Genomic DNA, 113,015 nt, shown 5'->3' on the forward strand with positions numbered 1-113,015 from the left:
CTCCCTCCCCCTTGTGGGGAGGGATAAAGGGTGGGGGTCAATTCACAAAAACCGCAGCCAACCCGACCGACGCAAACACTTCAATGAATCGCGGGCTTCATCACCCGGCGCGCATCGCCGCCAGAAGCACCCCGACATAGCCGTCCCTGAGCCGCAACTGCTCGTCCACCGGCGGCATGCGCAGTTTCATGCCGTCGATCGCGTCGAGCAGCATGTCGGCATAAAGCCTTGGCGGCAGCGGCGTCGGCCCGCTTTCCGTAATCGCCGTCTCGACGAGCTCGATCATCCGCCCGCGCCCGGTCGCCACCACTTCGGCGGCAAGGCTCGTCTTCATGTCGAGGATTTCCGCCCCGTGCGGCGATGCTTCGACCTCGCCGACGAGATCCATCACGCAGGTCAAGGCGCTGCCGAGCTTGTCCGGCAGATCGCCCGGCCCGGCGAACACCGCCTCGGCATTCGAGACGCAATACTGCATGAAGGCCGTCGCCAGCGCCCGGTAGATGTCGGTCTTGTTGCGGAACTGGAGGTAGAGCGCCGGACGCGAGATCTCCGCCGCCTTGGCGATGTCGTCCATCGTGGTGCGCTGGTAGCCATAGGCGAGGAAGCAGCCCATCGCCCCGTCGAGGATACGCGCGCGGCGCTCATCCTCGCAATTGGCGAACAGCATGTCGGAAAGAGCCTGTGTCATTCCGTCCTGTTTGACAAAATAACAGAATTTGTCAATATGTCCTTGGCGCAAGATGGCGCCGAGGGGTGAGAAGGCTGACGCGATGCGGCTGACCGTCAACGGAAAAGCGATCCAGATCGACGCCGAGCCGGAGATGCCGCTCCTGTGGGCGCTGCGCGATCTCGCCGGCATTCTCGGCCCGAAATTCGGCTGCGGCATCGCCGCCTGCGGCGCCTGCACGGTGCTGGTCGACGGCGCGCCGGTCCGCTCCTGCGTCATGCCCGTCAGCCAGGCGACCGGCGACATCATAACCATCGAAGGCATCGGCACGCCCGAGGCGCTCCACCCGGTCCAGCAGGCGTGGATCGACGAGCAGGTCTCGCAATGCGGCTACTGCCAGGCCGGCCAGATCATGACCGCCGTTGCATTGCTGGAGGCCAATCCGGCCCCCACGGACGAGGATATCGACAACGCCTTCGGCGGCAATCTGTGCCGCTGCGGCACCTATCCGCGCATCCGCGCGGCGGTGAAGCGCGCTGCCGGCGCGCCGGCGGGAGCCTGACGCCATGTCGCGGCTCGGAACCATCACACGGCGCACCTTCCTCGTCGGCGCGGTCGCGGTCGCGGGCGGCGTCGCCTTCGGCACCTGGTATGTCCGCCGCCCCTATGCCAATCCGCTGCTCGACGGGCTCGGTGAGGACGAGGTCGCCTTCAATCCCTTCGTCAAGATCGGCACCGACGAGACGATCACGATCATCGCGCCCCGCGCCGAGATGGGCCAGGGCATCGCCACCACGCTCGCCGCCTTCGTCGCCGAGGAACTGGACGTGCGGCTCGACCAGGTGACGGTCGAGCACGGCCCCGCCTCGCCGGCCTATTACAATGCGGCGATGATGGAGGAAGCCGGCCCCTTCCCCTTCTTCGACGAGAGCCTGATGGCCGAGGTCACGCGCCGCAGCTTCGGCACCGTCGCCAAGGTGCTCGGCCTGCAGGCGACGGGCGGGTCGTCCTCCACCCGCGACGGCTTTATCCGCATGCGCCAGGCCGGCGCCGCCGCCCGCATCATGCTGACAGAGGCCGCCGCCCGCCGGCTCGACGTTCCGGCCGCCGAACTCACCACCGCCGATGGCGAAGTGATCCACGAAGCCTCCGGCCAGCGCCTGACCTATGGCGCGCTGGCGCTCGATGCCGCCGCGATCGAGCCGCCCTCAGACATCCCGCTGCGCGACCGCGCCGAGTGGAAGCTTCTCGGCCAGTCGCAGCCGCGCGTCGACATGCTCGCCAAGGCGACCGGCGCCCCGGTCTTCGGCGTCGACGTCACCGCGCCGGACATGCTCTTCGGCACGGTGAAGATGAGCCCGGTCTTCTGGCAGGAGCCGACTGCCGTCAACCTCTCGAAAGCGGAAACCGTTCCGGGCGTCATCCGCATCGTGCCCATATTCTCGACCTACGGCCACGGCTTCGGCATCCTCGCCACAAACACCTGGGCCGCCTTCCGCGCCGCCGGCCTGATCGAGGCCGACTGGGGCACGCCGGACTACCCGGCCGACAATGCCGCAATCGACGCGCGTCTGACGCAAGCGCTGGCCGACCCGGCCTCCGGCTCGTCCATGCGCGACGAAGGCGACGTCGAAACCCTCTTCGCCGACGCCCCGCGCGAGCGCCTCATCGAGGCCGACTATGCCGTCCCGCTTCTTGCCCATGCCTGCATGGAGCCGATGAACGCGACCGCGAAGCTCGCCGACGGCAAGCTCACGGTCTGGGCACCTAACCAGGTGCCGACGCTCACCGCGCAGCTTTGCGCCTCCGCGCTCGGCATGGAGACGGCGGACGTCACCGTCCATACAACGCAGATGGGCGGCGGCTTCGGCCGGCGCGAGGTCGATTTCTCGATCTATGCGGCATTACTGGCCGATGCGGCCGGCGGGCGACCGGTCAAGGTGACGTGGACACGCGAGGAGGACATCGCCCGCGACGTCTTCCGCCCCGCCGCCAAGGGCCGTTTCCGCGCGCGGCTCGATGAGACCGGTCTGCCGGTCGCGCTCGACATGACCATCGCCGCGCCCTCCATCCTCGGCAGCGTCATGCGCCGCACCTTCCCGTCGATCTCGCCGGTTGGCCCCGATGCGACGATCACGCAAGGCGCGCACGACCAGCCCTATTCGATCGAAAACTATCGCGTGCGCGGCATCAAGGCCGATCTCGGCGTGCCGGTCGGTTTCTGGCGCTCGGTCGGCATGTCGTTCAATACCTATTTCCACGAAGGCTTTCTCGACGAGATCGCGGTCGCGGGCGGCATGGACCCTGTCGAACTGCGCCGCCGGCTGGTCGCCGATTATCCCGCCGCGCTCGGCGTCGTCGACCGCGTCGCGGAAATGGCGAACTGGAGCGAACCACCGGCTGAAGGCCGCGCGCGCGGCTTCGCCTTCGCGCTCGCCTTCGGCTCGTGGATCGCCCAGATCGTCGAGATCGCGGACACGCCGGCCGGCATCCGCATCGAAAAGACCTGGATGGCCACCGATGTCGGCATCGCGCTCGACCCGTCGATCATCGAGGCGCAGCTCGTCTCCGGCGCGGTTTTCGGCTTCTCCTCGGCCATGAACCAGGAAATCACCCTTCGCGAAGGCCGCGTCGAGCAGTCGAATTTTCACGACTATGACGCCATGCGCATGCACCAGTGTCCGCAATTCGAGATCGCGATCCTCGAAAGCGCCGAGAAGATGGGCGGCGTCGGCGAATTGTCGACGCCGACCTCGGTCGCCGCCCTTGCCAATGCCGTCTTCGCGCTGACGGGCAAGCGCGTTCGCCAGTTGCCCCTGTCGCGCGAGGTCGCCTTCGCATGAGATTTGTCGTCGCGCTCGCTCTGCTGGCCCTGCCGGCGCCCGTCCTCGCGCAGGAAGCGGCCTCTCCGCAGGCCGGCCTTGCCGAATGGCAGAAGATTTTCGAGGTCTTCTCCCATCCGCGCTGCGCCAACTGCCACACCGAGGACGACCATCCGCGCTGGTCCGGCGCGCATTACGGGCCGACGCGCATCCACCCCTTCAACGTCCGGCGCGGGCCGGACGGCTTCGGCAATACCGGCCTCACCTGCCAGACTTGCCATCAGGAAACGAATGCGCAGATCCTGCACGGCCCGCCCGGCGCGCCCAACTGGCACCTGGCGCCGGCCGAGATGGTCTGGCTCGAAAAGAGCTCGGCCGAGATTTGCGCCCAGATCAAGGACCCCGCCCGCACCGGCGGCATGGACCTGGAGGAAGTCGCGATCCACGTCCGCGACGATGCGCTGGTCGCCTGGGGATGGGACCCCGGACCCGGTCGCGAGCCCGCGCCGGGCTCCGCCGAGGAGACCTTTGCGGCGCTCGAACGCTGGACGGCGCTCGGTGCGCCCTGTCCGGCAGAAGGCGACGAATGATTGCGCCAGCAATTGGCAGGAGTGATGGGTTGATGAAGAAATGTGACTGTTTGCGCATAGCGCGATGATGTAGAAGCCCGCGTGGTTTCAAACCGTTTGAAGACGGGATCGCCCGATACCATCTGAAGCGCGATGCGCTGGCGGGTCCCGAAACCGGATTAACCGACAATGTCGAAGTTCAAGTTTCACAAGTTCGCGGCCGTGGCCGTGTTTGTCGCCACGGCTGCCTGGGTCGCGACGGGCGAGTTCTCGTCCGTCGGTTCGGCACAGGAAGAGGCCGACGCACAACGGACCGATGCTCCGAAGGTCGAGGAAAAGCGCCACACGGTCGCCGTCGTGCGCCCGCCGCGCGTCGAGCACTCGCGCGCCATCCGCATGTCGGGCCTCACCGAGGCCGACAAACGCTCGGTGCTCGCCGCCCGCTCGGCCGGCATCATCGCCGAACTGCCGATCTCCAAGGGCCAGACCGTCAAGGCCGGCGACCTCATCCTGCGGCTCGACGCCGAGGGCAAGGAAGCGGCCGTCGAGACCGCGCGCCAGTTGCTGTCGCAGCGCGAGGCCGAAGCGCAGGCCGCCGAACGGCTCGTCCAGTCCGGCTCCCTGCCGCGGCTCCAGGCCGACAATGCGCGTTCCGCCCTTTCCGCTGCCCGCTCCGAGCTCGAGGCCGCGCAGGCCGAGCTCACCCGCAACGAGGTCCGCGCGCCCTTTTCCGGCCTCATCGACCGCGTCAATGTCGAGATCGGCGGCTCGGTCATGCAGGGCACCGAGATCGCGACGATCCTCGCGCTCGATCCGATCATCGCCACCGGCGAGGTCGGCGAACGCGACCTTGGCTACGTCACGCGCGGCGACCGCGCCGACGTCCGCCTCGTCAATGGCGACGTCGTGGAAGGTGAAATCCGCTACATCTCGCGCGATGCGTCGAGCCAGACCCGCACCTTCCAGGTCGAAGTCGCGATCGACAACGAGAACAACGACATCCCCGCCGGCATGACGACGGAAATGACGCTGCGCGCCCAGGCGGTCGAATCGGTCCGCCTGCCGCGCTCGGTCGTCACGCTGAGCGTCGCCGGCGATCTCGGCATCCGCGCCGTCGATCCCGCGAACAAGGTCATCTTCGTGCCCATCGACCTCGTCGACGACACGCCCGAAGGCCTGATGCTTGCGGGCATTCCGGCCGACGCACGCGTCATCGTCTCCGGCCAGGACCTCGTCGCCGAGGGCGACACGGTCAATGCCGTCGAGGCCGACGAGGAAACGATCCGCAGCCTGACGGGCGAAGTCGCCCGGGTCGGCACCGACTAGGATTCACGGACATGAACATCGTCCGCATCGCCATCGACAATGCCCGCCTGACGATCTCGATCCTGCTCTTCCTGGTCGTGGCGGGGGCCTTGTCCTACCAGTCGATCCCGAAGGAGGCCGAGCCCGACATCGCGATCCCGATCATCTATGTGAGCCTCGCCTATCAGGGCATCTCGCCGGAGGATTCGGAGCGGCTTTTGCTGCGCCCCGTCGAGATGCAGATGAAGGGCCTGTCCGGCGTCAAGGAAATGCGCTCCTCGGCCTATGAGGGCGGCGGCTTCGTGCTGGTCGAGTTCCAGCCCGGCTACGATTTCTCCAACGCGCTCGAGGACGTCCGCGCCAAGGTGTCCGACGCGCGGCGCGAACTGCCGCAGGGCGTCGACGAGCCGACCGTCAACGAGGTCAACGTCTCCGAATTCCCGGTCCTCGTCGTCACGCTGTCCGGCGACCTGCCCGAACGCGTGCTCGCCCAGACCGCGCGCGAACTGCGCGACCGCATCGAGGAAGTCCCCGGCGTTCTCGAAGGCGCATTGCAGGGCACCCGCGACGAGCAGGTCGACGTCGTCATCGACCCGGTCAAGCTCTCCTCCTACGGCCTCCAGCTCGACCAGATGATCCAGGGCGTCAATGCCGGCAACAGCCTCGTCGCCGCCGGCGCGCTTCAGGGCGCCGAGGGCCGATACCCGGTCAAGGTCCCCTCGCTGATCGAGACCGTCGAGGACGTCGCCAACCTGCCGATCGTCGCCGGCCCCAATGCCGTCGTGCGCGCGCAGGACCTCGCCACCATCCGCTCCACCTTCAAGGAAGCCGAGACGATCACCCGTCTCGACGGCCGCCCCGCCATTGCGATCGAAGTCAAGAAGCGCTCCGGCGCGAACCTCATCGACACGGTCGACCAGGTGAAAGTCGTCGCCAGCACGTTCCAGCAGGCGCTCCACATTGCCGTCGACATCTCCTACAGCCAGGACAAGTCGGACATGGTCCGTCAGCTCCTGAGCGACCTGCAGAACCACGTCCTGATCGCGGTCATCCTGGTCTTCATCGTCATCCTCTACGCGCTGTCAGGCCGCGCCTCGCTGCTGATCGGCCTCGCCATCCCCGCCTCGTTCCTGATGGGCATTCTGGCGCTGTCGCTGATGGGCTACACGGTCAACATGATCGTGCTGTTCAGCCTGATCCTTGCCGTCGGCATGCTCGTCGACGACGCGATCATCGTCACCGAATTCGCCGAACGGCGCATGTCGGAAGGCATGGACAAGCGCGCCGCATTTGAGCTTGCGGCCAACCGCATGGCCGGCCCGGTCATCGCCGCGACCATGACCCGCATCGCGGCCTTCTCGCCGCTCCTGTTCTGGCCGGGCATCGTCGGCGAGTTCATGAAATACCTGCCGCTGACGCTGATAGTCACCCTGTCGGCCTCGATGCTCTTCGCGCTCGTTTTCACGCCGACGCTCGGCGCCATGTTCGCCAAGGCCGAACCCCATCCCGAAGGCAAGCCCGACGGGCTCTACATGGCCATCGTCAAGAAGGCCGTCGCCTTCCCGAAGACGGTGCTCGTCCTCACCGTCGGGCTCTTGGTCGGCGTCCAGTACAGCTACACGCAGTACGGCGCGGGCGTCGAATTCTTCCCCAATGTCGAGCCCGAATACGGCCTGATGTACGTCCACGCGCGCGGCAATCTCTCGCTCGCCGAGATGGACGCCGCCACCCGCCAGGCCGAGGAACGGCTTCTCGGCTGGCCCGGCGTCTCCTCCGTCTACACCCGCGTCGGCCAGATGCGCGGCGGCGGGCAGGACATCGACGAAGACGTCGTCGGCGTCATCCAGTACGAATTCCACGACTGGCGCGAGCGCAAGGCCGCGAGCGAGATCCTCAACGATCTGCGCGCCGAGATGTCGGGCATTCCCGGCGTCGAGGTGCAGGTGCGCGTGCCCGAGGCCGGCCCGCCGACCGGCCAGCCGATCCAGGTCCGCCTCTCGGCCGCCGATCCCTCGGGCCTCAACGAACAGGCCGCCGCCGTCGCCGCCCGCATCGGGCAGATTCCCGGCGTCATCGAGATTTCGGACGGCCTGCCGCCGCCCGGCGTCGACTGGGCGCTCAAGGTCGACCGCGCCAAGGCCGCGCGCTACGGCGTCTCGCCGAGCCAGGTCGGAACCGTCGTCCAGCTCGTCACCACCGGGCTGAAGCTCACCGACTACCGCCCCGCCGGCGTCGACGATGCGGTCGACATCCGCCTGCGCCTGCCCGACGACCGCCGAACCCTGTCGAGCCTCGACCAGCTCCGCGTCCAGACGCCTGAGGGCGCGGTGCCGATTTCCAACTTCGTCACCCGCGAGCCGCAGCCCCGCACCGGTATCCTGAACCGCATCGATGCGGAGCGGACCATCGTCGTCCAGGCCAACATCGCCACCGGCTATCAGGTCGCCGAGGTCCAGGCCGAGGTGGCGCAGGCGCTTTCCGAGATGGACATGGGCCAGAACCGCTGGCGTCTCGCCGGTTCGAGCGAGGAAAGCGCCGAGGCCGGCGCCTTCCTGACCAAGGCGTTCGGCGCGGCGATCTTCCTGATCTTCGTCGTTCTTCTCGCCCAGTTCAACAAGTTCACCAGCGTCTTCCTGGTGCTGATGACCGTGGTGATGTCCACCATCGGCGTCTTCCTCGGCCTGCTGCTGACGGGCCAAACCTTCGGCGTCGTCATGTCGGGCATCGGCATCATCGCGCTCGCCGGCGTGGTGGTGAACAATAATATCGTCCTCATCGATACCTACGATCTTCTGCGTCACGAGGGCATGTCGAAGGTCGACGCGATCCTGCAGACCTGCCGCGAGCGTGCCCGTCCGGTCGTGCTCACCGCCCTGTCGGCGATCTTCGGCGTCGCGCCGATCGCCTTCGGCCTCGGGCTCGAACTCTTCCACCACGAGACGACGATCAACGCGCCGTCGACGCAGTGGTGGATCTCGCTCTCCTCGGCGATCGTCTACGGCCTGTCCTTCGCCACCGTGCTGACCCTCGTCGTCACGCCGGCCGCCCTGATGGTGTTCACGCGCGAGCACCTGAAGCCCGGCGAAACGCGGCGGACTTTCTGGCAGTGGCTCCTGCGCCGCAAGCCGAAGGATACGGCGCAAGAGGCCCCCGACGCGCTCCCCGCGCCGGCCGAATAGGCAGATTAGCAACTGGTGAAGCGGCCTTGCGGAACTCGCAGGCCGCTTCGCGCATTTATCGGCAAGGAACAGGATCGTCCTGTTCAAGGAGAGTTGGGGAACTAGCCATGTCTGTCGGAACAATCCTCGTCATCATTCTGATCCTGATCCTGCTCGGCGCCATTCCGGCCTGGCCGCATTCGCGCGGCTGGGGCTATGGCCCGTCGGGCATTCTCGGGGTCGTCCTGGTAGTAGTGCTGATCCTCGTGTTGATGGGCCGAATCTAGCGCTTTCCGCGCAAAGACTTCGCCCTCCGCGAGACGGAGCACGCCTTCGCCCGGCAGCGTACCCACGCTGCCGGGCGTTACTTTTTTCAAGCTGCCTTCTTGCGCGTCAGGTCGCGAACGACACGCTCGATCGCACCGTCCAGCGACGTTGCTTCCAAGTCCGGGACGAGCGCGGCAAGTTTGGCCCCGTCGAGCGAATGCGGCACACGCCACAGATAGGACATCGCCGCCAATTCCCGCATCATCGGCATGAACAGGCCGGCGGCGCGCAAAAGCGTCCACGGCACCCCACGGCGTGACAGCGGCCGACCGACAGCGTGCTCGGTCGCACCCTTCATCTCCTGCCCCGTCACCGTATGCCCTGCGAAATGCAGCACCTCGAACGGCGCCAGCTCCGCGCGCCGCTCCGCGACCGCCACGAAAGCCTGCGCCAAATCCGGCAGGTAGGCGAAGGAATGCGCCAGGTCCATCGGACCCGGCCAGGTGAAGATGCCCTTGTCGAGCTTGGCGAGCACCAGTTCGTCGAGCCACGTCCCCGGCTTCTCGCCGCCGTAGAAATCGCCGGCCCGAATGACGATCGTCCGCACGCCGTCCAGCCGTGCGGCTTCCGCCAGCATCGTCTCCATCTCGATGCGGATGCGCGCCTTCGCAGTCGAGCCGATCTGCGGATCGCTTTCCCGCATGTCCATCCCGATCTCGAGACCGAAATTGTAGACGTTACCGGGCAGCATGATCGTCGCGCCATTCACGCGCGCCGCCTCCAGCACATTCTGCGCCAGCGGCATCACCTTTTCCTCCCACTCGGTATAGAGCGGGTTCAGCGCATGGACGATGATGTCCGCCCCGGCGCAAGCCGCCACCAGCGCTGCCCGATCGGTAGCGTCCACGGCCAACGGCTCCACGCCGGCGGCAAGGCCCTGCGCCTTCGCGCCGCGCGCAACGCCCCTGACCCGCCAGCCGGCGGCGACGAATGCCTTGGCGATCTCGTTTCCGACCCGTCCGCCGGCACCCAGAATGACGACCGTTTTCATGTTCCGTCTCCATCGTCGAGGTTTCGATGGACGGATCATCCTCTTTCCGTATAGGAATGGACATTCGCCAATTTCGGTGTATTGTTATTCAGAATTGAATATCGAACATGCCCGACTGGTCGCTCATCCGCTCGTTCCACGCCGTCGCTGAAACGGGGAGCCTCTCCGCCGCTGCGCGCCTCCTCGGCATGTCGCAGCCTTCCCTTGGTCGCCACATCCAGGCGCTCGAAGCGGAGCTCGGGATCACCCTGTTCCAGCGCGGCCGGCGCGGCTATGCGCTGAGTGAGGAGGGCGCGCGCCTCTTCGCGCGCGCATCCGAAATGAACGCAGCCGCCGATGGCTTTGCGCGCCTTGCGACCGGCAGCGGGGAGGCGCTCGCCGGCACGGTGCGCGTCAGCGCCAGCGAAATCGTCGCCGCCTATGTGCTGCCCGACATCCTTGAGCCGCTTCGCCGCGCCGAACCCGCCATCGAGATCGAGATCGTCGCTTCCAACACGGTCGAGAATCTCCTGCGCCGCGACGCCGACATCGCGATCCGCATGGTCGAGCCGTCGCAGCTCGACCTCGTCGCGCGCAAGATCGCGGACCTGCCGCTCTGCGCCTGCGCCTCCACGGAGTACCTTGACCGGCGTGGTCGGCCCGCAACCCCGGACGACCTCATCGACCACGACCTCGTCGGCTATGATCGCGGCCTCGACCTCATCGCCGGCTTTCGCGGCTTCGGCGTCGAGATCGACCGCCACGCCTTCGGCGTGCGAACCGACAACCAGATCGTTTTCTGGGAACTGGCAAAGGCCGGCCTCGGCATCGGCTTTGCCCAGCGCGGACTCGTACGCCGGACCGAAGACGTCGAGATCATCCTCGACGGCATGACGCTGCCGGTCCTGCCGATGTGGCTCGCCATGCACCGCGACGTGCGGACCTCGCCGCGCATCCGCCGCGTGGCCGACCATCTGCACGAAAGCCTCAAGACCTACGCGATGACCTTCTGACGGTCGGCCGTCGCCACGACGCGCGAAAGCGCGGCGAGCGCGAACAGCACCAGCGCCAGCGCGACGAAGATCGGCGCGAAACCGGTCCGCTCGCCGATGAAGCCGATCGCCGACGGCGCGACGAGAATGCCCGAATAGCCCATCGTCGTCGCAACGCTCATGCCGACGCCGGGCGCCAGCCCCGGCTGGTTGCCCGCTGCCGAAAAGGCGATCGGTACGACATTTGCGATGCCAAGCCCGGCCAATGCGAAGAATGCGATGGCCAGCGACGCGTCGGGCGAGAGACCCGCGCCGATCAGGCCGAACCCCGCCACGAGGCACGAGACACGCATCGTCGCGACCGCACCGAACCGATTGCGGATCGCATCGCCCGAAAAGCGCATTAGAGCCATCGCGCCGGAAAAGCCGGCAAAGGCCAGGCTCGCCGCGGCGACGCTGGAGCCGAGTTCGCGTTGCAGGTACAGCGCCGCCCAGTCGAGCACCGCGCCCTCGGGGATCATCCCGAACAGGGCGGCGAGGCCGAGCAGATAGGGAAGTGGTGTCAGCGGCCAGCGCGTCGACGGCCTCTCGGCGCTCCGTGCCGGCAGATCGCGCAGCGACCAGACCAGCATCGCCGCGATGACCGCCGCCGCCACGGCCGCGACGGTGATCGCCTGCACGAATGCGCCGTATGACTGCAACAACGCGCCGCCCGCCGCCGCGCCCGCAAAGCCGCCGAGGCTCCAGAAGCCGTGCGAGGAGGACATGATCGCCCGGTCGAGCCTGCGTTCGACGGCCACCGCATTCGCGTTCATCGCGACGTCCATGCCGCCGATGACGGCACCGAAACAGAACATGGCGAGCCCCGCGCTGGCAAAGCCCGGCGCAAGCACGACGGCCGGCAGCGCCAGCGGCACCAGAACGGCGAAACCGGCCAGCGGGCGGCGCGAACCATGACGTGCGATCAGCCCCCCGCACCATGGCATCGCCACAAGCGCGCCGAGGCCGAAAATCAGGATCAGCAGGCCGAGCCGACTTTCCGTGAGGTCGAGCCGCTCCATCAGCGCCGGAATCTGCGGCGCCCAGGCGCCGATGATCACGCCATTGGCGAAAAAGGCGAGTGCGACTGCCCATCGGATCGCAGGAAAAGCCGGATTCACGTTTCGTTACTCCCTGCAATACGCTATTCGAGCTAAATGATGAATTTAAATCGATTGAAGTTAGCTTGTACAAATAGTTCTGTGGCGTGACAAGTCGGCCACAGCACCGAGATGCTTAACTCGTGCTTAACCCGGGCTCATCACCGCCACAATCGATGCTATGGTCACGCGAAGAGGGATTCATGAACTTTGCTTCGCGCCCGCGCCGCCGCCCGGTCCATCCGGGAGCTGCCGCGCAGTGCAAGCCCGGATAGCCAAGGTGACCGCATGTCTAATGACAATCCGCGTCGACGCATCGACTGGAATGGCGAGGGACAACAGGAAAACGCTACGCAGCTTCTGAAATCGCGCGGCTTTCTGCGCAAGGCGTCCGTGCCGGCCGCGATCGGTCTGACCGGCCTTGCCCTCGTCGCAGCGCTCGCTGCCGGGCCGATCATGCGCGGCATCACCGAATCACAGCCCGGCCCAACAGTCGCCGTTGCCGACGCGGTCGAAACCGACGCCGTCGAGACTGCGGCAGTCGTTCAGCCGGCCTCTGCGGCGAATCGTCCGCCCGAAGCGGTCGAAACCGAGGCCGTATCCGGCGTATCCGCTGCCACTTCGTCCGAGACGCCGGTCACAAACACCGCCGCGCGCGCGCCCGCCGAGGCTGAAGCGCCGGGCCTCGATGCCAACGACCCGCGCTGGAACCCCACCGCGCTCGCCATCGACGAGGACAAGCTGACCGCGCTCAAGCAGGCGGTCGATGAAACCGTCGCTGCCGCTGAAATCGCAACTGCGATGGGCAATACCGGCGGGCTCGTCACGTCCGGCATTCCGACCACCGCCGCCGGCTTCGCCCCCGAGCGCCCGATTTCGTCCGCATCCGAACGCAGCGCCTTTGATGCGGCGCTCGTCAGCGAGGACGAACGGACCGAGGCCGAGCCCGCCGTCGCTTCGTCCGACCTCAGCCCCGCCAAGGCCAACCAGTACGTCAACATGCGCGCCGCGCCCGAAGACGGCGCCGCCGTGCTGGCCGTCGTGCCGGCCAATGCCACGATCGAGGCCGAGACCGACTGCCGCTGGTGCGAAGTCAGCTACAACGGCCAGAAGGGCTACATCTTCCAGTCCTTCATCACCCGCTGATCCGCATCGCCCGCAAATGATCAAAGGCCCGGCTTCGACCGGGCCTTTTGCATGTCAGCCGGCATAGACGACGAGCAGATCCTTGGCGTCGATCTGATCGCCCGCGCGCACCAGCACTTCCGAAATCTCCCCGTCGCGCTCGGCATGAAGCGCCGTCTCCATCTTCATCGCCTCGATGGAGAGCAGCACGTCGCCGGCCGAAACAGTCTGTCCGGCCGCAACGGCAAGCGTCGAGACGACACCCGGCATCGGCGCGCCGACATGAGCCGCATTGCCCGCTTCCGCCTTGGCCCGCGCCTTCGCCCCGCCCGCCCCATGCGTGCGGTCCGGAACCTTGACGCGGCGCGGCTGGCCGTTGAGCTCGAAGAACACCGTCACCATGCCCTTCTCGTCGCTCTCGCCGATGGCAAGACACCGGATCACCAGCGCCTTCCCACGCTCGATCTCGACGAAGATCTCGTCCTCCTGTTCCATGCCGTAGAAATAGATCGGCGTCGGCAGCGTGGAGACGGGACCGTACTCGCCCTGCGCAGCGGCGAAGTCCGAAAACACCTTCGGATACATCAGCCAGGACGCGAATTCGAAGTCGGAAAGCTCCCGCTCCAGCTTCTCCTCGATTCCGGCCCGATCCGCGTCGAGATCGGCCGGCGCCAGCAGCGAACCGGGGCGCACGGTGATCGGCTTTTCACCCTTCAGCGCCTTCTTCTGCAGCCCCTGCGGCCACCCTTCCGGCGGTTGCCCGAGATCGCCCCTCAGCATCGAGACGACTGAATCCGGAAACGAAATGTCCTTCTTCGGGTTCTCGACATCGGCCACCGTCAGATCCTGGCTGACCATCATCAGCGCCATGTCGCCGACCACCTTCGACGACGGCGTCACCTTGACGATGTCGCCGAACATCAGATTGGCGTCGTGATAGGCCTGCGCCACCTCGTGCCAGCGGCTTTCCAGCCCCAGCGAGCGCGCCTGCTCCTTGAGGTTTGTGAACTGTCCGCCCGGCATCTCATGCAGATACACCTCCGAGGCCGGCCCCTTCAGATCACTCTCGAATGCGGCATACTGGCTGCGCACCGCCTCCCAGTAGAACGAAATCTTCCTGATCCATTCGGCGTCGAGCCCCGGATCGCGCGCATCGCCCTTCAAGGCCTCGACGATCGAGCCGAGACAGGGCTGCGAGGTGTTGCCTGAAAACGCGTCCATCGCCGCGTCGACCGCATCCACCCCGCCTTCCACCGCCGCCAGCACGGTCGCCGCCGCGATGCCGGATGTGTCGTGCGTGTGGAAATGAAGCGGCAGGTCGGTCTCCTCACGCAGCGTCTTGAACAGAACCTTCGCCGCCGCCGGCTTCAAAAGCCCCGCCATGTCCTTGATGGCGATGATGTGCGCGCCGGCCGCCTCCAGTTCGCGCGCGAGGCCGACATAGTATTTCAGATCGTATTTCGCCCGGGCCGGATCGTTGATGTCGCCGGTGTAGCAGATCGCCGCCTCGCAGAGCCGCCCTTCCTCGCGCACCGCGTCCATCGAGACGCGCATGTTCTCCACCCAGTTGAGGCAGTCGAAGACGCGGAAGAGGTCGATGCCGCCGGCCGCGGCTTGCTTGACGAAATAGCGAACCACATTGTCGGGATAGTTGGTGTAGCCGACCCCGTTCGCCCCGCGCAAAAGCATCTGCAACAGGATGTTCGGCGCCGCCTCGCGCACCTTGGCGAGCCGCTCCCACGGGTCCTCGGTCAGGAACCGCATCGCCACGTCGAACGTCGCCCCGCCCCAGCATTCGAGCGAGAGCAGTTCGGGGAGCGCCCGTGCATAGGTGCCGGCGATCGCCGCGATGTCGTGCGTGCGCATGCGCGTGGCGAGCAGCGACTGATGCCCGTCGCGCATCGTCGTGTCGGTCACCAGCACCCGGCTTTCCGCCCGCATCCACTTCGCGAAAGCCTCCGGCCCGTCCGCGTCGAGCCGCTGCTTGGTCCCCTCCGGCACGTCGCCGCCGACGAACGGCACCTTCGGCTTCAGCGGATCCGCCTTCGGCTGCGGCCGCCCGCGCGCCTCGGGGTGACCGTTGACAGAAACGTCGGCGAGATAGTTCAGGAGCTTCGTCGCTCTATCCTGCCGCTTCACGGCGGTGAAGAGCTCCGGCGTCGTGTCGATGAACTTGGTCGTATAGGAATTGTCGCGGAAACTCGGGTGGCCGATGATCGCCTCGAGGAAGGTCAAATTCGTCGCCACGCCGCGAATGCGAAACTCGCGCAGCGCCCGGTCCATCCTCAGGATCGTCTCGTCAGCCGAAGGCGACCACGCCGTCACCTTCTCCAGGAGCGGATCGTAGAACCGCGTGATCACCGCGCCCGAATAGGCCGTGCCGCCATCGAGCCGGATGCCGAAGCCCGTCGCGCCGCGATAGGCGGTGATCCGGCCATAATCGGGAATGAAGTTCTGTTCCGGGTCCTCGGTGGTGATCCGGCATTGCAGCGCATGCCCGTTCAGCTTGATGTCCGCCTGCGCCGGCACGCCCGATTCCGCCGAGCCGATCGCCGCACCTTCGAGGATGCGGATCTGCGCCTTGACGATGTCGATCCCGGTCACCTCCTCGGTCACCGTATGCTCGACCTGGATGCGCGGATTGACCTCGATGAAGTAGAATTTCCCGGTGTCGGCATCCATCAGGAATTCGACCGTGCCCGCCCCGACATAGTCCGTCGCCTCGGCGATCTTCAGCGCATGGCCGCAAAGCTCGGCCCGCCGCGCATCGTCGAGATAGGGCGCAGGCGCGCGCTCCACGACTTTCTGGTTGCGCCGCTGAATCGAGCAGTCGCGCTCGAAAAGGTGGACAGCATGGCCATGGGTGTCACCCAGAACCTGCACTTCCACATGCCGTGCCCGTTCGACCAGCTTTTCCAGATAGACCTCGTCCTTGCCGAAAGCGGCCTTCGCCTCGCGCTTGGCCTCGGTCACCTCGCGGGCAAGGTCTTCCTCGGCGCGGATCGCGCGCATGCCGCGCCCGCCCCCGCCCCACGAGGCCTTCAGCATCACCGGGTAGCCGATGCCGGCAGCCATCGTCTTCACCGCTTCCATGTCGTCCGGCAGCGGCTCCGTCGCCGGCACCACCGGCACGCCCACCTCGATGGCGAGGTTGCGCGCGGCGACCTTGTTGCCGAGCCGTCGCATCGTCTCCGGCGTCGGTCCGATGAAAGTGATCCCCGCTTCCGCACAGGCCTCAGCGAATTCCGGGCTTTCCGAGAGCAAACCGTAGCCCGGATGGATCGCATCCGCCCCCGACAGCTTCGCCACCCGGATCACCTCGTCGATCGACAGATAGCTTTCGATCGGGCCCAGATCTTTGGTAAGATGCGCCCCGCGCCCGACCTGGTAGCTCTCGTCCGCCTTGAAGCGATGCAGCGAATACTTGTCCTCTTCCGCCCAGATGGCGACGGTCTTGATGCCGAGCTCGTTGGCGGCGCGAAAGACGCGGATCGCGATTTCGGATCGGTTGGCGACGAGTATTTTCTTGATCTTCAAGGCAGGCACTCCGGCAGGCATGGGGCCGCATGTTGCAGCGCAAACGCCGACCGACGCAAGGTCAAAACATGGAAAACCGCCGTCCGGCGGAGCGCTCGGCATTGATCTTGCCGAACTGAACATGCGAACTATCGCCAACCGGCCGCGGGACCGTCAGGCCGAATTGGGAGAGACAGAAACATGCGCAATTTCGACCTGCCCGGCCGTTCTGCCGTTTATGCCGACAACGGCATGGCCGCGACCTCGCACCCGCTCGCCACCATGACCGCGCTCTCCGTGCTGCGCTCAGGTGGCAACGCCGCCGACGCGGCGATCGCCGCCTGCGCGACGCTCTGCGTGGTCGAGCCGCACATGACCGGCATCGGCGGCGATTGCTTCGTCATCCTGGCCGAGCCAGACGGCAAGATCCACGGCCTCAACGGCTCCGGCCGCGCGCCGATGGCGGCCGATCCCGAATGGTTCCGCGCCAAGGGCCTGAACGCCATGCCCGAGCACGGCGCGCTGCCGATCACCGTGCCCGGCGCCATCGACGCGTGGGAGAAACTGTCGAACCGCTTCGGCACCAAGGGCTTCGACGAACTCTTCGCCGACGCCATCCGCTATGGCGAGGAAGGATATGCCGTCCACGGCCGTGTCGCGCTCGACTGGCCGAAGGCCGTCGACCTTCTGGCAAAGGATGCCGGCGGCGCGAAGCATTATCTCGTCGACGGCAAGGCCCCGCCGGTCGGCTCGCGCCACTCCGCCCCCGCCCTCGCCGCCTCCTTCCGCGCGATTGCGAAGAGCGGATCGAAGGCCTTCTATCAGGGTGAGATCGGCGCGGAAATCGCCGCGACCGTCAAGTCACTCGGTGGCCTCCTGACCGAAGAAGACCTCGCTGCCGTCTCGGCCGACTGGGTCGACACGATCGCCACGCGATACGGCGATTACGACGTCCACGAAATCCCGCCCAACGGCCAGGGCATCACCGCTTTGATCCTCCTGCGCCTGATGGCAAAGCTTGACACCGGCCGCCTCGCGCCGGATTCGGCCGACCGCGTCCACATGGAAATCGAAGCCGCTCGCCTCGCCTATTCGGTCCGCGACCACCTCGTCGCCGACCCGAAAACGATGACCGTGACGCCCGAGCAGCTTCTGTCCGACGCGTACATCGACGCCCTCGCCGCCCGCATCGACATCGCGCGACGCAACGACAACGTTGCCCCGCCTGAAATGCCGTCCTCCGACACCGTCTACCTGACGGTCGTCGACCGCGACCGCCGCGCAGTCTCCTTCATCAACTCGACCTATCACGGCTTCGGCTCCAAGGTCGTCACGCCGAAATCTGGCATCACGCTGCAGAACCGCGGCGCCGGCTTCACGCTCGCCGCCGGCCATCCGAACGAGATCGGCCCCGGCAAGCGGCCGATGCACACCATCATCCCGGCGATGGCGACCCGGGGCGGCAAGGCCGCGATCTCCTTCGGCGTCATGGGCGGCGACTACCAGCCCATGGGCCACGCCCATGTCCTCTCCAACATCGCCGACCACGGCATGGACCCGCAGGAAGCGATAGACCACCCCCGCATCTTCTGGGACGACACCGGCACGATCCTCAACGCCGAAACCGGCATCGGCCCCGACATCCGCGCCGACCTCGAACGCCGCGGCCACAATATCCAGAACGCCCCGGCCCCGCATGGCGGCGGCCAGGCGATTATCATCGACGAAAAATCCGGCTTCCTCATCGCCGGCTCCGACCCCCGCAAGGACGGCTGCGCGATGGGCTGGTAGGTTTCGGCGCGGGATAGTCGACGCCGGTTTTATGTGAAGGCGACCCCCACCCTCGATCCCTCCCCACAAGGGGGAGGGAGGCATCCTCGTCGCGGTTCACCTTCCGCTTGGCACTTGCATTGACGGGAAAAGAACAACGCTGGCGAACTCCCTCCCCCTTGTGGGGAGGGATAAAGGGTGGGGGTCAATTCAGGAAAATCAGCTTCCTCCGCGCCGGCTCCAATGCCCGCAAGCACGGCTATGCGATGCGGCAGCCCCCGAACCTACCGCCCCATCTGATCCAGCTTGCGCTGCATCGCCGCAATCTGTTCCTTCAGTTCGGAAAGATCATCGCCCTTCGGCGCGTCGGGCTCGGCTTCGCCCTTCGCTGCCTCGCCGCCCGCGCCCGCCATCGGAAACGGCGTGAACATCCGCATCGCATTCTGGAACATCTCGGCATTGCGCCGCGCCTGCTCTTCCATCGCCTTCAACGGGGCGGCTGCCATCGGCATCATGCCGATCGGCGATTTGCCCACCGCATCCTTCATCTGCTGGCGAAAGCGCTCCTGTTCCTTGGCAAAAGCCACCATCGACTGCTCGAGGAAACTCGGCACCACCATCTGCATCTGGTCGCCGTAGAACGCGATCAACTGGCGCAAAAACGGGATCGGCAGCATGTTCTGCCCGTCGCGGTTTTCCAGTTCGAAGATGATCTGCGTCAGCACCGAATGCGTGATGTCGTCGCCGGACTTGGCGTCCTGAACGGTGAACTCCTCGCCGCGCTTGACCATTTCGGCAAGATCTTCGAGCGTCACGTAAGTGCTCGTGCCCGTATTGTAGAGACGGCGGTTGGCGTATTTCTTGATGGCCACCGGATCGTTCTTTGCGGGCATGTAGCTGGCTCCCAGTGATTTAACCGACTGTTTCCGCTCGGCAAGCTTTGAGGATATGCGCAAAAGGCGGGCAATTGAAAGCGCTTTGTGCAGCGCACGTAAACCCATCCCCGGTTTGACTTGGGCGCGCCGAAACGGCAAGAAATGCGTCAAAGCGCATTTTGGCGCTCCCTCATCGTTCCGGAGTAACCCGACATGTCTGAGATGAATTCGATCGTCGTCGCCAGCGCCGCGCGCACGCCCGTCGGCTCTTTCAACGGCGCCTTCGCCACCGTTCCCGCCCATGAGCTCGGCGCAATCGCCATCAAGGGCGCGCTCGAGCGTGCGGGCGTCGACCCGAAGGATGTCGACGAGGTGATCATGGGCCAGATCCTGCAGGCTGCCCAGGGCCAGAACCCCGCACGCCAGGCCGCGATGGCCGCCGGCATCCCGCAGGAAGCGACCGCCTGGAGCATGAACCAGTTGTGCGGCTCGGGCCTGCGCGCCGTCGCGCTCGGCATGCAGCAGATCGCGACCGGCGACGCGAAGATCATCGTCGCCGGCGGCCAGGAATCCATGTCGATGGCGCCCCATGCAGCCTATCTGCGCTCCGGCCAGAAGATGGGCGACTTCAAGATGATCGATACCATGATCAAGGACGGTCTGTGGGACGCCTTCCACGGCTACCACATGGGCAACACGGCCGAGAACGTCGCCCGCCAGTGGCAGCTCTCGCGCGACGAGCAGGACCAGTTCGCTGTCGCCTCGCAGAACAAGGCCGAGGCGGCGCAGAAGGAGGGCCGCTTCAAGGACGAGATCGTCCCGGTCACCATCAAGGGCCGCAAGGGCGACACCGTCGTCGATCAGGACGAATACATCCGCCACGGCGCGACGCTCGACGCCATGGCGAAGCTGAAGCCCGCCTTCGACAAGGAAGGCACGGTCACCGCCGCCAACGCATCCGGCATCAATGACGGCGCCGCCGCCGTCGTCCTGATGAGCGAGGCGGAGGCGAAGCGCCGCGGCATCACCCCGCTCGCCCGCATCGTCTCCTGGGCGACCGCCGGCGTCGATCCGCAGATAATGGGCACCGGCCCGATCCCCGCCTCGCGCAAGGCGCTCGAGAAGGCCGGCTGGTCGGTCTCCGACCTCGATCTCGTCGAAGCCAACGAAGCCTTCGCCGCGCAGGCCTGCGCGGTCAACAAGGACATGGGCTGGAACCCGGAGATCGTGAACGTCAATGGCGGCGCCATCGCCATCGGCCACCCAATCGGCGCGTCCGGCGCCCGCGTCTTCAACACGCTGCTCTTCGAGATGAAGCGCCGCGGCGCGCAAAAAGGCCTCGCCACGCTCTGCATCGGCGGAGGAATGGGCGTCGCCATGTGCGTGGAAGCCATCAACTGAGGAAAATGACGGGAGTAGGGGAGTAGGGCATTAGGGGAGTAGGGGGCAGCCTGGATGTCCCTAATCCCCTACTCCCCTACTCCCCTACTCCCCCAACAAAATGGGAGGAGAACCTATATGACCCGAACAGCACTCGTCACCGGCGGCTCGCGCGGCATCGGCGCGGCCATTTCCGTCGCGCTCCAGAATGCCGGCTACAAGGTCGCCGCGACCTATGCCGGCAATGACGAAAAGGCCGAGGCCTTCAAGAAGGAGACCGGCATCCCCGTCTTCAAATGGGACGTGTCGAGCTACGATGCCTGCAAGGCCGGCATCGAAAAGGTCGAGGCCGCGATCGGCCCGATCGACGTGCTGGTCAACAATGCCGGCATCACGCGCGATGCCATGTTCCACAAGATGACGCCCGACATGTGGAACGAGGTGATCAACACCAATTTGACCGGCCTCTTCAACATGACGCATCCCGTCTGGACCGGCATGCGCGAGCGCAAGTTCGGCCGTGTCATCAACATCTCCTCGATCAACGGCCAGAAGGGCCAGATGGGCCAGGCGAACTATTCCGCCGCCAAGGCCGGCGATCTCGGCTTCACCAAGGCGCTCGCCCAGGAAGGCGCCAAGGCCGGCATCACCGTCAACGCCATCTGCCCCGGCTATATCGGCACCGACATGGTGATGGCCGTGCCGGAAAAGGTCCGCGAGAGCATCATTTCGCAGATCCCCGTCGGCCGCCTCGGCGAGCCCGCCGAAATCGCCCGCTGCGTCGTCTTCCTCGCCTCCGACGAAGCCGGCTTCATCACCGGCTCCACCATCTCGGCCAATGGCGGCCAGTTCTTCGTCTGATCTCGACGGATGGCGGGTTTTCTCGAAGGGGACCCCCACCTTGTATCCCTCCCCACAAGGGGGAGGGAGGCCGTCAGCGCCGCGATTTTATGGCAAGCCAGTCATCCGGTTTGAAGGTGGGGTTCAACGCCGGCGAACTCCCTCCCCCTTGTGGGGAGGGATAAAGGGTGGGGGTCCCCTTCGCCAAAAATGTTCACATCCGGTGCACTCCCTGTGCAAACACGGTGGACAAACTTCCCAAACGTGACCCCGAATCCCACCCAACTAGAACAGACCATGAATCCCCCGAGTCAGCGATTCGGTCCCGGTTCGTTCGGGACTCGTTCCGGTTGCACGCACACCGGCACTCTGGCGAATGACACCACGACACACTATGTGGGGCCGGCATCCCGCCCGGCCATTCACTTGCGCCCACCGCGATGCTAACCGTTCTCGACGACAGTCGGCCGGAAAGGCCCTATTGATTAGATGAACATCCAGCCCCGCCCGTCGCAGCCCCTGATCCTGTCTGGCCGCGACGTGACCGCGATCCTCGGTCCGACCAATACCGGCAAGACCCATCTGGCGATCGAGCGCATGGTGGCGCACGAGACGGGCGTCATCGGCCTGCCGCTGCGCCTGCTCGCGCGCGAGGTCTATGCCCGCGTGTGCGAGAAGGTCGGCGAGAAGAAGGTCGCGCTTATCACCGGCGAGGAGAAGATCGTCCCGCCCGGCGCGCGCTATTCCGTCTGCACGGTCGAGGCGATGCCGCGCGAGACGGACGCCGCCTTCGTCGCCATCGACGAGGTGCAGCTCGCCGCCGACCTCGAGCGCGGCCACATCTTCACCGACCGAATCCTCCATCTTCGTGGCCGTCAGGAAACGCTTTTGCTCGGCGCCGCCACCATGCGCGGCATCCTGGAAAAGCTCCTGCGCGGCGTCTCGGTCGTCACCCGGCCGCGCATGTCGCATCTGGCCTATGCCGGCTCGAAGAAGCTGACCCGCCTGCCGCGCCGCACGGCGATCGTCGCCTTCTCGGCCGACGAGGTCTACGCCATCGCCGAGCTGATCCGGCGCCAACGCGGCGGTGCCGCCGTCGTCCTCGGTGCGCTCTCGCCGCGCACCCGCAATGCGCAGGTCCAGCTCTACCAGTCCGGCGACGTCGACTATCTCATCGCCACCGACGCGATCGGCATGGGCTTGAACCTCGATGTCGACCATGTCGCCTTCGCCCAGAACCGCAAGTTCGACGGCTTCCAGTATCGCGAGCTGACCCCGGCCGAGATGGGCCAGATCGCCGGCCGCGCCGGCCGGCATTTGCGCGACGGCACGTTCGGCGTCACCGGCCAGGTCGATCCCCTGGCCGACGAGCTGGTGGAGCGCGTCGAGGCGCATAATTTCGACAGCGTGAAGGTGCTGCAATGGCGCAGCGCCGAATTCGACTTCTCCTCGCTCGATGCGCTGAAGCGCTCCATCGACACCGTTCCCCCCGTCGAGGGCCTGACGCGCGCGCTGCCGGCGGTCGACGCCAAGGCGCTCGACATCCTCTCGCGCGACGAGCGCGTGCGCGACCTGGCGAACACGCCCAGGCGCGTCGCCATGTTGTGGGATGCCTGCGCCCTGCCGGATTATCGCCGCATCGCGCCGGCACAGCACGCCGAGCTCATCGGCTCGATGTTCATCGACCTCGCCACCAAGGGTCATGTCGACGCCGACTACATGGCCGAGCAGGTGCGCCGGGCGGATTCGACCGTCGGCGACATCGACGCGCTGTCGCACCGGATCGCCCAGATCCGCACCTGGACTTTCGTTTCGAACCGGCCGGGATGGCTTGCAGACCCGGTCCACTGGCAGGAAAAAACACGCGATATCGAGGACAGATTGTCCGATGCGCTTCACGAGCGATTGACGAAACGCTTCGTAGACCGCAGGACATCCGTGCTGATGCGGCGCTTAAGAGAAAACAGTATGCTTGAAGCTGAAATCAATCCGACCGGCGAGGTCCTCGTCGAGGGCCACCATGTGGGCGAGCTCCAGGGCTTCCGCTTCACCGCCGACCAGAAGGCGGAAGGCGAGGACGCCAAGGCCGTTCGCACCGCCGCGCAAAAAGCGCTGGCGACCGAGTTCGAATCGCGCGCCGAGCGCTTTTCCGCATCCGCGAACGGCGATTTCGCGCTGACGGCGGATGGCCTCGTGCGCTGGATCGGCGCGCCCGTCGCCACGCTGACGGCCGGTGACGATCCGCTGCGCCCGCGCGCGATCCTGCTCGCCGACGAACAGTTGACCGGCCCCGCGCGCGACAAGGTCGCCGCCCGCATCGAGCGCTTCGTCAACTACCAGATCGAGACGGCTCTCAAGCCGCTCTTCGATCTCCAGGCCGCCGAGCAACTTTCCGGCATGGCGCGCGGCATCGCGTTCCAGCTCGTCGAGAATTTCGGCCTCCTGAACCGCCGCGACGTGGCCGAAGACGTCCGCGGTCTCGATCAGGAAGCCCGCGCGGCCTTGCGCCGTCTCGGCGTGCGCTTCGGTGCCTTCCACGTTTTCGTGCCGGCCCTCTTGAAGCCCGGTCCGGCCGGCATCGTCACGCTCCTCTGGGCGCTGAAGAATGACGGCAAGGACAAGCCCGGCTTCGGCGATGTCGTCAACGCGCTCGCCTCGGGCCGCACCTCGGTCGTCGTCGACCAGGCGATCGACCGTGAATTCTACCGCCTCGCCGGCTACCGCAATCTCGGCCGCCGCGCCGTCCGCGTCGACATTCTCGAGCGCCTCGCCGACCTGATCCGCCCCGCACTCGGCTGGAAGGCCGGCAGCGGCGCCCGGCCGGAAGGCGCGTTCGACGGCAACGCCTTCCTCGTCACCCCGGCGATGATGTCGATCCTCGGCGCGACGTCCGAGGACATGGACGAGATTCTCAAGGGCCTCGGCTATCGCGGTGAGACCAAGCCCGAGGCGGAGGTAAAGGCAAAGCTCGACGCGTTCGACGCCGAGGCGCGCGCCAAGGCCGAGAAGGCTCCCGAGAATCCGGAAGCGGCTCCGGCCGAAAGCGCCGATAGCGCTGATGCCGTGCCGGAAGACGCGCAGCCGACCGAGGAACCCGCCGCCGAGCCGGCCGCGGAAGTCGCAGCGGAACCGGTGGCCGAAGCGCCTGCCGAGCCCGCAGCCGAAACCCCGGCAGACCCTGTCGCCGAGCCTGCGACCGAAACGGCAGTGCAGGAGCCTGCCGCCGGCGAAGAGCCCGAGGCGCCGAAGACCATCACCATCTGGCGGCAGGGCCGCTTCGAGGGCCGTCCGCGCCGCGAGCAGGGCAATCGCAACGAGCGCGGCAACGCCCGCAATCGCGGCGCCGCGCCGGCCGAGGGCGAAGCGCCCGGCGAAAAGCGCGCCTTCCGCGGCAAGCCGCGCGGCGACGCACCCGGCCGTTCGGAGCGCGGTCCCGGCAACGGCCCGCAGCGCGGCCGCGACGAGAGGCAGCGCGGCGGAAAGCCCGGCGGCCAAAGGGACGGCAAGCGCGATGGCCAAAGGGACGGCAAGCCGTCCGGCGAACGCCGCTGGGAAGCGCAGCCGCCGCGCGACGCCAAGCCGGCGAAGCTCGATCCGGATTCGCCCTTCGCCAAGCTCGCCGCGCTCAAGGAGCAGTTGAAGAAATAGATGGAAGGAACCGCCCGCCAGCGGATCGACAAATGGCTGTTCTTCGCCCGCGTGGTGAAGTCCCGTTCGCTGGCGGCGAAGCTCGTCCAGTCCGGCAAGGTCCGGCTGAACCGCGAGAAGATCGCCCAGGCGGCGCAGGCCGTGAAGCCCGGCGACGTCCTCACCATCTCGCTCGACCGGCGCATCCTCGTCCTAAAGATCCTTTTTCCCGGCACGCGCCGCGGCCCGTTCGAGGAGGCCCGCACCCTCTACGAGGACCTCTCGCCATCGCCCGAGGCCAAGGCGGCCGCACCGGCGCCCGTCGCCGAGCGCGATCCCGGGTCGGGCCGGCCGACCAAGCGCGAGCGCCGCGAGATCGACCGTTTCGAAGGCCGGGATTGAACCGGAGAAATTCATTCCTCGGCGGCCGGTGCTGGCGCAACGCCCGACCCTTGTCACGGCGTCCCGAACTCGCTACGTGACCAGCCGACAGACTTTGCAGCGCCTTTGGAAGGCCGGAGCCGGCACGTATGACCTACCTCGTCACCGACAATTGCATCAAGTGCAAGTACATGGACTGCATCGAGGTGTGCCCGGTCGACTGCTTCTACGAAGGCGACAACATGCTCGTCATCCATCCCGACGAGTGCATCGATTGCGGCGTCTGCGAGCCGGAATGCCCGGCCGAAGCCATCAAGCCCGACACCGAGCCGGGGCTCGAGAAATGGCTTGAAATCAACACCGAATACGCCCAGAAGTGGCCGAACATCACGGCCAAGAAGGAGCCGCCGGCGGACGCCAAGGAGTTCGACGGCGAAGAGGGCAAGTTCGAGAAATATTTCTCGGCCGAGCCCGGTACGGGCGATTAGATCTGAGAGCCCGCCCGGCATCGACGACTGAGTCGCCGCTTCTGCCCGATCTGCGGCATCGCGCCGCAGCCGACGCGAATCACGACGCGCCTTAGCGGCGCTGGCGTTGCGCGCCTAGTGCAAATGGTTGATTCTGTCCACATTTTGTGTTACACAATCACGACATGCCGGTGACAAACGTCGATTCATTGCGCAAGCGCACTAATCACTGAAGGGTGGGACAAAATTCGGACCAGGGCGATCTGGGCCGCGCTTCACCCTTTCAGGTGAGTATGGCTCTATCCTTGGCACCCGTGTCCCACTTTCTTGTCCCGACACCATGCTGGCCGGTTTCACCGGCCGTTTCCGGATGACCGGCCCTGTCAGAGGCCGGTATCGCAACAGGGAGTATCGGGCGTATGGCAACCCAGCAGAAGAAATCCGCGGCGCGTAACGGTTTCAAGACCGGTGAGTTCATCGTCTATCCTGCCCACGGCGTGGGCCAGATCGCGACGATCGAGGAACAGGAAGTCGCGGGCCACAAGCTGGAACTCTTCGTCATCGATTTCCAGAAGGACAAGATGCGCCTGAAGGTGCCGGTCGCCAAGGCCGTCTCCATCGGCATGCGCAAGCTGTCCGAGACCGATTACGTCGACCGTGCGCTCAAGGTCGTCCAGGGCCGTGCCCGCGTCAAGCGCACCATGTGGTCGCGCCGCGCGCAGGAGTATGACGCGAAGATCAATTCGGGCGACCTGATTTCGATCTCCGAAGTCGTGCGCGACCTCTACCGCGCCGAGAACCAGCCCGAGCAGTCCTACTCCGAGCGTCAGCTCTACGAAGCGGCCCTCGACCGCATGGCCCGCGAGATCGCCGCCGTCAACCGCGTCTCCGACACGGAAGCCGTACGCCTGATCGAGGTCAATCTGAACAAGGGTCCCAAGCGCGGCGCCAAGGCCGACAACGAAGAGACCGAGACCGAGCAGGAAGAAGCCGCATAAGGCTTTCCCGTCCCGTCGCATTGAACGAAAGACCCGGCCTCGCGCCGGGTCTTTTCGTTTCGGTGCTCTCAGCGGGGGCGTCATCCCGGCCGAAGTCCGAGCGCAGCGAGGCGAGAGCCGGCAACTGTATTGTTTCATGCCGCGTATGGTGTTTTCGACCGCAACATTGCATTGAGCGTGACGAGGATTTTGCGGGCGAGCGCGATGAGGGCGACCTTGGCGGGTTTGCCGGCATTGCGCAGCCTGTCGTAGAAGGCTTTCAATGGGGAGCGGGTGCGCAGAGTGACGACGGCTGCCATGTAAAGTGCCTGCCGGACGCGCCGCCTGCCGCCGCGGATCGAACGCTGTCCGCGCCTCGTGCCGCTGTCCTGGTTGACCGGGGCGAGGCCGGCCAGCATGGCGATCTGTCTGGCCGGGCGGCATCCCAGTTCCGGCAGAAGCCCGATCAGGACGGCCGCCCCGACCTCGCCGATGCCGGGCGTCGAGCGCAGCAACGTCTCGGCCTCGGTGAGTTCGCTCGAGGCTCTGACGAGATCGCGAATGGCGGCCTCGATCTCGCCGACCGCCCGATCGAGCCAGTCGAGATGTGCGTCGAGGCCGGCGCAGACGACCGGGTCGGCCGCCGCCATCCGGCGTAGTCTCTTTTGCTGGCGCATCGCCACCAGCTGATCGCGTCGCTTGTTGAGAAGATTGAGCTTTTCGCGCGTGTCGTCTGGCACCGGATCCGGCGCAAGGCACAGGGCCCGGCCCATTTCGGCCAGCATTGCGGCATCGATGGCGTCGGTCTTGGCGAGCCGGCCCGTCGCCCGGGCAAAGTCGCGGGCACGCTGCGGGTTGACCCGCACACAGGCGACGCCCGCCGCCGCCAATGCATGGCGCAGGCATGTGTCATAGACGCCGGTCGCCTCGAACACGACGATGACGTCGCGTCCTGCCAGCGTCGCTGCGAACGCGGCGATCGCCGGCTCGCCATTGGCCACCCGCGCAGCCCGTTCCAGCGCCGGGTCGGCGATGTCGAGCCATGCCTTGGAGATGTCGATTCCAATCCAGGACGGTGTTATGCTCATGGTGCCTGCCCCTGTGATGCGAGGTCCGCGCCAACGGCCTCGTGCAACTGTTCAGGTGTATCAAAGCGGGCGGGGACCAGAGCCGGATATCGGTCTCAAGACCAGGGACCCAACGGTCTCCCGCCCGCAGCCACTATGACATGGACACGATACACAGGGACCCATTCCGTGACCCTGAAAATCAAGGGAATGGGTCCCGGATAGCCGATCTCCGCTCCGCTCCGATCATCTTCCGGGATGACCCCGGCCCGGCACTATCTCGAAAAGTTGACGCGCAAGGATCGCCGCGCTTCACGCCCGCATGGAACCGCAGCACCGGCGCCGCGTTTGAAACATGCGCGCAAAAATTCGTGCGCTGCGTCAATATCGGACGGCAGGCAGGGACGGATTATGCTGCTCGATGATCCGAAATTTGGTGCGGCCCGTAGAGAAGACAAGACCACGCTGCAACATCGGGAGCGGTCCGGCCATGGAAAGTAGCTCAAGAAGTTCGATGATCCGGGCGGCCATGAAGGCGCCCTATCTCGCTCGCGAGGAGGAGCTCGAACTGGCGATCCAGTGGAAAGAGAACCGCGACCAGAACGCGCTCCACAAGATCACCACCGCCCACATGCGCCTTGTCATCTCGATGGCCTCCAAATTCCGCCATTTTGGCCTGTCGATGAGCGACCTGATCCAGGAAGGTCACGTCGGCCTGCTGGAGGCCGCCGCCCGCTTCGAGCCCGACCGCGAAGTCCGCTTCTCGACCTATGCGACCTGGTGGATAAGGGCGTCGATGCAGGACTACATCCTGCGCAATTGGTCGATCGTTCGCGGCGGCACCTCGTCGGCGCAAAAGGCGCTGTTCTTCAATTTGCGCCGCCTGCGCGCCAAGCTGCAGAGCGGCCCCGAGAACCTTTCCAACGCCGATCTCTACCGCCAGGTCTCCGCCGCGCTGGGCGTCAACGAGGCCGACGTCGCGGTCATGGATGCACGCCTCTCCGGCCCCGACACCTCACTCAACGCGCCGGTGATGGACGATTCGCCCGGCGGCACGGACCGCATGTCCTTCCTCGTCTCCGACGCGCCGCTTCCCGACGAGGTGGTGGCCGAGACGATCGACACGGAGCGCCGCAGCCAGTGGCTGTCGGGCGCACTGTCCGCGCTCAATCCACGCGAGTTGAAGATCATCCGCGAGCGCCGCCTGCGCGAAGACGGTGCGACGCTCGAATCGCTCGGCGAACGACTCGGCATATCCAAGGAGCGCGTGCGCCAGATCGAAAGCCGCGCGATCGAGAAGCTGCGCACCGCCCTCGTCAACGGCAACCCGCACATGGCCGCCAGCGCCTGATCTATCGATCCGAGACGATCTTCACCCGGTCGCCGACCGAAAGGCTGGCGCCCGGCCCGAGCCCGTTGAGCAACTGGAACAGCTCCATCGGCCGGTCCGTCCCGACCATCCGTCCCGCCATCGAGGCGACATTGTCGCCCGCGCCGACCGGCACGACGCGAATGCGCAGCGGGCGGATCTGCGCCTTTTCCGCATCCGAAATCGTCCGGAAGCTCGCCGCCACCGAACCGGCGACCGCCTGCAGATTGTTGCTGGCGAGCGGCGCGGCGGTGAGCAGACGATAGACCTGCCGGCCCGAGCGGATCAGCGTCACGTCGAACTGCCAGCCCTCGGCGCGCGCCTGCGCGTTCACCGCCTCGTTGCCGTTGATCGTCGTCTGCCGCACCGAGGCCGGATCGAGCCCCGCCACCCAGCCGGACTGGACATAGTCGGAAAGCGACTGGCGCGGCTCCACGGTCACCCCGTCGAAGCGCACGGCCATGTCGCCCGGCCCAGCTGCGGTCACGGCCGCGGCCGAATTGTCGATCACGAAGCCCTGCGGCACGTCGAAGGAGATGCCGAGGATCGGATGGACGAAGGACGTGCCGCGCACGAAGCCTTCTTCGGGCGTGTCGCCGAACAGCATCCCGTCGATCCCGTCGAGGAAGGAATTGCGCTCGCGATTGCCGACGCCCGGCATGCCGAACTGGCGCGCATGGCGGGTGGCGAGGTCGATGCGCTGCGGCGGGTTGGGGTGGCTGGCGAGGAAATCGAGGCTGCGATTGGCCGAGGATTCCACTGTGCGCGATTCCGCATAGGCCGCCATCGACTGCAGGAACCGCGACGCGGCATAGGGGTCGTATCCGGCGCGCCCGATCGACTTGATGCCGATCGCGTCGGCCTCCAGTTCCTGGTTGCGCGAGAACTGCGCGAGCCGTAGCTTGCCGCGGATCAGCGCCACCTGCCCGCCCGTGTCGCCGCCGCCCAGGACGTCGGAGACGACGCGCGCGGCGAGCACCTCCTCGGCTTCCTTCTGCTGGCGCTGGATGCCGTGATTGGCCGTCACATGCGCCATCTCGTGCGCGACGACGGCCGCGACTTCCGCCGAATCGTTGGCGAGCGCGAGCAGCCCGCGCGTCAGGTAAAGGAACCCGCCCGGCAGCGCGAAGGCGTTGATGTTGGGCGAGTTGAGGATGGTGATCTGGTAGGTCTGGTTGGGGTTTTCCGGGTCGAGCGTCAGCGAACCGACGATGCGCGCGATCGAGCGCTCCAGCTTCGGATCGGAATATTCGCCGCCATAGGTGGCGAGGATGCGCGGATGCTGCTCGCGCGCGATGGCGGCCATGCGGTCGTCGCGCGTCACGCTGTCGACGGTCACCGGATTGGCGGAAGGCCGGAACGCGTCCTCGCTCAGCGAGGCGGCGTCGAACGCCTGGCAAGAGGTCAGCGCCGTCGCCAGCATCAGGGCGATCGCAAGCCGGCCGAGGCTTTTCGGCCCGGCCTTCATGCCCAGATCAGGTTCGATCGCTCGTGCGGCCAGATCGGCCTCCCCACTCTTCGACGGGACTCGCGTGGACGGTCGCGGGATGCTCGCGCAGACACCAGAATCCGTGCGGAAAGACAAGTCCCCTTCAGCCTCACCGCTCTGTGCCTCGCGAATGTGGTGACATGCGGGCGTCTTGCCGTCAAACCGCGGGCAGGCGGCCCGCATAGTCGCGGAAAACGACCGGCGCGTCGGGACCGAAGAAGGTTTCGGCCGGCCCGTCCGCCGCCACCGCGCCATCGGCGAGGAAGATGATTCGGCCCGCAAGTGCGCGCGCATCCTCCGGCTGGTGCGTGACGAAGACGATCGTCATGCCGGTCTTGGCGGCAAGGGCGCGCACCAGATCCACCATCTCCGCCCGCAGCGCCGGCCCGAGCGAGGCGAAGGGCTCGTCGAGAAGCAGAAGGGGCCGCTGCCGCACCAGCGCGCGGGCAATGGCGACGCGCTGCCGCTCGCCGCCCGAAAGCTCCGAGGGCAGCCGTTCTTCCTTGCCGGCAAGCCCGACATCGCCCAGCGCCTCGGCTATGTCTGCCCGGTCCTGCGCCGAGAGTTTCAGCGCTGGCGAGCGACCGAGCCCGACATTCTGCGCGACGGTCAGATGATGAAAGAGATTGTTCTCCTGGAACACCATCGAGACCGGCCGCTTCGCCGGGTCGAGCCCCGTCACGTCCGCGCCGTCGATCAGGATGCGCCCCTCCTGCGGCTCCTCGAAGCCGGCGACAAGATGCAGCAGCGTCGACTTCCCCGATCCGCTCGCCCCCAGAAGCGCGACGACACTCCCCGCCGCGATGTCGAGATCGAAGCGCATCTCCGCCCCGCCCGGATAGGCGAAGCGCACCTTGTCGAGTTGCAACCGCGCGCCCGTCATGTCCGCCTTCGCCCGAACCATTCGGCCGCCAGCATGAGGATCAGCGTCAAAAGCGCAAGCATCAGCGCGATGCCCGCCGCATCGGCCGTCCGATAGCTGCCCATCCGTGCCAGCAGGAGGTATGGCAGCGTCTGCACCGCATCAGATCCGAACAGCGCGATGACGCCGAGATCGCCGAGCGACAGCGCCATGGCGAAGGCGAAGGCGGTGCCGAGCGGTCGGCGCATCAGCGGCCAGTCGACGAGCCGCAATCGCGAGAAACCGCTCAAGCCCAGCGAGGCCGACAGCCGATCATAGCGCGCCGCCGCCGCATCATGCGCCGGACGAATGACCCGCAGCGCAAATGGCAGCGCCATGACGGCGTTGACCGCCACCACCATCGGCGCCGCCAGCGCCAGCACGTTGCCCGATTGCCGCAGAAGGATGAACCAGCCCGCCCCGACGACGATCGGCGGCACGACAAGCACGAAACCCGCGCCCGTATCCATCGCCCGTTCCAGAAGCCCTGCCGGCCCGCCGCGCCGCGCCGCTTCCATGCGCTGGCGCGCCCGCACGAGCGAGACGGCAAGAAGCAGCGTCCCGCAGGCAGCGAGCGCGGAAAGCTGAAGACTGGTCATCGTTGCCGCGTGAACGGCCGGGTCTGCGGCAAGCCGCGCCAGATCCGCCCGCAGCCCGGAAATCATGATCGCCGCCATCGGCGCCGCGACGAACAACAGCGCGAGCAGGATCGGAACCCCGTCTGCAACCCGCCCGGCCCAGCCCCGCTGCGCCGGCCGCCGCGCGGCAATTCCGACCGTCGCGTCAGCCACCAGATCGCCGCCTGCCTTGCGCAGTGCCAAGACGGCGACGAACGTCAGCGCGACCTGCACCGCCACCAGCGCCACGGCGCGCGCCGGGTCGAAATCGAACCGCAGCGCCTGGTAGATCGCGACCTCCAGCGTCGTCGCGCGCGGCCCACCACCGAGGATCAGGACGATGGTGAAAGACGTCACGCACAGCATGAAGACCAGCCCCGCCACGCCGGCAAGGCTCGCACGCAGCACCGGCCATTCGACGAAGCGAAAAATCGCCCAAGTCCCGAATCCGAGCTGACTCGCCAGCCGCCAGCGATCGTTCGGCACCGTGTCGAGCGCCTGCAGGAAAAGCCGCGTCGCCAGCGGCAGGTTGAAGAAGGCATGCGCGACGAGGATGCCCGACAGCCCGTAAATCCCCTGCCAGCGTGCGCCCGTCAGCACGGAGAGCGGCTCCGCCATCAACCCCGCCCGGCCCAACAGCGCCAGCACCCCCAGCGCCGCGACGATGGCCGGAAGCGCGAGCGGCACGGCGAACAGTGCCAGCAGCAATCGCCTCCCGAAAAAATCCGGCCGCCGCGCCAAGGCGCGCGCGACGAAGATGGCAGGGATGACGGAAACGAGCGTCGAGAGCGCGGCCTGCCAGAGCGTGAACCGCGCGACGCGCAACAGATATGGATCGAACGCACTGACCGCGCCTGAAAAATCTCGTCCAGCTTCGACGATGAGACCGACGAACGCGCCACCGACGAGAATGGCGATGGCGACGAGGGCGAGGGTGCCGGGCGTTACCGCCCCCGACCGATGCTTCATACCCAAGCCGTGCAGCGCACGCGCGAGACACCCCCCTCTGTCCTGCCGGACATCTCCCCCTCAAGGGGGGAGATCAAGCACGTCGCTTGTCCCGCCAAGATCGTCGATCCTTTCGCAGAACGACGACGAGACTGATCTCCCCCCTTGAGGGGGAGATGCCCGGCAGGGCAGAGGGGGGTGCCCAGGCGCAAGCGCTTCAACCCATCACCTGCTCATCACCCCCAACCACTCATCCACCCACGCGCTGCGCTTTTCCGCGATCTCCTCCGCCGGCAATTGCAGCGCGTCCTCCGGCGCCACCGCATCCTCGAACACCGGGTTCAGCGGCTCCGAAGTCGGCCCGGCGGGAAACATCCAGTTGTGCTCCGGAATCGCATCCTGGAACCCCGGCCCGGTCATGAACGCCAAGAACTCCTTCGTCAGCGGGTTCTCCGCCCCCTTCACCGTCGCCGCCGCAACCTCCACCTGCAGGTAATGCCCTTCCTCGAAGATCGCCGCCTGATAGCGATCGGTGCGCTCGGCGATCTGGTGGTACGCAGGCGACGTCGTGTAGGAGAGCACCATCGGCGCTTCGCCCGAAGTGAAGAGCCCGTAGGCCTCGCTCCAGCCGGGCGTCACGGTCAGCACCCGCGCCGACAATTTCTCCCACGCGGCCTCGGCCTCATCGCCATAGACCGCCTTCATCCAGAGAAGCAGGCCAAGGCCCGGCGTCGATGTGCGCGGGTCCTGGATGACGATCTTCTGCTGCGGATCGCCATCGACGAGTTCGGCAAGGCTGGCGGGCGGCGTTTCGATCGCCTCGGTGTCGTAGACGAAGGCGAAATAGCCATAGTCGAACGGCACGAACATGTCGTCCGTCCAGCCGCCCGGCACGGAGACGTTCTCCAGCGAAATGCCGTGCGGCGCGAACAGCCCGCTTTCCCGCGCCTCGTGCGTCAAATTCGTGTCGAGCCCGAGCACGATGTCGGCCTCTGTTCCCTCGCCCTCGAGCTTCAGCCGGTTCAACAGCGCGACGCCGTCTGCGGCGGAGACGAAATTCAAAGTGCAGCCGCACTCGGCCTCGAATGCGGTCTTGACCAGCGGTCCCGGCCCCCATTCGGCGGTGAAGCTCTCATAGGTATAGACCGTCAGCGTCTCCTGCGCAGTTGCGGGCAGCGAGATCGCCATGGCGATGGCCAGAACGGGAATGGATTTCATCATGCACCTTCCTTTCAAACATGGGTTGAAGGACAGGCGCTAAAATGGTTCGCGTCTAATCCCTCCGCCGGTACAAACCGGATCAGGTTCTGCGGGTTGGCATTCGCCTCTCAGCCGCATCGCGCGGCACCCCGTTAGAGTGCTTCAACACATAGAATGAGCGACCATCGGGCGCAAGATGCCCGCCTTTGCCGGTAACCATTTCGCGCTTCGATGGCATTTCCCGATCATTCAATCGATTGGAGCACTTGGCGCGGCATTCCGTTTGTCCAACCCATCTGCTATGCGCCTTTCCGATCATTTCATCAGGAGAATTTGCAAGATGACGGAACGTCTCGAAGACATCGCGCTCGCCATGGTCGCCGACGGCAAGGGAATTCTGGCCGCTGACGAAAGCTCCGGCACGATCAAGAAGCGTTTCGACGCCATCAAGGTTGAATCGACCGAAGAGAGCCGCCGCGACTATCGCGAGCTGATGTTCCGGGCCGACGACGCCATGAAGAACCACATCTCCGGCGTCATCCTGTATGACGAGACGATCCGCCAGAAGGCCGCCGACGGCACCCCGCTCGTCGACATCATCAAGGCTGCCGGCGCCATTCCCGGCATCAAGGTCGATGCCGGCGCCAAGCCGCTTGCCGGCTTCCCGGGCGACACGATCACCGAAGGCCTCGATGGTCTGCGCGAGCGTCTGGCCGAGTATTACAAGCTCGGTGCCCGCTTCGCCAAATGGCGCGCCGTCATCGACATCAACGAGGAAGAGAACGTTCCCTCCGCCACCGCCATCGACGCCAACTGCCACGCGCTCGCCCGCTACGCCGCGCTGTGCCAGGAAGCCGGCATCGTGCCGATCGTCGAGCCGGAAGTGCTGATGGACGGCGCGCACGACATCGACACCTGCTACGAGGTCACCAAGGTCACGCTCTTGCAGCTCTTCTCCGAGCTCTACGCCGCCGACGTCAATCTCGCCGGCACGATCCTCAAGCCGAACATGGTCATCCCCGGCAAGAAGTCCGGCACCAAGGCTTCGCCCGAACAGGTCGCCGAGATGACGCTGAAGGTCTTCCGCGAGACCGTTCCGGCTGCCATTCCCGGCATCGCCTTCCTCTCCGGCGGCCAGTCCGACGAGGAAGCGACCGCCAACCTCAATGCGATGAACGCGGCCGGCCCGCTGCCCTGGAAGCTCACCTTCTCCTACGGCCGCGCCCTCCAGGCCGCCCCGCAAAAGGCCTGGGCCGGCAAAAAAGACAACGTCACTGCGGCCCAGAAAGCCTTCGCCCACCGCGCCCGCATGAACGGCCTCGCCGCCCAGGGCAAGTGGTCGCCCGACCTCGAAAAGCAGGGCTGACTTCAGACGGCATCGCACAACGCCGACGCCCTCCTCCCCCTTGTGGGGGGGGATAAAGGGTGGGGGTCCCCTTCGCAGAAACCCATCCCCCACCCCCGGTCACAATGACGCAGAAGCTCGGATGCCCGCCATCCGGGCTTTTTCTTTCCGCCCCCGCGCTTTTATATACGCGCCATGCCCAGCCTTCTCCCCCTCCTCACCTGGCTCACCTTCCCCGTCTATGTCTGGCAGGGACTTACCGTGCGCCGTCGCATCGTCCGCATGCTGCCGGCTGAAGGCCCGGTCATCCACCGCATCGAGGGCACCGGCGACCCGATCAACCTCCTCGTCCTCGGCGATTCCTCCGCTGCATCCGTCGGCGTCGAATCGTCCGAACGCGGCCTAGCCGCCCGCATCGCCCACCGCGCGCATGAGGCGACCGGCCGGCCGGTCGTCTGGCGCGCCGCTGGCTTCAACTCCGCCACTGCCGGGCGCCTGCGCGACCATGTCGTGCCCAACATGGACCCCGGCCACTGGACGCATCTGGTGCTGACCGTCGGCTCCAACGACGCCAAGAATTTCCACACCGGCGCCCGCTTCAACCGCGAATTCGGCACGCTCCTTTATGCGCTGCGGGCGAAATGGCCCGAGGCGCGCGTCGTCTGGTCGCCGGTCGTCGAAATGTCGCTGATGCCGGCCCTGCCGCCCGCGCTCGGCCGCATCCTCGAAATCCGCGCCGGGCTCATCAACTACTGGGGCCATCGCCTGTGCCTGGAGCGCGGCGCCGTGCCCGCCACCCGCCTGCCAATCGACGACCCTGTCGCCGGTTTCTCGCTCGACGGCTTCCACGCGTCCGAAGCCGGGTACGATCGCTGGGCCGAGCACCTGCTCCCGTTGCTCCTGGACACGAGAATCACTGAGGCCTGATCAGCACCGTCAGCATCATCACCGCAATCGCCGCCACCGCGATCTTCCAGAAGTCGCCGCGCTTCTTCAGCCCCGGCAGGCCGAGCGGCTTGATCACCTGAACCACCATGGCGGCGATGAACAGGAACGCCACCACTTTCGTTTGCATCTCGGCTCCTCGCGATTCGACGCCCCCCTCATAGCAGCCCGTCCGACTTTTGCCGAACTGGACACGCCGCGCTTCTCCCGGCTACCAATTCGGGGCCAAGGGAGGAACCGCATGTCGCGCTATCATCAGGTCTACGAATTCTGGAAGTCCGACCCTGAAGCCTTCTGGCGCGACGCCGCCAAACTCGTCGACTGGACCCGCGAGCCAAACCAAATCTTCGACCCGTCCGCCGGCATCTACGGCCGCTGGTTCCCCGACGCCGAGTGCAACACCTGCTACAACGCCGTCGACCGACACGTCGAGCGCGGCCGCGCCGACCAGCTTGCCCTGATCCACGACAGCGCCATCACCGGCACGGTACGCAAATTCACATACGCCGAGCTCAAGGCCGAGATAGTCGCCCTCGCCGCCGTCTTGGCTGACAACGGCATCGGCAAGGGCGATGTCGTCATCATCTACATGCCGATGGTCGCCGAGGCCGCCATCGCCATGCTCGCCTGCGCCCGCCTCGGCGCGATCCATTCTGTCGTCTTCGGCGGCTTCGCCGCGCGCGAGCTCGCCACCCGCATCGACGACGCCAAGCCGAAAGCCATCATCACCGCCTCCTGCGGCCTCGAGCCCGGCCGCACGATCGCCTACCAGCCCCTCTATGACGGCGCGATCGACATCGCGAAGCACAAGGTCGAGACCGTCATCGTCCTCCAGCGCGAGCAACAACCCGCCGCCCTCACCCCCGGCCGCGACATCGACTACGCGTCTGCCACCGCAAAGGCCAAGGCGGACGCCCGCGACATCCCCTGCGTCACCGTCAAGGCGACCGACCCGCTCTACGTCCTCTACACCTCCGGCACGACCGGCCAGCCCAAGGGCGTCGTGCGCGACAATGGCGGCCATCTGGTCGTGCTCGCCTGGTCGATGGAAAACGAGTTCGGCGTCCAGCCAGGCGAGGCGTTCTGGGCGGCATCGGATGTCGGCTGGGTCGTCGGCCATTCCTACATCGTCTACGCCCCGCTCATCCATGGCTGCACGACGATCCTGTTCGAGGGCAAGCCCGTCGGCACGCCCGATGCGGGCACCTATTGGCGCGTGATTTCCGACCATGGCGTCGTCGCGCTCTTCACCGCCCCCACCGCCTTCCGCGCCATCAAGGGGCAGGACCCGAAGGGCGAGTTCGTCAAAAAATTCGACCTCACAAAATTCCGAACCCTGTTCCTGGCCGGCGAGCGCGCCGATCCCGAAACGATAAAATGGGCAGAAAACCAGCTCCAGAAACCCGTCATCGACCATTGGTGGCAGACGGAAACCGGCGCACCGATCACGCAGAACCCGGTCGGCCTGGGCAGCCTGCCGGTCAAATACGGCTCGCCCGGCGTGCCCATGCCCGGCTGGCAGATGGAAATCCTCGACGATTCCGGCCACCCCGTTCCGCGCGGCACACTCGGCAATGTGGTGGCGAAACTTCCCCTGCCCCCCGGCAGCCTGCCGACCCTCTGGCACGCAGACGAACGCTTCAAAAGCGCCTATCTCGCCGAGTTCCCCGGCTACTACAAGACCGCCGACGCCGGCATCATCGACGAGGACGGCTACCTCTTCATCATGGCCCGCACCGACGACATCATCAACGTCGCCGGCCACCGCCTGTCGACCGGCGCGATGGAAGAAGTCCTCTCCGAACACCCCGACGTCGCCGAATGCGCCGTCATCGGCATGGCCGACCCGATGAAGGGTCAGGTGCCCTGCGGCTTCGTCGTCCTCAACGCCGGCGTCGACCGCCCGGCGGCCGACATCGAACGCGAAATCATCGCCCTCGTCCGCAACCGCATCGGCGCCATAGCCGCCCTCAAGACCGTCGTCCCGGTCAAGCGCCTGCCGAAGACCCGCTCCGGCAAAATCTTGCGCGCGACGATGCAGAAAATCGCGGACCGGGAGGAGTGGACGATGCCGGCGACGATCGATGACCCGGCGATTTTGGAGGAGGTGGAGGTGGCGTTGAGGGGGAGGGGAATTGGGCGGTAATTTTTGTTCGCTTTTTGTTCCCTAGTAGCTCATGGCGATTATATATGTGACAAACCCGTTGCCGAACGCACTCATGGACTGAGCCATGCGAACTTTGCAGGAACCTATGCACCTTTTACAGGTTGATAACCTCAGTGAATTTATGGTTTTCTCTGAGCCAGATTCGCACGCTCCTGGGAGAAAAACGATGACCGCAGCTCTGGAAGCATTGGTTGCAAAAGCTCAAAAGATTCAAATGACTGAGGTCCAGTTGCGAGAGCAGCGCTTAAGTTTTGTCTACGGCAACACACACATTGAAAATGAACGAATCACGCGCGAGATGGTTGCCGCCGCAGACGAAAAGATTGAGCGAGAAGAATCGGCGGCTCGCTAAATGAGTGGTGACCGTCATAGTAGAGCGGATCCGGTCGAGCTGATTACCGATCCTGAGGAGAAAGCACGTCGCGAAGCAGAGAATGGTGTTAGGCAGTTTAAAGAGGCCCTCGGAATAATCCGAGCCAACATCAAAACTGGCGACGGCTCTCAGTTCAAACTCACTCAAGCGCTTCTGTTGCGACTGCAACAGAAAGCGCTCGACGGGATTCACCCTCTAGCCGGCACGTATCGAAACACCCCAGTCTATATCGACAAAAGCAATCATATCCCGCCACCACATACGGACGTTCCTGATCTGGTGTCCGATATGTGCGGATACGTGAACAACAACTGGCACATGTCAGCCATTCACTTGGCGGCGTATATTCTTTGGCGCATGAACTGGATACATCCATTCGCGGATGGGAATGGCAGGACCGCGCGCGTCGTTTCATATGTCGTGCTTAGCGTGAAATTGGACAGCCTCCTTCCCGGTACGCCAACCATTCCCGACCTAATCGCGGCTGATAAAGCGCCATATTATTCTGCGCTGGAAGGTGCTGATGACTCGTGGAAGAGGGAAATTGTTGCGGTAGCTGACATGGAGGCAATGCTGGAAGGTATGCTGGCTCAACAGCTATTGAGCGCCACCCAAGAGGCCTCACTTTAGGACTTATCTTTAGTCCTTGGTTTCAACCTCCCGTCTGCATCCGGCTTCGGCGGAGCGACAGCGATCCGCCTCAGCGCCCGGTCGAAGTTCTCTTCGGACTCGTCGGATTCGAGTTCTCGCGCGGCTTCGCGAAACTTTTCGATTTGCGGTTGTCTGGAGTCTTTCGCCTTCAAGAGAACGCGTCCTTTGGTCTCTCCCCCAGCTCATCCTCATAAACCAGATCAAAGCTATTTTCCAGAATTTGAAGCCAGAGTTTCCGTTTGGATTTTTCCCATTCGCTACCCGGCTTGGGAAGGCGGTCAATTAGACCTTTGATGATAGGGTCGATGGTCGGGGGTGGTTCACCACCACCGCTACCGCCTCCGCCATTACCCCCGGCTTTCACTTCTGGCTCACTGCCACCTTTGAATGAGGCCGAGGCCGGGATCACGAGACGGTTTCGGCCGCTTTCATAGAAGCCTGCCTCTTCGGCTGAGCGCTCCATCGCCTGTCGCGCTCGGGATGTTTGCTTCGCAGCAACGCCCCAAGAACGGATATCCCGCTCAAATGCTGCTGCCGGTGGCACTACGCCGCCTTTGTAGTTTTCATACGCTAGCTTATAGAGCGGGACCGTAAGGAAAGCCTCTACCTTGGCCTTGCCTTCTTGTGCAGGGTCCATTGCGGCGCGGCCCAACGGTGTTAGACGTAACCCGTCGCTGTTAGAATCGATCATACCGAACATCTTTGCTGTGCCGGTTCGAACCCGAAAACCACTGCTTTTCGGACTTAGATTCATCCATGCGGCTAACTGATCCTCAGTCGCCTCCCCCTGCCCTACGTTCTGATGAATGGCTCGAACCATCATCATCACGTCTTTAAGGTCCATGTAGGGGAACTGAATGGTGGAGCGTTCCCGCTCTGCGCTGGCCGCTTCTGCGGCTTCCGTTGCTACGTCGTCGGCCTGCTCAACGTCTGCGTCCATGTCGAAGGCTCCTCTAGTCCTGTTACGAGGCTGGAACGCCGCGCGAACATTGGATAACAAGCATACCGCGTTATGTGTTCTGGCGCAAGTCTACCGAAATTATGCGGAATGTGGACAGAAACCACTTTGAGCGGTTTGTCGGTATTGACCGCCGCAACCGCGCATGCGATTTTCCATCTGCGGAATCGGCCGCCAACATGCTGATGAGAGTAAAATGAAGAGACCTGCTTAGCCCCTCGCGCTCTGGCCATCGGCGTCAGTGGGGCGGAAAAGCAAAAGGCCGCAAACCCGGTAGGACGGGAATGCGGCCCAGATGACCAGCAGTCGGAAAGAGGTGGTAGACCCTCGCGACCACTAGAGCGTCACATCCTAGAATCGCATCTCTGCCACCTCTTTTCAAGGCCCCTCGCTTGAAAGAGGTAACCCCATGATTTGGGTCAGCCCCTACACGCGCATTCGTTTCGGACGCACCGAAAACGTCTGCGGACACTACCGTAGCCGGTAAATGAGGACGGCGGCGTAGCCGCTTCATCATTCCCACCAACACAATTGCCGAGGCTCATCGCCTCGGCTTTTTCTTTCGTTCCTCATATCGCCAGAGCGGTAGTCTCAGTTGGACAGCTTCCGGTAATGCTCGTCCTTAGACCGCAGCAGGTCTGCGATATGTGAGGCGCCTTTCACGCTCTTCAAGGCACGGCTGGTGCGTTACTGATCGTCGAAACCGAGGGCGGAACGGTTGAAATAGCGGAACTCGAACTCGGCAAGATAGCAGTGCAGGTGGTTTCGGCACAATGGGTGAGAGGGGACCGCCGGAGGCGGTGGAGGGGGTGCATCCCGAAATAGCCTCCTACAAAACTTACCCCCCTCCCCCAAACCTCCCCTACAATCCGTCCCATCGCTCTGACGGGAACCGGTCCGGACCGGGATTTGGCAGGGCGGCGGTGGCCTCCCCCTGTGGCGTGGTAAACCACAGGCACGTGAGGGCGCGGGACAGGTCGGCGTGGGCGGCGGGCAATGCCATCGGGGCAGAAGCGCAAAACCCATGCGGGAAAAGCCGTGGGCGCACCTTTTTCAAAGGCGCGTCTGTGACCGGCCGAAAGCGCGACAGACACCGGGCGACGGTCTGCGGATCGCGTTACATTTAGAAATCAGGAAGCGAAACGCAGACCGCCGCCTTCCCGACTTTCTCTCTCCCCATGATCCGGCCAATGCGGCGCGGTGCCGGCGGAGCTTGCCTTCTCCCCTTGTGGGAGAAGGTGGGTGAGCGAAGCGAACTCGGATGAGGGGTAAAGCGCAAACGTCACAGAATGAACGCGATCGCCCGCGCATCACCCCTCACCCGGATCACCAGCCGATCTGCGAAGTGCAGATCGGGGCGATCCGACCTCTCCCACAAGGGGAGAGGCAAGGCCGCGCCTTGTCCCCCCTCGTCCCCACCCGTTATAGACTGTCGTCCAAACAGGAAGGAAATCACCATGGTTCTGGACGGAAAGACGGCGATCGTGACGGGGGCGGCGGGCGGCATTGGTTATGCGATCGCGGAGCGCTTCCTGCGCGAGGGCGCCCGCGTGATGTTCGCCGATATCGACGTCGAGAAGGGCGAGCGCGCCGAGGCCGATCTGCAAAAGCTCGGCGATGCGCGCTTCGTGAAGGCCGACGTGTCGAAGCGGCTCGACGTCCACAACATGGTCGCCGCCACCATCGACGCCTTCGGCGACATTGACGTCCTCGTCAACAATGCCGGCATCGTCCACGGCGCGGAGTTCCTGGAAATCTCCGAGGAGGATTTCGACCGCGTCCTCGCCGTCAATCTGAAGGGCTCGTTTCTGGCAGGCCAGGCCGTCGCCCGCTTCATGGTCGACAAGGTCAATGACGGCAAGCCGGCCGGCAGCATCGTCAACATGTCGTCGATCAACGCCGTCTTCGCACTGCCCAACCAGGTGCCCTATTCGATCTCCAAGGGCGGCGTGATGCAGTTGACCAAGGTCATGGCGCTGGCGCTCGCGCCATACGGCATCCGCGTCAACGCCATCGGGCCGGGCTCGATCATGACCGACATGCTGTCGGCCGTGAACGCCGACCCGGCGGCCAAGAACCGCATCCTGTCGCGCACGCCCATGGGCCGCATCGGCGAGCCCTCCGAGATCGCCTCCGTCGCCGCCTTCCTCGCCTCCGACGACGCCTCCTACATCACCGGCCAGACCATCTACGCCGATGGCGGGCGCCTGCCGCTGAACTATACCGTTCCCGTGAAGTAGCTGACAGCTCCTGACACAATGCTGTCAGGAGCCCGGGCGCATGATAGTCCCTCAACGCTCTGCGAGAGGGACCGCCATGAGCCATCATCTGCCGAAGAACGCCGCCGTCTGGTTTGAAATCCCGGTCACCGACATGGCGAGGGCTAAGGCCTTCTACGCCACCGTCACCGGTCACGAACTGGAAGATCAGGAAGGCGCGCCGAACCCGATGGCGAATTTTCCCATCGCCGATATGCGCGAGGGCGTCGCGGGCCACATCTATCCCGGCAGGCCCGCCGCGCCCGGCACAGGCCCCACCATCCATCTCGCGGTCTCCGACCTCGAAGCGGCAATGGAGCGCGTGTCTTCGAATGGCGGACAGGTCGTCTCGCCCGTGATATCCATACCGGCCGGCCGCTTTTGCTATTGCCTCGATCCCGACGGCAACAGCTTCGGCCTGTTCAGTTGAGGATAAGCCCAGATGCGGCGCGCCGACCGGCTGTTCCAGATCGTGCAATATCTCCGCGGCGGCCGCCTCGTCACCGCGCACATGCTGGCCGAGCGGCTGGAAGTGTCCGACCGCACCATCTACCGCGACATCGCCGACCTGCAGTCGACCGGCGTGCCGATCGATGGCGAGGCGGGCGTCGGCTACATCTTGAGGGAAGGCTTCGACCTTCCGCCGCTGATGTTCACGCGTGACGAAATCGTCGCCCTCGTCGCCGGCGCGCGCATGGTGCGCGCCTTCGGCGGGGCGGCGATGGCGCGCGCGGCGGAGGAGGCGCTGGTCAAGATTTCGGCCGTCCTGCCCGACGCCGAGCGCACCCGCATCGACCGCACCGAAATCCACATGCCGCTTTGGGTCGTCTCGGAGGCCGAGCGTCAGATGATCGACACGCTGGAGCGCGCGGTCGAGGCGCGGCACGTCCTGACGATCGACTATCGCGACGAAGCCGGCGCCTCGTCCAGCCGCGACATCCGCCCGCTCGGCCTGTGGTTCTGGGGCAAGGTGTGGACCGTCGTCGGCTGGTGCGAACTGCGCGGCGACTTCCGCGCCTTCCGCATCGACCGCATCGCCTCCATCACCTGCGACGGCCGCATCTTCCGCCACGAGCGCGGCAAGCAGCTCGCCGATTTCTACCGCCAGATGGAACGCGACGAGGCCGCGCGCGACTGGGCGCATCGCCGCTCGCAAAACGCGCCTTGAATACCTATCTCTCGCCCGAACTGATCCGAACCGGAGCGAGACCATGAAATCGGGACCCGTTGCATTTCTTCTGTGGCTGTTGGGCCTCGTCGGCTTCTGCGGCCTCCACCGCTTCTACACCGGCCGCATCTGGACCGGCATCCTGTGGCTCCTGACGCTCGGCCTGCTCGGCATCGGCCAGATCATCGACCTTTTCCTGCTGCCCTCGATGGTGCGCGAAGCCAATCTCGAACACCGCGTCGAGACGATGGAGGCGGGGCGGGTTCGGTAGGACTTTTCCTGCAACGATCCCGTGCCTTTGTCGTTGGGTTTTCAAGAACGATCCAACGAAGAAAGGACAGTGATGGCCCTCAATCGGAAACAGGAAGAGCGCGCGCTCGACAAGGACGAGCGCGAACTGGTGGCGAAGTCGCATCATCCCGCCTTGCAGGACCTCGGCGACAAGGAACTGACCTCGCTGGTCAAGCTCCTGCGCGAGCGACGCGACAAGGCCAGCGGCGAAGTCCAGCGGCGCCGGCGCGAGATGCGCGGCAAGGCAGCGCCCAAGGGAGCCGAGCCGGCCGCCTCCGCATCCGGCAACAAGGCGAAGCTCGAAGTCCTCGCGACCGCGATGCGCCGCCTGAACTCGGAAGCCGCCCGACGCGAGCGCATGGCATCGCAGGTCTCGCAGGCCGAATTGTCGCAAAAGGCGCTGAAGCTGAAGAAGAAGGCCGATGGCGACGACGCGCCCGCCAACACGCGCCACGCCCACAAGGGCATGCGCAAGGCGGCGTCGGACCGGCGCCAGAACCTCGTCCGGCCGATGGAACTCGGCCGTCAGCGAAAGGCCGGAGCGGTCGCGCAGGCCAAGCGCGATTCGAAATAGTCTCCCCAAACGAAAAAGGGCGCCGCGCGGCGCCCTTTTTTGCATGTCTTGACGATGCCGCTCAGTAGCGGTTGTCGTCCTCGTCTTCGTCCGGCTGGGTCGACTTCAGCGACGACAGCTTGGCGAACACCGCATCGGCGTCGAGTTCCTGATCGTCGCGATCCTCGCCCACCTCCAGCGATTCCGTGTCGCGCGCCGGAAGCAGGGTGCCGCCGACAGGCTCGGGCGCCGGCATGCCGCGCGAGGCCTTCTGCACTTCGAGGTCGAGGTCGATCTGCGAGCAAAGGCCGAGCGTCACCGGGTCCATCGGCACAAGATTGGCCGCGTTCCAGTGCTTGCGCTCGCGGATCTGCTCGATGGTCGACTTGGTCGTGCCGACGAGGCGCGAAATCTGCGCGTCTTTCAGTTCGGGATGGTTGCGCACCAGCCAGAGGATCGCGTTGGGACGATCCTGGCGCTTGGACACCGGCGTGTAGCGCGGCGTGCGGCGCTTGGACTCGGGAACGCGCACCTTCGGCTCGGCAAGCTTCAACCGATAGTTGGAATCGGCCTCACCCTTGGATATTTCGTCGCGCGAGAGCTGGCCGGTAATGACCGGGTCGAGCCCCTTGATCCCCTGAGCGGCCTCGCCATCGGCGATCGCCTTCACTTCGAGCGGGTGCAGCGTACAAAATTGCGCGATCTGGTCGAAGGACAAGGCGGTGTTGTCGACCAGCCAGACGGCGGTGGCCTTGGGCATGAGAAGCGTGTTGGCCATGAGATAAATCCTTCCTGTTCGCCCGCGGTCCCTGCCGCGGGCGGTGGGCAGAGCCACCAATATGGGAAAATCAGGGTTGCATATAAACGCATTTGCCGCCGATCGCAACGCATCGCCGTCGAGGGCCCGGATATTGTAAAGACCGGCCCAGACCTTCTACCAATAGGCAGGACACTGGCGAACCGGAGCTGAAATGAGCGGACTTCTCGCGCTTCTGGACGACGTCGCCGCCTTGGCGAAACTTGCCGCAGCCCATGTCGACGACGTCGCCGCACAGGCGGGCCGCGTGGGCGTCAAGGTCGCTGGGTCGGTGATCGACGACACCGCCAAGGCCGGGGCGAAATCGCTCGGCGTCGTCATCGACGATACGGCCGTGACGCCGAAATACGTCCAGCATCTGCCGGCAGCGCGCGAACTGCCGATCGTCTGGAAGATCGCGCGGGGATCGATCGTCAATAAGCTGGTCATCCTGTTGCCTCTCGCACTGCTGCTCGACAATTTCGCGCCATGGCTGATGACGCCGCTCCTGATGCTTGGCGGCGCCTATCTGTGTTTCGAGGGCGCCGAGAAGGTCGCGCATCTCTTCATGGGCCACGAGGACGGCGCTCATGACGAGCCGCACGCGCTCGACGCAGCTCGGCTGGAAGAAGAGAGAGTTGCGGGGGCGATCAAGACCGATTTCATCTTGTCGGCCGAGATCATGACTATCGCGCTCGCGGCGATCGAGGCGCAGGGCGTGCTGACGCGGGGCATCGTGCTCGCGCTGGTCGCCATCGGCATCACGGCGCTGGTCTATGGGGCGGTCGCATTACTGGTGAAGATGGACGATGCCGGGCTGAAGCTTGCCCAGATCGGACGCCTCTCAGCAACGCGCGCCTTCGGCCGATGGCTGGTGAAGGCGATGCCGGGGATCATGACCGCGATATCGACCATCGGAACCGCAGCGATGCTGTGGGTGGGCGGCCAGATCGTCACCCACGGGCTCGAGGTGCTGGGTTTCGGCGCGATCGCCCATTTCATCGAGACGGCAGCGACCGGCGCGGCCCATTTGGTCGGCCTGGCCGAGGCGGCGGTGGAATGGATCGTCGTCGCAGCGCTCGACGGCGTGTTCGGACTGGCACTCGGTCTCGTCCTTTTGCCGATCGTCGGCCGGGTCTTCGTACCGGCATTTGCAGCCTTGCGCGGGAGGGGTTGAGCCCCTCCCGCGATTTCGCGGTCGGTTCAGTCCGCAGAAGCGACCAGATCTTCGCCGATCGCATGATTGACGACGAGCGCACTTCCATCGCGCACATTGTCGTGAAGATGGATGATATCCTGATTGATCAGGCGAATGCAGCCCGACGAGATCGCCTTGCCGATCGACCAGGGCTGATGCGTTCCGTGGACGCGATAGATCGTGTCGCGCCCGCCTTGATGGATATAGAGCGCGCGTGCGCCCATCGGGTTTGTCGCACTCGGCTCCATGCCGCCATTGGCGATCGAATAGGGCTTGAGCTCGGGCTGTCGCTCGACCATCGAATCCGGCGGCGTCCACCGCGGCCAGACGCGCTTGTAGGCGATCACTGCGCGCCCCTCCCAGGAAAAGCCCTGCCGGCCGACGCCGATCCCATAGCGCATGGCGCGGCCATTGGGGCGGACGTGGTAGAGATATTTCTCGCCGGTCTCGACGACGAGCGTTCCCGGCGTCTCGTCGCTCTCATAGTCGACTTCCTGACGCCACCAGCGCGGCTCCATCTGCGCCACGTCGACGGCCGGAACCTCGAACTGTTCGTCGGGAAGAGCATCGTACATCAGCGGGCGCACCGGCGGCACGGGTTCGGCTGCGGGGGCCGGGGCCGCGACCTGCGGACCGGGCGAGGACACGCAGCCCGAAAGCAGGAGAGAGCCGGCGCCCAGCATGAAGGAGCGACGGCCGACGCCTCCGGTCAAGCCGGAAGCGCGAGTATGGATGGTCATGATTGCCTCGAAGGAAGGAAGTAAAGTTCAGCGTGTCAGGCGACCGATGAAATCGGATGCACGCGACGGGTGCGCGCGCTCCTTCGGCCGTCGGCACGATGCTTGAAGGGGTTCAGGCGAAATGGGCCGCCAGCTTCGGGGGCCGGTCGATCCCGGCCGGCCGCAGCGGCAGATCGAGCCTGGTTGCGCCGGCGGCAAATTCGGCGCTGCCGCTGCCGGCAGGCAGCGTGATGCCGGTCTCGAGGATCGCGACGAGGCCGTGGCATGGCGGAGCGATGATGCCGTCATGCGGGAGCGCGTCGGGCGCGCTCGCCTGCATGGAGACGGCGATCGGGTGAAGACAGGCACGACCCTGACCGTCCAGCCAGCCGCTCGCCTGTGCCGGCGCGACAAGCGCAAGGCAGAAGGCGAGGATCACGAGAAGGGGCCGCAGGCAGATCATGCCGGTGCCGATAGGGACCGAAAGTGGCGAGAATGGTTCGCCGCCGCTTTCGCGCTTCGATGCCGGGCCGGCGATGACACGCAAGTTGATGCCGCTTTGCGGATGCCGGCTGGATGTTGGCGCGGATATTCTCTAAAGGGAGGCCTCACTCTCACAAGAAAGCCAGCTTTGTCGATCTCCAAGCACCAGAATTTCCAGGACCGCCGCGCTGCGGCCGATGCCGCCAAGAAGGAACTGCTCGAAAAGTTCAAGGCGCGTCCGGCGTCCGATTCGCCCGAAATGCTCGCCAAGCAGGCCGAGCGCGCGCGCATCGCCGCCGAGCGTGAAAAGCGCGCCGCCGAACGCGAACAGGCACGACGCGAGAAGGCCGAGCGCCTGCAGCGCGAGGAAGAAGCGCGCAAGGCCGCCGCCGAAGAAGCGGCGAATGCCGACCGTCTCGCCAAGGAAGAGGCCGACAAGGCCCGCATCGAGCAGGTGATGCAGTACGAGGCGGAGCGCAAGGCAGCGCGCGACGCCCGTTACGCTGCGCGCAAGGCGCGCAAGTAAGCTGACCCGGCTCGCCGCGAGCGGCCCGCGCCCGCCGACATTGCAGCTTTCATATCCGCACCCCGCTCCGGCTTCGCCGGGCGGGCCGCAAGGCCGCGCGCTGATGGATGCGGATTGCCAGAACTGCGGCGCGTGCTGCGCCTATTCGTCCGCCTGGCCGCGATTTTCGACCGAGGACGAAGCCGATCTGGCGCTGCTGCCGCCATCGCTGGTCTCGGCCGATCTCGCCGGCATGGCCTGCAATGGCTCACGCTGTGCGGCGCTTATCGGCGATGTCGGCCGGGCGACGAGTTGCGCCGTCTATGCGATCCGGCCGGTGGTCTGCCGCGAATGCGAACCCGGCGGCGACGATTGCCTGATGGCCCGACGCGCCTACGGGCTTTGACGGCGGTACGCTTTTTCGCGAATGCCCTTCACGCACCGGCCAGGCTCGCTTAACTTCATGTGAAGACGCGCCAGCTATGAAGCGTGCATGACATTTCGGAGTGCCGGATGAGAGCGGCAACAGCATTTTTCGGAGCCTTGCTGCTGGCGGTAGCCCTGGGCATCGGCTGGTGGTCGCCGGTCGAGCGCACGGAGCCGATTGCGGTCAGCTCCATCCCCAGCACACCGCCGGCCGAGCCGGCAGCACCCGGACCGCAGCTTCCCGCTTCGCCCGGAATCGAACCGGTGCGCGAGGAGCCGGTGGAAGTCGCCGCGCCGGAAACCGACGCCGACATCTTCACCACGACCGCCAATGTGCGGCTGCGCAGCGGCCCTTCATCCAATTTCGGTATCGTCTGGACGGCGCCGGCGGGCACGCGCGTCCGCTCGCTCCAGGTCGACGGCAATTGGCATTTCGTAACCACGGCCGAATATGAAGGCTGGATCTACAACCGCTACCTCCAGCCGGCGGGCGGCTGACGCGGCTCCTGCCTATTCGCACTGCTGGCGCGGTCCGCCGCCGTAAGGCTGATAGCTGTTGTCTTCCGGGCGGTAGGAGCGGTAGCGGTCGAAGCACGACTGCACGTGGCGCGAGGCCGTCTCGACATGGCGCCCGCTCTGGGAGGTCGGCTCCTCCATTGCCGCCTGCGCGACCATCATCGTTTCGCCCGCCTGACCGGACTCGGCGTAGGGAGACGCGCAGGTTTTGCTGCCGCCGCCATAGGGCGTGTAGCTGTTCGTTTCGGGGCGATAGGAGCGGTAGCGCTCGGCGCACCACTGGAGATGCGCGACGGGCAACCCGGCATCCTGCATTCCGTCGGCCGGCGCCTCGCCGATTGCAAAGGTGGTCGTTTCGTCGATTGCCGCCTCCTGACCGGGCCAGGCTGAAGGGTCCGCGCTGGCGAGCGTGATCTCCTCACCCGCGCCGGCCTCGGCCGTCATCTCCGGCTCCGGCGGCAGCGGCGCCGCGGCCACCCGCTCCAGATCCTGAGCGCCCGGATCGATGGCTCTCGCTTCGGCCGTCCACAAATCCGCGACGTCCTGCGTCGGGCCTGTCTTCACGGCCACCGGCTTGGCGGACAACGTATAGGTCGCCAGCACCGCGCCCCCTGCAAACATGCCCAGCGACAGCGTGAATCCTGTGGCGGCGGCGAGAAGGGGTTTCATCGGGCTCTCCATTCGTTGACCGAAGGAGAATGCGAATCGGCGCGCCCAGGTTCCGACATTTTGCTCGGACCCTCGGCACGCCGTCGATGTCAGCGCGGCGTCGACCGGGCGGAATCAGGCCACGTCGAGCACGATCTTGCCGACATGATCGCCCTCTTCCATCCGCTCATGCGCACGCCATGCGTCCTTCAGCGGGAAGATCATGTCCATCACCGGGGCGATCTCGCGCGAGGCGAGCAAAGGCCAGATGCGCGCCTCCAGTTCCGAAGCGATCTTCGCCTTGAAGTCGGTCGTGCGCGGACGCAGCGTCGAGCCGGTATGGGTCAGCCGCTTGACCATCAGCTTGGAATAGTTCGCCTCGCCGGTGGCGCCGCTCATCGTGGCGATCTGGACGATGCGCCCGTCGATGGCGGCGGCGTCGTAATTGCGCCCGACATAGGACCCGCCGACCATGTCGAGGATGACCTCGACGCCCTTGCCGCCGGTGATCTCCTTGACCACTGCGACGAAATCCTCCTCGCGATAGTTGATCGCCCGCACCGCGCCGAGCGCCTCGCAGGCGTCGCACTTCTCCTTCGATCCGGCCGTGACGATGACCTTCGCGCCGAGCTTCGTCGCGATCTGGATCGCCGTCGTGCCGATCCCCGACGAGCCGCCATGGACGAGAAGCGTCTCGCCCGGCTGCAGGCCGCCGCGCTGGAAGACGTTGTGCCAGACGGTGAAGAAGGTTTCCGGGATCGCCGCCGCCTCGGTGAAGGTGAAGCCGTGCGGAATCGGCAGTGCGTTGGTCTCGTGGACGCGGCAATATTCGGCATAGGCGCCGCCCGGCGTCAGCGCCGTGACCGTATCGCCGACGCGCCAGCGCGTGACGCCCGGCCCGACCGCGGCGACTTCGCCCGCCGCCTCGAGGCCCGGCAGGTCGGACGCGTCCGGCGGCGGCGGATAGGCGCCCTTGCGCTGCTGGATATCCGGCCGGTTGACGCCCGCCGCCCTGACGCGGATCAGGATCTCGCCCGCGCGCAATTCGGGAAGCCCGCGCCGTTCGGGCTTCAGGACGAGCGGTCCCCCCGGCTCGGTGATCGCGACCGCGGTCATCTTTTCCGGCAGGGTGTGGCTCATCTCGTACTCCTTCGCGGGGTTTGATCGGCAAGGTCTCCTTATGTAGGCTTAGCGGGTTGCGATCAAACCGGAGAAATGCGCCATGGCCATTTTCGACGACGAATCGATCCGAAAGACGCAAGTCCACGAAATCGGTCAGGACCTGTCGCTGTTGTCCGTCGGCGAACTGGGCGACCGGATCGAGGCATTGCGGGCCGAGATCGCCCGGCTCGAAGCCGATATCGCAGGCAAGAGCTCCACGCGCTTGGCAGCCGAGGCGCTCTTCAGGCGCACGTGACGATGAAGGGCGCGGGCTGATCGCCCTTCGGCGACGGTTTTGCCGATGCGGCTGTCGCACCCGCGCCGTCAAAACGACGTAAAGGGTCTATTGTCCCGGCGCCTCGATGCCGCTTCGAACGCTATGAGATTCGCCTGATGTTCATGTCCTTCCGCCCCGTACTGTCTCTGCTCTGGGGCACAGCCTTCCTGCTTGCCGGATCGGGCCTGCATGGCCTCATCCTGCCCTTGCGCGGCCAGGCGGAAGGGTTTTCGACGACGGCGCTCGGCCTTTTGGGCACGGCCTGGGCGGTCGGCTTCGTCGCCGGCTGCTACATGGCGCCGCGCCTGGTGCGCAAGGTCGGTCATGTCCGCGCCTACGGCGCCTTCGCCGCCACCGCCTCCATCGTCGCGCTGATGACCGGCATCTGGATCAACGAATATGCCTGGATCATCCTGCGCATGTTCACCGGCTTCGCGATGGCCGGCGCGTTCATGGTCATCGAAAGCTGGCTCAACGAGCGCTCGTCCAACGAGAACCGCGGCACCGTCTTCGGCCTTTACATGATGGTCACCTATGCCTCGATCATGGCCGGCCAGATGGTCGTCGCCTCGGCCGACATCGGCAATGGCTCCCTCTTCATGATGGCCGGCATCCTTTTCTGCGCCTCGCTGATCCCGACGGCGATCTCCTCGGCGATGGCACCGAAACCGCTGCAGAGCGTCTCGCTCGACCTGAAGGGCCTCTACCGCAACTCGCCGGTCGCCTCCGCCGCCTGCCTTCTCGTCGGCATCGCCAATGGCGCCTGGGGCACGCTCGGCGCGGTCTATGGCGCGCGGATCGGCATCTCGACCTTCGAGATCGCGCTGATGATGAGCCTCGTGGTGCTGGCCGGCGCGCTGGCGCAGATGCCGGTCGGGCGCCTGTCGGACCGCATGGACCGGCGCTACGTTCTCGCCGGCGCGGCCGCAGGCTGCGGCGTCATCGCGCTTTTGATCTTCGTCGCCATGCCCCGCTCGGGCGCCGCCGTCCTCGTCATGACGGCGGCCTATGGCATGCTCGCCTACACGCTCTACTCCATCGCCGTCGCGCACGCCAACGACCATGCGAGCCCGGAGGATTTCGTCAAGGTATCGGGCGGGCTGCTGCTGCTTTATGGCTTCGGCACCATGATCGGACCGGTGATCGGTGCGCCGCTGATGGATTACATGCGCCCCGAAAGCCTGTTCCTGGCGACCGCGCTGCCGCATTTCGTACTGGCCGGCTATACGCTGCTTCGCATCTCGCGCCGCGCACCGGTGGCGAGCGAGGACAAGGAGGCGTTCAAGACGCTGCCCTCCGAACGCGCCGTCACGCCGCAGGCGGTGCTGCTCGATCCGCGCAGCGACATGGACACGGTCGAACACCCCGAAGAGCGGCAGGACGCCGCATGATGAAGGCCGACGCCTTCGCGGCCATCGCCGACGCCAACCGGCGCCATCTGCTGGAGGAATTGCGGCGTGGCCCGAAGACGGTCACCGAACTCGCCGAAGGCCTGCCCGTCTCGCGCCCGGCGGTCTCGCAGCACCTGAAGGCGCTGCGCGATGCTGGTCTCGTCTCGGCCAGGAACGAAGGCACGCGCCGCGTCTACCGCGTCGAGGAGGCGGGGTTCCTGAAACTCAATCTGTGGCTGGACCAGTTCTGGCAGGCGTGAGGCGGGGCCCAAAAACAAAGCCGGCGGCGCTGGCGCCACCGGCAGGTTGCCTCGTCTGATCTGAGCATCGGATCGACCGATGCGCCGAGCGTTTCCGCTCAGTGTCGTGTCGGTTGTGACCGGAGTTTTTCCATTTCGTCCTTCAGGGCCAGCTTTCGCCGCTTCAGGGACGCTATCTCGAGCGGGTCGGTAGAGGGATGCATCATCACCTCATCGATCCGGCGTTCGATATCGCCGTGTTTGCGCTGGAGTTCCTGTAGATGGGACGCAAGAGACATTCCGGGCTCTCCCTTCCTGGTTCCTCGTTTGCGTGCGTTCCGTCCGGCTCCCGGTTGGAACCGGATATGACAGCACGATGACAGTCTGCCACCGCTTTCAAATGCTGTCGAACATCTCGTAGTAGCATTTGCTGACGATCCGACATGTGTTATGAATCGCGCACGAGGACTGTGCGTCGCGCGGCCTACTCCCGCGAGCGCGCTCGCTTTCTTTAGACGGTGAAAATGTCGGAACAGGATCAGGCGGAGATTCGTCTCGAATTTGCCCGGACCAAGCAGGAACATGCGGATTTCGACGCGGCCATAAATGCTATGATGAAGGTCGGCTGCGACCCGCTCCAGATCCAGCGCATGAAGAAGAAGAAGCTCGCCCTCAAGGACAGGCTGTCCCAGCTCGAGGACGGCATCATCCCCGACATCATCGCCTGACAGGCCTGACGGAGCATCGCCATGGCCGACCAACGCGCCGCAATCGCCATCATCATGGGCAGCCAGTCCGACTGGGCGACGATGCGCCACGCGGCCGAGACGCTCGATGCGCTCGGTCTTGCCCATGATTCGCGGATCGTCTCCGCCCATCGCACGCCCGACCGGCTCTACGATTTCGCCAAGAGCGCGAAGGCGGACGGGTTCAAGGTCATCATCGCCGGCGCCGGCGGCGCGGCACATCTGCCGGGCATGACGGCGGCGATGACGCCGCTGCCGGTCTTCGGCGTGCCGGTCGAATCGAAGGCGCTGTCGGGCCAGGATTCGCTTCTCTCCATCGTCCAGATGCCGGCCGGCATCCCCGTCGGCACGCTTGCCATCGGCAAGGCGGGCGCCGTCAACGCCGCGCTGATGGCCGCAGCCGTGCTCGCCCTTTACGACGATGCCCTCGCCGGGCGGCTCGACGCCTGGCGCGACAAGCAGACGAAGGCCGTCGCCGAACGGCCGAAGGATGAGGCATGAGCGCGCTCGCGCCGGGCTCGACGATCGGCATCATCGGCGGCGGCCAGCTCGGCCGAATGCTGGCGATGGCGGCGGCCCGCCTCGGCTACCGAACGATCGTGCTCGACCCCGAGGGCGACTGCCCGGCCGCGCAGGTGGCGAACGAGCAGATCGTCGCCGCCTATGACGACGCGCACGGTCTGGCGCGGCTCGGCACGGCGTGCGACGTCGTCACCTACGAATTCGAGAACGTGCCGGTGAACGCCGCGCGCAGCCTCGCCGCCAGCCACGCCGTCTACCCGCCGCCGCGCGCGCTCGAAGTCGCGCAGGACCGGCTGACGGAAAAGGAATTCCTCAACAAGGCCGGCATCCCCACCGCGCCGTTCCGAGCGGTCGACAGCGGCGCGGAACTGACCGAGGCGCTCGATATCATGGGCGGCTCAGGCGTCTTGAAGACCCGGCGCCTCGGCTATGACGGCAAGGGCCAGAAGATCTTTCGCGACGCCGGCGGCGACCAGACGCATGGCGTCTACGAGGGCATGGGCGGCGTACCGCTGATTCTCGAAGGCTTCGTGCCCTTCGCGACCGAAATCTCGGTGGTCGCCGCGCGCTGCCAGGACGGGACGAGCCGCGCCTTCGACCCGGCCGAAAACCTCCACCGCGGCGGCATCCTGAAAAGCTCGACCGTGCCCGCGAAAGTCGCGCCACAGACCATCGAGGCCGCCCGCGCGGCCACGCTGCGCATCCTCGACGCGCTCGACTATGTCGGCGTCATCGGCGTCGAGTTCTTCGTGCTGGGCGACGGCTCGGTCATCGCCAACGAGATCGCCCCGCGCGTCCACAATTCCGGCCACTGGACGGAAGCCGCCTGCGCCGTCTCCCAATTCGAACAACACATCCGCGCCATCACCGGCCTGCCGCTGGGCGACCCGAAGCGGCATTCGGATTGTGTGATGGAGAATTTGATCGGGGATGAGGTGGGAATGGTGGGGGAGTTGCTTGCCGAGCCGGATCTGGTGCTGCATCTTTATGGGAAGAGCGAAGCCCGGCCGGGGCGGAAAATGGGACATTTTACGCGGCTGATGCGGAGGGGATAGGAGGAAGCGGCTGGTTTCGACCCCATTGCGGACATCTCAGGCACTGTCGGAGGTTCCTGGAAAGTGCCAGACTTCGTTAGTGGCAAGTTGCCCGTAAAGGTCACATGACAAGCGACACAAACGAAATTGGTGCAGGTGATTTGTTCGTGGGCCTCAGCGGCCCAGATATGCAGGGAACGCGCGTTGAGTTTCCCCGAGGAGTGGTGCTCGAGCGAACTTTCGCGCATTTGATGGCTCCGATGGTCATGGCATTCGCGCCGCCCGGTCCAGGTGGTTACCATCCAGCGCCTTGGAAAACGGCACGTGGAGGATTTGGTCAGGATATCAATGCACAGCTGACCGTTCCGAAAGCCGCGGCAGATACGCTCGACGAACGGATCGAAATCGCGTCCACCATCACCTTCCTACTGCGGCTCTGGAGCGATCCGTCGATCACAATGATCGCGGGCGCAAACATGTCATTTGCGACCATCAGAGAGGCGCCGGACGCGGCGGCACACATCGTGCCATTTCAGTTTCGACGCAGAGTTTTTGCGCTTTCACCCGCCGACACTTCTGGCGTACTCAAAAGCCTTGACTGGGTGGCGGCACATCTCGAGACTACTCTGAGACTTATGCGGGGGAGCCCGGAGTTTCGCCTCGCAGCTTACGCGATGGAAACGGGGCAGTTCATTGATAACACCGCACTGACCCTTATTTCGCTTTGGGGGGCCCTTGAAGCCCTCTTCTCCCCTTCCACAGCGGAGCTTCGTTTCCGCGTGTCAGCTCTCATTGCGAGCTACACCTCGCCCCCAGGCGGGGAGCGACAAGATGCCCAAAAACGTATCGCTGCGCTGTATGACAAGCGCTCTGCGGCTGCTCACGGCGCTCCCAAGCATGACGGGGACGATCTGCTTGCAACGTTTGAGCTGCTCAGAAAGGTTCTTATCAAATTCATCCGTGACGGGCGGGTCCCTACAAAGCAAGAACTAGAAGGCCGGCTCTTCGGAGTGACATAGTCCTGACAGACGTCAACAATCGTCCGCTTGCACAGCCAAGCGGCCCAATGCCGCCAGTCCGCCTTCCACCCCTAAACCACCACCCTTCTCAGGACACCCCTCTCGACTCCGGTTGACAGCCCGCCTGCTCCTCCGGTATGAGCCAGCGCAACGATTTCAGGCGCGTCCTCGTGGCGCGTCGTGTCATTTGACGCCCGATCAAGGGCAATAAGAAAAACGGGCAGACCGATGAAGATCAAGAACTCGCTCAAGGCGCTCAAGGGCCGTCACCGCGAAAATCGCCTCGTGCGTCGCAAGGGCCGCGTCTACATCATCAACAAGTCCAACCCGCGCTTCAAGGCGCGCCAGGGCTGATCGCAGGCGGTCCCGTTCGGGGCTGCGATCGATGACGTCCGAGGCGGCGCTCGCCGCCTCACGGACAATTCAGTTTGACGTTCCGCATGTCGGGCATACCATGCCTTGCATGCGGAACGTTTTGCCATGCGCGATCGCGATTCTCCTTCTCACCGGCTCCGCCCAGGCGGCCGAACCGGCGGAAGAGGCCGCAGCCCCCGCCGTCGAGCGCTCCGAAAAGCCCTCCATCGACGAGCTGTTCCACGATCTGAAGCGCAGCGGCAACGAAGCGGCGGCAGCGCGCATAGCCAGCCGCATCCAGCGCGAATGGACCCGCTCGGGCAGCCGCTCGATCGACCTCCTGATGCAATGGGCCGCAGCGGCCATGCAGGCGCGCAAGTTCGACGCCGCGCTCGACCTTCTCGACCAGGTGGTGACGCTTTCGCCCGATTATGCCGAGGGCTGGAACCGGCGCGCCACCGTCCATTTCATGATGGACAACTACGCGCTCTCCATGTCGGACATCGACCGCACGCTTCGGCTCGAGCCGCGCCATTTCGGCGCGCTGGCCGGCATGGCGCGGATTCTGCAGCGCTCGGGCCGCAAGGAACCGGCCTTGAAGGCCTATGAGCGCGTGCTAGATGTCTATCCAATGATGCGCAACGCGCAGGAGCAGGTCGGCACGCTCGCCGACGAGCTGACCGGCGAAGGCATCTGAGCCATCGAGCTTTTCCGCAGCCGCGCGTCTCACCGAGGTCCCCGTCCCGCATGAACCTCCTGACCGCCGCCGCGGCTTTCCTGATCGCCCTGCTCCTGGTCTTCGTCGGCGTCACCCGCGTCGGCGCATGGCTGATCGAGCGGCGCAACCCGCCGATCGGCACCTTCACCACGGTCAACGAAACGCGGATGCACCATCTGCACCTTCGGCCCGAGGGCGAGGCCGACCTGCCGCCGGTGCTCTTCATCCACGGCGCGAGCGGAAACCTGCTCGACCAGATGATCCCGGTGCGCGGTGCGCTGGAAGGCCGCGCCGAACTCCTGTTCCTCGACCGGCCGGGACATGGCTGGTCGGCGCGCGGGCCGGGCAACAACGAGACGCCGTTCGGCCAGGCGGCGACCATCGCCGCGCTGATGGACGAACTCGACATCGAAGACGCCATCGTCGTCGCGCACTCGTTCGGCGCGGCGGTGGCGACGTCGCTGGCGCTCGACCATCCGCAGAAGGTGCGCGGGCTCGTGCTGCTGGCGCCGGCAAGCCACCCCTGGCCGGGCGGCGAGACGTCCTGGTATTACGACCTGGCGGCACGGCCGCTCCTCGGTCGGCTGTTCGTCGAGACGCTGGCGCTGCCCGGCGCCTGGAGCCGCATGCGCGGCGCCTCGCAATGCGTCTTCTCGCCCAACGCCTTGTCGGAAACCTATGTCGACGAGGCCGCCATCCAGCTTCTGCTGCGCCCCGCCACCTTCCGCGCCAACGCCATCGACGTCGCGGGGCTCTATGCCCATGCGGAGATCGCCGCGCCGCGCTATGGCGAAATCGATGCTCCGACCATCGTCGTTTCGGGTGACCGCGACACCGTCGTCTTCGAGGAGATCCACGCCGCCGGACTGATCCGCGACATCCCGCGCGCCGAGGGCGTCTGGGTGCGAAATCTCGGCCACAAGCCCGACTGGGTGGCGCCCGAATTGACCATCGCGGCGATCGAGAAACTGGGCGGACGAGACGTCGACCTCCAGGCGCTGTCGCTGACCGTACAGGACCGAATCGCGGGCGACGCGTTCAATGTCGAGACCTGCGCGGACCCCGGCACGCCGCAGGCGGCGCCCGCCACTTAACGGATTCTTCTCGCTTTGTGGTCCAGCGTCATTTGACGGGGCAAATTCGGTCGAGACGGGGCATGGCAGGCGAAGAGGACAAGGATGGCGCGCGCGGCGACCTTTGGGCGCATGCGATCGACCGTGCGGGGCTCGGCGTCTGGGACGCCGATCTGGCCACCGGCGGCTGCTACTATTCGCCGAGCTGGTCGCGCATGCTGGGCTACGAGCCCGGCGAGCTGCCCGATGACCCGGATCTGTGGCTGACGCTGCTCCATCCCGACGACTACGACCAGGCCGTCGCCAGCGGTGAACGCCACGTCGCCGGGCTGACCGAACGCATCGACACGGAAATGCGCCTGCGCCACAAGGACGGGCACTGGGTCTGGGTGCTCGACCGCGGCGGAACCGTCGCCTGGGACGCGTCGGGCAAGCCGCGCCGCGTCGTCGGCGTGCAGACCGACATCACGCGGCGCAAGCAGGCCGAGGACGGCCTCGCCCAGATCAACGCCCGGTTCCGGCTCGCGCTCGCGGCCAGCGGCACCGGCATCTGGCACCATGATTTCGAGACCCGCACCAGTTTCTGGGACGCGCGCACCCACGGCATCTTCGGGCTGCCGGCGATCGACGGAGAGGTTTCGCTCGATCAATGGAGCTCGCAGCTCCATCCGCAGGATCGCAAGCGGGCCGAGCGCGAGCACATGATGCCGCGCGAGACCGGCGAGACCGTGCAGTTGCGCTACCGCATGATCCGCGCCGACGGCGAAATCCGCCATCTGGAGACGCTGGTCTGTTTCGTCGCGGAATTTGGCGGGGCCGGCCAGTTCGTCGGCACCGTGCGCGACGTGACCGAAGCATGCCTGCGCGAAGAGGCGCTCGCCCGCGCCGCCCGGCACGACCAGCTCACCGGCCTGTTGAACCGCAGCGCCTTCGACGTCGAGCTTGCCCGCGCGCTGGAATCCGCGGCCGAACGGCATTTCGCGATCCACTATCTCGACCTCGATTATTTCAAGGCGCTCAACGACTTCGCCGGCCATGCGGCCGGCGACCGCGCCTTGCAGATCATCGGCGGCATCATCGCCGATGCCCTGCCCGACGGCGCGATAGCGGCGCGGCTGGGCGGCGACGAATTCGCCATCATCTGCCCGGTCACTTCCGGCGAGGACCCGGCAACCCTCGCACGCGAAATTCTCGACCGCATCGCTGGCACCAGTTTCGGCGAGGATGCCGGCTCGCCCAAGCTCGGCGCCAGTATCGGCTACGCCCTGATCTGCGACGCCTCGATCTCGCAGGCCGATGCGCTCGCCCGCGCCGACGACGCCTGCTACGCCGCCAAGGCCTCCGGCCGCAATCGCTGCGTCGCGTTCGGCGAGGGCGCCGGCGCATCGACGTCGGGCCTGACGGCGGCCCGCATCCTGTCGGAGACGATCGATGCGATGGAGAACAGCCGGCTTCTGCTCTATGGCCAGCAGATCCACATTCTCGGCGAACCGTGGAGCACCTCGCACCGCTGCGAGGTGCTGGCCCGCCTGCAGGACCGCAATGGCAGGCTGATCCCGCCCGCCGCCTTCATCCCCGCCGCCGAACGCTTCGGCATGGCGGCGCGGCTCGACCGATGGATCGTCCGCACCGCGCTGGAGCGCCACGGCCACGCCATGCGCGGCCCGGGACAACTCGTCCTGGGGTTCAACCTGTCGGCACAGACGCTGAGCGATCCCGGCCTGTGGGAATTCGTCGACCGCGAGGTCGAGGCGGCGCAGGTGAGCCATTCCAACCTCGTCTTCGAAATCACGGAAACGGCCGCGGTCACCAATTTCCAGGCCGCCGAGCGCTTCGTCCACGCCGCGCGCGAGCGCCATTGCCGGGTCAGCCTCGACGATTTCGGCTCGGGCTTGAGCTCGTTCGACTATCTGCGCCGCTTCCCCGTCGACAGCATCAAGATCAATGGCGATTTCGTCGAAAACCTTGCCGGCTCCGCCTTCGACCAGGCGATCGTGCGCGCCATCAACGATGTCGCCAAGGCGATCGGGCTGACGGTGGTGGCCGAGAAGATCGAGGACGACGAAACGCTGGCGCTACTGTGCGGCCTTGGAATCAGATACGGGCAGGGTTTCTTCCTGCACCGTCCCGAGCCGCTGGAAGGCATCGTGGCGAATCTGCGCCACGGCCGCGCCGCGATGTGAAAAAGGCCGCGGTCATCCGCGGCCTTCCATCATACGGTGGTGCAAAAGCCCGGTCAGGCCATTCCCAAGCGTCTAGCTACGGAGCTCGTTGCATCCATATTGGCTATTCTGCAGGCGTTCAGCAGATATTCTCCGCCTGGGTGTTGCAGAGCCTTCGCACAGTTTGTGTTGCATTTCTCGAGTGCAGCTGCCCGATGCACCCCATTGAAGCGCATCAGGTGTCTTTGTATATCACGTACTGACCTAAAGCCCTGCATTGGCTACACATCTCGGCTGAAAGGCTAACCCGGCGAACTCCAAGTTCCACGTCGTCTCTCGCGTAGCCGAATCTCGTGTCCTCCCGCTGATCTTTTCCCTGTAATGGCGAAAGCCCTGCTGCCTTGCCGTAGGGCCGCGGCGCTTAGTCCGATCACGACTCACCAAGTCCAGCGGGTCTAATTATCTCATAGACAATTAGACCAACAGGCTCACCATCTAATAGTATACTAGAAGTATATGTCGTCGGTATAGAGATTTTTACATTGACATCGGTGGAATCGTAATATTCCATAAAGTGGATCGCGCATCTTATTGGCGTCCAGAGAATATATCTAAAAGCATCGGTGCCCGGATATTATCATGCTGACTCAGCTCCGAGACAAAGCGGTTCCACAGTCTCTGACGGGGCATATGCTTGTCGATGCCTACAGACTGCCCCGGGTGTTTGCCACGGGCCATATGATGACTTGGGGAGCAATCTCGTCGTCCACAAAGACTGCACGGCTACGAGCGATAGACAGTGTCTACCGGGCTTTCGAGAAGCGAACAAAAGAAGATTGCCTTGACGACCTCATCAGCCGACAAGAAATAAACCGAATATCTGACACCTTGGAGGCATGGTACTTCGAGTTGAGCACTTCTGCGCAAGACCGACATGTCGACAACAAAAGAAGATGGAAGTACGCGATAGAATTTATAGTTTCGAGTGTTGAAGCCTCTTCACCAGCCCATCTCCTCGAGAACGAGGTCTATCAGCGCCGTCTCTCGCGCATTCGAGCGTTTGGAAAGATGAAGCTGGGAAACGGCACGCGGGCGTTTCGACCGCGCTCCATACCGGATTCGGTCATTGATGAAGTCTTTTCGATCATCGACCCCACGTCCGAGATGAACCCGTTTCGAACTGAAGCAACCGCATTCAGAAACTTCACAATCGTGCTCATGGCGTATGAGCTTGGTTTGCGCCGGGGCGAAATGGCCATGTTACCGGTCGATGCGATCAAAGAGCAATTCGACGCACAATCAGGGCAACGCCGTCGCTGGATAACCATTGATAGCAATCATTATGAACGAGACGAGCGCTCAACGCGGCCGTCCCTGAAAACCAAAACGTCCCGACGTGTCTTACCAATAAGCCGCGCGCTTCTCCAGACGGTCAACGCCTACCGGAGTGACTTCCGCGGCAAGCCGGAACACTCTTTTCTATTGAACTCGAGTCAAGAAAAGCCGCTTGCCTTGCCAAGTCTAAATCTGGTTTTTGCCGTCCTTTCGAATTGCCTGTGCGCCAGGTCTCGATCAATAATTCACGAGACATGCGGTAAGCGACATTATCTCCTCATGATTTTCGACACACGTCAGCCGTGCTTCGGATGAAGAGACTTATATCGGAAGGCAAGAGCATGCAGGAAGCAATCGAAGACCTTCGTGTATTCTATGGCTGGTCAAAGAACTCTGATATGCCACAGCATTATGCTCGAGCCTATTTTGAAGGCGAACTCACCGAACTATCTAGCGAACGGATGGAACGTGCCATCGAATCTGCCCGCAATAGCTACGAAGGCAACAGAATATGAATCTCGTCCCGCACCACGTCTTCGAAGGAATTCTGTCACTGCACGCGCACACGGGAGAATACTCCTATCATGACAGGTACGACAATCAGACAAAGTACATCACGGATCCAGCAGCTAAGACATGGAATGTCGATATTAATGGCGTGCGAACGACCGTGGATTTCGGCAGCTTAGAATCTGATCTTGCTAGACTTTTCCAGTTATTTGCGATGTGGGGCTTGCAGCGTTTTGCACCTGCGACCGTATACGGCAATTTAAGCGATCTTATTAAGATGAGTCGCATCTGCAAGATTGCTTGTTTTGCTCCAGTGATAATGTCACGAAACGAGTTCACCAGAGCATGGACGCACGAAATACGGCCTATATTTGATCGTCATCGCACCAGCGTGAGGTCGCTCAAGATGTGGTATCGGTTCCTCTCCCAGTCGGGTCAGGTATCGGTAGATTACGATTTCGACCGATTATTGAGAGATCTTCCACATGCTGAGAGTGTTGGCTACCAGTCGGTACTATCTGGCCGGTTTAGAATGTCAGGAGAAGATGAGCGGAATATTATTCACCATCTCGATGAATCAGCGCGTCATCCAGAACACTACGATGTCATCGAAAGCTGTATTCTTATAGCAACTTATACGCATGGCATGCGTCCTATCCAACAGGCTAAGTTGACTGTCCCCGACTTAACCGTGGTCGAAATATCTTCTAAAACTGATGTGCACGTTAAACTTCGCTACCACTCTGAGAAGCAACGAACCCCAGGATTAAGCAAAGGACTGGTGCGAAGTGTAAGGCGGGAGTGGTGCAATATCTTTATTGCTTTGCGTGAGCTTCGAGCGAGTGCAGCGTTCAGAATCCATGACGGCGCTGTGCCAAATTCGCTTCTAGGACTGAACCCTCAGGAGATCAGCGAACTTATCAAGGCTGCGACCCAACGCATTACCGGACGCTCCATAAGTGCAACAAATTTGCGTCATGCTGCGGCACAGAGGCTGGTCGATAGCGGAGCAAGCCACGCAGAGGTCACAGAGTTTTTAGGCCACAGTTCACTTAGAACCGCAAATATCTACTTCAGCCACAGTCCCATGCAAGCCGAACGATTGAATGCCGCGCTGGGCTCGTCTCCGATATACACCAAGGTTAAGAGGCGATGGGTAACTATTACGGTCGATGAGTTGCGCAAGGCAAGCGCAGATTCTCAGGTCGGGGGAACGGTTCACGGTACACCAATATCAGGTATCGGGGGATGCCGCATTGGCCAGTCCCGCTGCACGCTTAATCCCGTGTTTTCCTGCTATGGTTGCTTCCAGTTCATTCCAGCGAACGACCTGCGAGTTCATCTCGAAGTTCGCGAAACATTAGTGCCTATCATAAGAGATTTTTTTGAGACCTCCGAACGAGGTGTTGGGAGTTCGTTTGGACAACTCAGGCACACCATGGAGGCACTTGGTGAGGTAATAGACTACCTACGAAATAGAGAGGCCGGCTCGTGAACGCCGCCGCGGATCGGTTTTCTTGGTTCATCAAGGCGATGCAAGTCCACGCGGGTGCACTTGGGCTACGCTGGCAGTTCGAGCTTGATGAAAAGGGCCACGCGGATGCGTTGGACATTTGGGATATTGAAACGGCTTGCGATGTTCCGCGAACATACAAGGGGCGGATTCGACAATGGGGTGCGGACGTCAAAGTCGTCGACATCCTCAAACACAAACTAGGTGCCTATGACTGCAACCTGCATCCAGCTTGGACGGAACTATTCAAGGCAACGGTCATCGATTGGATTGCAGTCCGGCGCAATTTACCTTCAACGGTGCAGGACCGACGTCTACTCCCTCTTCGACGGCTCGCAACGTGCTGCCCGCAAGTCGCGCCTTACGATCTTTCTGCAGAACATGTGCGACAAGCTCTTGCTGTTTTCCAATCCCTGGGAACAAACTTCAGGGCAAACTTTGAGACGACGATCGCGGATATATTCGACGGCAAGGGCATCAGCCGTTTCTCGCCCATACTCAACATTGCCTTAGACGGAAAGCCACGCACCTCGATTGTCGGCTCGCCCCCCACGATTGGCGGCAAAGTACAGATCAAAGACGCCGCGCTCGATGATCGGTGGGACGTGGGAAAACTTCCCGAGAGTAAGGCATTTTGGGAACTGATTCGAATACTAGGCGAGGAGAAACCGCGAAGCTTCACAGATTCGCTCCGCTTCTGCCAAACCAAGATTCTGGTTATGACCGGCCTGCGTATAACTGAGGTTTGCCTCCTCCCGCACGACTGCTGGGTTGAGCACCAACATGTGTGGCGCGACGGACTGTCAATGCAGGACCAAGGCGGCGTGGGGACATCATACGGCCTACGATACTTCGTCGAAAAGCATCAGCGCAAAAACCAGGACAGCTCAGTTCTGCAGGAGAGGGTATATCCCCTGCCGGAGCACTTCCGAGATGAGCTCAATGAAACTATTGAGCACGCGATGCGGCTTACCGCTCCACTACGCGCGACGCTTCGCAGACAATACGAGACAAAACGTCTTCTTCCGATGTACGGCGTTAACCAGATCGTTCACGTCGCGGAAATATTTCCCATACTGAGTGGTGACTTAAGGGTATCGGCAGAATTGCCAAGCGATGTAGTAGGTCAGTACCGTGAAGGGTGGGATGTAGCTTTTTTGGGAAAACTGCGCCAATCACAACGCACCGTCGAAGTAAAGCTTAGCAATAACGTCCGCCAATATTTCTATCAGTTTGGCCTTCACGCAGAGGGAAAGCACGGCCAACTTTTTCCTGCGCGGCGGGCCGATGGGAGCAACTGGGAAGGGCCTGTGAAGTGGAATGAAGCTTACGTGATTGTGGGCGAGCTCGAAGAGGCGATGAAGATCGCTATGCCCACAAAAATTCCCGACCAAACGCCATTTTCATTGGGTGGCGGCCAGCTTTTGCCACAACATGATCTTCTGTTCCTTCAGCCAAGCGACGCATTGCTCGAGCAACGAAACAATAGGGTTATAGATGTCGAGCGATGCTTTTCCGTTGGCCCCACCTCGGCTCAGGAGATACGGCGCTTTCTGGGCGGGCACAGGAACAACGTCTTTACCCGTTACGGCCGCGGCGAGGGCATGGAGGAGTTATCTTTATCCAAAACGCATTCATTTCGGCATCTGCTTAACACTGAATACTTTCGCGATGGCGTATCTGACGCCATAATAACGAAGCAGTTTGGAAGAGAGTCTGTACAGCAGAGCTACGCCTACGATCACCGCAGCCTCCGCGAACAACTGCAGAAACTATCCCTTCCGGAAGATGTTGCAAGCATGCTCCCCGCGCCAGCTCAAGAAAGCCTAAAACTTATATTAACGGGGCGCATTTCCGGTCGCTTGGTTCGCGAGTTTTATCACATCCATGCGAAGCACGGCGAACTAGCGGCACTTGAATACCTTGCGGCTGAAGCATCCGGCTTCCATGCTACGCCATATGGGTATTGCGGCGCATCCTTTCTGGTTGATCCATGCCCGAGACATTTGGAGTGTTTCAATGCATGCCGCAATCTTGAGAAATCCTCCGATCCTAAGCATCAAGAGAACTTTCTCAACATCGAACGCCAGCTACAGGTAGCTGAGAAAGCAATTCTGGCCAAGCCGTCTGAATCTGTGGGATGGGCAAACCAACTGAAGACTACCCAGCAGAAGCTGAAGAACGTGCGGATCGCAATTGACGCCGCGCCGGGCGCACAGATATTTCCCGAGGGCCCAGACCGGTCTTCTATAGCGGTTTCAGCCGCCGCAGCAGGTATCCTAAGTGATCTCGAAAAGTGAAACTGACCAGGTTCGGGTCATATTGTCGAGCTTGCTCGACAGAAACGAGCTCATCTCCGCAAGGTCGTTGGCGAAAGCGCTCGGAATCCAGCCTTCATCTGTGACCAGGTCTACCTGGAGAATGCAATTGCTGAGCGAGTATCAGTCACGCCAGACAGAGCTACGCGCTCGCGTCAGTGCGTTTGAAAGTGATAGCCGCTCGGGGAAAAAGGTGTTGGCCGCGCAGATCGTAAAGCGAGATTGCCGCATCAGGGAACTTGAGCGAACTGTTGAAATACTGTCTGCGGCTCATCGTAAACTTATCGCCGTTGTAGTCGAAATGGGCGGTCGGCGCGCATTAGTGGAATTCTACAAGCGATCCAGCGAGATGCGGAGAGAGATTGAAGCTCACGATGCGCTTGTAGACATCGATTGAACGCAGTTGATTATCTTGTGGCGAGTTTTTGGAATCGATTGGGGGCCGGCGTGGACTTTGCATTATTCAAAGATTCGAAAGTTGTGCATGATGTTCTGAAACGAGCGATAGACTTAGATGTTTCGCAATGTGTTGATTGGGTCGATTACCGTCAGTCCCTGCTTGCGGGGAGGCGAGACGATTTCGTTGACCGCGTGAGAGCCTTATCTGGTAAATTTTCGGCAAGTGAGCTTGCGATACTATGTTCAGCTCTCGCCGCAGCTGATTATGTGTGGTTGGCGAACGAGATGAGCGGAGGGGCGGTCTGGTCTCTTTTAGAAAGCTGCGATCCGTCAACCCGACGTGCCGTAGCGGCTGCCATGTTGGCAATTTGAGCTAGGGGGATGAACAGCTACAGCTTCAGGCATTCTTAGGCGAGAGCTCCAAGGAGTGTTTCGTTCAGACCACCGAGTCTGTTCTCCAACCCCACTCGGCTGTTCGAGCGAATGGATCATCGGACCGCGGCCTCCGACCCCAATCGCAGGGCGTCTCGATCATCGGCGTATCGCGGCGGCCGGTCATTCGTTCGGTGGCTATAGCGTCAGCTTGCTTTTGGGCGCGCATTTTGCAGGAGAGAACTTTATCGAGCCGCGGATATCCGCAGGTGTCCTGCTGTAGACGACGAGAACGGACATACAACGGTCGCATAGGCAATGTCAGAGCGCGGGCCACGGTCGCTGCGATCATTCCTTGTGATACGCACCACGTTTCTCAAACTGGTTTGTCACTGCACTCGCTCGCCGACGTCCGCGAGCTCTAAAAAGCGGTCTGCGATATCGATCAAATCGCTCGATGCTGCAATGGCAGCACTCGCTTCTCTAGTAGAAAGCAATACGACCTTCACGCCAGATGCTCGCAGCGCCTTTAACAGGCGCGAGCTTTATGTCTGACGCCATGATCGCGACCGTGTCTCCAACGCGTGCGAGTGCCATCGCATCGACAGCTAGCGCGACGAGATTGGTCCCATAGCGCTCCCTCGGCCCGCGGGCGGATGTGTCAAATCGACGACCTTTCACGTCGAAGCCATTGTGACCAAGCCAACCAAAGAGGGGCCGTTGCCGATCTTCTTCGGATGAATCGCGAAGGTCACGATATTAGATCGCCCGAGCCGGCGGTTCGCCCTCGAATGACCGCCCGCGTACTTGCCGTCAATCTCGACAATCCCGTCCAGCACCATTCCTTCGCGACGAGCGGCAACGGCCTCGCGAAGTTTCATTAGGAGCACCCAGGCGGTCTTGTATTGGACACCAATCTCGCGCGACAGGTGCAGGGCGGCCTTGCCCTTGGCAGCGTTGACCGAGAGCCAGATCGACGGCGTTACGGCGGCACCCCGAAGACGGTCGTCAGTTAAGGTGGCGCGTCGGACATCAAACCTCTGGCTAAAAGCGGCTTACGAAGGCATTATTTGGTCGGGGGCTATGTGACGAAAAGTAAAAACGACCAGACAGCCAGCCAAATTAAGGAGTTAAAATCGCCCACGCCGTGGCCGGGTGCGAACGCACGCCTACTCGGTCTAGGCGTTGGATTGCCAATATCGGCACTCGGCCGTCTCGCAAATTTCAGCGCTGCGGAGTTCGAACGCTTCACCCTGGAATGGGCGTCCGATTATCTGGCCGTCAAAAGGAAAGAAATCGTCGAGGTGCAACAGCGCGGGGGTGCAGGCGACAAGGGCCGCGATGTCATCGCTTGGCATGATCCAAACACCGTCCCGGTCCGCAGATGGACGCTCTATCAGTGTAAACACTACGGCTCAGCGTTGGGGGCTGGTACAGCGGCGGCAGAAATCGGCAAAGTGCTGTTTTACAGCCACCGAGGCGACTACACCTTTCCGGATGAGTATCACTTCGTAACTCACAAGGGAGTCACCTCGCCGTTCCAGGATCTGCTGGATAAGCCGGAGCATCTCCGAACGTTCATCATTGATAACTGGAACGAGCATTGTCGGAGCAAAATTCGCAAACAGCCCGTCGAGTTGACGGCTGAACTAAAGGCTTACATCGAAAGCGTCCCTTTCACAGCTTTCCGTGCGAAGCAGCCGCTGACCCTTCTGAACGAACACGCCCAAACGAAATATCATCTGACTGTTTTCGGAGCGCCGCTGATCGAGCGCCCGAAGCCGCCCGAGCCGCCATCCGACGTGGCACCAGGCGAGAACGAATATGTCACGCAACTCATGGAAGTGATTTCAGCCGACGTCGGCCACACCGTGAAAAATCTGACCGATTTCCTGCATTCGGAAAAGCATCGCCGATTGTTCGATCGATCGCGCCTGACCTTCTATCACGCCGAGGGCCTCAAAGAGCTGGCCCGGGATCAGATGGCTGACATTACGTTCTTTGATACCCTCCTGAAGGAGCTTCACGATGGCCTGTACCACTGGCATACGAGCGAGCCTGACGGCTATCCGCGACTGATCCAGACCGTTAAAGCATCTCAGAATATACAACTCAGCAAACACGCGCTTGAGCCTCACGTTCTCCCGAACGACCGAGAAGGTATGTGCCATCAGATGGCGAACGAAGGGCAAGTCCGCTGGTGCGACAAATGAGCGTGCCGGATCAACATGCACGACCCTTCAACACCCCGATAGAGTCGGGGTTACGGCTTCTTTTCGCGCTCGATGAAGCCAAGGGCGAAGCCTTCGATCTCCGGCGTCTGGTTTCCTACGACTATCTTCTCGTCCATTCCGGCGACGTGGAGGGCGGCCCGGTGAGCCTTCACCCCGCCGTGCCGTTTAGAGGGGGTGAGCTATTGGTGAAGCGCCAACTCGTACTTGCGGGTCTCGACGCAATGTTCGCCAAGGAGCTTTTGGAGAAGAAGTTTGAACACACCGGCATTTGCTATGGTGCCACTGCGCTCACAGGCCCGTTCCTAAAATTGCTCGTATCCGCCTATGCATCTTCGCTGCGGGCGCGGGCGGCCTGGGTGGTTTCACACTTTGCGACTTACACGGACGAGATGCTTGAAAGTTACATGAACGAGAACGTCGGCCGCTGGGGCGCGGAATTTGACCGCCTGACGGCGATTAAGGATTTGGAACTGTAATGCTCCAGATCAGGGAAATACGCCTCAGCGGACCAAATGTCGAAGATGCCTCGGTCAAATTCGGCGCCGGCCCAAATGTCATTGCGGGTGAATCGGACACCGGCAAAAGCTATCTGCTTCATTGCCTCGATTACATTTTCGGGGCCGAGGAGCTGAAAAAACGAATCCCGCAAGCTGAACCATATGACGAACTGAAAGTCGAATTTCAGAACACTGCAGGCGACTATCTCACCTTGATACGCAGCCTTTCCGGCGGCGATCTTAAGGCGCATCGTTCCCAGATCGACGCCATCGACGGAGATGGTGAGACGATTGCCTACCGGCGACACGGTACAAGTAAAGCCAATGATGTAACATCGGCTCTGTTTCCATTCGCGGGCATCAAGGAAGCAGTGCTCCGCAAGGATAACGATGGGAAGGTGCAGCGGCTCACCATCCGCACATTCTTGCCGACGATAATTGTCGACGAAGTCTCCGTAATCGAAGAGCAGTCACCCGTTCTTGGACGGGCAGGGTTCGATGAGACGGCGAGGAAGCGCATGTTCGCCTACATGCTCTCTGGCAAGGACGACTCCAGTGTCGTCGCCAGTGAAAAGAAGGCGATCGTCACGGCTCGACTGAATGCCCAAGTCGCGCTGATCGATGATTTATTGATGCCGTTAGAGCAACAGCTTCAAGCTACGCCGACCGATCAGACAGAGGATTCCATCGAGAAAATCGATGATAAAATCGCCAAGGTCTTCGACGAGCTTGCCGCCATAGAGACGGAACGCGCGACGTTGCTAAATGAGCGCGACACCGCAAGGGACGTAAGAGCCAAAGCCGAAACTCAAGTGTTGGCGATTGATCAGTTGCTGACGCGCTACCATCTCCTCAGCGAGCATTATGCGTCCGACCTGAGCCGTTTGGACTTCGTCGCAGAAGGCGCGCACTATTTCGATGGCTTGCAGACCGTCACCTGTCCGCTCTGCGGGCAGAATATGGACGACGAGCATGCCCATAAGGCTGCGCAGGCCAGTGCGGGCATCTATGCGGCCGCCAGAGCGGAAGCCGCGAAAATACTTGCCCAGCGCGATGACCTTGAAGACGCGATTGGCAGCTTGGAACGGCGGCGCGAAGCGCGCGACGCGGAAAGGGCGAATGCGCTAGCTGCCTATGGAGCTGCCGAACGCGGACTGGCCAACATTTTGCAACCCGCTGTCACGAACAGCACTGCGCAGCTTCGCCGCCTCAATGTGCGGCGGCTCGAGTTGGAATCTGCCCGCAACACGAGCGACCAAGTCGAGACCTTACGCGCGCTCAAAGCAGAAATCGAGCAGAGCAACACTGGTAAGGGCAAGACCAAAATACAATGGGAAAGCCTGCCCGGAACATCCTTGCTGGCATTCTGCAAGGAAGTCGAAGCGGTTCTGAAAGAATGGAAATGGGAAGGCGAAGGCCGCGTCGAGTTTGACGAGAAGAATTTCGACATCAAGGTCGATGGGCAAACTCGACAGTCGCACGGGAAGGGCTTCCGAGCTGTCTTGTATTCAGCCTTCGTAATCGCGTTGGTTCGCTACTGTCACAAGAAGTGTCTCCCCCATCCAGGGTTCGTGGTCATCGACTCGCCATTGACCAGCTATAAGCGGCGGGGTGCGAGGGATGTGGAGGGTTCTGACAGCACAGTGAGCACGGGCGTCGAGGCAGCATTCTGGGTGTCACTCACCAAAACTGCGCAGGACGTGCAGGTCATCATCGTAGAGAACAAGGAGCCGCCTGCCAGTGTGGCCGCCGCTATCCACTACGAGTGGTTTGCCGGAAATGAAGCCGAACCCGGTGATCGGGTCGGCTTCATTCCCGAGGCAACCACCAAGTAGACCTCTACTGGGGCGTGTTGCTGCCCAGATTCGGGGGCGAATGAACGACCGTTTTACCAGATTGATCGTCCAGAAGCGGGCAAGCAAAAAACCACCCCGGTCTAGCCGTTCGCAGCTCACGAAGGGGACGCATAGCTGTTTGGCTGGAAGCGACCCCCTTCGCGACATAGCCGACAACGTTACCGTCAACCGACAGCAGACCTCTCGCTTCACGGCCCGCCACGCGGGTGTTGCGTGTTTCCTTGGTCATAGGCTAAAGAGCGCCATCCATCAGGACCCGGTGCAAATCCGGGTGGCTCTTCCGGCCGCCGATCCGCCGGACAACTGAATCAAATACCGTTCTCCCGGTGCGACCCTCCTATGTCAGGGCCGCTGGTTTGGTTTTTCTCATCTGGAACTTCATGACCTCCTTGTCCGCTTACCGCGCGCAATGGTTCGGGAATGTGCGCGGTGACCTGCTCTCCGGGCTGGTCGTTGCACTTGCGCTCATTCCCGAAGCCATCGCATTTTCGATCATCGCCGGCGTTGATCCCAAGGTCGGCCTTTATGCCTCCTTCTCGATCGCCGTCCTCATCGCCTTCGTGGGCGGTCGCCCCGGCATGATCTCGGCAGCAACAGCCGCAACCGCCGTTCTCATGATCACGCTGGTCCGCGATCACGGCCTGGAATATCTGCTCGCCGCAACGGTGCTAGCGGGGCTTCTGCAGATCGCCGCAGGCTTCCTGAGACTGGGCTCGGTAATGCGCTTCGTTTCGCGCTCGGTGTTGACAGGCTTCGTCAACGCCTTGGCGATCCTGATCTTCATGGCGCAGATTCCCGAACTCGTCGGCGTGCCGAACCTGACCTATGTGATGGTCGCAGCCGGCCTCGTGATCATCTATCTCTTTCCCTATGTGACAAAGGCGGTCCCGTCGCCACTCGTCTGCATCATCGTCCTAACCTCGGTCGCCATCCTGTTCGGCTTCGACGTCCGCACGGTCGGTGACATGGGCGAGTTGCCGTCCACTCTTCCCATCTTCCTGATCCCGGACATTCCACTGACCGTCGATACCTTGCTGATCATCTTGCCCTATTCGGCAGCGGTCGCCGTCGTGGGCCTACTCGAATCCTTGATGACGGCACAGATCGTTGATGACCTCACCGACACGCCATCGGACCGGCATCAGGAATGCATCGGCCAGGGCATCGCCAACACGGCGACTGGCTTCATCGGCGGCATGGCCGGCTGCGCGATGATCGGTCAGTCGATCATCAACGTGAAGTCGGGCGGACGCGGACGACTGTCGACCTTTGCCGCTGGCGTCTTCCTCCTGTTCATGATCCTGGTTCTGGGCGATCTCGTAAGTCGGATTCCGATGGCTGCGCTCGTGGCGATTATGATCATGGTTTCGATCGGCACATTTTCATGGTCTTCGATCCTCAACCTGAGGGATCATCCCCGGTCCTCCTCCATCGTCATGCTGGCGACGGTCGTCACCGTCGTCGTCACCCACAATCTGGCCTATGGCGTGCTGAACGGCGTTCTTCTGTCAGGCATCTTCTTTGCCTGGAAGATCGCGCAGCTCTTTCGCGTCTCATCCAGCCTCAGCGCCGACGCGCGTCATCGGATCTACGTCGTCGAAGGCCAGCTCTTTTTCGCATCGGCGGAAGATTTTATGGCCGCTTTCGATTTCAAGGAGGTGCTCGAAAAGGTCACCATCGACGTGTCGGGCGCGCATATCTGGGACATTTCCAGCGTGGCCGCGCTCGACATGGCGGTACTGAAGTTCCGCCGGGATGGAGCCGAGGTGGAAATCGTCGGCATGAATGCGGCGAGCGAGACCATCGTCGACCAGCTCGCCATTCACGACAAGCCCGGCGCGCTCGACAAACTGATGGCGCATTGAGGAAAGGGACATACGAATGACCGAAAAACTCATCGCCCTGATCGACGGCTCGATCTATTCCAAGAGCGTTTGCGACAACGCCGCTTGGATTTCGCGGCGCACTGGTGCGCCCATCGAACTCCTACACGTTCTCGGCCGGAGGGAAACGGCGAGTTCGGACCTGTCCGGCTCGATCGCACTTGGCGCTCGCACGGCCCTGCTGGAAGAACTGTCGAGCCTCGACGAGCAGCGTTCCAAGCTGGCTCGGAAGCGTGGCCGTGCCATCCTCGAAGACGCCGAAGAAATTCTCCGCTCCGCTGGCGTCGAGAACGTAACTTCACGGCTTCGCCATGGCGATCTCCTGGAAGAGGTCGCGGCAGCCGAGTCGGATTCGCGCGGCATCGTCATAGGCAAGCGCGGGGAGGCTGCAGATTTCGCCAAATTGCACCTGGGCTCCAATCTTGAGCGCATCGCGCGATCTGCGACGAAACCGGTCTTTGTCGCCGCACGAGCATTCCGCCCGATCGAAAAGGTTCTCATTGCTTATGATGGTGGGCCGAGTGCGATGAAGGCGGTCGATCATATTGCGCGAGCGCCGCTGTTCTCGGGACTCGATATCCGACTGCTGACCGTGGGAAGCGAGAGCACCGACCTGGGTCGGCGGCTGGAGGACGCGAAGGCCATCCTCAAGGCAGGCGGGCATAACGCATCGGCCGAAATAGTTCCTGGCCAAGTTGAAAAAGCGATCTCGGGCTTTGTGGATCGCGACAGCATCGACCTTCTCGTCATGGGAGCTTACGGTCACTCACGCATCCGCGCGATGATTATCGGTTCCACGACAGCGGAGATGATCCGCTTATGCAAAGTGCCGGTTGCGCTGTTTCGGTGAGTGAGGCGTCCGCCTTCTGCAATATGACCCTTGAAGCTGCTGGTCCGCTTCCCACCCCGCCGAGCCATTCCGGCGTGCGCAGCGCACACTGCCCGTGGACCGACAGGAGTCGACCCCATTGTGGTCATTTAGCTCGCATCGGCGGCGTCCCGAAAGCTGCCCTTAAACACCTAAGTCTGCGCTGAGGGCACGAGTCCCCAAATCTGCAACTGTTTATCCCGTATGGGCGGACGTAGCGTTGGCAACCGAGGAAATGCAAACCGTAGCGTCTGCAGCTACCTTCAGCATAAATCCAGCGTTTGCTATGCCACCCCCAGCTCAGTTTTCCGCCCGGAATCAACGTCCAATCGCCGAGCCGCCCACCAGCTTAGGCCCGCCATGGTGCCTGCCGTTGCCAGGCATAAAGTCAGTCCGCCCATCTGATAGCTGATGCCAGACAAAAGCGTCCCAAGAAGGCGTCCGGCGGCGTTAGCCATGTAGTAGAATCCGACATCGCGGGTGATCCGACTGGCGTCGCCGTAGGCGAGGATCAGGAACGAGTGAACGGCCGAGTTGATAGCGAACACGAAGCCGAACACGAACAGTCCGCCGATAAGGAAGGCCGTCAACCAAGGAGACGGATTGCCCGAAGCAAACGCGGTCGCAGCCAAAATGAATGGGATAGGAACCAGCACACCGGCCCACCAGATGGCTTTCCTGGCAACTGCATTTTCATCGAGACTCGCGGCCTTCAGAATGCGGGGAGCCGAAGCCTGGACCGCTCCGTATATAATGATCCACGCAGCGAGGAAGCCACCGATCACGAAAAAGGCCCAACGTCGCCCTTCCTCGGTGCCGTCCGACAGGACGGCTTGGAAATAGATCGGCACGCCAACCACGAACCAGACGTCGCGGGCCGCGAACAGGAACATGCGGGCGAGGGAAAGTCGGTTGACGCGCTGATCCGGCGAACGCCAGGCAGAGAACTTCGCTCCTTTGTCCTTGGCGGGCAGCCCTGCCGGCAGGAAGAGGGCGACCGCAATCAAAATGGCGAGCAAAATCGCGGCCATTCCCCATATGGCCGTTTCGAACCCCGCCAGAGCCAGCAAAGCAGCACCTAGAAAAAATCCTAGACCCTTTACCGCATTCTTCGAGCCGGTCAGCAGTGCAACCCAGCGGAATAACGTGCCATCCCCTTGGGGCGCGAGCAGCTTGACCGCGGATTTCGAGGACATTTTGGCAAGGTCCTTCGCGACGCCGGAAATACCTTGGACTGCCATGACAAACACAACGGATGCGACGACACTCCATGTCGGATCGAGTTGCGCAAGCGCCGCCAATGCCGCGATTTGCAACGCAAGCCCGCCGTAGAGCGTAGCGGCTAATCCGAACCGCGCGGCCAGCCAGCCCGCGTATAGATTGGTCACGATCCCGGCTACTTCGTATAAGAGGAACAGCCAGGCGAGCTGGATCGGCGTGAAGCCGAGGCCATTGAAATGAAGCAACACCAGCATGCGCAATGCGCCGTCCGACAGCATGAATGCCCAGTAGGAGGCCGTGACGGCAACATAGGCGCGCATAGGGCGGGTGGCACTCACAGCGCACCCGCTATCATGCGGACGATATCGGCAAGACGGCAGGCATAGCCCCATTCATTGTCGTACCATGCATAGATTTTAAGCTGCGTGCCGTTGATCACCATGGTCGATGGGCCGTCGATCACAGCCGAGCGGGGATCGTTGGTGAAGTCGCTGCTTACAAGGGGACGCTCTTCGAAGCCCAAGATGTTCTTCAGCGGCCCTCTAGCCGCAGCCTTGAACAATTCATTGACCTCTTCTGCCGTCGTGGCTCGCTCAAGCTCGAAGACGCAATCAGTCAGTGAAGCGTTCAGCAAGGGTACGCGAACAGCGTGGCCGTTGAGACGGCCCTTCAGCTCGGGGTAGATAAGCGTGATTGCCGTTGCGCTGCCGGTCGTCGTCGGAATGAGATTCGTCAAGGCGGAGCGGGCGCGCCGCATGTCCTTGGCCGGACGGTCAACTATCGTCTGGGTGTTTGTGACGTCGTGGATCGTCGTGATCGATCCGTGACGGATCCCGAGATTTTCGTGAACGACCTTCACCACTGGGGCAAGGCAGTTGGTCGTACAACTCGCCGCCGTCACCAGCCAGTGGCGGTCAGGTTCGTAGAGCTCATGATTGATTCCGTAAACGAGATTGAGTGCGCCGCCGTCTTTGACCGGGGCTGATACAATCACCTTCTTCGCACCGCCGGTTCTATATGGTTGCACCTTCGCGGCGGTCTTGAATACGCCAGTGCAGTCGATCACCACGTCGACGCCGAGTTCAGCCAGTGGAAGCGCCTCGATCGTTCGTTCGCGAGCGAGGCGAATGCGTTTGCCGCCGAAGGTCAAGCTGTCGGCATCATGGCCGATTTCACGTTGCCATCTTCCGTGGATGCTGTCGAATTCCATGAGCAGCGCATGTTGCTCCGCATCTCCAGTTGCATCGTTCAGAAGAACGATGTCGCCTCCGGAGCCGTTGTCGATCAAATCCCTCAGAACGAGCTTCCCGATCCGGCCAAGACCGTTCAATGCGATGCGTGTCATGAGGATAGGGTTCCGATCCGGTCAAGTTGTCGTTGGAGGTCACGCGCTTCGAGCGCGTCAAAGGGGAGGTCTGAAAAAACTTCTATTCGTCGCCGTAGTGTCGCGTAGGTTTCCCGGAAAGCCTCGTTCTCATCGGGGCGGCCGACCGGGTCCGGTACGCCCCAATAGGAAGCAACAGGTCGACCTTTGTGGGGGATGCTGTCCGCGACTGCCGCGCGGTCGCAAACGGTCAGCACGATGTCCATAGGCGGGCCGTCGACCAGCGTCCTCACACTCTTGGAGGCCAATCCCGACGTTTCGTGTCCGTTGCGGCCAAGGATAGCGAGCGTTCCGGAATGGATACGGCCCGTAGGCGAGGTGCCGGCCGAGAATGACCGAAACCGCTTTCCGCCAATGTCGCGCAGAAGCACTTCCGCGCAGATCGAGCGGGCGGAGTTCCCCGAGCACAGAAACAGCACATTCAACCTGTCATCCGATCGCCGCCGCTTCCCTTTCGTAATCGGTCCGCACAAATCCGGCCGTCCTCGACAACAATCGTCGACGAGAAATTGGACCAGGTTCTCGGTTGCCGCGAGATCTACGGAGTAGAATAGCGACCGGCCGCTTCTTTCAACCGACACCAGGCCTTGTTCGAAGAGTTCGGAAAGGTAGTGCGACAACGTGTTGGGCTTGAGACCCAGTTCAGCCCCGATCTCCGTAGGCCGCATTCCGTGTGGGACGAACCGCATGAGGAGGCGGAATACCCCCATACGGCCGGGATGGCCCAACGCGGCAAAACGCGAGACTGCTCGACTCGTTTCCATATTTCCCGAATATGGGAAATGTTATGCCGGGTCAACCATCTGACGTATGGCCTCGCGGAAGTTGCTGGGGTTGACGGCACGGCGATGCATGAATATCTATAATTCTAGTTATATCGAATAATAGGAATCAGTGTTGCCCCGCAACCATATCGAAATTGACGATCTGCCCAACATCTCCGCCGCTGAGTTCAAGGGCATCGACCGGGATGCCCTGTTCGGCGGGGGAGCATCAAGTCATGCCCCTCGTATCCTGATGCTCTATGGGTCCTTGCGTGAGAGATCCTTCTCGCGGCTTGCGACTGAAGAGGCTGCCCGCATCTTGAGACGCCTCGGCGCTGAGGTTCGGATCTTCAATCCATCCGGACTACCGCTCCCGGATTCGACCTCGCCCGATCATCCCAAGGTAAAGGAACTGCGTGACCTGTCACTTTGGTCGGAGGGCCAGGTCTGGTGCTCGCCCGAACGTCACGGCTCCATGACGGGAATAATGAAAGCCCAGATCGACTGGCTTCCGCTCTCGTTGGGTGGCGTCCGGCCAACTCAGGGCCGAACGCTGGCGGTCATGCAGGTATGCGGCGGCTCGCAGAGCTTCAACGCGGTCAACCAACTGCGCGTTCTCGGCCGGTGGATGCGGATGTTTACCATCCCCAATCAGTCCTCGGTCGCAAAAGCTTTCAATGAGTTCGACGATAGCGGCCGCATGAAACCATCTGCCTATTACAACCGCATCGTCGACGTCATGGAGGAACTGGTGAAGTTCACGCTCCTCTTGCGGGATCGTACCGACTATCTGACGGATCGTTATTCCGAGCGCGTTGAAACCGCCGCCGAGGTTTCTAGGCGGGTTAATCAAGGATCGCATTGACGAATGCTAATTCGATGATAATCGAAATTCATTTGACGGTGCCATTTTGCCCGCATAGGCTTTGGCCATGAACCTCGATCAAGCAGCACGGCAACTGGAGGCGCTCGGCAATCCGACGCGTCTCAACATCTACCGGATCCTCGTCAGGGCGGGGGCCGAAGGACTGCCCGTAGGCAGCATCCAGGATAAGATCAAGATCCCGGCATCGACGCTTTCGCATCACTGCAAGAGGCTTGTCGATACCGGTCTGGTCACGCAAGAACGGCAGGCAACGACACTCATCTGTCGCGCGCAATATCCGGCAATGCAGGCTTTGATAGGGTATCTGGCGGATGAATGCTGCGCAGATGGATCATGTCCTCCGGTATTGGCGTCGCGACGATTGAAATCCGAGGCTTAATTTTTTTACCGTGCTATTTCGAAATTTCGAGAATAACCAAATGAGGACGGCCGCTATGTTGGATTTTCCAGTCGCGATCATCGGTGCCGGACCGGTCGGGCTTGCGGCCGCTGCCCATCTCGTCGAGCGCGGATTGAAACCGGTCATCTTCGAGCGCGGCGAGGATGTCGGGGCGTCGATGCTTGAGTGGGGCCATGTGAGGGTGTTTTCGCCTTGGCGGTACAATATCGACCAAGCTGCGAAGCGTTTGCTGGAAAATGAAGGCTGGGTCCATCCTGATCCCGATGCCTATCCCACCGGTCGGGAGATCGTCGACTGCTATCTGCGCCCGATCGCACTGACGGCACCAATCGCCGCGGGCCTTCACCGGGGTTCCGAAGTCACCGGAATAACGCGGCGCGGCCACGATCTGATGTCCAGCAGTGGACGCGAAGCCGCCCCGTTCGTCGTCCGCTACACTTCGCAGGGTGGGGCGCGTTCGTTCCTCGCACAGGCCGTTATCGATGCGTCGGGTACGTGGAGCCGTCCCAATCCGATCGGCGTCGATGGGCTCCCGGTCGATGGGGAACTCGAGAACGCAAACCGCATCGCCTACGGAATTCCAGATGTGCTTGGGCGGAATCGCCAAGCGTATGCCGGACGCCGGGTCCTGATTGTCGGAAACGGCCATTCGGCCATCAGCACCGCGATGTCCCTTGTCGAACTCCAGAATCACGCTCCGAATACGGAAATCTTCTGGGCCCTTCGCCGCAATCGCGTCGAAAAGTTGATTGGCGGCGGATTGAACGATCAGCTGCCTGAACGAGGCGCTCTTGGTCTGGCCGCAAAACGGGCAATCGATGCTGGGCGGGTTACCTTGTTGGCTCCGTTCTCGGCCGAGCGTATCGCACGCATCGGCAATGGGCTGCAGTTAGAAGCGATACTTGGGGGCAAGCCCTATACCCTCGTCGTCGATCAGATCGTCGTCGCGACCGGGTTCCGTCCCGACTTCTCGTTGCTGCGTGAACTGCGCATCGGGCTCGACCCTGTCGTGGAGGCCCCGCCCGCACTGGCTCCATTGATCGATCCCAACGTTCATTCCTGCGGAACCGTCCGTCCCCATGGGGTCGCGGAACTGCGCCATCCCGAACTCGGCCTTACGATCGTCGGGTCGAAGTCCTATGGTCGGGCACCAACATTTCTAATGACTACGGGATATGAGCAGGTTCGGTCCGTGGTTGCAGACCTGGTGGGAGATCACGAGGCGGCACGCGATGTCAGGCTTATCTTGCCCGAAACCGGGGTTTGCGGCGTGCCTGCCGACAACCCGGCGTCCACGCAGTGCTGTGGTGAACCCGCCGTAGCCGTGGATACTTGTTGTGCGGACGACGCCGCCGCGAAAGCGGCAGGTCAGTCGGGCTGCGGCTGCAGTATCGCAATACCGTCCCGCACCAAAAATGCGGTCGGTTGCTGCCCATGAAGGGCGCGCCAGTGCCGGAACCGACCGGCTGGTTCATCAGCGCGCTCGGTATTGCGCAAATCTGCTCATGGGGCACGCTCTTCTACGGTTTCCCCCTGATCGCGGAAGCCATGCGCGCCGATCTGGGATGGTCCAAGCCGACGCTCTACGGTGCCGCGACGGTGGGAATGCTGCTCGCCGGGTTGGCCGCATATCCCGTCGGTGCCGCAATTGACCGCGGCCACGGACGTAGCCTGATGGCCGGTGCTTCGGTGGCGGCAGGGATTCTCATGGTGGCTTGGTCGCAGGTGCAGGGCCTGACGATGTTCTATCTGGTCCTGGCGGCACTGGGATGCATGCAGGCCGCGACGCTCTACGAGCCCGCCTTCGCAGTGATCGCGCGCCGCGTCGGACCGCTCAACGCCCGCAAGGGAATCACGGCACTCACCTTGTGGGGCGGCTTCGCGAGCACTGTATTCATTCCCGCAATCCAGATGACCATCGAGTGGTATGGATGGCGGGGCGCGCTGCTGGCGATGGCGGCGGTCAACGTCGTTGTCTGTGGCGGGCTCTACTTCCTCGCTATCGATCCGTCCCGCGATGCCATAATCCGTGCCGTCGATCCGGAAGGCCAATCGCCGCCGACCGGCAGGTCGGCCGTTGCAGCGGCGATGAGGAAGCCTGCATACTGGGGATTGTTGATCGCATGGGTATCCTATGCGGCCGCTTTCGCCTCGCTCACCTACCACTTGTTCCCGCTGCTGCTTGAGAGAGGGCTGGATTCCGCTGGCACAGTGATCGTTCTGGCGGTCATCGGTCCCGCGCAGGTTGTCGGGCGCATTCTCGTCCGCGCATTCGCAGCCGAGGCACCAGTTCGCAGACTGGGCTCGATCATCGTCGTCGTCTTCCCGCTCGCTGTGATCGGCTTCGCGTTCGCACCTCCGGAGGTTACGACTATTGCTGCCGTGGCGGCCTTTTACGGCGCTGCGAACGGGATGATTACAATCGTGCGCGGAATGGCCGTGCCGGAGATGATTTCGCGGGAGGGATATGGCGCAGTCAACGGCTCCCTGGTCGGGCCGATGAACATCATGACGGCGCTGGCACCCTTGACTGCTGCGCTCATCTGGCAGGCGAGCGGCGGATACGGGACCGTTCTGGTCGCAATCTTCGCAGGTTCAGTGACCCTGTGCGCGGGATTCTGGTTCGCGGCTTGGCAAACCCGAGGATGAGCCTTGGCGCGCGACGTTCCTAAGCGGTAATCTGCAAGCTGGAGGTCCGAATGAAGCGTCGCGAGTTCCTGCAAATGACGAGCGCTGCGGCGCTATTTCCTCGCACGGCCCACGCGGGTTCGACGCCGTTCCGCTTCGGCCTGACGCCCGTCTTCTTGTCGAACGATCTCGAGGTCACGGAACGCCTCCGCAGCTACTTTGCGGCGAGGCTCGGGACTGACGTGGAGCTCGTCACCCGCCGCACCTATCAGGAGATCACGGCACTCGTCGTTTCCGGGCAGATCGATGCAGCCTGGATTTGCGGCTATCCTTACGTCCAGTATCGCGAAGAACTCGAGCTTCTTGCGGCTCCGGTATGGCGCGGCCGGTCACTTTATCAGTCCTATCTGATCGTGCCGGCCGGTCGCCCGGTTGATGACTGGACGGACCTGCGCGGCGACGTCCATGCCTTCTCGGATCCGGATTCCAATTCCGGCTACCTCGTCACCCAAGCCCTGCTCGCCGAGAGCGGCCTTCGCGAACAGGACTTCTTCCCGCGGACAATCTTCACTTACGGCCATCGCAACGTGATCCGCGCTGTCGCTGCAGGCCTTTGCACGTCGGGGAGCGTCGACGGTTATGTCTGGGAGGTCATGCGGGCAACCGAACCGGCGCTGGTCGACCAGACGCAGGTCTTGCGCAAATCGGAGTGGCTTGCTTTCCCTCCGCTGGCAACTTCGAGGGGATTGCAAGACGACAAACGGGTTCGTGACTTTCGCGATGTACTCCTGGCCATGGCTGACGACCCTGAAGCGGCGTCGATCCTGTCCCAACTCCAACTCGATGGATTCGCCCATTGCGATCCTGCGGAGTTTGACGCGATCGCAACGAAGTTCGCAACCTACCGGAGGTTCGGTTGATCGCTCGTTGGCGAGAGATACCTGTCACCTACAAAGTGCCGTTCATCGTGGCGCTGTTGATGGTCGCGATCAGCGCCGTCCTGTCGGAGCGTGTTCTCGATCGTTTGTCGAGAACGCAGGAAAGCCACATTCAAGGACTGGCCAGCACCTACCTGGATGGTCTGTCGTCGACGGTTTTGCCTGCGGTGTTGCGGCAGGACGTCTGGGAAACGTTCGACGCGCTCGACCGGTCCGCCGATGCCTACGAGGCTTTGAGGCCGATCGACGCCGTCGTGACCGGCACCGACGGCAATGTCCTTGCTTCCAGCGACCCGGCGATGATCCCCTCGTTCCAACCACCGCCCGAAGGCTTTTTGGATCGGTATGTCGGCACGGGAATCCAGATCGAAAAGTCTCAGGAAGTCGGCTACGCCAGGCGGGATCTCGTGTACCAGGGACTCCCGGTGGGCGCGATACACGTCTCTTTCGACGTTTCTCATCTGTTCGAGGAACGTCGCGAGATCCTCATGACCTTGTTGCTCACCAATGGCGTTCTGGCGCTTCTCTTCGGGGTGGCCGGCTTCCTCATCGTTCGTCAGATGATCGGGCCCATGCGGATTCTGGAAGACCATATGCGTGCTGCCGCATCCGGAATCGCCAAGCCAATTTCCGAGGGACTGGCAGGTCGCACGCCGTCAGAGGCCCGGAGACTCTTCGAGGGTTACAACGCACTGGTCGAAGCCGAGCGCGAGCGCAAGAATCTCGCGATGCGGCTTGTCGAAGAAGAGAAGGTGGCTGGTCTCGGGCGGCTCGCCTCTGGCATGGCGCATGAGATCAACAACCCCCTCGGGGGGCTCCTGAACGCAGTCGACACACTCAAGACCCATGGAGAGAGCGAAAAGGTTCGCCGTACGTCGATCAGCCTGATCGAACGCGGGCTGCAAGGGATTCAGGCGGTGGTCGAAGCGATGCTGTCCACCTATCGTCCGGAACGACAGGGCCGATCGCTCTCCCGTATAGATTTCGATGACATCGCCCTTTTGGTGGCACCGGAGCTGCGTCGGCGACAGCAGCGTATCGAATGGAGCTTCAACTGGGCCGGGCACCCTGAGTTAGACATTCCGAGCGGGCCTGTCCGCCAAGCTCTGTTGAACCTCGTGCTGAATGCCATTGCCGCCTCGCCTGAACGCTCCGAGGTGCAGATCAACATTGGCGTGGATACCAGACGGATCCACATCGAGGTGATCGATGCCGGGGAAGGCATTCCGGCCGACATGGCCGTGATCCTGACCGACAGGAATCCTGATCCTATTCTGCAGTCCGGCAGGGGGCTGGGGCTCTGGATGGTGCGCCGCATGGTTGACGAGGTCGAAGGATCGGTCTCAATTTCGTTTTCGCAGGAAGGACACACGACAGTGTCGCTGGAATTGCCGTTTGGACGGGAGGAGAAAGCCGATGCAGCCTGACCGGCCGTTGATCGGCCTTGTCGAGGATGACGCGGTCATGGGCGGATCGCTTGTCCAGCGGCTTGATATCGAAGGTTATCGAACGGTCTGGTGGCAGAGCGGCGCAGACGCTTTGGCAGCATTGTTGGCGAGAGCCAGAGAGTTCGATCTTGTCGTGTGCGACATTCGCCTCCCTGACATGACGGGTGAAGACGTCTTCGAACGCCTCGCCAAGGAGCCGGAAGCGCCTCCAGTCATGTTCGTTACGGGATTTGCGGAACTGGATCAGGCCGTCCGGCTGATGCGCGCGGGGGCTGTTGACTTCATGACGAAGCCCTTTGCGACGCCAGACTTCCTGCAACGGCTTTCGAACAACCGCCGGAACAAAGTCCAACGCGAGCCGACCTCCTACGTGCTTGGCGAGTCGCCTGCAATTCGACGTGTCGAAGATCTGGTGCGCAAGTTCGCGGCGCACGACCTTCCGGTCCTCGTTACAGGTGAAACCGGGTCTGGCAAGGAAGTGGCGGCCCGTCTATTGCATGACCTGTCTCCGCGTGCAAATGCGCCCTTCATTGCCGTCAACTGCGCCGCCATTCCCGCAGAGCTGCTCGAGAGCGAACTGTTCGGCCACGAAAAAGGCGCGTTCACGGGCGCGGTCCAGCGACACCTGGGGTACGCCGAGCGTGCGGGAGACGGAACGCTTTTCTTGGACGAGATCGGAGATATGCCGCCCTTGATGCAGGCTAAGCTCCTGCGACTGATCGAGGCCGGTTCCTTCTCGCGCGTCGGCGGAGAGGTGGAACTTCCCTTCCGCGCACGCGTGGTCGCAGCGAGCCATCGCGATCTTTCCATTGGCGGCGGATTCCGTGAGGACCTCTACTTCAGGATCGCCGTCTTGCCGGTCTCGATCCCGCCGCTGCGATCCCGCCCCGAGGACATCACCTGGCTGATGGATCGGTTTCTAGACGCAGCGGCAAGTCGGAGTGGCGGGCCCGGGTTTCGTATCAGTGCGCTCGCGGAGGACATGGCCCTGGAGCACGACTGGCGGGGAAATGTCCGTGAGCTAAGGAACCGGTGCGAACGGGCGGCCGCCTTGGCAGTGGATGACTGGATTATGCCGGGCGACCTCTTTCCCGAAAAGTCCTCAATCCAGGGAGCAGGCGACTTCCTGCCATTGGCGGACGCTCGTGAGGCCGCAGAACGAAGGCAGATCGAACGCGCCTTGCGTGAGACATCCGGCCACATATCCAAGGCTGCGACCTTGCTCGACGTGTCCCGAACGACACTGTTCAACAAGATGTCGAGGCACGGTATCGGAGAGCGTGAACGTTCAGAAACGTGAACATCGCCGGTCACGGACTGTTCAGTTTCTTGCACATTAGGATCGACAAAAAGCTTCGCGAACCGTTGGATCTCCGGGCTTTCACTATCTGGCATGCAGGATGCAGTGATCTTCCCGACGAACAGTGTGGGAGGACACCATGTCAGGTTGCGAAAGACTCATCGACGCTGGGCGACGGCAATTCCTGCGGGGCAGCGCTTTTGCTGCCGCGGGCGCGGCCGCCTCGGCAACTCTTCCGGGCAATGCTGTCGCGCAGACTGCATCTCCCGCCATGGCACGGGTGGTTTACCCGTCGAACCGTCTCGCAAACGTCGCCGATCTGACGGTCAACGAACCGTTGGACGTCGCCTACCCGGACGATACGGCCACGGGCGTCCTGTTGAAGCTGGGAACCAAAGTCGAAGGCGGCGCGGGTCCGGACGAAGATATCGTCGGGTTCTCAACGGTGTGCCCGCACAAGGGCTATCCGCTGGTGTACAGCGCCGATGACCGGACCCTCAATTGCCCCGGCCACTATTCCCGCTTCGACTGTGAGGCTGGCGGCCAACAGATATGGGGCCAGGCAACCCAGAACCTGCCGCAATACGCACTGCGAGTGGACGAGAAGGGCGACATCTATGCCGAGGGCGTGGATGAACTCATCTACGGCCGCTTGTCCAACGTGCTCTGAGGGAGGAAGTCATGGCATACAAGAGACAGATCGATCGCCTGCCGATCATCCCGGCCGATGCGACCCGGCAGAATGTCACCTGCCACTATTGCATCGTCGGTTGCGGCTACAACGCCTACTCGTGGCCGATCAACAAGCAGGGCGGCACGGCTGCGGCGGATAATGTTTTCGGGGTTGACCTCGCGGAGCAGCAGTACGCCGATTCAGACGCTTGGTATTCGCCGTCGATGTACAACATCGTTAAGCAGAACGGGCGCGACGTCCACCTCGTGATCAAGCCTGACCAGGAATGCGTGGTCAACTCGGGACTGGGATCCGTGCGCGGCGCGCGCATGGCCGAAATGAGCTACTCGCGTGCGAGGTCCACCCAGCAGCAGCGTCTGACTGATCCGCTTGTCTGGCGGTATGGCCAGATGCAGCCGACATCCTGGGACGATGCCCTCGATCTGGTAGCGCGCGTCACTGCCCGCGTCGTCGCCGACAAGGGTGAGGACGCGCTTTTTGTTTCCGCCTTCGACCATGGCGGAGCAGGCGGCGGTTACGAAAACACCTGGGGCACCGGCAAGCTCTATTTCGGCGCGATGAAGGTGAAGAACATCCGGATTCATAATCGTCCGGCCTACAATTCCGAGGTCCATGGAACGCGCGACATGGGCGTGGGCGAACTCAACAACTGCTACGAGGATGCCGAACTCGCGGACACGATCATGGTTGTGGGCGCGAACCCGCTTGAGACCCAGACCAACTATTTCCTGAACCACTGGGTACCGAACCTTCGTGGCACATCCCTGGACAAGAAGGACGAGCAACTCGGGGGCGAGCCTCACGACCGCGGACGCATCATCATCGTCGATCCGCGCCGCACCGTCACCGTCGCGGCCTGTGAGGCCGAGGCTGGAGCCGAGAACGTCCTTCATCTCCAGATCAATTCCGGCACCGACCTCGCCTTGTTCAACGCGATATTCACTGAAATCGCAGAACGCGGGTGGGTCGATCATGAATTCATCGATGCGAGCACGGCGACGGAGCTAGGCACAGGGGACGGCACCGATCCCGCCCGCCCGGCAGTATTGACGAACTTCGCCTCGGCGCGCGACGGCAACCGGATGACAGTGGAAGAAGCGGCAGAGATAACCGGCATTTCCGCCGACGAAATCCGCAAGGCCGCAAGCTGGATTGCCGAGCCCAAGGAAGGTGGTGCGAGACGCCGCACCATGTTCGCCTACGAGAAGGGGTTGATCTGGGGCAACGACAACTACCGCACTAACGGAGCGCTGGTGAACATTGCGCTGGCGACAGGCAATGTCGGTCGTCCGGGAGGCGGCGTAGTGCGGCTTGGCGGCCATCAGGAAGGATATGTCCGTCCGGCCGATGGTCACGTGGGACGTCCGGCCGCTTATGTCGATCGCCTCCTGATAGAAGGCCAGGGCGGCGTCCATCACATCTGGGGTTGCGACCACTACAAGACGACGCTCAATGCTGCCGAATTCAAGCGGGTCTACAAGCAGCGCACCGACAAGGTGAAGGACGCCATGAACGCGGTCCCCTATGGCGACCGGGAGGCAATGGTTGACGCCATCGTCACTGCGATCGACGACGGCGGTCTCTTCGCGGTGGACGTGGACATCGTCCCGACGAAGATCGGCGAGGCATGCCATGTGGTCCTTCCGGCGGCGACTTCGGGAGAAATGAACCTGACTTCGATGAATGGCGAGCGCCGAATGCGTTTGACCGAACGCTATATGGACCCGCCCGGACAGGCCATGCCGGATTGCCTGATCGCGGCACGCATCGCCAACAACATGCAGCGCGTGTTCGGGGAGATCGGGAAATCGGAGATCGCTGGGAACTTCAATGGCTTCGACTGGCGGACCGAGGAAGACGCGTTCATGGACGGATACAACGCCAACGCAAACGGCGGCGAATTCGTCACCTATGAGCGCCTTCGCGAGATGGGCAACAACGGCTTCCAGGAGCCCGCGACAGCGTATGAGAACGGCCGGATCGTCGGAACGCAGCGGTTGTACGCCGACGGCAAATTCGGGACGGAAGACGGCAAGGCTCGCTTCATGCTGGCTGAATGGCGCGGACTGCAGGCACCTGGCAAGCAGGAACAGAAGGACCGGTTCCCGTTCCTCATCAACAACGGGCGGGCAAACCTGGTCTGGCAGTCGGCATATCTCGACGTCGAGAATGATCTAGTGATGGATCGTTGGCCGTTCCCCTTCATCGAAATGCATCCCGACGACATGTCGAAGGTCGGGGTCAAGGAAGGTGATCTCGTGGAAGTCTTCAATGAGGCCGGATCAACGCAGGCGATGGTCTATCCGACGCCCTCGGCCCGGCCGGGGGAAACCTTTATGCTGTTCGGCTATCCGACGGGCGTGCAGGGCAACGTTGTCAATGCCGGAACCAATGAACTGCACATCCCGAACTACAAGCAGACCTGGGGCGACATTCGGAAGATTTCGGATGCCCCCGCTTCGGTTGCCCACCTCTCATTCAAATCCAAGGAATACAGGGCGGGCTGAGGGCCGATTTTCGGACCGCCGTCATCATCCGGCGGCGGTTTCCCTTTCGACAGCATTTCGGAGAGATGATGAAATACCTTATCAAGTTTTTCGCCCCGGCGATTTTCGCAGCAGGTATCGGTCAAGCGACGGCCCAAGATGTGGAAGCAGGCAAGAAGCTCTTTGCCCGCTGTGTCGCGTGCCACAACATCGATACTACAGCCAACAAGATGGGACCTCATCTTCAAGGGATTCTGGACCGCCCGGCGGCCTCCGTCGAGAGCTTCAAATATTCACCCGCCATGACCGAGGCTGCCGACGCGGGACTTGTCTGGGACGAGGCATCCTTGCGCGAGTATCTTGCTGATCCGAAAAAGAAGGTTCCAGGGACACGGATGGTTTTCCCGGGATTGAAGAAGGATGACGAGTTGTCGAACATCATCGCTTACCTCGAAAGTGTTCCGGCAACCGAATGAATACGCGGGCGGCAATCGCTTCCCACGATTGCGAAGCAGCCGCTGGAAAAGCGCCGGCGGTCAGCGTGGATGCTGCTCGAAGAATGGCTGTGGAGGCTGCCGACGCGGTCGCGCAGACGACAACGCTCGACCTGGGTTCGGCGATCGGGCGCGTGATCGCCGCTGATTATTCGTCGCGTCTGGATTTGCCTCCGTTCAACGCTTCCGCAATGGATGGCTACGCCGTTCGCGGCCCCTACGGGTCGAACGAAGGACCAAGTCGGTACCGTATCGTTGCGGAGACCCGCGCAGGCGATGCTGCCGCTTCCTGCATCGATAGCGGAGAGACCGTACGCATCTTCACCGGCGCGTCGGTGCCGACGGGCTGCGACGCCGTCCTGGTGCAGGAGCAGTGCATTCAGGTCGAGGATTCGATCGAGCATTTCGGTCGGGTTCGTGCTGGGCAAAATGTTCGGAGGCGCGGCGAAGACGTCAGGCTTGGCCAGAGCCTCGCACAGTCCGGCATCACCCTGACGGCAGGTCGAGCGGCATTGCTGGCGGCTGGCGGCCACTCTGCGGTCTCTGTCTTTCGAAGGATAAAGGTCGGGCTGCTCTCCACCGGAAACGAGCTGCGCGAACCTGGAGCGGACTTGTCGTTCGGCCAGATTTACAACTCGAACCGCATGTTCCTGTCCGGAATGCTGGCAACCCATGCCTGGGTCGAGATCGTCGATCTTGGAACCGTCCCGGACGATCCTGCATTGCTGCATCGCGTCTTCCGCGAAGCGGAAGACTCCTGCGACGCCCTGCTCACGACGGGCGGTGTCTCCGCCGGATCGGCTGACCATGTGACACGCGTCATGCGAGAAGCAGGCGCACGATTCGACGTGATGAAGGTTGCCATGCGTCCGGGAAAGCCTTTGAAGATCGGGCGGCTCCGGAAGCTCATGGTGCTGGGGCTTCCCGGTAATCCGGTAGCTGCCTTGGTCGGGTTCCGCCAATTTGCACTGCCGGCCCTTAGAAAGATTGCCGGGCATGTATCTACCGGGCCTGTATGGAGAACAGGTGTTGCCGCCTTTTCCTATGCCAAGCGAACGGGACGGACAGAATTCTTACCGATCAATTTGGTCGGCGAGGACGATGACGGACGGCCGCTAGCGCACTTGGCAGGCAGCGGATCGTCGGCCAGCGTTTTTGGTTTGGGCAGCGCGGAGGCGATCTGCATGCTGCCTTCGGGTACCGACCGTCTTGTGCCGGGGGATCGTGTATCCTTCGAAGCGCTGTACTGAAGGTTTGGCCCGTCCACTGCTGGCTGAAGGCGCTCGGACCGCAATCTAACTGTCATCCACTTGTTACATGGACTCGGTACTCCAAGACCGTCGCCTCGCAAGGCGTCAGCAGAAGAAAATTCTGAACAGGAGTGGGCTCCATGAACAAATTCGTCTTGACGGCCTCTGTGGCCGCCATCGCAATCGGCGCGGCCGCTGGCATCGCCAACGCTCAATCGCGCGACCAGATCCGCATCGTCGGCTCGTCGACAGTGTTTCCCTATACGCAGGCGGTTGCCGAAGAATTCGCCAACATGGGCAACACGGCACCGGTCCTGGAATCGACTGGCACGGGCGGTGGCATGCAGATTTTCTGCGGCGGAGTCGGCACGGAACATCCGGACATCACGGGTGCCTCGCGTGCCATGACCGAGGGCGAGTACGAGACCTGCGTCGCAAACGGCGTCGACAACATCACCGAAGTCCTTATTGGCAATGACGGCCTCGCAATCGCCATCTCGCAGGATGGTCCGGACATGGACCTGACCAAGGCCCAGATTTTCCAGGCGCTCGCGGCTGAAGTCGAGGTCGATGGCGAAGTCGTCGCCAACCCCTATACGCGCTGGAACGAGATCGACGCGTCGCTCCCCGACACCGCCATCAACGTTTTCGGCCCACCGCCCACATCCGGCACGCGCGACGCATTCGTCGAGCTTGTGATGGAAGAAGGCTGTGAATCCTTCGAGGCCATCGCCGCTCTGGAAGAAGAGCGGATGGAAGAGGTCTGCCAGCGCATGCGTACCGACGGTCCGTTCGTCGAAGCTGGCGAAAACGACAATCTCATTGTCCAGCGTCTCCAGGCCGACGACAATGCGGTCGGCATCTTCGGGTACTCGTTCCTGTTCGAGAACCAGGACACGCTGAAGGCGGTCGCCGTAGATGGCGTCGAGCCGAATGCCGACACCATTGCCGACGAATCCTACGGTGTCGCGCGCCCGCTGTTCTTCTACATCAAGAATGCCCACCGGGGGGTGATCCCGGGTCTGCAGGAGTTCGCGGAAGAGTACGTCTCGGAAGAGTCGTTCGGCCCGGGCGGCTATCTGGAAGAACGGGGCCTGATCCCGCTCGCGGACGAACAGCGTGAAACTACGCGGACGACCGTGGCAGAAGGTGCGCATTTCGACCGCTACACGCAGTAACCGTATCCCTGGGTTATCCGGGCCGCGTTTCGCTATGCGGCCCGGATAACAACCTTTGCTGGCGACATCTCGAGGGGTGCCATGACCGGATATCTCTTCCTGACGATCATCTTGTTTTCGCTGGCCGCGTTCTATGTCGGAAGATCCGCCGCAACCCGCTTTGCCGTTGCCGGAGACCGCCTGGCCGTCCATTCCAGACCAATCTATCACGGTGCGTTTGCCGCCATTTGGGTCGGCTTGCCCGCTCTCGTCCTTGTCTTGGTATGGTTGCTATTCCAGGACGGAGTGGTGCGGACCCTAGTCGTGCAATCGCTGCCACCCTCACTGACGGAAGGGGCGAGCTCGTCCCAGATTTCCCTGTTCGTCAGCGAAATCCGCAACGTTGCGGCCGGTCGTATTTTCGCCGAGCCGCGACCGGAAATCGCAGCCGCTGCCGAACGCTATGCAAGTTGGACCGTCCTTGCCAATTGGGCGATGGTCGTTGTCGCGTTATGCATGATGGCCTTGGCCCTCTTCCTGGCGCGGGTTCGGATTTCCCCGCGCTACCGTGCCCGTCAGAGCTTCGAGCGCGCGCTCGACATCATCATGATCTCCTCGGCTGCGCTCGCCATTCTCGTGACGTTCGGGATCATCGTTTCCCTGACCTATGAAGCGATCCAGTTCTTCCGGCTCGTTCCGCCGACCGAATTCTTCTTCGGTCTGAATTGGGAGCCCCAGATCGCCATCCGCGCCGACCAGGTCGCTGGGACCGGTGCATTCGGTGCCGTTCCGGTCTTTACGGGTACATTGCTGATTGCCGCGATCGCGCTGATCGTCGCCATACCGGTAGGGCTCCTGTCCGCAATCTACCTCGTGGAATTCGCAAACCGCCGAGTTCGCGGCATCGTCAAGCCGATCCTGGAAATCCTCGCTGGCGTCCCGACGGTTGTCTACGGCTTCTTCGCAGTCCTGACCGTCGCGCCGGCAGTCCGACAGACTGGCTCGCTGTTCGGTATTGCCATTTCCCCCAACAGTGCGCTCGTTGCAGGCGGGGTGATGGGCATCATGATCATTCCCTTCATCTCATCCCTTGCGGACGACGCTCTCAAGGCTGTGCCGCAGTCCATGCGCGACGGTTCGCTTGCATTAGGCGCTACGCCCGCGGAAACTATCACTAAGGTTCTGGTGCCGGCAGCCTTGCCCGGAATCATGGGCGGCATCCTCCTGGCGGCCAGTCGGGCAATCGGCGAGACGATGATCGTCGTCATGGCGGCCGGACTGACTGCCAACCTTACAGCAAATCCGCTGGAGGGCGTTACGACCGTCACGGTCCAGATCGTCACTCTGCTGATCGGCGACACTGCCTTCGACAACCCAAAGACCCTATCGGCCTTCGCACTCGGTCTCGTGCTGTTCGTCGTCACGCTTTGTTTGAATGTCGCGGCCCTAAAAATCGTCCAGCGATATCGCGAGAAATATGAGTAATCCGATGATAGAGCCAACGACGACGACCCGCGCGGCAGCCAGGATTGACTGGAACTCCGGCACGGCACGCTCCCTGCGCAAGAAGCGATACGCGGCCGATCGACGGCTGCGGTTCTACGGCATCGCGGCGATCTCCATCGCGGTTCTCCTGTTGGGCATCTTGCTCACCTCGCTCGTATCCACAGGCTATCTTGCCTTCGTACAGACACACGTGACGATGGACGTGGCCATCGATCCGGAACAAGTGCCGGTCGACAATCCGGCCGAAGGCAATTACCGAGCGATCGTCGCGGACGCTGTCCAGCGGCTGTTTCCAGACATCGATGGTCGTTCCGAGCTTCGGAACGCGGTAGGGATCGTCACGAACGGCGCACAGGTGATGTTGCGCAACCAAGTGATCTCCGACCCTTCCTTGATCGGCAAGACGTTCTCAATCCAGGTCCCCGTGTCGGATCCGTACGACCAGCTATACAAGGACGTTATCGACAGGGATTTGCCTGAGAACCGGAGGCGTTTGAACGACGAGCAAATTGCTCTCTTCGAGACGCTGGAAGACCGCGGGCTGATCGAGGCCAAGGCGAACTGGGCACTTCTGTTCAATGCCGACAGCCGCTTCCCCGAACTGGCCGGTCTGGCGGGGGCGATCGTTGGCTCGTTCTACGCGTTGCTACTGTGCTTCGTGATCTCGTTTCCGGTCGGCATCGCGGCCGCTATCTATCTGGAGGAATTCGCGCCCAAGAACCGCTGGACGGACCTGATCGAGGTCAACATCAACAACCTCGCAGCGGTGCCATCGATCATTTTCGGCCTGCTCGGACTCGCCGTCTTCATTCAAGTCTTCGGCCTCCCGCGTTCGGCCCCACTGGTCGGCGGCCTGGTCTTGGCATTGATGACACTCCCGACCATCATCATCGTCACGCGCAACTCCCTCAAAGCAGTGCCGCCCTCGATCCGCGAGGCCGCCCTGGGCATCGGCGCATCCCGGCATGAAGTGATCCTGCATCACCTTCTGCCGCTTGCTATCCCAGGTATCCTTACGGGAACCATCATCGGAATGGCCCAGGCATTGGGTGAGACCGCTCCGCTGCTCCTGATCGGCATGAACGCCTTTCTTACCTCTCCGCCTGGCGGAATCATGGAGCCGGCGACATCTCTGCCGACGCAAATTTTTATCTGGGCTGACAGTCCCGAACGCGGATTTGTTTCCCGCACCTCGGCGGCAATCCTCGTCCTGCTCGGCTTCCTGATCCTCATGAATGCCATCGCCATTTACCTGCGATCGAAACTAGAGAGAAAATGGTAGGGGGCTTCGAGGAATGAATCGCATGACCCAGTGGACTCTTGATCCTGAAACCAGAACGACCGAGCCGGCTTCCCTGCCGAAGATGCGGGGGGAGAACGTCAACGTCTTCTACGGTACGAAGCAGGCTCTCTTCGACGTCAATCTCGCCGTGCCGGAGCACCAGGTCACGGCTTTGATTGGGCCGTCCGGCTGCGGCAAGTCTACGTTTCTGCGCTGTCTCAACAGAATGAACGACACGATCGACATCGCTCGCGTCGAGGGCGAGATCACGCTCGATGGCCGTAGCATCTACGACCCGAAGATCGATGTCGTGGAACTTCGCGCCCAAGTGGGGATGGTATTCCAAAAACCGAACCCGTTTCCCAAATCGATCTTCGAGAACGTCGCCTACGGCCCTACAATCCACGGCCGCGCCTCCGCAAAGGCGGATCTGGAGCAGATTGTGGTCGACAGCCTTCGAAAGGCCGGTCTGTACGAGGAAGTCAAAGAGAGGCTTCACGAGCCCGGAACCGGTCTTTCCGGCGGACAGCAGCAACGACTCTGCATTGCACGCGCGATCGCCGTCGCGCCCGAAGTGATCCTAATGGACGAGCCTTGTTCCGCACTCGATCCCATCGCAACGGCGAAGATCGAAGAGCTCATCGACGAACTGCGCGAAAACTTCACCATCGTCATCGTTACACACTCGATGCAGCAGGCGGCACGCGTCTCCCAACGCACGGCCTTCTTTCACCTCGGCGTACTCGTGGAGGAAGGTCCGACGAGCGAGATATTCACGTCACCGAACGACAAGCGGACGCAGGACTACGTCACCGGACGGTTTGGCTGACCGCTAGGGAGCACCGATGATGACCGCGCATATTGTAGCTTCGTTCGACGACGAACTCGCCAAAATCGACCTTCTGATAACCGACATGGGAGACTTAGCGCAAACGATGCTTGCTGACGCCACGCGTGCTTTGGTCGAGGCTGACCTGCCGTTAGCGCAACGCGTTATATCCGACGATGTCGTCATGGATGCAAGACAGAGAGAAATAGACGAACGGTGCGTCGCTCTCATCGCCAAGAGGCAACCTATGGCGCAAGACTTGCGGGCAGTGATCGGCTCAATCCGAATAGCAAGCGACCTTGAACGGATCGGCGATCTCTCGAAAAACATCGCTAAACGTGTGGGGGCTGTCGGCGCAGGTCCGATGCAACGTCGGTTTTCACATTCGTTATCCGGCATGACGGGGATGGTCGGCGACCAGCTTGAAGGCGTCGTTCGAAGCCACGTCACCAAAGACGTTGATGCGCTCGTCACACTGAGAGCGGACGACAAACGGATCGACATTCAGTACACCGCCGTTTTCCGCGAGCTCCTCACTTACATGATGGAGGATCCGCGCAACATCACGGCCTGCACTCACCTTCTATTCTGCGCCAAAAACCTCGAACGCATCGGCGACCACGCGACGAACATCGCCGAGAACGCTTTCTACATGACTACGGGACGCCAGCTTCCCGCAGATCGTCCCAAGACCGACGAAACCACTCATACCGGGAGCTGAACAATGGCGGCGATGGCACCAAAGATCATGGTAGTCGAGGACGAAGAGCCGCTATGCGAATTGATCCGATATAATCTTGAAGCCGAAAACTACGCCGTGGAAATCGTCAATCGCGGCGATGAAGCTGAGCTGAGGCTGCTCGAATCCGTTCCGGATCTCCTCGTATTGGACTGGATGCTGCCGTCGCTTTCGGGAATCGAACTCTGCCGCCGTTTGCGCATCCGACCGGTGACTGAGCGGTTGCCCATCATCATGCTGACGGCGCGTGGCGAAGAGATGGATCGAGTACGGGGACTGTCGACGGGTGCCGACGATTACATGGTCAAGCCGTTTTCCGTTCCCGAATTGGTTGCCCGCGTTCGGGCGCTCCTACGTCGAGCCAACCCTGCAGTCATCGCGAGCATTCTGACGGTGGACGACTTGATGCTGGACCGGGAACAGCACCAAGTCTTTCGTGCCGGTGCGAAGGTGCATGTGGGCCCAACGGAATATCGACTGCTCGAGTTTCTGATGCTCGCCCCGGGTCGCGTCTTCTCACGCGAACAACTGCTCGACAGCATTTGGGGCAATACGGTCTATATCGACGAAAGGACCGTCGACGTCCATATCGGTAGGTTGAGGAAATGCCTGAACCCTGAGGGAACTCGGGACGTAATTCGAACCGTGCGCGGCGCGGGTTATGCCTTGGGTGGCAACTAGCGCAGATTGGGAATGCCTCGGCAGTCCGACTGGTCTTGATACTGAATTGGCGGCACCTCAGCTTACGAGTAAATGCACCGTTTGCCTGAACCCCCGAGTTGGGTATCGCATTGCGTTGCGAGCCCGGCGACCACTGAAGGGCCGCTTTCCAACTCCATTGCCCGTAAGCGGACAGACCGGAAGCCATCCCATTTCGGTCGTTGCCGAGTCAAAAATGGAATCTCAAAAGCGGATCGCAGTGCCCATGCTCGGTGGCATGGTGTCATCGTTGCTGTTGACGTTGATCGTCATCCCAGCGGTCTACGCGATCGTGAAGGGCTGGGGCTTGAAGGAAGGCGCTCCATCCGAGGCCGATACAAGGCTCCGGATTTCCGTCGAGCCCCAACCGGTTGGATGAGCGACGAGACTCGACCATGCAGGCTCCATCCCCGGGGTGTCATGAAAGTTGGCCGAAAGCTTCACTGATGCCGGATGAATCGTCTGCGGCCCCGGCTCGTTGCCGCAGACGCTAAGGCCTTATGGAGTGCTAATCAGGCAGCCATGCTGCGGCAGGATTCGGCGCAGCGGCGGCAGGCCTCGACACATTCGTCCATTTCGCCGACCCGCTCGCAATCATCTGCGCATTGCGTACATATTTCTGCGCATTCGGCACATAGATGTTTGTGATGCTCGGAGCCAATCAACATGAAATGAGCCGCGGTCCGGCAAATTTCGGCGCACGCCATCATGAGCTTGAAGTGCTTCTTTTCGGTGTGCTGGCCGCCCATTTCCAAGCAGTGCCCCATCGCGTTCGACAGGCAGACACCGTAGCAATTCAGGCACTCATCGATGCAACGTTTCAACTCTGGGTCCATGTGATGCATGCAGGTTTCTCCGTAGATCCGTGATCGTGCAGGCAAGCTCTTGCAGCCTGGCCGCGCGCTTTCCAATCGATGGAGGCACAGGTTGTTCCCGCCCACATCTGGCTTCGTCTTGTTGACGAGCAAGCGAGTCTCCAGGCTTTTCGCCGCGCGAGAGCTAGACGGAGATCGTGGTAAAGGCGTAGCCCTCGTAGGCTGCATCACCTTCGTTCTGCCGTCGGCGGCTGATCCAGTCCTGAAACTCGAATGTCACGGGGAATTTCCCTCGTTTGCTCGCGTTCGCTCGCGACGTCGTATCGATGAGGATGTCATATCGCTGTGCGGTTGACAGGTAGATGGTCTCGCCCGCGGGAATCACGACGCTTTCGTTCCAAGGCTGGTTGAGCGCCCTTCCGTCGACCGATACCACAGCCTACCGTAGCCAAGATGCTAAAGCGTCTGGCCGCCGAGGGCCTGGTCCAGCAGAAGCGCTATCGCGGCATTTTTCTAACCGAGGAAGGTGCCGGGCTCGCCGCGATGTGCCGCGACCGCCACCAGGTGGTGGAATCCTTCCTTCGTGCCCTTGGCATCAGCCCCGAGACGGCACGGCTCGATTCGGAAGGAATCGAACATCACGTCAGCGTTGAAACGCTGGATGCGTTCCGGCGCTTTGCAGCGGGGAAGCCAATCGGTGACGATCGATAGCGGTCTTCGTCCGCTAGAGGAGATCTTTCAGTACGCAATGCCCATTATCGACGATGGTTACGATTCCGGCATCTACCGAATTTATCGAAACCGCTCCCGAGTCGAGGTCGATCACCAAGCGGTGCTCCGGGGTAGCCGCTGTCTCCGATCGGCAGGCAAGGGTTGCCTTGCGATCGCCAATTTCCGTCGTCATCGCTCGCTGACCGCATTCGGCAAGACGCGATCCGTTGAAGGTGCCGTCCGACTCGCGGCGGATAACGATCTTCAAATTGACGCCTGACGTCAGATTACAGGTCGCTAGCGTGCCGCCTGCATGCGGCAAGGCGACTGACGGGATCAGCAGGAACAACGCGACGTATCGAAGCATGGCCAACTCCCAGGTCAAAGAATGCGCCTTGCTCTTCGGCGCGTCAACGACCTCAAAACAGTGCACGCCACACGTTCGAAGCAGCCGTACCAGTTTCAGAACAGGCAGTTCGGGACGGTGGTTTTCGAAAGCACACGTACCGGGACTTGAACCTCACCCTGCTAGAGGTCTTAAGAGCATTTTCAAGATACCGGATCAGGAACCCTTTGATGCTTTTTCTCCGTTTAGGACTGACCGCCGCCATCATCGCCTCCGGGTCGATCGCTCGACTCGATTTCGCCTTCGCAGCCGAGAGCGAAGTTGTCATCGAAGAGGCGAAGATTGCGATGCCTCCCCGGGGGGCACCCTCGATGGCCGGCTATCTCGTCATCAGGAACGGTTCGGACGAGGCCGTTGCCGTCGAGGCGGTCGAAAGCGAGATGTTCGGTTCGATTTCGATCCATGTCACGACAATCGAAAACGGTGTCGCCTCGATGCGACCCGCGCCCATACCGTTTCAAATCCCCGGTCATAGCGAATTGCAGATGAAGCCGGGCGGCGTCCATCTCATGATCGCGGACCCCAGCGCCGGACTTGAAGCCGGTGGCAGCGTCGGCCTCGACGTGCGGTTCACCGACGGAAGCGTCGTTAGAGCTGAGGCCGAGTTAGTCCCGTTCGGCGGGCGTCCCGCCGACCACCACCACGGAGCCTCGCACGAATGAGCGCCATGGGCATTTTCCGCGCCGCGGTATGGGGCCTGATTGCCGGATGCGTCGCGATCATCGTCTATTTCGGCGCGTTGCAACCGCGAATGACGAATGAACTGCCGCCCGCAGCTGCGGCAGGCGCGGATTCAACGTCGGGAATTGGCGGGCCGTTCACCATGACGGCGCATACGGGTGAAACGGTCACCGAAGCCACCTATTCCGGAAAGCCCTGGCTGATGTTCATGGGCTTCACCCATTGTCCCGACATCTGTCCCACGACACTCGCCGAAATGACGTCCTGGTTCGAGGAACTCGGATCGGATGCCGATCTCATCCAAGCCTTCCTTGTGACCGTAGACCCTGAGCGCGATACCGTCGATGTCCTCGCGCAATACATGACCTCCTTCGACGAACGGATTCTCGCTCTGAGGCCCGCGCCGGAGGAACTGGAACGGTTCGCCAAGGCTTTCAAGATCCACTACGAGAAAGTACCGTTCGGGGAAGACGACTACACGATGGACCATACTGCTGGCGTCCTGATGTTCGACAGCGAAGGAGAGTTCTCCGGAACGCTTGATCTCCACGAACCGCGCGACACCACGATCTCCAAACTGCGCCGCCTCATCGGAAAGGACCGAACGACATGAGCATATTCCGCATTCCGTTGGCCGCTGCCGCTCTTTTCGCCCTGACGGGCATCGCTGCAGCCGAAGCCTTGACGTTCGACCTGGCCAGGACGCAATCCTGCGGTTGCTGCCTCGCCTACGCCAAAAGGCTGGAGGACAGCGGTCACGTTGTCCAAGTCTCCGACCTGCCCATGGCGTCTCTCATGCAAATGAAGAACGAACTCGGTGTCCCGGCCGAACTGGCAGGATGCCATACGTCAAAGGTCGGCAACTACGTCATTGAAGGCCATGTGCCGGCGGCAGACGTCGAGCGGCTCGTCAGCGAAGCACCCGATGCGGTCGGCCTCGCAGTGGCCGGAATGCCGGTCGGGTCACCCGGCATGGAATATGGCGACAGACGCGACGCCTACGATGTCACCTTGATCCACCGCGATGGCTCGACATCCGTCTACAACAGCTATCCGGCAAAAGACTGAACGGACCGGTCGGCCAAATGAAGGGAACGCCAACCATGATGGACGGAATGGGCACCATGATGTGGGGTATGGGATTTGCCGGTCTGCTCGGGCTGGTCGTCCTGATCCTTATGGTTGCCGCCTTGATCAAGTACCTGTTCTTCCATCGGCCTTAGGATTCGCTATGTCGGCGCATTCGCACGGGCACGCGAGCGGGGCTTCCGGGGACCGACGGGTAATTTGGGCCATCGGGGTCAACCTTTTGCTGACGATCGCGCAAGTGGTGGGCGGTATCGTTTCGGGCAGCCTTTCGCTCGTCGCCGATGCCATCCACAACCTCAGCGACGCCATGGCCTTGGTGATCGCCTTCGTAGCTAGGCGGGTTGCCCGCAAGCCTGCCGACGAATTCATGACGTGGGGGTACGGCCGCGCCGAAGCGGTAGCCGCGCTCGTCAATTACACGACGCTCATCGTCATCGGCCTCTATCTCGTCTACGAAGGCGTTTTCCGACTTTTTGAACCCCAACCGGTGGGAGGCTGGATCGTGGTCGCGGTCGCGGGATTGGCCTTGGCGGTCGACACCGCGACAGCGGTTCTGACCTATGCGCTTTCGAAACGCAGCATGAATATCCGCGCGGCCTTCCTGCACAACGTATCCGACGCGCTCGGCTCCGTCGGCGTTATCGTGGCGGGCACGCTCATCATCCTCTATGACTGGCGCATCGTCGATCCGATCGTAACGCTGATGATCGCGGCCTACGTGCTGTGGCAATCGTTCCGGGAGATAGGCGCGTCCATCCGCCTGCTCATGATGGGAGCGCCGGCGGGCCTTGATCTTCGAAGCCTGGTCGCTGACATTTCAGCGATTGAAGGTGTTCGCGCCGTCTATCACATCCATGCCTGGACGGTGACCGAGGAGACAAGCGCGTTCGAGGCCCGCATCGTCATTTCCGACGACCACTCGCCCAAGGATGTGCGCGAACAGGTCGATTCGCTGCTTAAGGAAAGGCATGGCATCACACATGTCAGCCTCGCGATCGAGCGCGGCCAAGGCAGCCACGGCGAACATCCTGTCGTGGGTCACCGCCAAGAGTGAAGGTCCGTGGCCGGGTTGCGGCTAGTCACTGCCCCGCCACGACAGCAGCCGCATCGCGTTCGCTGTGACAAGCACGGTCGCGCCCGTATCCGCCAGGATTGCTGGCCAGAGGCCCGTGACGCCAATGACGGTCGTGACGAGGAACACGGCTTTCAGCCCGAGCGCTATCGTGATGTTCTGGTAGATGTTCCGCAAAGTCAGTCGAGACAGAAGGACCATGTCGGCGACGTCCCTCACGCGTCCGTGCAGGACGGCGGCGTCGGCCGTTTCGAGCGCGACGTCCGTGCCGCTTCCCATGGCGATACCGATGTCGGCCGCAGCGAGAGCAGGCGCATCGTTGATGCCGTCGCCGACTTTCGCGACGAAGCTTCCCGACTGCCGCATCTCCGCGACGATGCGTTGCTTGTCCTCCGGCAGCAGTTCTGCGCGTGCCTCGATGCCGAGCGTTTGCGCGATCGCCTTGGCGGTTCGCGCGTTGTCGCCGGTCAGCATGATCGCATCCGCGCCGATTGCGCGAAGAGCCGCCACACCCTCCGCCGCGTCGTCTCGCGGTTCATCCCGCATGCCTATAAGGCCTGCAACCGTGTCGCCGACCATCAGAACCGAAACTGTCTTGCCTTGGTCGTTGAGGGCTTCGATCTGCATGGACAGATCGTTGTCCATGGCGATGCGCTGGGCTGCGGCACCGGGCGAACCGAGGAACAGCCTTTCCCCGGCCAGCGTCCCCTGGACACCCTTGCCGCCGAGCGCCGAGGCCTCTTGCGCAGCGGTGATCTGGATGCCGTCATCTTTGGCCCGGGCAAGGATAGCTGTAGCGAGCGGATGGCTCGAGCCGACTTCGAGCGACGCCGCCAACCGAAGAACCTCGCCGCCCAAACGGCCAACGGCCACGATGTCCGTGACCACTGGTTTGCCTTCGGTCAGCGTTCCCGTCTTGTCGAACGCGACGCGATCGACCTTTCCCAAGCCTTCCAGAACCGCACCGCCCTTCATCAAAAGCCCGCGCCGGGCCCCCGCCGAGAGTGCCGCCGCGATCGCCGCAGGCGTGGAGATGACAAGGGCGCAGGGGCACCCAATCAGCAGAACCGCGAGCCCGCGATAGACCCACGTCGCCCAATCCTCCCCAGCAAAGAGCGGCGGCATCACTGCGACGAGAGCCGCCACCACCATCACGCCGGGCGTATAGTATTTGGAGAACTTGTCGATGAAGCGCTCGGTCGGAGCCTTCGATTCCTGCGCCTCTTCGACGAGTGCAATGATGCGGGCGATCGTGTTGTCGGCGGCACCCGCCGTCACCTCGACGCGCAGCACGCCGTCGTGGTTGACCGTTCCAGCATAGACCCTGTCGCCTTCTTCCTTTCGCTTGGGCACCGATTCACCGGTTACCGGAGCCTCGTCGACCGTGCTTTCTCCCGAGGCGACCGTTCCGTCCGCCGGGAGCCTGTCGCCAGGCCGCACGATCACGATGTTGCCGATCGCAAGGCTATCGGCGGGTACTGTTTTCGTGGAATCTCCGTCCTCGAGGAGGGCCGTCCGGGGCATCAGCTTTGCGAGGGCACGGATGCCCGCGCGCGCCCTGCCGGCAGCGACGCCTTCGAGCATTTCACCGACGAGGAAAAGGACGACGACGACCGCCGCCTCTTCGGCCGCATTGATGAACACGGCACCGACCGCCGCGACCGTCATGAGGGTTTCTATGGAGAACGGACTGCCGTTGACCGCGCCTGCGACCGCCCGACGCGCGATGGGCACCAGTCCCACCGACATGGCCAGGATAAAGCCCCAGGGTTGCGTGGCCGGAACGAGATACGAGAAGACGAAAGCCACAGCCAGAGCGAGGCCGCAGGCAATCGTCAGCCGCGCCTTGCGTCCCGACCACCAAGCTCCTTCCGGGTCGATTTCCGCATGATGGGAGACATTGGCCGCGCTGCCGGTCACTGCGTCCGGATCGCGGGTACTCTTGCCCTCGGCTCCCGCCAGAAGAGCAGCTTCGTAGCCCAGCGATTTCACCTTCGTTGCGATCTCTCCAAGGTTCGCGCCGGGCCCGTGCAGGACTGTCATCGAACCCGACACCACCGAGACCTGAACGTCTTCGACCTCCGCCATCCGGCGCACTGCGGTATCGACCTTCGACGCGCAAGCGGCACAATCCATTCCGGATACACGGAAGCGGGTCGTCGTTTGTCGTTGCATGGCTTGGCTCCTGATAGCGAGAGCATAGCCATAGGACCTCTAGTACCTATAGGATCAAGCGTAATTCGTCAGAGGGGCGGATGATTGCACGATGGACAAAAAACTATGTCCGGATACTCACTCGCGTTGATCCGCTGCGTTGCGGCCGCATTTCTGGCCAGTCAGGCTCCCGACGTAGCGGCAACCGGTAGCGAAAGCCCGCGCGCATATCTCTACCATCCAGACCAGCAGGAAGCGCCTACGGAAGCGGACTGCGTAGCTGCCGTGTCGCGAACACGCGCATCGACCGAGAAGGCCTTGGCGTCGCTCTGGGGACGAAATCCCTACGGGGCCGAGCTCGAATTCTATCTGGTGATATCGGACGGTCGAATGGATACGACGTTCGCCGCCGAGGGCGACTATGATTCCGGAACGGTGAATTTCGGTCCGACGATTCTCGACCGAACGCCGTTCCTGCTTGTACCCGACGACCATCCGAATCTCCGCCTGCGCGGCGAGATTGCCTCAAGTCCCGGAAGTCCCGTCGTGACGGTCATTCTTCGCGACGTCCCGTCGGTTTCGGGCGCTGCGGACCGCACGAGCTACTATTGCAGCTTGGACGACGGGACCGTGACCTGAAACCCGGCCTTGGCTAGTGGTCCGTTTGGCAAAGGTCGTGGTTCGATAGCGATTGGATGACGTAGCAATCCCGCACCTGTTCGCCGTGACAGCACGAGGAGATGCGGCCCAGTTCCCGTTCGAGACTCTGAAGCTGGACAATCTTGGCGCGGACAGCTTCGAGTTGGCGTGCGGCGATCTGGTCTGCATCGGCGCACGGCTTCTCCGGATGCGCGGACAGTTCCAGGAGTTCCCGGATCGCTTCGATGGTGAAGCCGAGATCCCTGGCATGTTTGATGAACGCGAGCCGATTCCTGTCTGCCGATTCATAGCGGCGCTGGTTTCCGCGCGATCGTCCCGCCTCGTGCAAGAGGCCCATTTGTTCGTAGTAGCGGATCGTGGGCACCTTGACCCCGGTGTCGCGCGCCAGATCACCGATTGTCAGCATTGCTCACCCCCGAGCTTGACCGTGCTGGACCGCCTCATCTATTCAAGCCTTCATACGTGATATCGGCCGAAACACCCATCTCGCGCTGCGCATGATCAATGCTAAAGGCGTACATCGCGCCGGTTACGGCAATTAGAGCGGCCCCGATCCACAGGTTCGATCTGGACCTTGTCCGGCCTATCTGTCTGGTATCGTCGACACTCAATTGCTTCTCGATTTCCATGTATGGCTCCCTTGGATCATTCGGCTGTTCGATCAGATAGAAGGTGATGGTGGTTTCCCAGAGGCGCGCAAAGTGCGGTCGATTGCCGCTGGCGCTGTCGGTATACGCCATGTTAACCAAACCGGTGCGCAGATGTGCTGTCGATCCGAAAGCGACGACAGACGGGACGGAGACGATGAAGCGACTGATCACGTTGGCGGCCTTCGGTTCGCTCCTGTTTCTCGCGGGATGCGTGACGAGCGTTCTGGACGTGGAGTCCCGTGGCACCCAACCGGTTCCTTCGCGCCTCCTCGCCGAGATGTCGGCGAAGTCGATGCAGCCGGCGAGCCCGGTCCTTGTCCGCATCTTCAAGCAGGAAAGCGAACTCGAGGTCTGGAAAACGGACCGCAGCGGCCGATACGCCCTCCTCAAGACATATCCGATGTGCCGCTGGTCGGGAAAGCTCGGACCGAAAACCCGCGATGGGGACAGGCAAGCGCCTGAAGGATTTTACCACGTCTCCTCCGCGATGCTGAACCCGACCTCGCAATACTACCTGTCTTTCAACCTCGGGTATCCCAACCGCCTGGAATCGGCGCTTGGCTATACGGGCGAGGCGTTGATGGTCCACGGCGCATGTTCGTCCTCCGGTTGCTTCGCCCTTACAGACGAGGGCGTCGCCGAAATCTACGCCGTCGCGCGAGACGCGCTGAAAGGCGGCCAGGCATCCTTCCAGGTCCAGTCATTTCCATTCCGGATGACGGCGACCAACATGGCCAAACACAGGCAAGACCCGAACTTCGCCTTCTGGACCGATCTCAAGCGTGGCCACGACCTGTTCGAAACCACACGCCGCCAGCCAAAGGTGTCTTATTGCGGCGGCCGCTACGCATTCGACGTAGCCTTTGCCGGAACCGACCCGCTCGCTGCTTGTCCTCCGGAGGCAGACACACCGCCGCCCGCGATCGCCGCGAAATTCGAGGCCGACCGGATCAAGGCGGATGCGTTGATCAGCACGGGGACGGCGCTCTCGGCCCATGCCTATTCCGATGGCGGAATGCACCCCGTGTTCCGCAAATTGCTCGCGCGCGATGGTGAGAAGTCGCTGGCGAAGCGGGTGTCGACTTCCTCCGTTCCCATCAGCAGACCGGCGGCGGCGCTCGCCGATCCGCATTCGCCGCGCGAGTAGACAAGCAGTGAAACTATTGGCCGCGCTCATTGCCTGTCTCGTCTGCCTGCATCTTGCGGCACCTTCGAGTGCCAGCGAGGAAGTCAGGCTAAGACCGCAAGTGGATGCGCAGGAAATCGGCTTCGATACCGCTATCGCGGTCAATAGCACGCCTGACACCGCCCACTTCAAGGGAGGCAAGGTCGCCGCGGCTTGCGGCGACCATTGCCATGCCACGGCGCAATCTTTCGACCCGTCCGTAGGCGACATGACTGCTGCTCCGGCGATGTCCTCGATGCACGCCTTCAGGCCGACGCCGGTCCGTCTGCTCGTTCCCCCTCCACAATAGATCGACTTCGCCGGACGGACAGCCAACTTCGCCTCCCGCATCCGCGCGGGCTGGAGTGCTGTCGCCGTTCAAGACAATCCGTCCGCGACGCGCGGACGTGACCCAAGCGAGCGATCCATTGAAAAGCAGAATCCTTGAGACTCGACACTCCCGACGCACGTTCCTGTCGCTGGCGGCAACGTCCGCGGCGGCGCTAACTTTGCCAGGGTGTACGACGGCCGGCGATGCCCCATCGGAACCCGCAACAAGCGCGCCGACCATAGATCCGTCCTACGTTGCCATGTATCGGGCGATGCCGGAGGAGGAATACCCGCTTCCCGCCGTCGATTTGACACGCCTGGACGAGCGGTTCTTCCGCCAGATCGTCGACGACCCCACAGGCGAGCGCCCGGGCACCATCGTCGTCGATACGGAAGCTTATTTCCTCTATCTGGTCCAGCCCGGCGGAAAGGCGCTACGCTACGGCGTCGGCCTCGGCCGCCAGGGGTTCACCTGGTCGGGTAACGGGGTCATCCAGTACAAGCGGGCGTGGCCCACGTGGACTCCTCCCTCCGAGATGATCGAGAGGCAACCGGAACTGGCAAAGTTCAGCGCCGAGAACGGCGGCCAGCCACCGGGGCTGGACAACCCGCTCGGCGCGCGTGCGCTCTACATCTTCCAGGACGGCGAGGACACGCTTTACCGCCTTCACGGCACGCCGGAATTCTGGACGATCGGCAAAGCCGTCTCCAGTGGCTGCGTGCGCCTCATCAACCAGGATATTATCGATCTCTACGGCCGCGTCTCCGTGCCGTCTCCGCTTGTGGTCAGGGGCGGCCCGCGATCCGCGTGATCCCTCACAATTCGGCCTTGCCCCTCAAGGGGCTAGAGGTTGCATTCAGAAAGAAAGCGAAAGGAAAAGCGATGAAACGTCGTGAATTTATCATGCTGATGGCAAGCGCCGCGGCCTCGTGTTCGATACCCTTGGCAGCGAATGCGCAGCCGACCGCACAGGATCTTCTAGAGTCCGGCGATCTTCCCGAAATGACGCTTGGCTCTGCCGACGCTCCGGTGACGGTCATTGAATACGCATCGATGACCTGCGGACATTGTCGGACCTTTCACCTCAAGACCTGGCCGAAATTCAAGGAGAAGTACGTCGATACCGGCAAGGTTCGGTTCATCGTCCGGGAGTTCCCCTTCGACCCGCGCGCATCGGCCGCCTTCATGCTGGCCCGGTGCTCGGGCGACGACAAATGGTACCCCACCATCGACCTCCTATTCCGCACCCAGGATCGATGGGCGCGCGCGCCCGAAGGTGGCGAAGCGTTGAAGACCGTCATGGGCATGACGGGGATGAACGCGGCGGCCTTCGAAGCCTGTCTGGCCGATGAGGACCTGCTCGCCAAGATTACCGCCGTGGCGGATCGCGGCAAGTCGTTCGGGGTGGATTCCACGCCGACGTTTTTCGTCAACGGCGAGATGCACAAGGGAGCGCTCTCGATCGAGCAGTTCTCGCAGATCGTCGACCCCCTGCTCGCCGCCGTGAAGGGTTAGAACCGTGACTGTTGAACTCATTTCCAAAAGCACCCTACGGGGTGTGCAGACGACCTTCGCCACGATCCTTTTCGGCGTGTCGCTGTTCTGCGGGCAACCCGCAAGTGCGCAGGACGACAGGGCGGTCGCTCGTGTCAACGGCGACGAAATCACGGAAGCCGATCTGGCGTTGGCCGAAGAAGCGTTCGCGCCACAGCTCGGCGAAATGCCGGAGGACGCCAAACGCTCGATCCTCGTGGACGCCCTTATCGATATGCGCCTCGCAGCGGATGCCGCGAAGGCGGACGGCGTTCTCGAGCGCCCCGAGGTCAAGCGCCGCCTGGCGTTCATGGAGCAGCAGACGTTGCGGTCGATCTATGCCGACGAAGCCTTGGCCGACGCTGTACCCGATGACGCCGTCCGCGCCCTTTACGACGAGCAGATGGCCTCGATCCCGGCGCAAGAGGAAACGCGGCTGCGTCACGTCCTTGTTGGCACTGCAGCCGAAGCCAGGGCCGTCATCGACGGAATTGCGGCGGGCGAGCCATTCGAGGATGTCGCCCGGAATAAGTCTCTCGACGAAATCTCAAAATCGGAAGGCGGTGACCTTGGGTACCTGACCGAAGACGAAATGCTGCAGGAGATCGCTTCGGCTGTCGCCGGTCTCAAGAAGGGCGAGCATACGGTCGAGCCCGTCGAGACGGCTTTCGGCTTCCACGTCGTCAAGGTGGAGGACATTCGCGACCAGCCGGGTCCGGCTTTCGAAGAACTCGCGCTGCGGATCAGGCAAGCGCTCGAGGCTCGCGCGCAGAGAGAACTGATTGCGGGCCTGCGCGAAAGCGCGGAAATCGAGAAACTCGTGCCCGACGTCGCGCCACCGCCGCCCGATGACGGTCATCAGCACTGAGGCGGCGGTATGGATACGGGAACGGTTCTCGTCGTGGGGGCGGGTCAGGCGGGCCTCGCCGCCGGATATTACCTCCGTGCTTCCGGAACGGCTTTTGCGATCGTCGAGGCATACGATCGCGTAGGCGACGGCTGGCGAAGGCGCTACGACGGGCTCACTTTGTTCACGCCCAGGCGGTTCAGCCGTTTGCCGGGATTGGCCATGCCGGGCGATCCTGCTGGCTACCCGACGAAAGACGAGTTCGCGGATTACCTCGAAGCCTATGTGCAGAAGTTTCGGTTGCCGGTCCGGACGGGCAAGCGCCTTGTGCGTTTGGTAAAGGAGGACGAGCTCTTCTCGGCCTCCTTCGAAGACGGAACAGTCCGACGCGCCGAAAGAGTCATCGTCGCGACGGGAGGTTTCCAGAAGCCGGTCGTGCCTCACCTCGCGTCCGGGTTCGGCTCCGAAGTTTTGCAACTGACGGCCGAGGACTACCGTAATCCGCTCGACCTCCCGTCCGGCACCATCCTCGTCGTCGGCGACGGCGCGAGCGGCCGCGACATCGCCACCGAGTGCGTCGGGCGGGGCCGGGTCCTACTAGCCGTCGGAAACCCTCGCAGGTTGCTGCCGGAGCGCGTGCTCGGCCAGCCCATCTGGTGGTGGCTCGACGCGAGCGGCCTGCTGCGTGCAGGCCCCCAGTCCATCGTTGGCCGAATGTTGCGCAAAGCCGATGCGTTTCCCGATCGCGGCAACAGTCTCGACGCGCTGGCGGCAGCGGGTGTCGAGATCATGCCGCGCTTGGTGGGCGCTGATGGGAATCTGGCGACATTCGAGGACTGCCGTTCATCCGACATTAGCGCCATCGTTTGGTGCGTCGGCTACAGGGACGAGACTGGCTGGATGCAGATCGAAGGAGCCACGGACGGGAACGGAGCGCTTCTGCACGAGGAAGGCGTCTCTCCGGTCCCGGGTCTCTACTTCGTAGGCAAACCGTGGCAGCGGAACCGCTCTTCCGCCCTGGTCATGGGAGCAGGACCGGATGCGCGGGCAGTGACGGAAAGCATTCGTCGTGCGGCGGAGAATCCAGCAATCCGGAGCCGGTCTTATGGTGCTCCAAGATGGAGCCGCCAGTGAGAACCGGAGCCGTGCCGTCATCCGCAATCATCGGCCTCCTGTGCCTGGCAACAACGTTCACGCTGGACTTCTTTTCGAAGACGCTGATCGTCGAACTGGTGATGCAGCCGCCACGCAACATTCCGCTCGCGAGCTTCATGAACCTCACGCTCGGATTTAACGAGGGGATCAGCTTCGGCCTCTTCGCCGATTTCTTCCGGTCGTTTCCCACACTGCTCGTGGCCATCACCATCGCCCTGACGACAGGAATCCTGGTCTGGATGATGCGGTCGACCAGCAGGCTCGAAGCAGCAGGCTTGGGAGCGATCGCAGGGGGTGCGATAGGCAACATCGTTGACCGCGTGTCCCGCGGTGCGGTCGTCGACTATCTCGATCTGCACGTGGCAGGGTGGCACTGGCCAGCGTTTAATCTCGCAGACGTCGGCATCGTCATCGGCGCGCTCGCCGTCACTGCCGCATCGCTGCTGGAATGGCGCACCCGCGAGCGTCGTGGTGGATAGGCGCGGAAGAATCGACCTGGTCGATTCCGCCAGGGGTCTCGCGATCCTGGGCGTCGTGCTGTTTCATGTCGTGTGGGACCTGGAATATGTGGGATTGATTTCGGGCATCGTCCGGAACGAATGGTGGCTACTGTTCGGCAGGTTCCTGGCGATGTCCTTCATGTTCCTCGTCGGCGTCAGTCTGGTACTGGCCCACCGAGCAGGTTCACGGCCTGGCGCATTCTCGAAGCGAGTCTTCGTCATCATGGCGGCTGCCGCAGCCATTACGGCTGTCACATACGTCGTGTTTCCGCAGACCTTCATCTACTTCGGCATCCTGCACGCCATCGCAGCCGCCAGTTTCATCGGACGCCCGTTCGTCACGATCCGGCTCCGGATATGTGCGGCTTCGATCGTGCTCATGTTCGCAGCGCCCTTCGTGTTCGACATGGCATCTTTCGACACGAGGTGGCTAGCATGGACCGGTCTTGCGGCGAACCCGCCTGCCAGCAATGACTTTGTACCGGTTCTACCGTCGGTGGCCTTTACGCTGCTGGGTATCGTTGCAGCGCGCCTTTTGCGCAAACACACATTGGCGGAAGGCCGCATTCGATCGGTTGCAAATTGGGCATTTCTCATATGGATGGGAAGAAACAGCTTGGCGATCTATCTGCTCCATCAGCCAATCCTGTTGGGGGTCATTGTCTCTGCGGCGACCCTTGCGAACTGATTGCGCTCATGGACCGCCTGCCGGAACAGACAGCGGCCAGAATTGTCTCGCTCAGGCGCGAAGGTAGGCGGGTCGTGACGGTTGGTGACGGCGTGAACGAAGCGCCCGGGATAGTCGAGTCCGATCTCGGCATCGGACCGAAGTTGGAACGGATGTCGTCCTCAATTCCATGCAGCGACCTAAGGGATGTCGCTACGGTACTCGGTCTGTTCCGCGCAACGTATCGACGCAGCTGCCATTCCGATGGCAGCGTGGACACGTTCGCCACCTGACTCCCAATGACCAGTCGTAGGGGAACCTTTCATGTCGTTCAGCACGGTCAAAGTCATCGTGCGCGCAGTTGCTTATATTTATCGAATGCAGCGCAACCACGATCGACGATCGTCGCGATGATAGGGAGCGAAGCGGACACCGCAGGGTGCCCGCCCCGAATGAATTACATGCCGACCTTGAAGGGCAATGCATAAGGCGTGTTGTCGGGACGCATTCCGGGCGTGTCGACATCGGTCATGCCCTCGGCGAAGTCGTACGTGTCGTTGTCGTTGGTCTCGTAGTGGATCATCGCAACGTAGTCGGTGCCTTCCATAGCTCCGCCTTCGATCTCGACGGAAACGTTTTCGCTATCTCCAGCGGATACGGCAGTATGTCCGATCGACGCCGGGATGACAGGTTCGCCGCTCTCTACTGCATGGATCACAACGTAGCCGTCCTGGTCGATCTTGACGGCCGGAAAGACCACCGAATTGCCTTCGATCGTCGCGCCCTCGACATCGATATTCAGATGGTCGGCGTGAGCGACGGCCGGAACGGCCGCAATCGCGGTGACGAGTGCAATCTTGATAAGGTTCATGGAACTCACTCTCTTCTCGTTTGACCGCGCAGGTACGAGCGGCATACGCAACAAGTTTCAGAGGCGGAAGGTTGAGAACAGCGGGCGAAGCTTATGCAAATCGTTTTGCCGCGCTTGCCGATACCGATAATGTCAGCTTCTTGGGCATTGCGACGTGAAAGCCGACTGGCAGGAAACCACCCCTTTGCCGAAGTTAGCTCGCACCGAGGTCATCATTTGCGAGGGATCCATTTCCGTGGTTTTCGGCGTGTCTGCGAACGACGCGATTCTGGGATATGCGTCGCTGTAAGCGGCCGATAGTCCCGCGAAAATGCCTTACTAAGTTCCGCTTGATCCATGGCGGCGTTCCCAGCGCTGTCCTCGTCTCCAGTCGTCGCCACGGGCCCGGCCGGTTGAGATTCGCTCTGCGCCGGATTTAAGGCGACCCAGTGTTTGCCGGGAATTCAAGCTGGCGCTGAGAAACTTCAGCCACGCCCTCCAGAGCCCCTGGCAGTGCCGAGCTCTGGAGGCGGCAGCGACGGCACCGGTCTCACCAACTGTCGTGCTCGCTGCCATCCCGCCCCCCTGAGGGGATGAATGACCGGGATGGGGGCGCAAAGCAGCCGGATTAATCGCGGCGATAGC

Annotated in this window: 111 protein-coding genes, 2 pseudogenes, 1 riboswitch and 1 other annotated feature; of the genes and pseudogenes, 85 read left to right on the forward strand and 28 right to left on the reverse strand. The window is 62.7% G+C overall.

Features of this window, described 5'->3' with window-relative positions:
* Positions 1–100: 100 nt before the first annotated feature.
* On the reverse strand, positions 101–688 hold the full coding sequence (locus ALII_RS0110360) for a TetR/AcrR family transcriptional regulator (protein ID WP_024587252.1): 588 nt from the start codon (positions 686–688) through the stop codon (positions 101–103).
* 82 nt (positions 689–770) lie between these two features.
* Here ALII_RS0110360 and ALII_RS0110365 point away from each other — a divergent pair, with 82 nt between their 5' ends.
* The 6 genes from ALII_RS0110365 (at position 771) to ALII_RS21940 (ending at position 8,808) form a co-directional block, all read left to right on the forward strand.
* Positions 771–1,229 (forward strand): (2Fe-2S)-binding protein, encoded by a 459-nt coding sequence (locus ALII_RS0110365; protein ID WP_024587253.1) that lies wholly within the window; start codon positions 771–773, stop codon positions 1,227–1,229.
* A 4-nt stretch (positions 1,230–1,233) separates the two neighbouring features.
* The gene (locus ALII_RS0110370; RefSeq protein ID WP_024587254.1) at positions 1,234–3,510 is read left to right on the forward strand and encodes a molybdopterin cofactor-binding domain-containing protein; all 2,277 of its coding nucleotides are present in this window, start codon (positions 1,234–1,236) and stop codon (positions 3,508–3,510) included.
* Entirely contained in the window at positions 3,507–4,079 is a 573-nt protein-coding gene (locus tag ALII_RS0110375) for a hypothetical protein (RefSeq protein WP_024587255.1), read from the forward strand. Before ALII_RS0110370 ends, ALII_RS0110375 begins: the two co-directional genes overlap by 4 nt.
* Positions 4,080–4,247: 168 nt before the next feature.
* Positions 4,248–5,384, forward strand: a complete 1,137-nt coding sequence (locus ALII_RS0110380) for an efflux RND transporter periplasmic adaptor subunit (RefSeq protein WP_024587256.1) — start codon at positions 4,248–4,250, stop codon at positions 5,382–5,384.
* Between the two features lie 11 nt (positions 5,385–5,395).
* A complete protein-coding gene (locus ALII_RS0110385) occupies positions 5,396–8,542 on the forward strand; it encodes an efflux RND transporter permease subunit (protein ID WP_024587257.1) in 3,147 nt (1,048 codons plus the stop codon).
* A 107-nt stretch (positions 8,543–8,649) separates the two neighbouring features.
* On the forward strand, positions 8,650–8,808 hold the full coding sequence (locus ALII_RS21940) for a DUF3309 family protein (protein ID WP_035449682.1): 159 nt from the start codon (positions 8,650–8,652) through the stop codon (positions 8,806–8,808).
* Positions 8,809–8,894: 86 nt separating this feature from the next.
* Here ALII_RS21940 and ALII_RS0110395 read toward each other — a convergent pair whose 3' ends face one another.
* On the reverse strand, positions 8,895–9,839 hold the full coding sequence (locus tag ALII_RS0110395) for an NAD-dependent epimerase/dehydratase family protein (protein WP_024587258.1): 945 nt from the start codon (positions 9,837–9,839) through the stop codon (positions 8,895–8,897).
* Positions 9,840–9,937: 98 nt separating this feature from the next.
* Between ALII_RS0110395 and ALII_RS0110400 the strand changes: the two genes are divergently transcribed.
* The gene (locus ALII_RS0110400; protein WP_024587259.1) at positions 9,938–10,831 is read left to right on the forward strand and encodes a LysR family transcriptional regulator; all 894 of its coding nucleotides are present in this window, start codon (positions 9,938–9,940) and stop codon (positions 10,829–10,831) included.
* Here the strand turns inward: ALII_RS0110400 and ALII_RS0110405 are convergent.
* Complete coding sequence (locus ALII_RS0110405; RefSeq protein ID WP_024587260.1) at positions 10,813–11,970, reverse strand: MFS transporter; 1,158 nt, start codon at positions 11,968–11,970, stop codon at positions 10,813–10,815. The genes ALII_RS0110400 and ALII_RS0110405 overlap by 19 nt on opposite strands.
* Before the next feature lie 267 nt (positions 11,971–12,237).
* Between ALII_RS0110405 and ALII_RS21175 the strand changes: the two genes are divergently transcribed.
* Complete coding sequence (locus ALII_RS21175) at positions 12,238–13,095, forward strand: SH3 domain-containing protein (RefSeq protein WP_024587261.1); 858 nt, start codon at positions 12,238–12,240, stop codon at positions 13,093–13,095.
* Between the two features lie 54 nt (positions 13,096–13,149).
* On the opposite strand, the gene pyc is transcribed toward ALII_RS21175, so the two are convergent.
* On the reverse strand, positions 13,150–16,611 hold the full coding sequence (gene pyc, locus ALII_RS0110415; RefSeq protein ID WP_024587262.1) for a pyruvate carboxylase: 3,462 nt from the start codon (positions 16,609–16,611) through the stop codon (positions 13,150–13,152).
* A gap of 180 nt (positions 16,612–16,791) precedes the next feature.
* Here pyc and ALII_RS0110420 point away from each other — a divergent pair, with 180 nt between their 5' ends.
* Positions 16,792–18,381, forward strand: a complete 1,590-nt coding sequence (locus ALII_RS0110420; RefSeq protein WP_024587263.1) for a gamma-glutamyltransferase family protein — start codon at positions 16,792–16,794, stop codon at positions 18,379–18,381.
* A gap of 263 nt (positions 18,382–18,644) precedes the next feature.
* Here the strand turns inward: ALII_RS0110420 and phaR are convergent, their stop codons facing one another.
* On the reverse strand, positions 18,645–19,253 hold the full coding sequence (phaR, locus tag ALII_RS0110425; RefSeq protein WP_024587264.1) for a polyhydroxyalkanoate synthesis repressor PhaR: 609 nt from the start codon (positions 19,251–19,253) through the stop codon (positions 18,645–18,647).
* A 195-nt stretch (positions 19,254–19,448) separates the two neighbouring features.
* Here phaR and ALII_RS0110430 point away from each other — a divergent pair, with 195 nt between their 5' ends.
* The 6 genes from ALII_RS0110430 (at position 19,449) to ALII_RS0110455 (ending at position 26,928) form a co-directional block, all read left to right on the forward strand.
* On the forward strand, positions 19,449–20,636 hold the full coding sequence (locus tag ALII_RS0110430) for an acetyl-CoA C-acetyltransferase (RefSeq protein ID WP_024587265.1): 1,188 nt from the start codon (positions 19,449–19,451) through the stop codon (positions 20,634–20,636).
* Positions 20,637–20,753: 117 nt separating this feature from the next.
* Entirely contained in the window at positions 20,754–21,476 is a 723-nt protein-coding gene (locus ALII_RS0110435) for a beta-ketoacyl-ACP reductase (RefSeq protein ID WP_024587266.1), read from the forward strand.
* A 468-nt stretch (positions 21,477–21,944) separates the two neighbouring features.
* Positions 21,945–25,103 (forward strand): helicase-related protein, encoded by a 3,159-nt coding sequence (locus ALII_RS0110440; protein ID WP_024587267.1) that lies wholly within the window; start codon positions 21,945–21,947, stop codon positions 25,101–25,103.
* Entirely contained in the window at positions 25,104–25,484 is a 381-nt protein-coding gene (locus ALII_RS0110445) for an RNA-binding S4 domain-containing protein (RefSeq protein ID WP_024587268.1), read from the forward strand. It begins immediately after the preceding gene.
* 128 nt (positions 25,485–25,612) lie between these two features.
* Positions 25,613–25,951 carry a ferredoxin FdxA gene (gene fdxA, locus ALII_RS0110450; protein ID WP_024587269.1) on the forward strand — a complete coding sequence of 113 codons (339 nt, stop codon included), beginning with the start codon at positions 25,613–25,615 and terminating at the stop codon, positions 25,949–25,951.
* A gap of 398 nt (positions 25,952–26,349) precedes the next feature.
* Positions 26,350–26,928, forward strand: coding sequence for a CarD family transcriptional regulator (locus ALII_RS0110455; RefSeq protein ID WP_024587270.1), 579 nt, complete (start codon positions 26,350–26,352; stop codon positions 26,926–26,928).
* A gap of 134 nt (positions 26,929–27,062) precedes the next feature.
* Here the strand turns inward: ALII_RS0110455 and ALII_RS0110460 are convergent, their stop codons facing one another.
* On the reverse strand, positions 27,063–27,995 hold the full coding sequence (locus tag ALII_RS0110460) for an IS110 family transposase (protein ID WP_024587271.1): 933 nt from the start codon (positions 27,993–27,995) through the stop codon (positions 27,063–27,065).
* A 469-nt stretch (positions 27,996–28,464) separates the two neighbouring features.
* Here ALII_RS0110460 and ALII_RS0110465 point away from each other — a divergent pair, with 469 nt between their 5' ends.
* Positions 28,465–29,325: an RNA polymerase factor sigma-32 gene (locus ALII_RS0110465; protein WP_024587272.1), complete on the forward strand. Its 861-nt coding sequence runs from the start codon at positions 28,465–28,467 to the stop codon at positions 29,323–29,325.
* A gap of 1 nt (position 29,326) precedes the next feature.
* Here the strand turns inward: ALII_RS0110465 and ALII_RS0110470 are convergent, their stop codons facing one another.
* The 4 genes from ALII_RS0110470 to thiB all read right to left on the reverse strand — a co-directional run bounded on the left by ALII_RS0110470 (position 29,327) and on the right by thiB (position 34,519).
* A complete protein-coding gene (locus tag ALII_RS0110470; RefSeq protein ID WP_024587273.1) occupies positions 29,327–30,811 on the reverse strand; it encodes a M48 family metalloprotease in 1,485 nt (494 codons plus the stop codon).
* A gap of 178 nt (positions 30,812–30,989) precedes the next feature.
* Positions 30,990–31,715, reverse strand: coding sequence for a thiamine ABC transporter ATP-binding protein (gene thiQ, locus ALII_RS0110475; protein ID WP_029660403.1), 726 nt, complete (start codon positions 31,713–31,715; stop codon positions 30,990–30,992).
* On the reverse strand, positions 31,712–33,319 hold the full coding sequence (thiP, locus tag ALII_RS0110480; RefSeq protein ID WP_029660404.1) for a thiamine/thiamine pyrophosphate ABC transporter permease: 1,608 nt from the start codon (positions 33,317–33,319) through the stop codon (positions 31,712–31,714). Before thiP ends, thiQ begins: the two co-directional genes overlap by 4 nt.
* Before the next feature lie 204 nt (positions 33,320–33,523).
* Entirely contained in the window at positions 33,524–34,519 is a 996-nt protein-coding gene (gene thiB, locus ALII_RS0110485; RefSeq protein WP_024587276.1) for a thiamine ABC transporter substrate binding subunit, read from the reverse strand.
* A gap of 39 nt (positions 34,520–34,558) precedes the next feature.
* Positions 34,559–34,660: riboswitch (TPP riboswitch) on the reverse strand.
* Positions 34,661–34,838: 178 nt separating this feature from the next.
* On the opposite strand from thiB, the gene ALII_RS0110490 reads away from it, so the two are divergent.
* Positions 34,839–35,864: a class I fructose-bisphosphate aldolase gene (locus ALII_RS0110490; protein WP_024587277.1), complete on the forward strand. Its 1,026-nt coding sequence runs from the start codon at positions 34,839–34,841 to the stop codon at positions 35,862–35,864.
* 174 nt (positions 35,865–36,038) lie between these two features.
* Positions 36,039–36,770, forward strand: a complete 732-nt coding sequence (locus ALII_RS0110495; RefSeq protein ID WP_024587278.1) for an SGNH/GDSL hydrolase family protein — start codon at positions 36,039–36,041, stop codon at positions 36,768–36,770.
* Here the strand turns inward: ALII_RS0110495 and ALII_RS22875 are convergent.
* Entirely contained in the window at positions 36,757–36,918 is a 162-nt protein-coding gene (locus ALII_RS22875) for a hypothetical protein (RefSeq protein ID WP_173401408.1), read from the reverse strand. The two genes, ALII_RS0110495 and ALII_RS22875, sit on opposite strands and share 14 nt — an antisense overlap.
* Positions 36,919–37,029: 111 nt before the next feature.
* On the opposite strand from ALII_RS22875, the gene ALII_RS0110505 reads away from it, so the two are divergent.
* The 3 genes from ALII_RS0110505 to ALII_RS0110515 all read left to right on the forward strand — a co-directional run bounded on the left by ALII_RS0110505 (position 37,030) and on the right by ALII_RS0110515 (position 39,958).
* A complete protein-coding gene (locus tag ALII_RS0110505; protein WP_024587279.1) occupies positions 37,030–38,934 on the forward strand; it encodes a propionyl-CoA synthetase in 1,905 nt (634 codons plus the stop codon).
* Positions 38,935–39,121: 187 nt separating this feature from the next.
* Positions 39,122–39,307 carry a hypothetical protein gene (locus ALII_RS0110510; RefSeq protein ID WP_024587280.1) on the forward strand — a complete coding sequence of 62 codons (186 nt, stop codon included), beginning with the start codon at positions 39,122–39,124 and terminating at the stop codon, positions 39,305–39,307.
* Positions 39,308–39,958 carry a Fic family protein gene (locus tag ALII_RS0110515; protein ID WP_024587281.1) on the forward strand — a complete coding sequence of 217 codons (651 nt, stop codon included), beginning with the start codon at positions 39,308–39,310 and terminating at the stop codon, positions 39,956–39,958. It begins immediately after the preceding gene.
* 169 nt (positions 39,959–40,127) lie between these two features.
* Here the strand turns inward: ALII_RS0110515 and ALII_RS0110520 are convergent, their stop codons facing one another.
* A complete protein-coding gene (locus ALII_RS0110520; protein WP_024587282.1) occupies positions 40,128–40,919 on the reverse strand; it encodes a hypothetical protein in 792 nt (263 codons plus the stop codon).
* A 1,475-nt stretch (positions 40,920–42,394) separates the two neighbouring features.
* On the opposite strand from ALII_RS0110520, the gene ALII_RS0110540 reads away from it, so the two are divergent.
* From ALII_RS0110540 to ALII_RS0110560, 5 genes are all read left to right on the forward strand, one after another.
* Complete coding sequence (locus tag ALII_RS0110540) at positions 42,395–43,177, forward strand: SDR family oxidoreductase (RefSeq protein WP_024587283.1); 783 nt, start codon at positions 42,395–42,397, stop codon at positions 43,175–43,177.
* A gap of 76 nt (positions 43,178–43,253) precedes the next feature.
* Positions 43,254–43,625 (forward strand): VOC family protein, encoded by a 372-nt coding sequence (locus ALII_RS0110545; RefSeq protein WP_024587284.1) that lies wholly within the window; start codon positions 43,254–43,256, stop codon positions 43,623–43,625.
* 12 nt (positions 43,626–43,637) lie between these two features.
* Positions 43,638–44,363, forward strand: a complete 726-nt coding sequence (locus ALII_RS0110550) for a YafY family protein (protein ID WP_024587285.1) — start codon at positions 43,638–43,640, stop codon at positions 44,361–44,363.
* Between the two features lie 43 nt (positions 44,364–44,406).
* Entirely contained in the window at positions 44,407–44,634 is a 228-nt protein-coding gene (locus ALII_RS0110555) for an NINE protein (RefSeq protein ID WP_024587286.1), read from the forward strand.
* Positions 44,635–44,706: 72 nt separating this feature from the next.
* Positions 44,707–45,228 carry a hypothetical protein gene (locus tag ALII_RS0110560; protein WP_024587287.1) on the forward strand — a complete coding sequence of 174 codons (522 nt, stop codon included), beginning with the start codon at positions 44,707–44,709 and terminating at the stop codon, positions 45,226–45,228.
* A gap of 61 nt (positions 45,229–45,289) precedes the next feature.
* On the opposite strand, the gene ALII_RS0110565 is transcribed toward ALII_RS0110560, so the two are convergent.
* The gene (locus tag ALII_RS0110565) at positions 45,290–45,985 is read right to left on the reverse strand and encodes a DUF1013 domain-containing protein (RefSeq protein ID WP_024587288.1); all 696 of its coding nucleotides are present in this window, start codon (positions 45,983–45,985) and stop codon (positions 45,290–45,292) included.
* A 193-nt stretch (positions 45,986–46,178) separates the two neighbouring features.
* Between ALII_RS0110565 and ALII_RS0110570 the strand changes: the two genes are divergently transcribed.
* Positions 46,179–47,180: a DUF808 domain-containing protein gene (locus ALII_RS0110570; protein WP_024587289.1), complete on the forward strand. Its 1,002-nt coding sequence runs from the start codon at positions 46,179–46,181 to the stop codon at positions 47,178–47,180.
* A 26-nt stretch (positions 47,181–47,206) separates the two neighbouring features.
* Here the strand turns inward: ALII_RS0110570 and ALII_RS0110575 are convergent, their stop codons facing one another.
* Positions 47,207–47,941, reverse strand: coding sequence for a L,D-transpeptidase (locus ALII_RS0110575; protein ID WP_024587290.1), 735 nt, complete (start codon positions 47,939–47,941; stop codon positions 47,207–47,209).
* A 112-nt stretch (positions 47,942–48,053) separates the two neighbouring features.
* Positions 48,054–48,467 carry a hypothetical protein gene (locus ALII_RS0110580; RefSeq protein ID WP_024587291.1) on the reverse strand — a complete coding sequence of 138 codons (414 nt, stop codon included), beginning with the start codon at positions 48,465–48,467 and terminating at the stop codon, positions 48,054–48,056.
* 84 nt (positions 48,468–48,551) lie between these two features.
* Here ALII_RS0110580 and ALII_RS0110585 point away from each other — a divergent pair, with 84 nt between their 5' ends.
* The 3 genes from ALII_RS0110585 (at position 48,552) to ALII_RS0110595 (ending at position 49,832) form a co-directional block, all read left to right on the forward strand.
* Positions 48,552–48,929 (forward strand): DUF6481 family protein, encoded by a 378-nt coding sequence (locus ALII_RS0110585; RefSeq protein ID WP_024587292.1) that lies wholly within the window; start codon positions 48,552–48,554, stop codon positions 48,927–48,929.
* A 103-nt stretch (positions 48,930–49,032) separates the two neighbouring features.
* On the forward strand, positions 49,033–49,314 hold the full coding sequence (locus ALII_RS0110590) for a YkgJ family cysteine cluster protein (protein WP_024587293.1): 282 nt from the start codon (positions 49,033–49,035) through the stop codon (positions 49,312–49,314).
* A gap of 107 nt (positions 49,315–49,421) precedes the next feature.
* The gene (locus ALII_RS0110595; protein ID WP_081718965.1) at positions 49,422–49,832 is read left to right on the forward strand and encodes an SH3 domain-containing protein; all 411 of its coding nucleotides are present in this window, start codon (positions 49,422–49,424) and stop codon (positions 49,830–49,832) included.
* 12 nt (positions 49,833–49,844) lie between these two features.
* Here ALII_RS0110595 and ALII_RS0110600 read toward each other — a convergent pair whose 3' ends face one another.
* Both ALII_RS0110600 and ALII_RS0110605 read right to left on the reverse strand, forming a co-directional pair.
* Positions 49,845–50,519, reverse strand: a complete 675-nt coding sequence (locus tag ALII_RS0110600) for a BA14K family protein (protein ID WP_024587295.1) — start codon at positions 50,517–50,519, stop codon at positions 49,845–49,847.
* A 114-nt stretch (positions 50,520–50,633) separates the two neighbouring features.
* Entirely contained in the window at positions 50,634–51,638 is a 1,005-nt protein-coding gene (locus tag ALII_RS0110605; protein ID WP_024587296.1) for an NAD(P)H-quinone oxidoreductase, read from the reverse strand.
* 82 nt (positions 51,639–51,720) lie between these two features.
* Here ALII_RS0110605 and ALII_RS0110610 point away from each other — a divergent pair, with 82 nt between their 5' ends.
* The 3 genes from ALII_RS0110610 to ALII_RS0110620 all read left to right on the forward strand — a co-directional run bounded on the left by ALII_RS0110610 (position 51,721) and on the right by ALII_RS0110620 (position 53,587).
* Entirely contained in the window at positions 51,721–51,915 is a 195-nt protein-coding gene (locus tag ALII_RS0110610) for a DUF1192 domain-containing protein (protein WP_024587297.1), read from the forward strand.
* Positions 51,916–52,052: 137 nt separating this feature from the next.
* The gene (locus tag ALII_RS0110615) at positions 52,053–53,327 is read left to right on the forward strand and encodes an MFS transporter (protein WP_024587298.1); all 1,275 of its coding nucleotides are present in this window, start codon (positions 52,053–52,055) and stop codon (positions 53,325–53,327) included.
* Positions 53,324–53,587 (forward strand): metalloregulator ArsR/SmtB family transcription factor, encoded by a 264-nt coding sequence (locus tag ALII_RS0110620; RefSeq protein ID WP_024587299.1) that lies wholly within the window; start codon positions 53,324–53,326, stop codon positions 53,585–53,587. Before ALII_RS0110615 ends, ALII_RS0110620 begins: the two co-directional genes overlap by 4 nt.
* Positions 53,588–53,685: 98 nt before the next feature.
* On the opposite strand, the gene ALII_RS21950 is transcribed toward ALII_RS0110620, so the two are convergent.
* Positions 53,686–53,865, reverse strand: coding sequence for a DUF465 domain-containing protein (locus ALII_RS21950; RefSeq protein WP_024587300.1), 180 nt, complete (start codon positions 53,863–53,865; stop codon positions 53,686–53,688).
* 225 nt (positions 53,866–54,090) lie between these two features.
* Between ALII_RS21950 and ALII_RS0110630 the strand changes: the two genes are divergently transcribed.
* From ALII_RS0110630 to ALII_RS23100, 15 genes and pseudogenes are all read left to right on the forward strand, one after another.
* A complete protein-coding gene (locus ALII_RS0110630; protein WP_024587301.1) occupies positions 54,091–54,294 on the forward strand; it encodes a YdcH family protein in 204 nt (67 codons plus the stop codon).
* Between the two features lie 21 nt (positions 54,295–54,315).
* The gene (purE, locus tag ALII_RS0110635; RefSeq protein WP_024587302.1) at positions 54,316–54,813 is read left to right on the forward strand and encodes a 5-(carboxyamino)imidazole ribonucleotide mutase; all 498 of its coding nucleotides are present in this window, start codon (positions 54,316–54,318) and stop codon (positions 54,811–54,813) included.
* Complete coding sequence (locus ALII_RS0110640) at positions 54,810–55,889, forward strand: 5-(carboxyamino)imidazole ribonucleotide synthase (RefSeq protein ID WP_024587303.1); 1,080 nt, start codon at positions 54,810–54,812, stop codon at positions 55,887–55,889. The genes purE and ALII_RS0110640 overlap by 4 nt, the downstream gene beginning before the upstream one ends.
* Before the next feature lie 104 nt (positions 55,890–55,993).
* Positions 55,994–56,887, forward strand: coding sequence for a HEPN domain-containing protein (locus tag ALII_RS21635; protein WP_051375833.1), 894 nt, complete (start codon positions 55,994–55,996; stop codon positions 56,885–56,887).
* Positions 56,888–57,115: 228 nt separating this feature from the next.
* Positions 57,116–57,241, forward strand: coding sequence for a type B 50S ribosomal protein L36 (ykgO, locus tag ALII_RS0110650; RefSeq protein WP_024587305.1), 126 nt, complete (start codon positions 57,116–57,118; stop codon positions 57,239–57,241).
* Between the two features lie 109 nt (positions 57,242–57,350).
* Complete coding sequence (locus tag ALII_RS0110655) at positions 57,351–57,938, forward strand: tetratricopeptide repeat protein (protein WP_024587306.1); 588 nt, start codon at positions 57,351–57,353, stop codon at positions 57,936–57,938.
* Between the two features lie 50 nt (positions 57,939–57,988).
* Positions 57,989–59,053: an alpha/beta hydrolase gene (locus ALII_RS0110660; protein ID WP_024587307.1), complete on the forward strand. Its 1,065-nt coding sequence runs from the start codon at positions 57,989–57,991 to the stop codon at positions 59,051–59,053.
* Positions 59,054–59,115: 62 nt separating this feature from the next.
* Positions 59,116–61,215, forward strand: a complete 2,100-nt coding sequence (locus tag ALII_RS0110665) for an EAL domain-containing protein (protein WP_024587308.1) — start codon at positions 59,116–59,118, stop codon at positions 61,213–61,215.
* Positions 61,216–61,833: 618 nt separating this feature from the next.
* The gene (locus ALII_RS0110670; RefSeq protein ID WP_024587309.1) at positions 61,834–62,844 is read left to right on the forward strand and encodes a hypothetical protein; all 1,011 of its coding nucleotides are present in this window, start codon (positions 61,834–61,836) and stop codon (positions 62,842–62,844) included.
* Positions 62,845–62,870: 26 nt separating this feature from the next.
* On the forward strand, positions 62,871–63,044 hold the full coding sequence (locus ALII_RS22685; RefSeq protein ID WP_161632256.1) for a hypothetical protein: 174 nt from the start codon (positions 62,871–62,873) through the stop codon (positions 63,042–63,044).
* Positions 63,041–64,534 (forward strand): tyrosine-type recombinase/integrase, encoded by a 1,494-nt coding sequence (locus ALII_RS21955; RefSeq protein ID WP_081718966.1) that lies wholly within the window; start codon positions 63,041–63,043, stop codon positions 64,532–64,534. Before ALII_RS22685 ends, ALII_RS21955 begins: the two co-directional genes overlap by 4 nt.
* Positions 64,531–66,852 carry a hypothetical protein gene (locus ALII_RS0110685; protein WP_152529588.1) on the forward strand — a complete coding sequence of 774 codons (2,322 nt, stop codon included), beginning with the start codon at positions 64,531–64,533 and terminating at the stop codon, positions 66,850–66,852. The genes ALII_RS21955 and ALII_RS0110685 overlap by 4 nt, the downstream gene beginning before the upstream one ends.
* A 127-nt stretch (positions 66,853–66,979) precedes the next feature.
* Positions 66,980–67,267: a hypothetical protein gene (locus ALII_RS21190; RefSeq protein ID WP_152529589.1), complete on the forward strand. Its 288-nt coding sequence runs from the start codon at positions 66,980–66,982 to the stop codon at positions 67,265–67,267.
* Complete coding sequence (locus ALII_RS22355; RefSeq protein WP_152529590.1) at positions 67,264–67,641, forward strand: hypothetical protein; 378 nt, start codon at positions 67,264–67,266, stop codon at positions 67,639–67,641. Before ALII_RS21190 ends, ALII_RS22355 begins: the two co-directional genes overlap by 4 nt.
* Positions 67,642–67,783: 142 nt before the next feature.
* Positions 67,784–67,921: pseudogene (locus ALII_RS23100) on the forward strand (dienelactone hydrolase); the annotation flags it as partial.
* A 397-nt stretch (positions 67,922–68,318) separates the two neighbouring features.
* Here the strand turns inward: ALII_RS23100 and ALII_RS22365 are convergent.
* Positions 68,319–68,522 carry a hypothetical protein gene (locus ALII_RS22365; protein WP_152529591.1) on the reverse strand — a complete coding sequence of 68 codons (204 nt, stop codon included), beginning with the start codon at positions 68,520–68,522 and terminating at the stop codon, positions 68,319–68,321.
* 204 nt (positions 68,523–68,726) lie between these two features.
* Between ALII_RS22365 and ALII_RS0110700 the strand changes: the two genes are divergently transcribed.
* The 5 genes from ALII_RS0110700 (at position 68,727) to ALII_RS0110720 (ending at position 74,961) form a co-directional block, all read left to right on the forward strand.
* Complete coding sequence (locus ALII_RS0110700) at positions 68,727–69,854, forward strand: ABC-three component system protein (RefSeq protein ID WP_024587312.1); 1,128 nt, start codon at positions 68,727–68,729, stop codon at positions 69,852–69,854.
* Positions 69,851–70,351, forward strand: coding sequence for an ABC-three component system middle component 2 (locus tag ALII_RS0110705; protein WP_035449686.1), 501 nt, complete (start codon positions 69,851–69,853; stop codon positions 70,349–70,351). The genes ALII_RS0110700 and ALII_RS0110705 overlap by 4 nt, the downstream gene beginning before the upstream one ends.
* Positions 70,351–72,207: a hypothetical protein gene (locus tag ALII_RS0110710; RefSeq protein WP_024587314.1), complete on the forward strand. Its 1,857-nt coding sequence runs from the start codon at positions 70,351–70,353 to the stop codon at positions 72,205–72,207. Before ALII_RS0110705 ends, ALII_RS0110710 begins: the two co-directional genes overlap by 1 nt.
* Before the next feature lie 270 nt (positions 72,208–72,477).
* Positions 72,478–72,533, forward strand: a sequence feature (sul1 is cis-regulatory element that is thought to sense ions involved in sulfur or methionine metabolism; They are found in Alphaproteobacteria).
* 75 nt (positions 72,534–72,608) lie between these two features.
* The gene (locus ALII_RS0110715; protein WP_024587315.1) at positions 72,609–74,093 is read left to right on the forward strand and encodes a SulP family inorganic anion transporter; all 1,485 of its coding nucleotides are present in this window, start codon (positions 72,609–72,611) and stop codon (positions 74,091–74,093) included.
* Positions 74,094–74,109: 16 nt separating this feature from the next.
* The gene (locus ALII_RS0110720; RefSeq protein ID WP_024587316.1) at positions 74,110–74,961 is read left to right on the forward strand and encodes a universal stress protein; all 852 of its coding nucleotides are present in this window, start codon (positions 74,110–74,112) and stop codon (positions 74,959–74,961) included.
* Between the two features lie 302 nt (positions 74,962–75,263).
* Here the strand turns inward: ALII_RS0110720 and arsJ are convergent, their stop codons facing one another.
* The 3 genes from arsJ to ALII_RS23105 are packed head-to-tail and all read right to left on the reverse strand — an operon-like array spanning position 75,264 to position 78,003.
* Complete coding sequence (gene arsJ / locus ALII_RS0110725) at positions 75,264–76,520, reverse strand: organoarsenical effux MFS transporter ArsJ (protein ID WP_029660409.1); 1,257 nt, start codon at positions 76,518–76,520, stop codon at positions 75,264–75,266.
* A gap of 14 nt (positions 76,521–76,534) precedes the next feature.
* On the reverse strand, positions 76,535–77,545 hold the full coding sequence (locus ALII_RS0110730; RefSeq protein WP_024587318.1) for an ArsJ-associated glyceraldehyde-3-phosphate dehydrogenase: 1,011 nt from the start codon (positions 77,543–77,545) through the stop codon (positions 76,535–76,537).
* A complete protein-coding gene (locus ALII_RS23105; RefSeq protein WP_244437420.1) occupies positions 77,542–78,003 on the reverse strand; it encodes an arsenate reductase ArsC in 462 nt (153 codons plus the stop codon). The genes ALII_RS0110730 and ALII_RS23105 overlap by 4 nt, the downstream gene beginning before the upstream one ends.
* 478 nt (positions 78,004–78,481) lie before the next feature.
* On the opposite strand from ALII_RS23105, the gene arsH reads away from it, so the two are divergent.
* From arsH to phoB, 17 genes are all read left to right on the forward strand, one after another.
* Entirely contained in the window at positions 78,482–79,213 is a 732-nt protein-coding gene (arsH, locus tag ALII_RS0110740; RefSeq protein WP_256483952.1) for an arsenical resistance protein ArsH, read from the forward strand.
* Positions 79,214–79,280: 67 nt separating this feature from the next.
* Positions 79,281–79,613: a metalloregulator ArsR/SmtB family transcription factor gene (locus ALII_RS0110745; RefSeq protein WP_024587321.1), complete on the forward strand. Its 333-nt coding sequence runs from the start codon at positions 79,281–79,283 to the stop codon at positions 79,611–79,613.
* Between the two features lie 55 nt (positions 79,614–79,668).
* Positions 79,669–81,072: an FAD-dependent oxidoreductase gene (locus ALII_RS21970; RefSeq protein ID WP_024587322.1), complete on the forward strand. Its 1,404-nt coding sequence runs from the start codon at positions 79,669–79,671 to the stop codon at positions 81,070–81,072.
* On the forward strand, positions 81,069–82,283 hold the full coding sequence (locus ALII_RS0110755; protein WP_029660412.1) for an MFS transporter: 1,215 nt from the start codon (positions 81,069–81,071) through the stop codon (positions 82,281–82,283). The genes ALII_RS21970 and ALII_RS0110755 overlap by 4 nt, the downstream gene beginning before the upstream one ends.
* Positions 82,284–82,333: 50 nt before the next feature.
* On the forward strand, positions 82,334–83,182 hold the full coding sequence (locus ALII_RS0110760; RefSeq protein WP_024587323.1) for a PhnD/SsuA/transferrin family substrate-binding protein: 849 nt from the start codon (positions 82,334–82,336) through the stop codon (positions 83,180–83,182).
* Complete coding sequence (locus ALII_RS0110765) at positions 83,179–84,627, forward strand: HAMP domain-containing sensor histidine kinase (RefSeq protein ID WP_024587324.1); 1,449 nt, start codon at positions 83,179–83,181, stop codon at positions 84,625–84,627. Before ALII_RS0110760 ends, ALII_RS0110765 begins: the two co-directional genes overlap by 4 nt.
* Positions 84,617–85,948: a sigma-54 dependent transcriptional regulator gene (locus tag ALII_RS0110770; RefSeq protein ID WP_024587325.1), complete on the forward strand. Its 1,332-nt coding sequence runs from the start codon at positions 84,617–84,619 to the stop codon at positions 85,946–85,948. Before ALII_RS0110765 ends, ALII_RS0110770 begins: the two co-directional genes overlap by 11 nt.
* 139 nt (positions 85,949–86,087) lie before the next feature.
* Positions 86,088–86,618 carry an arsenate reductase (azurin) small subunit gene (locus ALII_RS0110775; protein ID WP_024587326.1) on the forward strand — a complete coding sequence of 177 codons (531 nt, stop codon included), beginning with the start codon at positions 86,088–86,090 and terminating at the stop codon, positions 86,616–86,618.
* An 11-nt stretch (positions 86,619–86,629) separates the two neighbouring features.
* Complete coding sequence (locus ALII_RS0110780; RefSeq protein ID WP_024587327.1) at positions 86,630–89,149, forward strand: arsenate reductase (azurin) large subunit; 2,520 nt, start codon at positions 86,630–86,632, stop codon at positions 89,147–89,149.
* Positions 89,150–89,217: 68 nt separating this feature from the next.
* Positions 89,218–89,604 carry a cytochrome c family protein gene (locus ALII_RS0110785; RefSeq protein WP_024587328.1) on the forward strand — a complete coding sequence of 129 codons (387 nt, stop codon included), beginning with the start codon at positions 89,218–89,220 and terminating at the stop codon, positions 89,602–89,604.
* Positions 89,601–90,872, forward strand: coding sequence for a gephyrin-like molybdotransferase Glp (gene glp, locus ALII_RS21205; RefSeq protein ID WP_024587329.1), 1,272 nt, complete (start codon positions 89,601–89,603; stop codon positions 90,870–90,872). The genes ALII_RS0110785 and glp overlap by 4 nt, the downstream gene beginning before the upstream one ends.
* 140 nt (positions 90,873–91,012) lie before the next feature.
* A complete protein-coding gene (locus ALII_RS0110795) occupies positions 91,013–92,050 on the forward strand; it encodes a substrate-binding domain-containing protein (RefSeq protein ID WP_024587330.1) in 1,038 nt (345 codons plus the stop codon).
* 81 nt (positions 92,051–92,131) lie between these two features.
* Entirely contained in the window at positions 92,132–93,514 is a 1,383-nt protein-coding gene (gene pstC, locus ALII_RS0110800) for a phosphate ABC transporter permease subunit PstC (protein ID WP_024587331.1), read from the forward strand.
* On the forward strand, positions 93,507–94,817 hold the full coding sequence (pstA, locus tag ALII_RS0110805; RefSeq protein ID WP_244437406.1) for a phosphate ABC transporter permease PstA: 1,311 nt from the start codon (positions 93,507–93,509) through the stop codon (positions 94,815–94,817). The genes pstC and pstA overlap by 8 nt, the downstream gene beginning before the upstream one ends.
* A gap of 13 nt (positions 94,818–94,830) precedes the next feature.
* Entirely contained in the window at positions 94,831–95,646 is an 816-nt protein-coding gene (gene pstB / locus ALII_RS0110810) for a phosphate ABC transporter ATP-binding protein PstB (protein WP_024587333.1), read from the forward strand.
* A 19-nt stretch (positions 95,647–95,665) separates the two neighbouring features.
* Positions 95,666–96,367: a phosphate signaling complex protein PhoU gene (phoU, locus tag ALII_RS0110815; protein ID WP_024587334.1), complete on the forward strand. Its 702-nt coding sequence runs from the start codon at positions 95,666–95,668 to the stop codon at positions 96,365–96,367.
* 12 nt (positions 96,368–96,379) lie between these two features.
* Positions 96,380–97,066: a phosphate regulon transcriptional regulator PhoB gene (gene phoB / locus ALII_RS0110820; protein WP_024587335.1), complete on the forward strand. Its 687-nt coding sequence runs from the start codon at positions 96,380–96,382 to the stop codon at positions 97,064–97,066.
* Positions 97,067–97,596: 530 nt separating this feature from the next.
* Here phoB and ALII_RS0110830 read toward each other — a convergent pair.
* The gene (locus ALII_RS0110830; protein ID WP_024587337.1) at positions 97,597–97,929 is read right to left on the reverse strand and encodes a four-helix bundle copper-binding protein; all 333 of its coding nucleotides are present in this window, start codon (positions 97,927–97,929) and stop codon (positions 97,597–97,599) included.
* A 399-nt stretch (positions 97,930–98,328) separates the two neighbouring features.
* On the opposite strand from ALII_RS0110830, the pseudogene ALII_RS0110840 reads away from it, so the two are divergent.
* Positions 98,329–98,610: pseudogene (locus ALII_RS0110840) on the forward strand (iron dependent repressor, metal binding and dimerization domain protein); the annotation flags it as partial.
* Between the two features lie 13 nt (positions 98,611–98,623).
* On the opposite strand, the gene ALII_RS0110845 reads toward ALII_RS0110840, so the two are convergent.
* Entirely contained in the window at positions 98,624–98,977 is a 354-nt protein-coding gene (locus ALII_RS0110845) for a hypothetical protein (protein WP_152529594.1), read from the reverse strand.
* 146 nt (positions 98,978–99,123) lie between these two features.
* On the opposite strand from ALII_RS0110845, the gene ALII_RS0110850 reads away from it, so the two are divergent.
* Genes ALII_RS0110850 through ALII_RS0110870 form a run of 5 tightly spaced genes read left to right on the forward strand, consistent with a single transcriptional unit; the run spans position 99,124 to position 101,840 of the window.
* Positions 99,124–99,678 carry a copper chaperone PCu(A)C gene (locus ALII_RS0110850; RefSeq protein ID WP_152529595.1) on the forward strand — a complete coding sequence of 185 codons (555 nt, stop codon included), beginning with the start codon at positions 99,124–99,126 and terminating at the stop codon, positions 99,676–99,678.
* Complete coding sequence (locus tag ALII_RS0110855) at positions 99,675–100,310, forward strand: SCO family protein (protein ID WP_024587340.1); 636 nt, start codon at positions 99,675–99,677, stop codon at positions 100,308–100,310. Before ALII_RS0110850 ends, ALII_RS0110855 begins: the two co-directional genes overlap by 4 nt.
* The gene (locus ALII_RS23110; RefSeq protein WP_024587341.1) at positions 100,307–100,765 is read left to right on the forward strand and encodes a DUF411 domain-containing protein; all 459 of its coding nucleotides are present in this window, start codon (positions 100,307–100,309) and stop codon (positions 100,763–100,765) included. The genes ALII_RS0110855 and ALII_RS23110 overlap by 4 nt, the downstream gene beginning before the upstream one ends.
* Positions 100,766–100,782: 17 nt before the next feature.
* Complete coding sequence (locus ALII_RS22780) at positions 100,783–100,920, forward strand: hypothetical protein (protein WP_162531379.1); 138 nt, start codon at positions 100,783–100,785, stop codon at positions 100,918–100,920.
* Positions 100,921–100,928: 8 nt separating this feature from the next.
* Entirely contained in the window at positions 100,929–101,840 is a 912-nt protein-coding gene (locus ALII_RS0110870) for a cation diffusion facilitator family transporter (protein WP_024587342.1), read from the forward strand.
* 21 nt (positions 101,841–101,861) lie between these two features.
* Here ALII_RS0110870 and ALII_RS0110875 read toward each other — a convergent pair whose 3' ends face one another.
* On the reverse strand, positions 101,862–104,033 hold the full coding sequence (locus ALII_RS0110875) for a heavy metal translocating P-type ATPase (RefSeq protein ID WP_029660417.1): 2,172 nt from the start codon (positions 104,031–104,033) through the stop codon (positions 101,862–101,864).
* Positions 104,034–104,138: 105 nt separating this feature from the next.
* Here ALII_RS0110875 and ALII_RS22375 point away from each other — a divergent pair, with 105 nt between their 5' ends.
* Complete coding sequence (locus ALII_RS22375; protein ID WP_024587344.1) at positions 104,139–104,651, forward strand: hypothetical protein; 513 nt, start codon at positions 104,139–104,141, stop codon at positions 104,649–104,651.
* Between the two features lie 13 nt (positions 104,652–104,664).
* On the opposite strand, the gene ALII_RS0110885 is transcribed toward ALII_RS22375, so the two are convergent.
* Both ALII_RS0110885 and ALII_RS0110890 read right to left on the reverse strand, forming a co-directional pair.
* On the reverse strand, positions 104,665–105,078 hold the full coding sequence (locus tag ALII_RS0110885; protein WP_024587345.1) for a helix-turn-helix domain-containing protein: 414 nt from the start codon (positions 105,076–105,078) through the stop codon (positions 104,665–104,667).
* A 34-nt stretch (positions 105,079–105,112) separates the two neighbouring features.
* On the reverse strand, positions 105,113–105,412 hold the full coding sequence (locus tag ALII_RS0110890) for a hypothetical protein (protein ID WP_024587346.1): 300 nt from the start codon (positions 105,410–105,412) through the stop codon (positions 105,113–105,115).
* A gap of 64 nt (positions 105,413–105,476) precedes the next feature.
* On the opposite strand from ALII_RS0110890, the gene ALII_RS0110895 reads away from it, so the two are divergent.
* The 8 genes from ALII_RS0110895 to ALII_RS0110930 all read left to right on the forward strand — a co-directional run bounded on the left by ALII_RS0110895 (position 105,477) and on the right by ALII_RS0110930 (position 111,541).
* A complete protein-coding gene (locus ALII_RS0110895; protein ID WP_024587347.1) occupies positions 105,477–106,469 on the forward strand; it encodes a murein L,D-transpeptidase family protein in 993 nt (330 codons plus the stop codon).
* 16 nt (positions 106,470–106,485) lie between these two features.
* On the forward strand, positions 106,486–106,797 hold the full coding sequence (locus ALII_RS0110900) for a hypothetical protein (RefSeq protein WP_024587348.1): 312 nt from the start codon (positions 106,486–106,488) through the stop codon (positions 106,795–106,797).
* 130 nt (positions 106,798–106,927) lie between these two features.
* Complete coding sequence (locus ALII_RS0110905; RefSeq protein ID WP_024587349.1) at positions 106,928–107,629, forward strand: L,D-transpeptidase; 702 nt, start codon at positions 106,928–106,930, stop codon at positions 107,627–107,629.
* Positions 107,630–107,700: 71 nt separating this feature from the next.
* Positions 107,701–108,333, forward strand: coding sequence for a DsbA family protein (locus ALII_RS0110910; RefSeq protein WP_024587350.1), 633 nt, complete (start codon positions 107,701–107,703; stop codon positions 108,331–108,333).
* Between the two features lie 4 nt (positions 108,334–108,337).
* Positions 108,338–109,219 (forward strand): peptidylprolyl isomerase, encoded by an 882-nt coding sequence (locus tag ALII_RS0110915; protein ID WP_244437409.1) that lies wholly within the window; start codon positions 108,338–108,340, stop codon positions 109,217–109,219.
* Between the two features lie 9 nt (positions 109,220–109,228).
* On the forward strand, positions 109,229–110,332 hold the full coding sequence (locus tag ALII_RS0110920; RefSeq protein ID WP_024587352.1) for an NAD(P)/FAD-dependent oxidoreductase: 1,104 nt from the start codon (positions 109,229–109,231) through the stop codon (positions 110,330–110,332).
* Complete coding sequence (gene lspA, locus ALII_RS21210; protein WP_024587353.1) at positions 110,329–110,832, forward strand: signal peptidase II; 504 nt, start codon at positions 110,329–110,331, stop codon at positions 110,830–110,832. The genes ALII_RS0110920 and lspA overlap by 4 nt, the downstream gene beginning before the upstream one ends.
* Positions 110,825–111,541, forward strand: a complete 717-nt coding sequence (locus ALII_RS0110930) for a heparan-alpha-glucosaminide N-acetyltransferase (RefSeq protein WP_024587354.1) — start codon at positions 110,825–110,827, stop codon at positions 111,539–111,541. Before lspA ends, ALII_RS0110930 begins: the two co-directional genes overlap by 8 nt.
* A gap of 436 nt (positions 111,542–111,977) precedes the next feature.
* On the opposite strand, the gene ALII_RS0110940 is transcribed toward ALII_RS0110930, so the two are convergent.
* Positions 111,978–112,391, reverse strand: a complete 414-nt coding sequence (locus ALII_RS0110940; protein ID WP_024587356.1) for a hypothetical protein — start codon at positions 112,389–112,391, stop codon at positions 111,978–111,980.
* Positions 112,392–113,015 lie beyond the last annotated feature (624 nt).

Source organism: Aliihoeflea sp. 2WW (assembly GCF_000497755.1).
GTDB lineage: Bacteria > Pseudomonadota > Alphaproteobacteria > Rhizobiales > Rhizobiaceae > Aliihoeflea.

Excerpts from the sequence above, each read along its gene's own strand:
- ALII_RS22875 (WP_173401408.1), bottom strand. The coding sequence starts at position 36,918 with ATGCAAACGAAAGTGGTGGCGTTCCTGTTCATCGCCGCCATGGTGGTT.
- ALII_RS0110730 (WP_024587318.1), bottom strand. The coding sequence starts at position 77,545 with ATGACACGCATCGCATTGAACGGTCTTGGCCGGATCGGGAAGCTCGTT.
- ALII_RS0110870 (WP_024587342.1), top strand. The coding sequence starts at position 100,929 with ATGTCGGCGCATTCGCACGGGCACGCGAGCGGGGCTTCCGGGGACCGA.
- ALII_RS0110540 (WP_024587283.1), top strand. The coding sequence starts at position 42,395 with ATGGTTCTGGACGGAAAGACGGCGATCGTGACGGGGGCGGCGGGCGGC.
- ALII_RS0110360 (WP_024587252.1), bottom strand. The coding sequence starts at position 688 with ATGACACAGGCTCTTTCCGACATGCTGTTCGCCAATTGCGAGGATGAG.
- ALII_RS0110655 (WP_024587306.1), top strand. The coding sequence starts at position 57,351 with ATGCGGAACGTTTTGCCATGCGCGATCGCGATTCTCCTTCTCACCGGC.
- ALII_RS0110890 (WP_024587346.1), bottom strand. The coding sequence starts at position 105,412 with ATGGCGTATACCGACAGCGCCAGCGGCAATCGACCGCACTTTGCGCGC.
- ALII_RS0110435 (WP_024587266.1), top strand. The coding sequence starts at position 20,754 with ATGACCCGAACAGCACTCGTCACCGGCGGCTCGCGCGGCATCGGCGCG.
- thiQ (WP_029660403.1), bottom strand. The coding sequence starts at position 31,715 with ATGACGGGCGCGCGGTTGCAACTCGACAAGGTGCGCTTCGCCTATCCG.
- ALII_RS0110510 (WP_024587280.1), top strand. The coding sequence starts at position 39,122 with ATGACCGCAGCTCTGGAAGCATTGGTTGCAAAAGCTCAAAAGATTCAA.
- ALII_RS0110855 (WP_024587340.1), top strand. The coding sequence starts at position 99,675 with ATGAGCGCCATGGGCATTTTCCGCGCCGCGGTATGGGGCCTGATTGCC.
- ALII_RS0110455 (WP_024587270.1), top strand. The coding sequence starts at position 26,350 with ATGGCAACCCAGCAGAAGAAATCCGCGGCGCGTAACGGTTTCAAGACC.
- ALII_RS0110665 (WP_024587308.1), top strand. The coding sequence starts at position 59,116 with ATGGCAGGCGAAGAGGACAAGGATGGCGCGCGCGGCGACCTTTGGGCG.
- ALII_RS0110470 (WP_024587273.1), bottom strand. The coding sequence starts at position 30,811 with ATGAAGGCCGGGCCGAAAAGCCTCGGCCGGCTTGCGATCGCCCTGATG.
- ALII_RS0110920 (WP_024587352.1), top strand. The coding sequence starts at position 109,229 with ATGGATACGGGAACGGTTCTCGTCGTGGGGGCGGGTCAGGCGGGCCTC.
- fdxA (WP_024587269.1), top strand. The coding sequence starts at position 25,613 with ATGACCTACCTCGTCACCGACAATTGCATCAAGTGCAAGTACATGGAC.
- ALII_RS0110570 (WP_024587289.1), top strand. The coding sequence starts at position 46,179 with ATGAGCGGACTTCTCGCGCTTCTGGACGACGTCGCCGCCTTGGCGAAA.
- ALII_RS0110755 (WP_029660412.1), top strand. The coding sequence starts at position 81,069 with ATGAAGGGCGCGCCAGTGCCGGAACCGACCGGCTGGTTCATCAGCGCG.
- ALII_RS0110545 (WP_024587284.1), top strand. The coding sequence starts at position 43,254 with ATGAGCCATCATCTGCCGAAGAACGCCGCCGTCTGGTTTGAAATCCCG.
- ALII_RS0110720 (WP_024587316.1), top strand. The coding sequence starts at position 74,110 with ATGACCGAAAAACTCATCGCCCTGATCGACGGCTCGATCTATTCCAAG.
- ALII_RS21175 (WP_024587261.1), top strand. The coding sequence starts at position 12,238 with ATGTCTAATGACAATCCGCGTCGACGCATCGACTGGAATGGCGAGGGA.
- thiP (WP_029660404.1), bottom strand. The coding sequence starts at position 33,319 with ATGAAGCATCGGTCGGGGGCGGTAACGCCCGGCACCCTCGCCCTCGTC.
- ALII_RS21955 (WP_081718966.1), top strand. The coding sequence starts at position 63,041 with ATGAATCTCGTCCCGCACCACGTCTTCGAAGGAATTCTGTCACTGCAC.
- ALII_RS0110795 (WP_024587330.1), top strand. The coding sequence starts at position 91,013 with ATGAACAAATTCGTCTTGACGGCCTCTGTGGCCGCCATCGCAATCGGC.
- ALII_RS0110445 (WP_024587268.1), top strand. The coding sequence starts at position 25,104 with ATGGAAGGAACCGCCCGCCAGCGGATCGACAAATGGCTGTTCTTCGCC.
- ALII_RS0110515 (WP_024587281.1), top strand. The coding sequence starts at position 39,308 with ATGAGTGGTGACCGTCATAGTAGAGCGGATCCGGTCGAGCTGATTACC.
- pstC (WP_024587331.1), top strand. The coding sequence starts at position 92,132 with ATGACCGGATATCTCTTCCTGACGATCATCTTGTTTTCGCTGGCCGCG.
- ALII_RS0110420 (WP_024587263.1), top strand. The coding sequence starts at position 16,792 with ATGCGCAATTTCGACCTGCCCGGCCGTTCTGCCGTTTATGCCGACAAC.
- ALII_RS21635 (WP_051375833.1), top strand. The coding sequence starts at position 55,994 with ATGACAAGCGACACAAACGAAATTGGTGCAGGTGATTTGTTCGTGGGC.
- ALII_RS0110940 (WP_024587356.1), bottom strand. The coding sequence starts at position 112,391 with ATGAACCTTATCAAGATTGCACTCGTCACCGCGATTGCGGCCGTTCCG.
- ALII_RS21940 (WP_035449682.1), top strand. The coding sequence starts at position 8,650 with ATGTCTGTCGGAACAATCCTCGTCATCATTCTGATCCTGATCCTGCTC.
- ALII_RS0110895 (WP_024587347.1), top strand. The coding sequence starts at position 105,477 with ATGAAGCGACTGATCACGTTGGCGGCCTTCGGTTCGCTCCTGTTTCTC.
- ALII_RS22365 (WP_152529591.1), bottom strand. The coding sequence starts at position 68,522 with ATGAAACTTCGCGAGGCCGTTGCCGCTCGTCGCGAAGGAATGGTGCTG.
- ALII_RS22375 (WP_024587344.1), top strand. The coding sequence starts at position 104,139 with ATGTCCGGATACTCACTCGCGTTGATCCGCTGCGTTGCGGCCGCATTT.
- ALII_RS0110770 (WP_024587325.1), top strand. The coding sequence starts at position 84,617 with ATGCAGCCTGACCGGCCGTTGATCGGCCTTGTCGAGGATGACGCGGTC.
- ALII_RS0110705 (WP_035449686.1), top strand. The coding sequence starts at position 69,851 with ATGAGCGTGCCGGATCAACATGCACGACCCTTCAACACCCCGATAGAG.
- ALII_RS0110610 (WP_024587297.1), top strand. The coding sequence starts at position 51,721 with ATGGCCATTTTCGACGACGAATCGATCCGAAAGACGCAAGTCCACGAA.
- ALII_RS0110565 (WP_024587288.1), bottom strand. The coding sequence starts at position 45,985 with ATGGCCAACACGCTTCTCATGCCCAAGGCCACCGCCGTCTGGCTGGTC.
- ALII_RS21970 (WP_024587322.1), top strand. The coding sequence starts at position 79,669 with ATGTTGGATTTTCCAGTCGCGATCATCGGTGCCGGACCGGTCGGGCTT.
- ALII_RS22685 (WP_161632256.1), top strand. The coding sequence starts at position 62,871 with ATGCAGGAAGCAATCGAAGACCTTCGTGTATTCTATGGCTGGTCAAAG.
- ALII_RS0110520 (WP_024587282.1), bottom strand. The coding sequence starts at position 40,919 with ATGGACGCAGACGTTGAGCAGGCCGACGACGTAGCAACGGAAGCCGCA.
- ALII_RS0110430 (WP_024587265.1), top strand. The coding sequence starts at position 19,449 with ATGTCTGAGATGAATTCGATCGTCGTCGCCAGCGCCGCGCGCACGCCC.
- ALII_RS0110780 (WP_024587327.1), top strand. The coding sequence starts at position 86,630 with ATGGCATACAAGAGACAGATCGATCGCCTGCCGATCATCCCGGCCGAT.
- glp (WP_024587329.1), top strand. The coding sequence starts at position 89,601 with ATGAATACGCGGGCGGCAATCGCTTCCCACGATTGCGAAGCAGCCGCT.
- pstA (WP_244437406.1), top strand. The coding sequence starts at position 93,507 with ATGAGTAATCCGATGATAGAGCCAACGACGACGACCCGCGCGGCAGCC.
- phaR (WP_024587264.1), bottom strand. The coding sequence starts at position 19,253 with ATGCCCGCAAAGAACGATCCGGTGGCCATCAAGAAATACGCCAACCGC.
- ALII_RS0110615 (WP_024587298.1), top strand. The coding sequence starts at position 52,053 with ATGTTCATGTCCTTCCGCCCCGTACTGTCTCTGCTCTGGGGCACAGCC.
- ALII_RS0110490 (WP_024587277.1), top strand. The coding sequence starts at position 34,839 with ATGACGGAACGTCTCGAAGACATCGCGCTCGCCATGGTCGCCGACGGC.
- ALII_RS0110630 (WP_024587301.1), top strand. The coding sequence starts at position 54,091 with ATGTCGGAACAGGATCAGGCGGAGATTCGTCTCGAATTTGCCCGGACC.
- ALII_RS0110775 (WP_024587326.1), top strand. The coding sequence starts at position 86,088 with ATGTCAGGTTGCGAAAGACTCATCGACGCTGGGCGACGGCAATTCCTG.
- ALII_RS0110375 (WP_024587255.1), top strand. The coding sequence starts at position 3,507 with ATGAGATTTGTCGTCGCGCTCGCTCTGCTGGCCCTGCCGGCGCCCGTC.
- ALII_RS0110760 (WP_024587323.1), top strand. The coding sequence starts at position 82,334 with ATGAAGCGTCGCGAGTTCCTGCAAATGACGAGCGCTGCGGCGCTATTT.
- ALII_RS0110370 (WP_024587254.1), top strand. The coding sequence starts at position 1,234 with ATGTCGCGGCTCGGAACCATCACACGGCGCACCTTCCTCGTCGGCGCG.
- ALII_RS0110620 (WP_024587299.1), top strand. The coding sequence starts at position 53,324 with ATGATGAAGGCCGACGCCTTCGCGGCCATCGCCGACGCCAACCGGCGC.
- ALII_RS0110440 (WP_024587267.1), top strand. The coding sequence starts at position 21,945 with ATGAACATCCAGCCCCGCCCGTCGCAGCCCCTGATCCTGTCTGGCCGC.
- ALII_RS0110715 (WP_024587315.1), top strand. The coding sequence starts at position 72,609 with ATGACCTCCTTGTCCGCTTACCGCGCGCAATGGTTCGGGAATGTGCGC.
- ALII_RS0110875 (WP_029660417.1), bottom strand. The coding sequence starts at position 104,033 with ATGCAACGACAAACGACGACCCGCTTCCGTGTATCCGGAATGGATTGT.
- ALII_RS0110495 (WP_024587278.1), top strand. The coding sequence starts at position 36,039 with ATGCCCAGCCTTCTCCCCCTCCTCACCTGGCTCACCTTCCCCGTCTAT.
- phoU (WP_024587334.1), top strand. The coding sequence starts at position 95,666 with ATGACCGCGCATATTGTAGCTTCGTTCGACGACGAACTCGCCAAAATC.
- ALII_RS0110575 (WP_024587290.1), bottom strand. The coding sequence starts at position 47,941 with ATGACCATCCATACTCGCGCTTCCGGCTTGACCGGAGGCGTCGGCCGT.
- ALII_RS0110600 (WP_024587295.1), bottom strand. The coding sequence starts at position 50,519 with ATGAAACCCCTTCTCGCCGCCGCCACAGGATTCACGCTGTCGCTGGGC.
- ALII_RS0110590 (WP_024587293.1), top strand. The coding sequence starts at position 49,033 with ATGGATGCGGATTGCCAGAACTGCGGCGCGTGCTGCGCCTATTCGTCC.
- ykgO (WP_024587305.1), top strand. The coding sequence starts at position 57,116 with ATGAAGATCAAGAACTCGCTCAAGGCGCTCAAGGGCCGTCACCGCGAA.
- ALII_RS0110505 (WP_024587279.1), top strand. The coding sequence starts at position 37,030 with ATGTCGCGCTATCATCAGGTCTACGAATTCTGGAAGTCCGACCCTGAA.
- ALII_RS0110605 (WP_024587296.1), bottom strand. The coding sequence starts at position 51,638 with ATGAGCCACACCCTGCCGGAAAAGATGACCGCGGTCGCGATCACCGAG.
- ALII_RS0110555 (WP_024587286.1), top strand. The coding sequence starts at position 44,407 with ATGAAATCGGGACCCGTTGCATTTCTTCTGTGGCTGTTGGGCCTCGTC.
- ALII_RS0110785 (WP_024587328.1), top strand. The coding sequence starts at position 89,218 with ATGAAATACCTTATCAAGTTTTTCGCCCCGGCGATTTTCGCAGCAGGT.
- ALII_RS21950 (WP_024587300.1), bottom strand. The coding sequence starts at position 53,865 with ATGTCTCTTGCGTCCCATCTACAGGAACTCCAGCGCAAACACGGCGAT.
- phoB (WP_024587335.1), top strand. The coding sequence starts at position 96,380 with ATGGCACCAAAGATCATGGTAGTCGAGGACGAAGAGCCGCTATGCGAA.
- purE (WP_024587302.1), top strand. The coding sequence starts at position 54,316 with ATGGCCGACCAACGCGCCGCAATCGCCATCATCATGGGCAGCCAGTCC.
- ALII_RS0110745 (WP_024587321.1), top strand. The coding sequence starts at position 79,281 with ATGAACCTCGATCAAGCAGCACGGCAACTGGAGGCGCTCGGCAATCCG.
- ALII_RS0110460 (WP_024587271.1), bottom strand. The coding sequence starts at position 27,995 with ATGAGCATAACACCGTCCTGGATTGGAATCGACATCTCCAAGGCATGG.
- ALII_RS0110465 (WP_024587272.1), top strand. The coding sequence starts at position 28,465 with ATGGAAAGTAGCTCAAGAAGTTCGATGATCCGGGCGGCCATGAAGGCG.
- ALII_RS0110395 (WP_024587258.1), bottom strand. The coding sequence starts at position 9,839 with ATGAAAACGGTCGTCATTCTGGGTGCCGGCGGACGGGTCGGAAACGAG.
- arsJ (WP_029660409.1), bottom strand. The coding sequence starts at position 76,520 with ATGCGCGCCTATGTTGCCGTCACGGCCTCCTACTGGGCATTCATGCTG.
- pstB (WP_024587333.1), top strand. The coding sequence starts at position 94,831 with ATGAATCGCATGACCCAGTGGACTCTTGATCCTGAAACCAGAACGACC.
- ALII_RS0110670 (WP_024587309.1), top strand. The coding sequence starts at position 61,834 with ATGCTGACTCAGCTCCGAGACAAAGCGGTTCCACAGTCTCTGACGGGG.
- ALII_RS22780 (WP_162531379.1), top strand. The coding sequence starts at position 100,783 with ATGAAGGGAACGCCAACCATGATGGACGGAATGGGCACCATGATGTGG.
- ALII_RS23110 (WP_024587341.1), top strand. The coding sequence starts at position 100,307 with ATGAGCATATTCCGCATTCCGTTGGCCGCTGCCGCTCTTTTCGCCCTG.
- ALII_RS0110845 (WP_152529594.1), bottom strand. The coding sequence starts at position 98,977 with ATGCTTCGATACGTCGCGTTGTTCCTGCTGATCCCGTCAGTCGCCTTG.
- ALII_RS0110660 (WP_024587307.1), top strand. The coding sequence starts at position 57,989 with ATGAACCTCCTGACCGCCGCCGCGGCTTTCCTGATCGCCCTGCTCCTG.
- ALII_RS0110550 (WP_024587285.1), top strand. The coding sequence starts at position 43,638 with ATGCGGCGCGCCGACCGGCTGTTCCAGATCGTGCAATATCTCCGCGGC.
- ALII_RS0110830 (WP_024587337.1), bottom strand. The coding sequence starts at position 97,929 with ATGCATCACATGGACCCAGAGTTGAAACGTTGCATCGATGAGTGCCTG.
- ALII_RS0110595 (WP_081718965.1), top strand. The coding sequence starts at position 49,422 with ATGAGAGCGGCAACAGCATTTTTCGGAGCCTTGCTGCTGGCGGTAGCC.
- ALII_RS0110885 (WP_024587345.1), bottom strand. The coding sequence starts at position 105,078 with ATGCTGACAATCGGTGATCTGGCGCGCGACACCGGGGTCAAGGTGCCC.
- thiB (WP_024587276.1), bottom strand. The coding sequence starts at position 34,519 with ATGATGAAATCCATTCCCGTTCTGGCCATCGCCATGGCGATCTCGCTG.
- ALII_RS0110910 (WP_024587350.1), top strand. The coding sequence starts at position 107,701 with ATGAAACGTCGTGAATTTATCATGCTGATGGCAAGCGCCGCGGCCTCG.
- ALII_RS0110710 (WP_024587314.1), top strand. The coding sequence starts at position 70,351 with ATGCTCCAGATCAGGGAAATACGCCTCAGCGGACCAAATGTCGAAGAT.
- ALII_RS0110560 (WP_024587287.1), top strand. The coding sequence starts at position 44,707 with ATGGCCCTCAATCGGAAACAGGAAGAGCGCGCGCTCGACAAGGACGAG.
- ALII_RS0110380 (WP_024587256.1), top strand. The coding sequence starts at position 4,248 with ATGTCGAAGTTCAAGTTTCACAAGTTCGCGGCCGTGGCCGTGTTTGTC.
- ALII_RS0110640 (WP_024587303.1), top strand. The coding sequence starts at position 54,810 with ATGAGCGCGCTCGCGCCGGGCTCGACGATCGGCATCATCGGCGGCGGC.
- ALII_RS0110365 (WP_024587253.1), top strand. The coding sequence starts at position 771 with ATGCGGCTGACCGTCAACGGAAAAGCGATCCAGATCGACGCCGAGCCG.
- ALII_RS0110385 (WP_024587257.1), top strand. The coding sequence starts at position 5,396 with ATGAACATCGTCCGCATCGCCATCGACAATGCCCGCCTGACGATCTCG.